Raw genomic sequence first — 112,447 nt, forward strand, 5'->3', positions numbered from 1 at the left:
GCGCGTAGCCTGGTCACATGCACGCGGTGCGGGTAGACGGCGTCGAGGTCGCCTACGACCGGGCGGGCTCGGGCCCGCCCCTGGTGCTCGTGCACGGCGCCACCGCGGACGCCCGCCTCTGGCGTGGCCAGGTCGCCGACCTGGCCGACGCGTTCACCGTGGTCGCCTGGGACGAACCGGGAGCCGGCCGCTCCTCCGACGTGCCGCCCTCCTTCACCCTCGCCGACTACGCCCGCTGTCTGGCGGCGGTGATCAAGGACGTGGGGCTCGGCCCGGCCCATGTCCTCGGCCTGTCCTGGGGCGGGACCATCGTGCTGGAGCTCTACCGGCACCACTCCGATCTCGTCAGGACGCTGCTCCTCGTCGACACCTACGCCGGCTGGAAGGGCTCGCTGCCCGCGGCGGAGGTACGGGCACGGGTCGAGGGGGCCGAGCGGATGCTCGCGGTCCCGGCCGAGGACTTTGCGCCGACCATGCCCGGGCTGTTCGCGGGCGCGCCACCCGCCGAAGCCGTACGCCTGCTGTCCGTGATGTCGGCCGACACACGCCCCCAGAGCATGCGGACCGAACTCACCGTCATGGCCGAGGCCGACCAGCGCGACCTGCTGCCCAGGATCACGGTGCCGACGCTCCTGCTGTGGGGCGAGCTCGACACGCGCTCCCCGGTGGAGCAGGTCGCCCACCCGTTCCTGGCGGCGATCCCGCACGCCACGCTGGTCGTGCTTCCGGGCATCGGGCACCTCAGCAACATCGAAGCCCCGGAGCCCTTCAACCGGACCGTCCGGGAGTTCTGCCGCGCCCGGTCCTGAGCGGGCCGGCCCCGGCCGCTCACGCCTCCTCTTTGGGCACGTGGGCGAGCTTGTCCGGATTGGCCACGACATAGATGCCGCGCACCCGGTCGCCCTCCGGGGTGAGGTCCAGCACCAGGACGGCGAACGGCGCGTCCCCGTCCAACAGCACGGCGGCGTCGTCGCCGTTGACGCGGCGGTAGCGCCAGACGGGGTTGCGCGGACCGCCGCGCCCGGACGTGAGCAGGCGGGCCACCTTGTCCCGGCCGTGCACCGGGCGCAGGCTCGCCGGCTTGCGTTTGCCGCCGGCGTCCGTCCACGCCGTGACGTCCGGCGCGAGGACCTCCATCAGCGCGGCGATGTCTCCGCCGAGCGCCGCCCGCACGAACCGCTCGGTCGCCTCCCGCCGCACCCGCGGATGCGCCTCGTACCGCGGCCGCCGCGCGTGCACATGCTCCCGGGCCCGGTGCGCCAACTGCCGTACGGCGGCGGGGGAGCGGTCGATGACCTCCGCGATCTCGGCGTGCGGGTAGCCGAACACCTCGCCCAGGACGAACACGGCCCGTTCCAGCGGGGTCAGCGACTCCAGGACCACCAGCATCGCCAGTGACACCGACTCGGAGCGCAGGGCGGGCCCGTCGGCGGTGCCGGCCTCGCCCTCGGCGACCAGGGGCTCGGGCAGCCACTGGCCGACGTAGGTCTCCCGCCTGCGGCTGATCGTGGCACGGCGGCGCAGCGCGTGGTTGACCGCCGCCCGCACGAGATAGGCGCGGGGGTTGTCGACGCCGGCCAGGGGAGCGCCGCCGCCGCGGGCCGTCCAGGACAGCCAGGTCTCCTGCAGGACGTCCTCGGTGTCGGCGACACTGCCGAGCATGTTGTAGACGACGCCGAACAGCAGCTCGCGATGGTCGACGAACACCCCGGTCGCCTCGTCGATCGGGGCGTCGGTGCCGGGTGCGGTGATCTCGGTCATGCGTGGTCCTCCCAGAGACGCGCTCACCACTGGGACCCGGGAGGGGACCGGGAATGTGACATCGCCGGGGTGCCATGTGACGCGGGTCTCAGCGGCCGATCGGTGGCGCACCGCTGCCCGGTACCGTCTGATTTCCTCTCTGACCTGGCGATATTTACGAGTCAGTACCCGAGCGGTACCGTGAAGGCATGCCAGCTCTCAACGTGGAGTTCAGCGACCGCGAGCTTGAGGACCTGCGGCAGATCGCCAAGGAGCGCGGTACGTCGATGAAGGCGCTCGTGCGGGAGGCGGCCGCGGCCGACATAGCGCGCCACCGGGCGCTCCAGGAGGGCGCGGAGGCCTTCCGCAGGTTCTTCGCGACCCACGCCGACGAGTTCGCCGCCGCCTTCCCCGACGACGAACCGCCCGCGAAGGACGAGGGGCGGGCCGCCTGACCGATGGCACCCGTCATCCATATCGACGTGCCCTGGCTGCTGCAGCGCCATGAGGAGGTCCTGCCGGACCAGCCCACCGTCAACGACTTCTCCGCGCTGGTCGCCGCCGTCGCCCGGCACCGCGTGGACCCGCCGCGCCTCGGGGTGGACTCCGACCCGGCCTGGCGGGCCGCCGCGCTGCTGCACACCCTCGCCGTGCTCCGGCCGCTGCCCACGGCCAACGCCCGCTTCGCCTGTGCGACGGCCGTGGCCTACATGTTCGTCAGCGGCGTCGGCATCGACCCGCCCTACGGCGCCCTCGTCGACCTCGCCCGCGACCTGATGTCCAACGCGACCGACGTCTACGGCGCGGCGGACCGGCTGCGGTCCTGGCAGATCTGACCCGATTCACACAGGGCGCACGGAAATGTCGAAAACGGGTACGAGCGGCGTACGCATGTTCCCCGTTTCTGACTTTCTGTCAATGGGCCGGATGTTGCACGGGCGCCTTGTTGGTCGTGTGGGGGTTGTGCAAGAGTGAAACACACGTGCGGGGGGAATGGCCGGGTGTCGCACGTGATTTGCAGACCGGGTCCGATTCGCCACCGATGAATTCGCACCTCCCGCGCCGCGCCGGAAAAGGTTCGCACCAACCGGGCTCCTTTTTCGGCGGCAGGACTTCTGTGTGTCACCTGCGCGTGGGAAGGAACCATCTCAGTGCCCACCCCCCACCCCCCTCGTCCCCCGTATCCCCCGCCCGGCGGGGATCCCGGGGAATCCGATGAATCACTCGCCGCCCCGCTGAGAGGCAGCCCGGAGGGCGAGGTCGCCGCCCATTCCGTCGCGCTGCTGATGGCGCGGCACTGGCAGCCGGTGTACGACTACGCGGTCATCTGTCTCGCCTCGTCGGCGCAGGTCGCCGCCATGGTCACCGGGACCGCCTTCCACCGGACCCTCAACCGCGTCGCCTTCGGCGACTCGGCCGTCGCGCTGCGCCCGGTCCTTCTGGTGACCGTGCGCGACACGATCCGCGAGTGGTCCGGCGACGATCGAATATCCGCCGTACTGCCGGCGCTGCAGAAACCGGCCGGAGGGCGCGGGCTGCGTGCGGCGACGTCCATGACGCCCGAAAATCGGGCACTCGCGGAGCGGGCATTCCAGGCACTTCCCGCAGCCGCGCGCTGTTTGCTCTGGCATGTCGAGGTCGAGGCAGATCCTTTAAGCGTCCCCGCCGGCCTGCTGGGCATGGATACCGACATCGCGTCGGCCGCCCTCGAACAGGCGCGTGACAAATTCCGCGAGGGTTGTGTACATGCCCATCGTGAACTCGCGCCGACCCATGATTGCCGGTTCTACAACCGCCTCCTCGACGTCCCGATCCGTCGGGGCGGCGCACTGCTGCCGGACGTCCAGCAGCATCTGGCCGAGTGCCGCTACTGCCGGAACGCGGCCGAACAACTGAGCCATTTCGAGGGCGCTCTTGGCCCGTTGATCGCCGAAGCGGTGCTCGGCTGGGGCGCGCGCCGCTACCTCGACTCGCGTCCGGGCCGGGCCTCGCACGGTACGCGCAGTGGTCGCGGCGGCCGGCGCGGCGGCGGGCGGTCCGGGAACGCGCGCCACCGTCTGCTGTCCCGGATCCCCATGCCGGCCCGCCGGGTCCCGGGCGTCCGGATCCCGGAAGCGCTGCGGTCCTCCCGGGCGCTGCTCTCGGGCGTCGGCGCGGTGTCGGCCGGGGTGCTGGCGACGGTGCTCATCATCAGCGCTTCGTCGTACGACGGCGGCCAGGCCGACCCGGCCGGCTCCAACAGCGCCGCCGGCGGCAACGGCAGCGGGTCCGTGACACCGCCGGACACGGCCGTACTGCCCACCGCACCGGGCGTGACGCGGCTGCGCAACGCGGGCGCCGACCTGTGCCTCGACATCCGGGACCTGCCGAAGGAGGGCTCGGGGGCGAAACTGGCCTCGTGCTCGACGGCGTGGACCCAGCAGTGGACGTACGAGAACGACGGGCTGCTGCGCAGCGTCGCCGATCCCGGGCTGTGCCTGGACTCGCACAAGGACGCCGGCGTCGTCGTCCTCGGCACCTGCGCCGAGGAGGACGCCGAGCGGGGCGGGGACGTGCGCTACGACCTCACCGTGCAAGGGGAGTTGCTGCCCCGCTGGGACGAGCAGCTCGCCCTCACCTCCACCGACGACGACCCGGACGCCGACATCGTCGTCAAGGTCCGCGACCGGTCCGACGAGCAGCGCTGGCAGCCGGAGCCCGTGCCCACGGCCGCGGGTTCCCTGTCGATCGCGGAGGAGGACGTCCCGACCGCACGGCAGGTGACAGGGCCGAACGGCTGAACGCCTGAGCGGTGAACTCGGCCTCGCCCCCGCCCACGCCTCAGCCCGGCTCCTCCGTCAGGTCGGCCGGACCGATCGTCGCAGGCGTGGCGTGGCCCGACAGGGCCAGGGTGAGGTCGAGTTCGGCCAGGAGGCAGCGGATGACGTGTTCGACGCCGGGCTGTCCGTCGAGGCCGAGACCGTAGACGTACGGGCGTCCGACGAGCACCGCCCGCGCGCCCAGCGCGAGGGCCTTGAAGACGTCGTCGCCGGTGCGGACGCCGCTGTCGAAGAGGACGGTGAGCCGGTCGCCGACGGCGTCCACGACCCGGGGCAGCGCGTCGGCGGCGGCCACGGACCCTGCCACCTGGCGGCCGCCGTGGTTGGAGACGACGACGCCGTCCATGCCCGCCTCCGCGGCCAGCCGCGCGTCGTCCGGGTGCAGGACGCCCTTGAGGACGATCGGGCCCTCCCAGTTCTCCCGCAGGAACGCCAGGTCCGGCCAGGACTTGGCCGGGTCGGAGAACATGCCGACGAAGTGCATCACGGCCGCGTTCGGGTCCTCGTGCACCGGCTTGGCCAGGCCCGCCTGGAAGGCCGGGTCCGAGAAGTGGTTGGCCGTGCCGACGCCGTGGAGGAAGGGCAGATACGCCTGGTCGAGATCTCGGGGCCGCCACGACAGCAGCGGTGTGTCCAGGGTGACGACGAGCACGCTGAACTCGGCCGCCTTCGCCCGGTTCAGGAAACTGCGGGCCACCTCCGGGTCCTTGGGCCAGTACAGCTGGAACCACCGCTCGGCGTCGCCCATCGCCTCGGCGACCTGCTCCATGGGCGTGCTCGACGCGGACGACAGGATGTACGGCACGCCCTGCGCGGCGGCGGCCCGGGCGGCGGCGGGTTCGGCGTCCGGGTGCATGATCGACAGCACGCCGACCGGGGCCAGCGCCAGCGGGGCGGGCAGGGCGCGGCCCAGCACCTCGACCGACAGATCCCGTTCGTGCACGTCCCGCAGCATGCGCGGCACGATCCGGCGACGCTCCAGGGCCGCCCGGTTGGCGCGGGCGGTGCTGCCGTTCCCCGCGCTGCCCGCCACATAACCGACCGGGCCGGGCCCGAGCCGCTGTTCGGTCAGCTCCTCCAGCCGGGTCAGATCGGTGGGCAGGCGGGGCACGGCACCCGTCATCCCGTTGAGATAGATCTCGTACTGGAAGTCCGCCCAGTGCTTCGCCATGTCGTCCGTCCCGCCTCTCGTCGCTGAGAATGCGCAGTACGCCGACCATACCGACCGGTAGGCAGGACGGGAGTGATCAGGGTCGGGTCGCCGACTCGTGCAGGATGCGAGCCAGTTCGCGCGGCCGGGAGAACATCGGCCAGTGGCCGGTGTCCATCTCGATCAGCTCCCAGCGGTCGCTCTTGAGCAGCTCCGCCACCACCGGCATCGGCTCGTCCCCGTCGAGCAGGCACTTGATGTACGTCACCGGGAGCTCGCCGAGGTCACTCCGCAGCACGGCCGGCTCGGTCGCGGTGGCGCCCGGGTGCGGGGTCGAGCCGTGCACGATCCGGGCGATCTGCTCGTCCGTCAGATCCTGTCCCGCGTACTCGGGCGCGGTGAGAGGCGGCCAGAAGCCGCTCGCGGCGATCGCCTCCCGCACCGGTTCGCTCGGCCAGCCCGAGAGGGCCGACTCGCCGTCGACCGGGACCATGGCGTCGACGAACACCACCCGGGCCGGCCGGTCGCCGATCCGCTCGGCGGCCTGCCCGACCGGGACGCCCGCGTAGCTGTGCCCGACCAGGACGACGTTCCGCGGATCGAGCCCCTCGACCGCGTCGACGATGTCCTGGACGTGCGTCTGCTGCCCCGCGGGCAGCCCCTGTCTCTCGGCGAGGCCCGACAGCGTCACGGCATGCACGTCGTGTCCGGCCGCGCGCAGCTCGGCCGCCACCTCGTCCCACGCCCACGCCCCGAGCCAAGTCCCTGCCACCAGTACGAAATCGGTCATGCCGGCAACGTAGCCGAGGGGTCTGACAGCGCCCCCTCGGCGCCGGGCCCCGTGATCGGCGGCACCGGCACCTCGACGGTCCGGGCCAGCCGGGCGCCCTCGGGGCCGTACACCGCCCGGGGTTCGGGGAACAGCCACAGCAGGGCCAGGAACAGCACCGCCGCCACGACCAGGGACAGCGGCAGGCTGATGTCGACACCGCCCGCCAGGTCGCCGAGCGGGCCGACGAACTGCCCGGGGATGTTGGTGAAGAGCACGCCGAGCACCGCCGCCACCCACCAGGCGGTCATGCCGCGCCAGTTCCAGCCGTGCGTGAACCAGTAACGGCCGCCGCGCTGACGGCGGTTGAAGACCTGGAGCGCCTCCGGGTCGTACCAGCCGCGCCGCGTCCAATAGCCCAGCATCATCACGACCATCCACGGTGTGGTGCACGTGATGATCATCGTGGCGAAGGTCGAGATGGAGCGTACGAGGTCGAGCCCGAACCGGCCGGCGAAGATGAACGCGATCGACAACGCGCCGACCAGCAGCGTCGCCTGGACCCGCGACAGCCTCGGGAACACGGACGAGAAGTCGAGCCCGGTGCCGTACAGCGCCGTCGTGCCCGTCGCCATGCCGCCGATCAGCGCCAGCAGGCACACCGGCAGGAAGAACCAGCCCGGGGAGATCGCGAGCAGCCCGCCCACGAAGTCGGGGGCCGCCGGATCGACGTACTCCGGCGCCTTGTCCGCGATGACGCTCGCGGTCGTCAGACCGAACAGGAACGGCAGCAGCGTCGCGATCTGCGACAGGAACGCGGCCCCGACCACCCTCCGGCGCGGGGCGTTCGCCGGGATGTAGCGCGACCAGTCGCCGAGGAACGCCCCGAACGAGACGGGGTTCGACAGCACGATCAGCGCCGCCCCGATGAACGACGGCCAGAACAGGTCCGTCGTCGCCGCGTCCGCCGAGTCGGTGAAGACGCCCGCGTACGACGGGTCGAAGTCACCCGCGAACGCCACCGCGCCGAGCAGGAACAGGGCGCTCGCCGAGGTCACCGCGATCTTGTTGACGAACAGCATGAACCGGAAGCCGTACACGCACACGGCGAGGACCAGCACCGCGAACAGCGCGTAGGCGACGGCGTAGGACAGGTCGCCGCGGGCGAGTCCGAAGAGCCGGTGGGCGCCGCCGACCAGGGCGTCGCCGGAGCTCCACACCGAGATGGAGAAGAACGCGACGGCCGTCAGCAGGGACAGGAACGAACCGACCACCCGGCCGTGCACACCGAGGTGCGCGGACGACGAGACGGCGTTGTTGGTGCCGTTGACCGGGCCGAACACCGCCATCGGACACAGGATCAGCGCGCCCGCGACGACCCCGAGGAGGGTGGCCGCGAGGCCCTGCCAGAAGGAGAGGCCGAACAAAATCGGGAAGGCGCCGAGGACGCAGGTGGAGAAGGTGTTGGCGCCGCCGAAGGCGAGCCGGAACAGGTCCAGCGGGGTCGCGGAGCGCTCGGCGTCGGGGATCCGGTCGACGCCGTGGGCCTCGACCTCCGTCAGGGACGGGGGAGACGCGGCGGGGGAGGGGTGGCCGGCGTCTTCGGGACGGTCGGCGTCAGCGGGGCGTTCGGCCGGCGAGGACAAGAGGGCTCCAGCGGGGACGGGGCGGTGGAGCGCGGCGTGGCGCGGTGGCGGGGCGGACGGCCGCTCACCGGACGCGTGGGTGTGCGGCGGCGAGCGGATGCCGTCCTCATGGGGTCTGCCGACCGTAAACGATCACCGGCGGGCGACACCAGAGGACGGTTCATCCATTCTCGGCGTTCTCGCTGGACGATTCCTCCACTCCTCGGTCACTCCTCGTCGTCCGCGGGCGGTGCCTGGTCCGTCTCGGCGTCCGGCCCTTGGGCCCGCACCCGTTGCACGTGTTCGAGGGAGTCGCGCAACTCCGCGAGCCAGTCGTCCGTATGACGCTGGACCAGACGCACGCACCAGGCCAGCGCGTCACTGCGGCTGCGGGCGACGCCGCCGGCGATCAGGGTGTCGAGTACCTGGCGCTCCGGCTGGCGCAGCCGCGTCATCACCGGCGCGGCCACGTGCGTGAAGAGCACGCGCCGCCCACCGCACTCCACGCCCCAGGACACCTTCCGGCCGAACCGGTGCTCGGCTTCCCGGGCCACGGCCATCCGGTCCTCGCGGGTGCGCTCCCGGAACTCCTGCACCCGGCTTTCCAGGGCCGCCTCCCGTTCGGCGTCCGGAGCGTCCTCCGCCAGCCGGGGTTCGGGGATGCGGCCGATCACGGTGATCTCCTCGCGGTCGACCGTGAGCTCGGTCAGTTCCTCGAAGAGGTCGTCGGGAAGGCGGCCGGCGAACCAGCCGCGCAGCTTCTCTCGCTGCTCTTTCGTAATCATGTAATGACGATTACTCGACCCGAGCATGAACACAAGGGGCTGCGAAGTGGTCGGCTGAGAGCGGAATCGGAATGTTTCAGGCCTATTAACGAGCAGCTGGAAATCGGCCATCTGGCCGCATCGTGCCCTCGGAAGCCGTGCGGTTACGGGCTTCACCCGGCCGGATTCCGTAACTTCGCGCCACTGATTCAATACGCAATGTTACTGAAACCGGTGGGGTCGATGTGTGTTTCGGCGGTGGACTCGGCAGACTCGCGCTCGCCGATCCGGCACCGAACGAGCATGGATCGGCACACCCTGTAATCGAGCGGAAGGATGCACACAATGCGGAACACCGCGCGCTGGGCCATGACCCTCGGCCTGACGGCCACCGCCGTCTGCGGACCCCTCTCCGGGGCCGCGCTCGCCAGTCCGGGTCAGGCCCCCACCGCGCTCTACGCCCCGTCGGCCCTCGTACTCACGGTGGGCCACGGTGAGAGCGCGATCGCCGTGACCCCGGAACGCGCGGTCACCCTGACCTGTGCCCCGAAGCCCAGCGGCACGCACCCGGCCGCCGGCTCGGCCTGTACGGAACTGCGGGGCGTCGGCGGCAACATCGACGCCCTGACCGCCCGAGACGGAGTGATGTGCACGAAGCAGTACGACCCCGTGGTCATCACCGTCGACGGTGTCTGGCAGGGCCAGAGGGTCTCCTATGAGCGCACCTTCTCCAACGAGTGCGTGAAGAACGCCCACGGTTCGGGCCTCTTCGCGTTCTGAGACCGGGATCGCGCTGTTCCCGTGAAGTAGGCGGCCCGTTGCTGGGGAGCCGGGTTGTCGTCGCGGGAAGCGATCTCGTACAAGGGGGCCGGCGGGCGGAGTGGGGCCGCCCGTCGGCCCCTGGGCGTTGCACCCGGCCGGGCCCAGGGGTCACGCCCGGTCGCGGTGGCTCGTGTCGCACCACGGGTAGCGGCGGCTGCGGCGGCAGGTGCACAGGGCCACGCGGAAGCGGTCGGAGCGGACGAGGGAGCCGTCCTCCAGCTCCACCTCCACCGGGCCCTCCACCAGGAGCGGGCCCTTGCGCTGGACGGTGACGCGCCGCGGCGGCGCGGACCGGTCAGACGGGGAGTTCGGCACGGACGACCACCAGCTCTTCCTCGTTCTCGGTGGCGGGCAGCAGTCCCCGCTGCCGCAGCCAGCGTTCCCGGCCGCGCACCACCGGCCCGAACGCGATCCGGTGCCGGCGGGTCACGGCGGCCTTCAGGCCGGACGCGCGCAGTTGCCCGACGGTCAGGTCCGGGTCGCTCAGCGCCGACTGCACGAGCAGGAGCACCCCGCCCGGACGCAGCAGAGCGGGCGCCTCCCGGCAGATCCGGTCGACGACCAGCCGTCCGTCACCGCCCGCGTCCCAGGCACGGGCCGCGCCGCGCGGCTCCCCGCGGGCGTCCGGCGTCGGCACATACGGCGGATTGGCCAGGATCAGGTCGAACGACTCACCGCGCACGGGATCGAAGAGGTTCCCGTGCCGGATGCGCAGGGAGAGCCCCGCCAGCCGGGCGTTGAGCCGCGTGGCCCACACGGCGCCCCTGGACACGTCCACGGCGGTCACACGGAGACCGCGGCGCGCGGCCTCCAGGGCCAGGGCACCGGTCCCGGTGCCCACATCCAGAACCTTTGCGCCCGAAGGCAACGACTCGTCGGACAGGGCACCGGCCAGCAGCTCGGTGTCCTCCTGCGGGGCGTAGACGCCCGGGGGTGCCAGCGGATTCACGCGGCTCGGGTACCCCGGCGTTCAGGAGATATGGGTCGATTCACGTGAAACCGGTGCACACAGTGACGAACGTGATGCGCGCCAGTCGCCGAGCAGCCGGGCGCCGAAGCGGTCCTCGACGAACCCGGTGGCGTCGATCCCGAAGACGACATCGGGGGCGAGGTACGGCTCCTGCTCCAGCAGACCGCCGATGACGTCGTGGCGCACCACCTGCTCGTGGACCGCGTCGGCCTCGACATGCTCGTCGTAGAAGTGCTCGGCCGCGGACCCGGCGCCCGTGCGGCGCATCGCCTGCGCGAGCCGCCGCGACCCCGGTGACGAGGTGATCTCGACCGTCGCGAAGTGGCCGACCAGGGCGCCCCTGAGGGCCCGGTGCAGGCCGAAGAGGGACATGAGGTTCACCGTGACCAGGGCCTCGGCGGTCGCCGCGTCGAGATAGCGGCCGTACCTGGTGTCCAGGCCCAGGTCCGTCATCAGGTCGGCGAACAGCCGCGCGTGCACACGGTCGGCGCGGCCACCGCCCCATTCGTCGAACTCCACCGCCGCCATCCCCGCCTTCGCCCGGCCCCACAGCCGCGGCAGCACCCAGGCGTGCGGGTCGGCCTCCTTGAGGTGGTACAGGGACCGCAGGGCCGCGTACTCGCGCACCTGCCACAGCTCGCCCTCGTCCCGCAGGAAGTGCGTGACGCCCGTGCCGTGGACGGGCTCGACCAGCAGGCCTCGCAGCGCCTCGGCCACGCTGTCGTGGACCCGGGCGTCGGTGCGCAGCGCGGACAGGAAGCGCTGCTCCAGGGCCGCTCGGGTGCGCAGCAGGTCGGGATCCCACTCCCGCTCCGGGGCCACGCCCGCGAAGCCGCGGTAGTGCAGCTCGTAGCACAGGTACAGGGCGAGCTGGAGGTCGTCGCCGTACACCTGGGCCCGGTCGATCCCCTCGCGACGGGGCAGCCGGCCCGCGCCCCGCAGGTACGCCTCGACACCGCTGCTCAGCGGGCCGCGCGGGGTGGGCAGCGGTGGTTCGTCGCGGTCGTGCTCCATGCGTGCCGGGTACCCGGGCGGGGCCCGGTCACCCGCCCGCGTCACTCTCCCCCGGACTCCTCCCGCGCTCGCTCGCTCGGTGTGATGGCATCGCCGGCCTCACCCCGGTGGCGTCGCTGCCCGGCGGAGTCCTCGGTGCGGTTCTCGGCGTCCTCGATCTCGCTCAGGACCTCCTCGAGCGCCGTCTCGGGCCGCTCGCCGGAGGCGTCGCGGTTGTTGTTGTCCTGGGACACGGGGGTCTCCTTCCTGCGTCGGTACGCCGGTTCCGTCCGCCGTGCTCAGTTGGCCGCGGCGGCGGCGATGCGCAGCGGCACCGGGTCAGGAGGGGCGGCCTCCTCGTTGTGGCGGATGACCTCCGCCCACCAGGACGGGCCGTCCTCGATGTGGCGCAGCAGCACGCCCTCGCGGATCGCCCAGGGGCAGACCGTGACGGACCCGATGCCGGTCAGCTTCATCGCGGTGTGCGCGACCACCGCGCCGGCCAGGCTCTGCGCGGCACGCGGCGCGGAGACGCCGGGCAGGCGCGCGCGTTCGGCGGCGGGCAGGGCGGCCAGCGTCGTGATCGCCTCCCGCAGCCCCGCCCGGTGCAGTTCCCGGTCCACGAACGGGCCGTGGCGTCCGGGGGCGGCGCCGCACAGCCGGCCCAGCTGCTGGAACGTGCGGGAGGTGGCGACCGCCGTACGCGGGCCCTCCCAGCGGATCCGCGCCGCGACGTCCCGCAGCTGATGGCGGACCCTGCGGCGCAGCGCCCGCACCCGCTCCGGCGACGGCGGGTCCTCGTCCTCGAAGAACTCGTGGGTGAGCCGCCCCGCGCCCAGTGGCAGCGATGCCACGAAGTCGGGCAACCGCCCGCGCCCGAAGGCGACTTCGAGCGAGCCGCCGCCGATGTCGAGCAGGGCGAGCGGCCCCGACCGCCAGCCCATCCAGCGCCGGGCCCCGAGAAACGTCAGCTCGGCCTCGACCTCACCCGGCATGGTGCACAGGTCCACGCCCGTACGGGCCCGGACGGTGTGCAGCACCTCGTGCCGGTTCGGCGCGTTGCGCACCACGGCGGTCGCGAAGGCGAGCGGGCCGGCCGCGCCCCACCGGGTGGCCGTCCTGGTCGCCTCGGCGACCGCGTCGACGAGTTGCCCGACGGCCTGTTCAGGGATGGGTCCCCCCGGTGTGACCTGTTCGGACAGTCTGAGTCGCCACTTCGCGGTGTGCACCGGCAGTGGTACGCCGTCCTCCGCGTCCGAGACGACCAGTCTGACCGTGTTCGATCCCACGTCCACCACGCTGATTCGCATGCGGCGTGGGTACCCAATTACGCGCCGGAGCAACGGAAGTGTGCGCGGAGTACGGCGAAGTCACGCCACCCGGCGTGGGCCCTCTGTCGATGTATTCCTTGACTGGCATATAACGGCAGAGGCATATTGGAGGCATGTCCGACGCCGCCCTCTGGACCGCCCTCGCCGACCCCCACCGGCGGGCCATCGTCGCGCTGCTCCTGGAGCGGCCCCGGGCCGTCGGTGAGATCGTCGAGGCGTGCGGACTGAGCCAGCCGAGCACCTCGAAGCACCTGAAAGTGCTGCGGGAGGCAGGCCTCGTCCGGGTACGGCAGGACGCGCAGCGCCGCGTCTACGCCCTCGACCCCGGCCCGATCGCCGCCCTCGACGCCTGGCTCGCCCCGTACCGGAAGCTCTGGAACGAGAGCCTCGACGCGCTGGGCCGCCGCCTCGACGAGACGCCGGACACCACGGAACCACCCGCACCGAAGGACTGATCCCCATGGCAGCCGAACTCACCGGCACCTATCTGACCCTGGACGACGGCCGTCCCGCCGTCCGCTTCAGCCGCACCTACGACCATCCCGTCGACCGCGTCTGGCAGTTCGTGACCGACCCGGACGAACTGGAGCGCTGGTTCCCCTCCCGCGCCGAGATCGAGCTGCGCCCCGGCGGCACGGTCAGGTTCAGCGGCGACCCGCACATGGCGGACTCCACGGGCCGGGTCATCGCCGTCGACCCGCCCCGGCACCTGTCGTTCGAGTGGGGCGGGGACGAACTGCACTTCGACCTGGAGGAGGCCGAGGACAAGCGCACCCTCTTCACGCTCACCAACGTCCTCCAGGCTGAGGACTCCGCCGCCCGCAACGGCGCCGGCTGGGAGGTGTGCCTGACCGCGCTGGACGCCAGGGCACGCGGCGAGCAGGTCGCCGGCCCGCATGCCGGGGCCGACGCGCCCTGGCAGAAGCTCTACGCCGCCTATGTCGCGGCCGGCGTGCCCTCCGGCGCCCCGGTCCCCGGACTCGACTGACCGGTCACGCCATCTGCCGCCGCACCAGCTCGTGCAGCCGGCCGTTCGTGTCGGCGAGCAGCAGGCCGGGCGGGCCCTGCTGGATGACCTTGCCGTCCTCCATCACCACGACCCGGTCGGCGTCCATCACGGTCGACAGCCGGTGCGCGATGACGACCCGGCTCGCGTTGAGGGCCTTGGTGCTCTCGATGACCGTGCGCTGGGTCTCGTTGTCGAGGGCGCTGGTCGCCTCGTCGAAGAAGAGGATGCGCGGTCGGCGGATCAGCGCCTGCGCGATCATCAGCCGCTGGCGCTGACCGCCGGAGACGGCGCCGCTGCCCGAGACGATGGTGTGCAGGCCCATCGGCATCCGCTTGATGTCCTCGGCGAGACCCGCCATCTCGGCCGCCGCCATCGCCTCCTCCGGCGTGTACGGCTCGGTGCCGCAGATGACGTCCAGGATCGAGCCGGTGAACGGCTGCGCGTGCTGGAGCACCACACCGCACTGGCGGCGCACCGCCGACTGGTCGAGGGCCCCCAGGTCCTGCCCGTCGTACAGCACGCTGCCCGACAGCGGCCGGTCGAAGCCGATCAGCAGGCGCAGCAGCGTCGACTTGCCGCAGCCGCTGGGGCCGACGACCGCGACGAACTCGCCCGGCTTCACCTCGAACGACACGTCGTCCAGGATCAGCGGACCGTCGTCCGAGTACCGGAAGGACACCCGCCGCGCCTCGATCGCACCGGACAGCGGACCCGGCCGGGTGCTCGCCGTCCGCACCTCCGGCGTCGCGTCCAGCACCGGCCTGATCTCCTCGAACAACGGCAGCGCGGCCACCGCCGAGACGAACGAGCCGGTCAGCTGGGTGACGGAGGTCAGCACCATCGTCACCGAGGTGTTGAAGGTGAGGAACGCGGCCGCCGACATCGAGCCCCGGGCCGGACCCGCCAGCAGCATGAACATCAGCAGCGTGCACAGCGGCAGATACACCGCGCCCAGCACCGTCGAGAGGTTCTTGATGCGGCCGACCTTCTGCTGGAGCTCACGGCTGCGCGCGAACTCCGACGCCCACGCGGCGTACGCGTAGTTCTCGGCGGCGGCCACCCGCAGCTTGGGCAGGCCGCGCAGGGTCTGGAACGCCTGGTTGTTCAGCTTGTTGGAGAGCACCACCAGCCGCCGCTGCCAGCGCACCTGCCACAGCCCCAGCCCCAGGAACACGGAGGCGATGACGACGAGCATGCCGATCGCGGCCATCGCCATCGGCACGCTGAACCACAGCAGCAGCCCCAGGTTCATCGCCCCGATGGTCACCGACTGGGCGACCGTCGGCCCGACTCCCGCCAGCAGCCGGCGGATCGAGCTGATGCCCATGGCCGCGCTGGCCAGTTCGCCGGTGGAGCGCTCGGTGAAGAACCTCGTCGGCAGTCTGAGCAGCCGGTCCCACACGGCCGGCTGGAGCGTGGCCTCGATCCGGCCCTCGATCCGCAGGATGGTGAGGTTCTGCAACAGCATGAAGGCCGCCGCCACCACGCTGCTGAGCATCACCGCCAGGCACACCTGCACGATCAGGCCGGTCTGTGCCTTCGGCACGAACTCGCCGAGCACCTTGCCGGTGGCGACGGGCACCAGTGCGCCGATCGCCACCGTGACCAGGCCGCTGAGCAGCAGACCGGTCAGGTCGCCCCGCATGCCCTGCATGCAGAAGCGCAGCAGCCCCAGCGGACTGAGCCCCCGCTCGGGCAGCGGACGGTAGAACATCACCGCACGCGGCTCGAACTCGTCGGCGTTGGCCTTCTCGATGGGCGTCTCACGGCCGGTCGACGGATGGACGGCGACATATCCGCCGCGCCGCCACAGCAACGCCACCGGCGCACCCGACAGGGCCCGGTGGCCCACCAGCGGCCCTACGTTGTCCCGCCACCAGCGGCCGTCCAGGCGCACGGCCCGGGTGCGGACGCGGGAGGCCAGCGCGACCTGCTCGACCGGGTCGAGGCGGTCGCCGCCGGTGCCCTTCTGCGTGGGCTCGGTGAGTCTGATCCCGGCCGCCTGGCCGACCAGCTTGCAGGCCGCGTAGGAGGCGTCGGCATCGGCCGAGGTGGTCCGCTTCGACGACCGCTTGCCGATGGAGGCGAGCAGCGTCTGGTCGGCCTGGGCGCGGACCGCCTCACCGGCCTTGATGCCCTCGGCCGTGCGCGTCTCGTGGGTGCGCTCCAGTTGCTCGATCCAGCGGTCCAGCGTGGTCAGCAGCCGGTACTGCTGGTCGACCATGCTCTGCCACAGACCCGGGTCCATCAGCAGATCGGCCGCGGCCTCCGCACCGTACAGCGAGCCGTACTGCACGCTGCCCGGCGGCACCTGCATCCAGAACACGTCGTCGTCCGTGGGCGCCGCGGCCCGCTCGGTAGCCATCGGCGCCTGGAACAGGATGGACAGACTGCGGCCGACGCCCAGGGCGAGCGCGTACTCCAGCGGACTCGTCGTCGGCGGCACGTACTGCGGATTGCCGTACTCGTCGTACGACCAGGTCGCGGTGTCGGCGGGCTGGTACAGCTCACGCAGGCCGATGCGGTGCACCACGCAGTCCCGCAGCGGGCGGGCCACCAGCGTGTGCTGCGGGCCCGGCACCGGGCCGAGCACCAGCGAGCCGGCCTCCAGCCGGCCGAGGTGGTGCCAGTGGCCCTGCTGGCCGGCGTCCACCGCGAACAGGTCGACGGCTCCCGCCGCGACCAGCCACAGCACCTGCGGGCCCTCCAGGTCGAGACGGTTGAACCCGGCGCAGTCGATGCGCGAGCCCATCTGCCCGAAGGCGTTGAGGACGAGGTCACCCTCATGTCCCTGAACGGTCGTCATCTCACCGCTCCCTGACCAGCGTGGCGTACGCGCCGCCGCGCGCCACCAGTTCCTCGTGCCGTCCCCGCTCCACGACCGTGCCGTGCTCCAGGACGACGATCTCGTCACTGTCGCGCACGGTGCTGAGCCGGTGCGCGATCACCACACAGGCACAGCCGCGCCGGCGCAGGTTGTCCATCACGACCAGCTCGGTCTCCGCGTCCAGCGCGCTCGTCACCTCGTCGAGCACCAGGATGCTCGGCCGGCGCACCAGCGCCCGCGCGATCTCCAGCCGCTGGCGCTGCCCGCCGGAGAAGTTGCGGCCGTCCTGCTCGACCTTGCTGTGGATGCCGCCGGGGCGGCGCGTGACCACGTCGTACAGGGCGGCGTCCCGCAGCGCGTCCTCCACCGCGTCGTCCGGGATCGACGGGTCCCACAGCGCCACGTTGTCGCGGATGGTGCCCTCGAAGAGGAACACGTCCTGGTCGACGAAGGAGACGGAGGCGGCCAGCGCCCCGCGCGGAATGTCGTCGATGCGCTGTCCGTCGATGCGGATCACGCCCTCCCACGGCGCGTACAGGCCGGAGATCAGCCTCGACACCGTGGACTTGCCGCTGCCGGAACCGCCGACCAGCGCGACCTGCCGGCCGGGGCCGACCGTCAGATCGAAGCCCGTGAGCAGGGGCTTGTCGAGCGGGCTGTAGCCGAAGGTGATGTTCTCCAGCTCGACGTGGCCCTGCAGACGGCGCGTCGACTCGCCGGAGTCGGGCCGGCCGTAGAGCGGGTCGGCCTTGAAGTTCTCCACGTCCTTCAGCCGGGCCACGTCGGCCGCGAAGTCCTGGATGCGGCCCGCGACGCCGTTGAGCCGGGTCAGCGGGGCGGTGAAGCGGGCGACCAGGGCCTGGAAGGCGACCAGCAGACCGACCGAGATATGGCCCTCGACCGCCCGCATACCGCCGATCCAGAGAATGAGCCCGCTGTTGAGGGTGGCCAGGGTCGGCGCGACCACGCCCAGCCAGGCGCTCGGCACGCCGAGCCGCTGCTGCTCCTCCAGCGTGGTGGCGTGCTGCCCGGCCCACTTGCGGAAGTAGCCGTCCTCGCCGCCGGTCGCCTTCATCGTCTCGATCAGCTGAAGACCGGTGTAGGCGGTGTTGGTGAGCCGGGCCGTGTCGGCGCGCAGCTTCGCCGTACGGGTCGCGCGCAGCCGTACGACGACCCGCATCGCCACGATGTTCAGCAGCGCCACGCCGATGCCGACGAACGTCAGCTGCGGGTCGTAGCTGTACAGCAGCACCGCGTACAGGACGACCACGATCGCGTCCACGCCCGCCGCCGCGAGGTCGCGGGACAGGGTCTCGGCGACCGCGTCGTTGGACTGCAGGCGCTGCACGAGGTCGGCCGGGCTGCGCTGGGAGAAGAACGTCACCGGCAGCCGCAGCAGATGCCGCAGGAAGCGCGCGCTGGACAGGGTGGACGAGATGATGCGGCCGTGCAGCAGGTTGGCCTGCTGGAGCCAGGTCAGCACGACGGTGAGCAGCACGCACGCCGCCATCGACGCGAACAGCACACTGAGCAGCGAGGTCTGGTTGCCGATCAGGAACTCGTCGATGTAGGTGCGGCTGAGCGCGGGTACCGACGCGCCGACCGCCACCAGCAGCAGGCTCGACACCACCGCGGCGGGCATCGTGCCCGCGGTGCCCCGCAGCCGGGCGGGCATCGCGCCCAGGACGCCGGGCTTGCGGCCTCCCCGGGCGAAGTCCTCGCCGGGCTCCATGACCAGCACGACACCGGTGAAGCTGCCGTCGAAGTCCTCCATGGGGACAAAACGGCGGCCCTTGCCGGGGTCGTTGATGTAGACGCCACGGCGCCCGAAGCGGCGGCCCATGCCGTCGTAGACGACGTAGTGGTTGAACTCCCAGAACAGGACGGCCGGCGACTTCACCTCGGCGAGGGCGGCCAGGTCCATCTGCATGCCCTTGGCCGTCAGGCCGTAACTGCGGGCCGCCTTGAGGAGGTTGCTGGCGCGCGAGCCGTCGCGGGAGACACCGCAGGCGATGCGCAGCTCCTCCAGCGGGACGTGCTTGCCGTAGTGGCCGAGCACCATCGCCAGGGAGGCGGCGCCGCACTCGACGGCCTCCATCTGGAGAACGGTGGGGGTACGGACGGTCTTCGCGGCGGCCTTGGGCACCTTGCGCTTCGGCGGGGCCGCGCGGCGCCTGCTCCGGGGCTCCTGTGCGGTGGCGCTCATGGCAGCAGCCAGTCGACGGGACGCTGGTCGGTGAGCCGGATCGAACCCGAGGCCATCGTCATCGAGGTCAGCCTGTACGGCGGCCCGTCCGCGGACGACCACTTGTATCCGCTCTTCGTGGCGGACGACTTGTCCAGCCGGACCGTCACGGCCACGGGCCTGCCCTTCTTGGTGAACTGCTCGCCGAGCTGGCTGTCCCCGAGGAACGCGGCGATCTGCTGCGGGGACTGGGCCGCGCGGTCCACCGACTTCACATGGCCGCGCAGCACGCCGTACTCCTGGGTCGGCACCGACTGCACGGTCAGATCCACGGAGGCGTCGTCGGGGATGGAGGCGGCGTTCTCGGCGGGGACGTAGACGGTCGCGTACAACGCGTCCTTGGTGTGGGCGACCTTCTCGACGGCGGCCACGTTCGCGCCGGTCTGGATGATCTGCCCGACGGTCGCGGCGAGCCCGGAGACACGGCCCGCGTCGAGCGCGCGGACGACGACCTCGCCCTTGGCCGTACGGACCTTGAGCACGGGGGAGTTCGCGGTCACCTGCTCGCCCTGCTTCGCGAGCACCGCGGTGACCTGGCCCGCGACGGGGCTCTGGAGGAGGTAACTGCCCTGCCCGTGCGTGAGGATGGCGGGTGCGCTGACGGTGGAGGCCACCGAGCCGGTCACCGCCCACACCGAGGCGGCCGCCATCGCGACCACGGTCACCGCGAGCACGAGCCAGCCCTGCGGGCGGGCGAAACGCACCGGGAGGTCGAGTTCCTCCGGTGACTGGAGCTTGGCGAGGGCCTGTTGGCGGAACTGCAAGGAACTTCCCTCACCCGTAGAAGAGGTTCTCATCGCCGTGACGGAAAGGGTCACGGAACCCGAAGATCCCGGAACCGCCGGCTGCGGTTCCGGGAGTCAACGGCACAAGGCTCGATCAGAGGCCGGAGACCAGGCCGGTGACCGGGGCCGTGTTCAGGCCGGTGACGCCCTCGACGGTGCCAACGGCCGTGTCGACCACGCCGGAGACCGGGGCGATGCTGTCAACCGTGTCGGTGACGGTGTTGACGGCGTTCACGGACAGGCCACCGGAGATGGCGTCCAGCTGGGCGTCGGCGATCTCGACGGTCTCAACCTGGGGGGTGGAGTTCATGATGGAACTTCCCTTCATATGGATATCTCACAAGGGGGGAGCGGCCCCCTCTGGGGACAGATGACGGCCGCGACCGCGAGCGCCGGGCACCCGTTTCCGGAGTGCCCTCCGCGGCTCCCGCGATGCGATGGATCAAAGCACGCTGCGGGTCCACGCTTCCAATCAACCAGGCTTCTCACCAGGGAACTTGCGCCCCAGCGGTACCTATCCGTGCAGGAGTGTGCACGTCTCGGTGGCGAGTCCTTCACATGCGCCACAGCATCGGCTCATTCGGCGCCTTGCTCACCGGGGCGGCGAATCCGGCACTCCCGCCTTTAAGGCATGACAGGCGCCACCCGCTTGTGGATAACCCTCCGCTTGGTGACTGGGTTGAGCATTCGATGTGCAGATTCGCTGAAGTCGGGATTCGACTCGGTGTTCGCAACAGATCGTTTCCGGTCGGATACGGATCGTGTCGGTTCGGCGGGCCGGGGCGAGGGCCGCACTCGAAAGACCGTCATCCGGCCAGGCGCCGTCCTGGGCTGACGGGAGTCCTCCGCCCGGCCCCTCGCTGTGACCAGGGCAGTCGCAGACCCAGCAGTCGGTGTGCGGGCAGCGGGAGTTGGCTGATTCCGCGATGCGAAGGGATCACTTGCAAACGCGATTGAACGCCCCACGCGGCACGTGCGTACCAACAGCCATCCAGGCGCCCCCCAAAGCTGCCGAACGGCGGCACAGGCTCCGTCCCCCCAGGAGGAGAGAAGTTTGAGTCACAAGCGAATTCCGAAGCGCAAGGCCGCGATAGCGGCGGGCGGCGTGGTGGCGCTCGGCGCGGCCGCGATCCTGCTCCCCAACGCCAACGCGTCACAGGACGGTTCGTCCGGCGACGCGGCCGCCGCGCCGAAGACACTGAAGGCGGGCGACGCCTCGGATCTCGCCTCGCAGCTCTCCGGGCTCCTCGGTGAGGCGTTCGGCGGCTCCTACTACGACGGCGACAGCCAGCAGCTCGTCGTCAACGTCGTACCGGGCGACAACAACAACGTGATCGTGCAGGCGAAGGCGGCCGGCGCGCAGGTCCGCGAGGTCGACAACAGCTGGTCGGAGCTGCAGAGCGGCGCGTCGACCCTGAAGTCCGACGCGACCATCGCGGGCACCTCGTGGTCGATCGACCCGCGCACGAACAAGCTGCGTGTCACCGCCGACAGCACCGTGACCGGCGCCAAGTGGGACAGACTGGAATCGACGGTCAAGAGCCTCGGCGCCGACATGGCGACCCTCTCGAAGTCCGAGGGCACCTTCAAGCCGTTCGTCTCCGGCGGCGACGCCATCTTCGCGGGCGGCTCGCGCTGCTCCCTCGGCTTCAACGTCACCGCGGGCGACGGCTCGCCCGCCTTCCTGACGGCCGGTCACTGCACCCTCGGCGGCAACGAGTGGTCGGACGCGCAGGGCGGCCAGCCGATCGCCACGGTCGACCAGTCCACCTTCCCGGGCGACGGCGACTTCGCGCTAGTGAAGTACGACGACCCGGCGACCGAGGCGCCCAGCGAGGTCAACACCGGCGACCAGACCGTCCCGATCACCGAGGCCGCGGAGGCGACCGTCGGCCAGGAGGTCTTCCGGATGGGCAGCACCACCGGGCTCAACGACGGCCAGGTGCTCGGCCTCGACGCCACGGTGAACTACCCGGAGGGCACCGTCACCGGCCTCATCCAGACGGACGTCTGCGCCGAGCCCGGCGACAGCGGCGGCTCGTTGTTCACCCAGGACGGTCTCGCGATCGGCCTGACCTCGGGCGGCAGCGGTGACTGCACGGCCGGCGGTGAGACGTTCTTCCAGCCGGTGACCACCGCCCTGGAAGCCGTCGGCGCGACCCTCGGCGCGGGGGGCGGCGCGGGCGCCGGTGCCGGTGCCGGTGAAGAGGCCGGTGCCGGCGAGGAAGCCGGTGCGGGCGAGGAGGCCGGCGCCGGTGCGGGCGCTGGCGAGGAAGCCGGTGCTGGTGAAGAGGCCGGTGCGGGCGAGGAGGCCGGCGCCGGTGCGGGTGCCGGTGAGGAAGCCGGTGCCGGTGAAGAGGCCGGTGCTGGTGCCGGCGAGCAGGCCGGAGGCGAGGAAGCGGGAGCCGGCGCGGATGCCGGTGCCGGTCAGGACGCCGGGCAGGGCGTCGAGGACAACTCGGGTCTGACCGAGTCCCGCTGACCTGAAACCGTCGGAGCCGGTCCGACGACGCCGGCCCGGTTCCGCCCCCTTCCTGGCGGACCGGGCCGGCCCACCGGCGCTTCGAGCACCGCCCGGCGGTGCACCGGGCCGGTCCTCCCGCGGGAGGACCGGCCCTTCCGCGTACCGTGCTCGGCCTGCCCTAGCCGACGGCCCTGATCAGCAACAGGGCGATGTCGTCGAGCCGTTCCTCCCCGTCCCGGTGGTGCCGCTCCTGATGAATGAGACTGTCGGCCAGCTCGTCCAGTGGCTGGTCCCCGGCGTCGGCCAGGCGCCGGCCCAGGTCCGCGAGGGCCTCCTCGAAGTCCGTGCCGGGGGACTCGACCAGCCCGTCGGTGTAGAGGACGAGCAGCGAGCCGGGGGCGAGGGCGACCTCCGTCGTCGGGTACACCGCCGAGGCGTCGATGCCCAGCAGCGGGCCCCCGGCCAGGTCCAGGACGCGCACCCGCCCGTCCGGCCGTCTCAGCAGCGGCGGCGGATGACCCGCCCGGGACATCACGGCCCGGCCGTGCGCCGGGTCGAGCCGCAGGTACAGGCAGCTGGCGAACAGGTCGGACCCGAGGTCGAGCAGCAGCCGGTTGGTGCTGCGCATGACCTCCTCGGGCGCCTGGCCCACGGCCGTGTACGCGCGCACCGCGGTACGGACCTGCCCCATCAGCCCGGCCGCCGTGACGTTGTGCCCCTGCACGTCCCCGATCACCGCCGCCGCCATCCCCTGCGTGCGCACCAGGTCGTAGAAGTCGCCGCCGATGTCCATGCCCTGAGTGGCAGGCACATAGCGGCCGGCCGCCTCGATACCCGGCAGCGACGGCAGCGAGTGCGGCAGCAGCGCCTCCTGGAGGCCGTGCGCGAGCCGGTGCTTGGCGTCGTAGAGCAGTGCCCGCTCCAGCGCCTGGGCGATCAGCCCGGCCAGGCTGGTCAGCACCGCTCGCTCCTCCGTCGGGAAGGGGTGCGGCTCGGCGAAGGAGAGCACGCACGTCCCCACCGGCCGTCCCTGGGCGATCAGCGGCAGATAGGCCCAGGCCGCGAACCCGTCGGGGGTGGCGAGTCGCGCCGGGTAGAGGCGCTCCAGCTGTTCCCGCGACTCGAAGAACGCGGGCACGCCCGTCCGCAGCACCTTCGTGCCGGGCATCGGCTCGCTGAGCGGCATCCCGTCGAACTGTTCCACCACGTGCGCGTCCCGGTACCCGCGATGCCCGAGCACGCGCAGCCGGTTCGCCTGCGAGCCCAGCACGACCAGGGCCTGGCTGCCCACGGCCGGGGCGATCTCGTCCGCGACCAACTGCACCACGTCCTGCACCCCGACCGCCTCGGTGAGCGCGCTCGCCAGGTCCAGCACCTGCGACATGGTGACCAGCCGGGACGGCGTCCCGTCGGGCGGCGGTGCGGACCGGTTCATCTCCGACACCGCCCGCGACCTGGTGATCCGGACACTGAGGCCCGTCGTGCTCGGATACAGACGGAACGACAGCCACTCTCCGGGCGGGCGCAGCGCCACGAACGAGGTGGTGTGCTGGCTCAGCAGCGCGGCCCGATAGCGGTCCTCGTACACCGGGTCGTTGAGCCACGGCACCGACGCCCAGAGCTGGGTGCCGAGCAGCCGGCTGACCGGGACGTTCAGCAGCTCGGCCGCCGCCGCGTTGACGAAGCCGACCCGCCCGTGCAGATCCAGCGAGACCAGTCCGTACGGCAGCCGGCTCACCATCCGGGCCGCCTCGACCGTGCCGAGCGTGCCGGCGATCCCGCCCACCAGGGGCGAGGCCAGCATGTCGGTCTCGGGGTGCGGCGGGATGCTGAGCTCGGCCGCCCGCTCCAGCCGCACCGCGAGCCGGTCGCAGGCCGCGGTCAGATGCTCGCGCTCATGGTCGGACAGCTCCGGAGGATGTGCGCCGGGCCAGGTCACGAAGACCGCGCCGTGGACGGTGGACTCGGTGGCCACCGGCACCGCGGCCAGGGCGAACGGGTAGGGCAGCACCACGGCGATGCGCGGATAGTGGCGGGCCATCGCCTCCTCGCCGCCGACCCAGACCAGCCGCCGCTCGCGCGCCGCGTCGGCGACCGGGATCGGCGCGCTCAGCCCCACCCGCTCCCAGGGCGCCGCGAACGCCCGGGGCAGCCCGGCCATCACGGCCATCTCCAGCACCGGCTGATCCGGCGCCATCAGGTACACCGCGCCGGAGTGGGCGTGCACCTCGTCCATCATCGAGGCCAGCGCCAGAGACAGCAGCGGACGGCCGACCTGCGTCCTGGCGGCTGCCGGCGCCTGTGCGGACGACTGCCCGTCGGACACGCCGACCACCTCCTCGCACGGCCGCGCGACCGGGCTCAGGAACAAATCTCCACCCTGGCGGCCCGTCGCGCACGACGAGCGGCACCGGGACGGTCTTACGGTTACCGTCGGTTACAGCCTTCCGGCTCCGCAGAGGGAACTCGCGTACCCCGACCGTCGTGTCCCATGCCGCCGAAGTCGAAGCGCGGCCAGGCGTACGGGCGCCGCGCGTGCGCCCCCGCGCACCCTGATGGCCGGATCTTCGCGCCCACGCAGGGTCACCCTCACGAACAATGGAGCAGACGCTCAACACGACGAGGGGGGCGTACGGCGAGCCGAGGGGGTGGCAGTGATCCGGGTGCTGTTGGTGCATGACGAGTGTCTGGTGAGATCGGTACTGGCGGAGTGGCTGCGGGGGGAGCCTGATCTGGCGGTCCACGACACGTCGTGGCGCGGCGCCCCGGGCCTGGTGCGGTCCGTGCGCCCGGACGTCTGTGCGGCGGACCTGGAGTGCGCGGACTCCTACGGCATCCCTCCGCTGGGCGAACTGTGCCGGCCGGGCCCGGACCGGGCCCGCCCCCGATTACTCGTCCTCTCCACCGCGAACAGGCCCGGACTGCTGAAGCGGGCGGTCGAGGCGGGCGCGCTCGGCTACGTGGACAAGGAGAGCTCGCCGCAGAACCTGCTGCGCGGAATCCGCCGCGTTGCTGAGGGGGAACGTTTCGTCAACGACTCACTGGGCTTCGGTTTCCTCAAGGCTGCCGAGATGCCGCTCACCCGAAGAGAGCTGAGCGTGTTAACCCTCGCGGCCGAGGGAGCCTCCATCGCGGAGATAGCCGGGAGCCTGCACCTGTCCCACGGGACCGTGCGCAACTACATGGCGGCCATCACCCGCAAGACCGGGGCCCGCAACCGCATCGACGCCATCCGCATCTCGCAGGGGCAGGGCTGGCTCTGACCGCCGCCGGGACGGACCGGGCGCCCAGCTGCCGACGAGGTCCCGGTAGAGCGCCGAGGTCCGCAGCAGCTCCTCGTGCCCGCCGTACGCCGTGCTCCTGCCGTCCATGACCAGCACACGGCCGGCGCGGCGGGCCGAGCTGATGCGGTGGGCGACGACCACCAGGGTCCCGCCCGGCCGCGCGGCGAAGGCCCGCTCCGCGCGCTCCTCCGTCTCCGGATCCAGGTGACAGGTCGCCTCGTCGAGCAGGGCGAGTGGGGCGTACGACAGATAGGCCCTGGTCAGTGCGATCAGCTGTCGTTCGCCTGCCGACAGGGCCGCCGGGGCGACCCGCGCCCCGAGGCCGCCGAGCCGGCCGGCCAGCGGGGCGAGGCCGACCGCCTCGGCCGCGGCCAGCAGTTCTTCCTCGGGCACCGGGTCCGGCCGCAGGTAGGCGAGGTTCTCGGCCAGGGTGGCGTCGAAGACGTACGCCTCCTGCGGGATGAGCACGCGCGCGGCGGCCGCCTCCGGTCCGGGCACGGTGTGTCCGCCCACCGTGATCGTTCCCTGGTCCGGCGTGAGGAGCCCGGCGACCAGGGCGGTGAGGGTGGACTTGCCGGTGCCGCTGGGGCCGACGACGGCCAGGTGCGAGCCGGCCGGGAGCGTGAGGTCGAGGTCCTGGACCACGGGGGCACTGGCGGGACCGTAGGCGAAGGTGGCCGAGGTGAGGGAGAAGGCCGGGGGCGTGCCCTCGGCCGGCTCCGGCGCGGGGAGTCCGGGGCCCGGCTTCCCCGTGGGCGTGCCGGTGTCCGCCCGCACCAGCCTGCGCAGCACCACCGTCAGGCGGGAGCCGCTCGTGCCCAGGCCGTGGACCAGATTGCGCAGGGCGGGCAGCAGGGACTGGGTGACGTAGGCGAGGGCACCGACCAGGGCGCCCGTGGTGACGCCGTGGGCCAGGAGCCACGGGGCGGCGGCGAGCAGCAGCACGATCGGCAGCTGGCCGCCGATCGCCAGGGACGCCACGCGCAGCACACCCCAGTGGGCCAGGGCGCGCGCCGCCCGCAGTTCCGCCTCGACCCGTTCGCCGGTGCCGGCGGCGATGTGCGCCTCCGCGCCGGTCGCCGTGATGTCCCGCAGGCCCGGGCAGACGGCGCCCAGCTCACCGGCCAGCGCCTCGTCGGCGACGAGGAACGTCTCCTGCCGCCGGGCGAGCGGCCGCAGGGTCGCCGCGAACAGTGCCACTCCGGCGACGAGGGGCGGCCCGACGACGAGCAGCAGCGGCGGGGCGAGGGCGAACAGGCCGGCCAGGGCACCGGCGGCGGTGAACACGAACGAGCGGGAGACCATCACCAGCCCGGCGAAGGTGTCCCGGGCGATCTCCACCTGCTGCGTGAGCCCCGACAACGACCCCGTGTCACCGGTCCGCACCCCGCGGGAGACGACCCGCTCCACGAGCCGGTCCCGGAGGGGTTCGACCAGCGCGGCGACAGCGGCGTACACCCGCGCGGTCCCCCACGCGCCGACGAGCACACCGAGCCCGGTCACCGCCAGCCAGATCAGCCCGACCTCCGCCCGCCCGCGCAGGAACCCCTCGTCCAGGGCGCGGGCGGGACCGTAGCCGATGAGAAAGGTCTGCCCGGTCTCGAGCACGGACCAGGCGACCAGGCGGAACAGCACCCGGCGGCGGGCCAGCAGGAAGCGCAGGCCCCGGGCGGGGAGACCGGCGTCGGCGGGCGTTCCGTCCTGCCCGGGGGCCTCTTGCCCACGTCGGCTCCGTGCACGGATCCGGCCTGTCATGCCGGCACACCTCCCTGCGCACTGGCGTCCGTACTCGCCGATTCCGTCCCCTCCCCGAACGCCGCCCGGTACGCCGCGAGCCGCCACAGCTCCTCGTGCCGCCCCACAGCCCGCACCCGCCCGTCGTCCAGCCAGGCCACCGCGTCGGCGCACGCCGCCGTCGCGCTGCGGTGGGCGACCAGCAGCCGGGTGCCGCCCGGGCCGTCGCCGAGGAGGGCGTCGGTGATGTGGCGTTCCGTCACCGTGTCGAGGCTGGAGAGGGCGTCGTCGAGGATCAGCAGGCGGCCGCCGTGGGCGAACGCCCTGGCGAGACCGAGCCGTTGGGACTCGCCGCCGGAGCGCGGGGCGTCGGCGACGGCCGTGTCGTATCCGTCGGGGAGGCGGCGCACGAAGTCGTCGGCGAGGGCCGTGCGGGCCGCCTCACGCACGCGGGCGGGGGAGGGTTCCGGCAGGCCGAGGCCGATCGCCTGCTCGACCGTGCCGCCCAGCAGAGCCGGGCGGGCGAAGGCGTAGGCGACGGCGCGACGCAGGTCGGCGTGCGGCAGATCGCGCAGCGGCACCCCGTCGAGGAGCACCTCGCCCTCGTCCGGGTCGGCCAGCCGCCCGGCGAGCGCGGCCAGCAGCGACTTGCCCGCACCGGACGGGCCGACCACGGCCAGTGTCGTGCCGCCCGGCACGACGAGGTCCACGCCGTCGAGCACGACGCGTCCGCCGCGCCGGGCCGTCACGCCGCGCAGCTCCAGCCGGCCGGGCCCGTCGGGCAGCCGGCGTACGCCGAACCCGGTCGCGGGCTCGGCCCTGACCTCCCCGAGACGCCGGGCCGCCGCCCGGGCCCGGGCCAGGCCCGCGAGCCGGCCGACCAGGACGCCGACCCCCGTCGCGAGCACCGCGTACCGCGAGGCCGCGAGGACGTCCCCCACCGACAGCCGGTCCCGGGTGAGCAGCACACCGGCCACGGCGACGACCCCGAGGTGCAGCAGCGGCGCCACGGCGACCGCCTGCGCGGCGGCCCGCCCCTGCACCTGCCACATGCGGTGTCCGGCCCGGGACAGCTCGGGCAGCGGGCGCAGCACGCGGGCGGTCTCCTTGTCCTCCGTACCCGCCGCCCGGACGGTGCGGACGCCCTCGACGGCCTCCGCCAGCGCGGCCGCGATCCGGCCCTGGGCCCGCTGGTACCGGGCCGCGCTCTCCGAGGTGTCACGGGAGACGGCGCGCAGCAGAAGAGTGAGGACGGGGGCTCCGGCGAGGAAGACGGCCGCGAGCCACCAGTCGATCAGGCCGAGCGCGACCACTCCGCCGATCGGGCCGGCCAGCGCGGCCAGGAGTGCGGCCCGGGCCGCGGGGGTGGTCCCTGCCTCGGCCGCGTTGCCGACCAGACGGGCGACGAGGTCACCGGAGCCGAAGCGGTCCGCCGCCCGGGGGCCGACGCCCAGGACGTGCCCGGTCAGCCTCCGGCGCAGCCACGCGGTGCTCCGGGCGTCGACGGTGCCGGTGAGGACGGTCTGCGCCGCGTCGAGCAGGGCGAGCAGCAGCACGAGGCCGGCGCAGTACAGCACCCAGCGGGTCGCCGGAGCCTGCGCCAGCAGAAGATCCAGGGCCCGGCCCAGCGCGGCCGGCAGCAGCAGTCCGGCGCCGATCGCGGCGGTGCTCACCAGACACAGGGCCGCACAGCGGGCCCCGCTGTACCGGGTGGCCGTACGCAGCAGCGTGCGGGCGTGTGCGGCCGCCGGGTCGTCGTCACCACGCGGGGTCATAGGGGCCTTTCGCGGGACGGGAGGGGCCCCGGGCGGCCCTGTCCCCGAAGGGAGAAGGCCGCCCGGAGCCGTACCGCAGACGCGGTCAGAGACAGAGCAGGACGCTCGCGGCGCTGATGCAGGAGAGCAGGCTCACCGTGCTGTTGCCGCCGCCGTCCGTCCGCTCCTCGGACTCGATCGTCTGCAGGTCGAGAAGTGCCATGGTGTGTCCTTCCGTTGGGTGTCCGTCCGTGGTCATCCGTGGGGACGGGGTGGTGTCACGACTCCGCGGGATCGCGGAACCGCGTCAGAGGGGCCGCCGGTTCGGCGGTGGGAGGAACGGCAGGTGGGCGTCGGTCGCCGGGTCGAGGGCCGCGCCGAGCGCCAGCAGGCACCCTGCCGTTCCGGTGGCGAGATCCATGGACAGCCGCATCATCTGGTGGCCGGGGAAGGCCAGTTGGCCCTGGTAGGCCATCGCGAACCAGCCGAGTCCGGCGATCTGCCCGGCCAGCCGGTCCGCGGTCGCGTCCGGCGTGGTGGTGCGGCTGAGGTGCAGGATCATTCCGGCGCGGCCCTGGAAGAGCCCGGGCTGCGCGTAGAAGCGTGAGGTGGCGGCGGTGAGCACACCGGAGCGGGCCGGCTCCAACTCCCCGGCGAGGTCCGGCGCGTGGGCCACCAGGTCGTCGAGGACCATGCCGAGTCCCGCGCTGCCGTCGCCGAGGTAGGGCAGGGTCCGCCAGCCCTCGTCGACCTCCAGCGACCCGCCCTCGCGGGTCACGCAGGACTCCAGGTCCCGGCCCAGTGCCACGGCCGCCGCCTGGAGCCACTCGGCCCGGCCGGTCCACTCGTACTGCCGCAGCAGGAACAGCGCCGGACCGGTCGCGCCCCGCAGCAGTCCGGCGCGCCGCCGGGGCGTGGCGGGGAGCGGCTCGGCGAGCCGTTGCACGAGGATCCGCGCGGCCTCGTCGGCCCGGTCGCGCAGCTCCGTCTCGCCGGTCGTCTCGGCCAGCCGGCCCAGGACGAGCCCCAGTCCGGCCAGTCCGCCGTGCAGGTCGGAGGAGAGGTTCTGCCACCGCTCGGCGAGGATGCCCTCGACCAGGTCCAGCGCCCGCTGCCGGTGCCCGAGCCGGTCCAGGACCAGGGCGACGCCCGCCAGCCCGTCGTACAGGCCGAGCGGCGTACCGACCGGGGCCGGTGCCGTCCGGGTGAGCAGCCAGCGCTCGCCCTCCTCGTACCGCTCGGCGCCGGTCGCGTCCAGCGCGTACAGCACCCCGGCGGCGCCGTGCGCGAGCCCGAGCCCGCCGCCGTCGGAGAACTGGGCGACATCGCCCGGGAAGAGCCGGTCGTCGCGCTCCGGGGTGGCCGAGGCGAGAATCGCCTTGACCATCGAGTCGCGGCTGTACGGCCAGTCGCCGGGATCCACCGGTGCGGAGGGAGCGGCCACCGAACGGCCGGACACCTCCCGCGTGATCTCCGCGACCGCCTCGTCGAGGAACCCCCGCGGCACGTCCGGGAACTGTTCCGAGATCACCTCGGCCAGATGCGCCGCCTTGCCGCGGTCGACCACGAACAGCGTGGTCACGGGCAGGAACAGGGCCAGTCGCAGACAGGCCAGGGCGTAGCGGTCGACATCGGCGCCCCGGCGGTCCGGCGGCGCGAAGAAGCCCGGGTGGGCGACGACCTGGCGGCCGTTCTCCTCGGCCGGGGCCGCTGCCTCGAAGTCCAGGAGGAAGACCGACTCCTCGTCCGGCGCGACCATGATGTTGAAGACGTGCAGGTCGTTGAAGACGATGCCGCGCGCGTGCACCGCCGCCACGGCCTCCTCCACCTCGCGGTGGATGCGCAGCGCCCACGCCGTGTAGGCGGCGACGGCCCCCGCGTCGGGATCCTGGGCCAGCAGCGGATGCCGCTCGGCGAAGAACGAGTTGAGCGGACGGCCCTCCAGGAAGTCCATCACCAGGAACCGGTGGCCGCCGAGCTCGAACCAGTCGCGCACCTCCGGGACCACGCCCGTGCCCGCCACCTGCTCCAGCGCCCGCTTCTCCCGCTCGAGCCGGGCGACCGCGTCGGCCCCGTCCGAGGCGAGCCCCGCGTGCGGCCGGCCCTCCTTGAGGACGACCTTGCGACCGTCGCGGGTGTCGGTGCCCACATACACACCGCCGCCGTTGGAGAAGTGCAGCGCCTTCTCGATGCGGTACGGCAGCTCGCCCGTCGTCGTGTTGTTCCGCGCGTCGAGGTGCGGCTGGAGGAACGCCGGCAGCGTCACCCACTCCGGCACCTGGAAGGACGGCGTCCGCCGGTCCGGCACCAGCTGCCCCGCGCCGTCGCGCACCGCCGGCACCAGCGAGCCCCGCTCGTCCACGACGAACGAGCGCGCGAAGGCGCCGTAGCGGACGTACAGCGGGCCCTCGCCCCAGCGCAGATCGGTGAGGATGTACGGCCCCTCGAACCCCTCCAGCAGCGCGCCCAGCTCGCGCAGCACCTGGTGCAGCTGCTCCTCGTCGGCCGGATAGACGGTGACGAACTTGCCGCTGCCGTCGCGGGGCGCGTACTTGGTGTTGCGCAGGTGCAGCAGGTGCGGGCCGGGCACGAACTTGAAGGGGACGCGCCGCTCGACGCAGTAGTCCCAGACGATCCCGGCGATCTTCTCCGCGTTCGCCCGGGTCGCCGAGGCGTGGATCTTCCAGCCCTGCGCGGGCCCCTGCAGCGGCTCGCCGTCCGGACCGGGCGGCGTCATCGTCAGCCAGTCGCCGATCCGCGCCGTCTCCCACCCCTCGGGCACGGGCCGGCGGGCCGTCTCGTAGAGGTGCGCGGCCGCCCCCTGTGAGGCCTCCTGCCCGCCTCGCGCCAGCCGGTCCGGTGTCTCGTAGAAGTGCCGGTCGGCCAGCGCGTACACCTCGTACCGCTTGTCCATGCGTCCCCCTCCGTGATCGGCACCGAGCTTTCCAGCCACGCGCCGGGCCGGGACAGTCACGGCTGTCACGAGAACAGCGTGCGGAACGCATGGGTAAAGACGTGTTCGGTTCCGTTCGAGCGGAGGCGTCGATGCTGGTCCACGGAACGCCCACAGGGGCTGCGCAGGTGTCGCATAAGCGCTGTAATGGCCAACGTGGTCAGTGAGGGCGCCCGAGAACCCCAAGAACGCAGAACGCGAACGCTGCGTGCCGAAGGTGCCCTCAAAGCGATCGCGGCCGATCAGGAATCGCCGGAACGAGTGCACCGTGTCCTCGAACAGGCACTCGTCTTCGCCGGCGCCGCGTTCGCCGCCCTGTACACGCCCAGCCAGGACGGCGAGCTGCTGCGCCTGGTGGAGTCGGCCGGGGTGCCGAGGACGCTGTACGGACTGCGCGACAGCTATCCGCGCACCGGGCGGTCCCCGGTCGCCGAGGCCCACCGCGGCGGACGTCCCGTCTCGCTGGGCCCCGCGGAACTCGCCGAGCACGTCCAGGCCCGGCGCGTGCCGTCCCGGGACTTCTTCCTGACGGCCCTGCCCGTCCACGGGGACGGCGGCGGCTGTCTCCTCGCCGTGTGCGAGCGCCCCGACGGATTCGACACCGACGACCGCGAGTGCCTGCACCTCATCTCCGAGGCGGTCGCCTTCCCCGCCCCGGCCGCCCCCGCCGAGGCCGGTGAACTGCCGCCGGGCGCGTTCAGCCTCGCCATGGACACCGGCCGCGTCCGGGCCGGCGACGACCTGCTGGACCTGTTCGGCCTGGACCCCGTGGAGTTCGACGGCCGGGTCGAGACCCTGCTCGGCCTGACCGTGCCGGAGGACCTGCCCTCGCTGATGTCCGTGGTGGAGGCCGACCACATGTCCATCGGCGACCGGGAGCTGGAGTTCCGGGTGCTCCAGCCCACCGGACCGCCGAAGTGGCTCCGGCTGCGCGGGCGCCTCCTGCCCGGCGGCGTGGGCCACTCCGCACGGCTCGTGGGCACCGTCGACGACGCCTCCACGCTGCGCTCCGACGTCACCGACGTGGCCCGCGTCCAGCGCCTGGCCACCGCGCTGGCCACCGCCGTCACCGTCCGCGACGTCGGCAAGGCCGTGGTCGCCGCCCTGCGCCGGCCGCTCAGAGCCGACCGCATCGCGCTCGCCGAGCTGGAGAGCGACCGGCTCGTCGTCACGGTCCTCGACCCGCCCGAACCCGAGTCCTGGCCCGAGCTGTGGCGCCGGGAGTGGCGCACCGAATGGCCCGACGCGCCCGTACGCGCCATGCCCACCCTCGCCGCCGCCCTGCGCGAGGGCCGCGCCCGGATCTGGCCCGCCGGCAGCGCCCTGGAACGCGGCCTGTCCGAGGTCGGCCCCGGCGGCCTCGCCGTCCTGCCGCTGCCCGCCGGGAACCGCATGGCCGGGGCCTGCCTGATCGGCTGGGACACGCCGCACGACTTCGGCTCCGACGAACGCGCCCTGCTCACCGCCTGCGCCGGCCTCGCCGGACAGGCCCTCATGCGGGCCCGCGCCTTCGACGCCGAACACGAACTCGTCGGCATGCTCCAGCGCCAGCTGCTGCCCCGCCGCCTGCCCCGCCTGCCGGGAGCCGAGGCCGTCACCCGCTATCTGCCCAGCACGGCGGGGCTGGAGCTCGGCGGCGACTGGTACGACGTCATCCCGCTGCCCGACCACCATGTCGCCCTCGTCATCGGCGACGTCCAGGGCCACAGCGCCGGCGCCGCCACCCTCATGGGCCAGATGCGCACCGCCCTGCGCGCCTACGCCGTCGAAGGACACACGCCGGACGTGGTGGTCTCCCACGCCAACCGGCTGCTCATGGACATGGAGAGCGACCTCTTCGCCACCTGTGCCTACGTCGACATCGACCTGGAGGAGGGCTCCGCCTGGTGCGTGCGCGCCGGGCACCTGCCGCCGGTGCTGCGCTACCCTGACGGCACGACCGAGATCGCGGAGGCCGAGGGCGGCCCGCCCCTCGGTGTGATCACCCAGGCCGACTTCCCCATGAGCCCGCTCCGGCTCCCACCCGGCACCCTGATCGCCCTGGTCACGGACGGGCTCGTCGAGACGCCCGACTCCGACATCGACGAGGGCATGGAGCGCCTCGCCGACCAGCTGGCCGCGTCTTCCCCCGGCGACCTGGGGCTCGTCGCCGACGCCCTCCTCGGCAACGCCCAGCGCAGCGACGACGTCGCCGTGCTCCTCCTGCGCTACGACGGCATGGACCTGCGCCCGCTGCGGGAGAGCTGGACGGTGTGGCGCGTGCCGCAGGCGGTCGGGCACGCCCGCCGCTTCGCCCGGCGCACCCTGCGCTCCTGGGGCGTCACCGAGGACTTCGACGCCGCCCTCCTCGTCGTCTCCGAACTCGTCACCAACGCCCTCGTCCACACCGACGGCCAGGTCCGCATGGACCTCACCCTCATCAACGACCGCCTGCGCGTCGCCGTCGCCGACGCCTCACCCCGCTCCCCGGTGAGACCGACCAGCATCGGCTGGGAGGCCACCGGCGGCCGGGGCGTCCTCCTCGTCGAGGCACTCTCGGCGACCTGGGGCACACTGCCGGTCAGCGGCGGCAAGCAGGTGTGGGCGGAGATGACGCTGGGGCGCTGAACGCCCCGCTCGGATTCCCGGTGACCGGGCGGGTGCTCCGGGTACCCGAGCGACGTCGGACGGGGGAACCGCCAGGAGCCGGGTTGGTCACCGACCGTGTCGGAGTCCGCGCTGGGCGGCATCAATGCCGCGCGCCCCACCACGTGACAGGTGTGAACGGGTCTGCCCCGCAGGCGCGTTGAGAGCCTCGTCCCAGGCGTCACGACCCGCGTTTGTTCGGTTTCTCTCGGGTTACTCGAACAGCAGCGGACCCAGAAGGAAGATGATGAGTCGTGACGTCCATGATCCTGAGTGAGAAGCCCGTCGTCCGTCGGCCGGAGACCGGCTGGTCGAAGGCACGCCGCCTGCGCGGCAAGGCCGCGCTGCGGACCTGCCTCCCCGCCGTCGAGGACCGGGCCACTCCCGGAATCACACGCTCCGGGTCGGAGTGGAACATTGTCAGGGGCGAGGACTGACCGCTCCCCGGAAGGCCGCGCGGTGACGATCCGAGTAACTCCGCGCATCGCCAACCAAAAGAAGTGATGTTCACATCCGCCGGATCACGACTAAGGTGAACCGAATGAAGGCTCTCGTGCTGTCCGGCGGCGCAGGAACAAGACTGAGGCCGATCACACACACGTCGGCCAAGCAACTGGTGCCAGTGGCCAACAAGGCTGTGCTCTTCTACGGGTTGGAGTCGATCGCCGAGGCCGGCATCACCGACGTGGGAATGATCGTCGGGGACACGGCCGCCGAGATCGAGGAAGCGGTGGGTGACGGGTCGAAGTTCGGCCTGAAGGTCACCTACATCCCCCAGGAGCGGCCCCTCGGGCTGGCCCACGCGGTACTGATCGCCCAGGACTATCTCGGCGACGACGATTTCGTGATGTACCTCGGCGACAACTTCATCGTCGGCGGCATCACCGACCTCGTCGAGGAGTTCCGCGACAGTCGGCCCGACGCCCAGATCCTGCTCACGCGCGTGGCCGACCCACGCGCCTTCGGTGTCGCCGAACTCGACCCGTCCGGCCAGGTGATCGGCCTGGAGGAGAAACCCGACCAGCCCAAGAGCGATCTCGCCCTGGTCGGCGTCTATCTGTTCACGCCCGTGATCCACGAGGCCGTGCGCGCCATCGAACCGTCGTGGCGCGGCGAACTGGAGATCACCCAGGCCATCCAGCACCTGATCGACTCCCGTGCCGACGTGCGCAGCACGGTCATCAAGGGCTACTGGAAGGACACCGGCAACGTCGGCGACATGCTCGAGGTGAACCGCATGGTCCTCGAAGCCATGGAGCGCCGCATCGACGGCGCTGTGGACGACGCCTCGCAGACCATCGGGCGGGTGGTCGTGGAAGAGGGCGCCCGGATCGTCAACTCCCGCATCGTCGGGCCCGCCGTCATCGGCAGGGGAACCCTCGTCAGCGACTCCTACGTCGGTCCCTTCACCTCGATCGCGGAGAACTGCCGGATCACCGACAGCGAACTGGAATTCTCGATCGTGCTGCGGGACTCCTCGATCCAGGGCGTCGGCCGGATCGAGTCCTCGCTGATCGGCCGGCATGTCGAGGTGACCCCGGCCCCCAGCGTCCCCAGCGCTCACCGACTCGTCCTCGGAGACCACAGCAAGGTGCAGATCACTTCATGAACCTCCTCGTCACCGGTGCCGCCGGGTTCATCGGCTCCCGCTACGTCCGTGCGCTGCTCGCCTCGGACGAGCCCGACGCGCCGCGCGTCACCGTGCTGGACAAGCTCACCTACGCCGGCACCCTCGACAACCTCGAACTGACCCACCCCCGGCTGGAGTTCGTCCAGGGCGACATCTGCGACGCCGAACTCGTCGACAAGCTGATGGCCGGTGCCGACCAGGTCGTGCACTTCGCCGCCGAGTCGCATGTGGACCGCTCCATCACCGGCGCCGCCGACTTCGTCCGCACCAATGTGCTCGGCACCCAGACCCTGCTGGACGCCGCCCTGCGCTACGACGTGGGCCCGTTCGTGCACGTCTCCACCGACGAGGTCTACGGCTCCATCGAGTCCGGCTCCTGGCCGGAGGACCACCCGCTGCAGCCGAACTCGCCGTACTCGGCCTCCAAGGCCTCCTCCGACCTGCTCGCCCTCGCCTACCACCGCACTCACGGCCTGGACGTGCGCGTCACCCGCTGCTCCAACAACTACGGCCCGCACCAGTTCCCCGAGAAGGTCATCCCGCTGTTCGTCACCAACCTCCTCGACGGCGGGACGGTGCCGCTGTACGGCGAGGGCCGCAACGTCCGTGACTGGCTGCACGTCGACGACCACTGCCAGGGCGTCGACCTCGTCCGCACCCAGGGCCGGCCCGGCGAGGTCTACAACATCGGCGGCGGCACCGAACTCACCAACAAGGAACTCACCGGCCTGCTCCTTCAGTCCTGCGGCGCGGACTGGGACCGGGTGGAGTACGTCGAGGACCGCAAGGGCCACGACCTGCGCTACTCCGTCGACTGGAGCAAGGCCCGCGACGAACTCGGCTACCGCCCACGCCACGACTTCACCACCGGCCTGGCGGAGACCGTCGCCTGGTACCGCGACAACCGTGCGTGGTGGGAGCCCCTGAAGCGGCGCGTCGCCCAGGAGCGCGCATGAGGTGGCTGATCACCGGAGCGGGCGGAATGCTCGGCCACGACGTCGTCGAGGAACTCACCCGGCGCGGCGAGGACGTGGTGGGCCTGGACCGCTCCGCCCTGGACATCACGCGCCCCGAGGCCGTCGGCACGGCGGTGCGGGAGCACCGTCCCGACCTCGTCGTGAACTGCGCCGCGTACACGGCCGTCGACGACGCCGAGACCGACGAGGCCCGCGCCCTGGAGATCAACGGCGACGGACCGCGCCTGCTGGCCCGCGCCTGCGCGGCGCACGACGCCCGGCTGATCCACGTCTCCACCGACTACGTCTTCTCCGGCGACGCCCGCACGGCCCCCTACCCGGAGGACCATCCGACGGGCCCGCGCACCGCCTACGGCCGCACCAAGCTGGCCGGCGAGCGGGCCGTGCTGGAGGAGCTCCCCGGGGCGAGCGCGGTCGTGCGCACGGCTTGGCTCTACGGGGTCCACGGCACTAACTTCGTGCGGACCATGATCGGTCTCGAAGCCCGCCGCGACACCCTCGACGTCGTCGACGACCAGCGCGGGCAGCCCACCTGGAGCGCGGACGTCGCCGAGCGGATCGCCGACCTCGGACCCCGGCTCGGTCCCGAAGCGCACGGCGTCTTCCACGCCACCGACGCCGGCGAGGCCACCTGGTACGAGCTGGCCCGCGAGGTGTTCTCCCTTCTCGGCGCCGACCCGGACCGGGTGCGCCCCACCAGCAGCGCGGCCTTCCCCCGGCCCGCGCCCCGCCCGGCGTACAGCGCCCTCGCGCACGGCCGGTGGCAGGAGATCGGCCTGCCCCTGCCGCGCGACTGGCGCTCCGCCCTGCACGAAGCACTGCCCCGCATCCGCAAGGAAGGTCCCACTTCGTGAAACGCCATGAGTTCCTCCGGGGACTGCACAAAGTCAGCGCCAATCGCAACTACCTGGAGATCGGCGTCAACGACGGGCGCAGCCTGCGCCTGTCCCGTGTCCCCAGCATCGCGATCGACCCCGCCTTCAAGGTGGTCTCGGAGCTGAAGTGCGACGTCCACCTGGTGAAGGCCACCAGTGACGACTTCTTCGCCCGTGACAACCCCCTCCAGCACCTCAAGGGCGGCCGTCACCCGCTGCGCAACCTGCGCCGCGGCCGCAGCCCGATCGGCTACTGGCGCCGCACCACGCTGGATCTGTCGTTCATCGACGGCATGCACATCTTCGAGTACGCCCTGCGCGACTTCATGAACGTCGAGAAGCACTCCGACTGGTCCAGCGTGATCGTCTTCGACGACATGCTGCCGCGCAGCGTGGACGAGGCGGCCCGGGACCGGCACACCAACGCCTGGACGGGCGACGTCTACAAGATCACCGAGGTTCTGGCGCGCTACCGCCCCGACCTGGTCACGATCCAGGTGGACACCGCCCCCACCGGCCAGCTCGTCGTCTTCGGCGCCGACCCGAACAACCGGGTCCTGCACGACAAGTACGACGAGATCATGGCCGAGTACAAGGTGCCCGACCCGCAGAAGGTCCCCGAGGCGATTCTCGAACGGGCCGGCGCGGTACGCCCCGAGACCCTCCTGGAGGCAGGCTTCTGGGGCCCCCTCACCCAGGCCCGCAACCGCGGCCTACCGCGCCGCATCGGCTGGGAGCCCCTGCGCAAGTCCCTGGAGCAGGTGGGCGTCAGCCGCTGACCCCGTTTCGGGTTGCTGTGAAACAGGCCCGGGCGCCGCGCGCCCGGGCCTGCGGCATGTTCCGTGTGCCGCGGGGGTGAGGGCGTCAGCCGTCTCCCCGGCCGGCCCGCAACTCCTCGTAGTACGCACGGCAGGTCTCGTACGACGGGAGCAGGCCCTGGCGTTCCGCCTCGGCCAGGGTCGGGGCCTGTTCGTCCTTCGGGGAGAGGACAGGGGTGATGCCCTCGGGCCAGGCGATGCCGAGCGCCGGGTCGAGGGGGTGGATGCCGTGCTCACGCTCCGGGGCATAGCCGGTGGAGCACAGATAGACCACCGTGGCGTCGTCGGTGAGTGCCATGAACGCGTGGCCCAGCCCCTCGGCGAGGAACACCGCGTGGCGGGTGTCGTCGTCGAGCCGTTCGGCCTCCCACTGGCCGTAGGTGGGGGAGCCCACCCGGATGTCGATCACCACGTCCAGGACGGCACCGCGCACACATGTGACGTACTTGGCCTGGCTGGGCGGCACATCGGCGAAGTGCACGCCACGCAGCACGCCCCGCCGGGAGACCGAGCAGTTGGCCTGGGCCAGGGCCAGATCGTGGCCCGTGGCCTCGCGGAACTCCTCGCCGCGGTACCACTCGTGAAAGCTGCCCCGGTCGTCCGGAAAGATCTTGGGCTCCAGAATCCAGGCGCCCTCTATCCCCAGTGGTCGCATGCTGTCACTGCCCTCCGATCCTGATACGGGAAACCACCTTCCGACGCGCGGTACCGACCACCCGCCGCGCCCGTCGCGCCAGCCGCAGCGCGACACCGGGCCCCGGCACCGGCACGACCAGCACCTGGCCGTCGGCGGCGCGCAGCGCGAACGGCAGCCCGGTGAAGCGGGGCCGGTCGGCGCCCGGGGTCAGACACAGAGCCACCCGCCAGGTGTCACGCGAGAGGTCCTTGGCGGGCATCGCCGCCTCCAGCACCGCCCCGCGCCCGTCCGGAGCGGGGGAGAGCGTGCCGGACGCGTCGAGGATCCGGCTCGAGGAGACGAACCTCAGCCGCACCTCGCTGTCGCCCTCGACGTGCAGCGGAAGCGGAGCACGGAAACGGTCCCCGGAGACGGTGACGTCCATCGGCTGCACGCCGCCCAGACCGAGCCGCTTGCCCCGCGCGCCGAACTGCAGGGAGAGGTTGCCGTGCGGCTCCGTCCAGTACGGCAGAACCGGCCGGTCGCCGACGAGTCCCACGTCCGGCGTGGGCCGGGTCGCCCGCGGCGCCGGGCCCAGCCGGCACTCCTTGGTCCAGCCGCCCAGCTTGACCCGCACGACCGCGTCCCAGACGCCGTCACCGGGCAGGCCGGCCGGGTCGACGGTGGCGGTCGCCCGCAGCACCAGCCGGACCTCGCCGTCCCCCACGGGAACGGTCTCGCGCGTGAACTCCACCGGCTGGAAATACTGCGCGGCGCTGGAACGCTCCCGCAGCAGCAGATCGGCCGTGGCCTGCCCGAAGCGGGCGGCGGTCTCCGCGGCCACCCACTCCACCGCCTCGGTCACGTCCTTGGGCGTGTCGTTCAGCGGGGCCGCCTCGGCGTCGGCGGGGAAGGTCATCGGCTCGCCGCCGGACGTGTACTCGGCCGTGAAGCCGATGCTGAGGGAACCGTCCCGCCACTCCACGTGCGCGGGGGCCGCCTTGGGCGCGATGCCGGCCTCCCATTCCGCGAAGGACACGACGTCGTCGTACCGGTCGGCCGCGGTCAGCGCGGCGACGACCTGCTGCGTCGGCTGCAGCCCTTCCGCGACACCGGGACCGAACCGCTCGACGACGACCTCGTGGATCTCCCCGAACAGCTCCTTGCGGTAGTCGTCCGGCAGATTCAGGAAGCGCCGGGCCCGCAGCCGCTCGACCATCTCCACGCGCAGCCAGCGGCGGAAGAGCCTGTCACGCACCGGGCCGGGCTCGGTGTACCGCTCGACGACGTCGAGGGCCTCGCGGAGGTTCTTGAAATATCCGGCGGGGTCGAAGCGTTCGAAGCCGGCGTTGGAGCTGTCGTCCCGCCGGATGTGGTAGTAGCAGACGTAGTCGCTGACCACGGAGACGTTCTCCGCGCGCAGATACGCCTCGGCGATGAAGACGTGGTCCTCCAGCCGCCGCCTGCCCTCGGGAAAGCGCAGGCCGGTGCGGTCGAGGAAGGCACGGCGGATCATCTTGTGCGGGGTGAGGCTGTCGATGAGCGGGGCGTTCTCGACGGTGGCGCGCGGGTGGTTGCGGCGGAACAGCTCCACCGGCACGCCGCGGCCCTTGCCCGCCATCTTGCCCACGACGACGTCGGCACCGTTGGCCACGCCGTAGTCGTACATCCGCTCCAGGGCCTCGTCGCCCAGGTAGTCGTCGTTGTCGACGAACATGACGAACTCGCCCCTGGAGGCGGCGATGCCGACGTTGCGCGGCTTGCCCGACCAGCCGGAGTTCTCCTGGTGGATGACCTTCATCCGGGGGTCCTCGGCGGCGAGCGCGTCGAGCCGGGCCGGGGTGGCGTCGGTGGAGCCGTCGTCGACGAAGATCACCTCGTACTCTTCGGGAGGCAGGGACTGCCTCTGCAGCGAGGTGATGCAGTCCTCGATGTAGATCCCCGGGTTGTAGACGGGGATGATGACGCTGACCTTGACCGGCATCGGGTTTCCGGGCCCCTTCGGGTCGCTTGCCGTAGACGTCCTGTCTTACTGCGTGTTGCCCGATGCTAACCCGGTAGGCAACGCTGCCTCACCTTTCGAGACCTGGCCGTGATCATCTCGGTCGACACGACAACTGAGCTGCGCTGTCTGTCTGTTCGCGGTCAAGTCGGTTCCGGGGCGGAGCGGGCCGCTGCCTCTAGGCTGAGGGCGTGCGTCTGCTCCTCATGTCCGACACCCACCTGCCGAAGCGGGCCAGGGAACTGCCCGCGCCGCTGCTGGCCGAACTTCCGCACGCCGACGTCGTGTTCCACGCCGGGGACTGGGTCGACACGGCCACCCTCGACCTGCTGGAGAGCCGCTGCCGCAGGCTCGTGGCCGTCTACGGCAACAACGACGGACCGGACCTGCGGGCCCGGCTGCCCGAGGTGGCGTACGCGGAACTGGGCGGGCTGCGCTTCGGGGCGATCCACGAGACGGGCCCCGCCCAGGGCCGGGAGAAGCGCTGCGCCGCCCGCTTCCCCGACCTCGACGTGCTGGTCTTCGGCCACAGTCACATCCCCTGGGACACCACCGCCCCGACCGGCCTGCGCCTGCTCAACCCGGGCTCCCCGACGGACCGCCGCCGCCAGCCCCACTGCACCTACATGACCGCCACGGCCGCCGACGGCCGGCTCACCGACGTGGAACTGCACCGCCTGCCGCCGCGCGTGCCGCGCCGGCCCGGGCCGGGCCGGGCCCGATCGCACCGGGAACGGCCGTGACAGCGTCGAAACCGGGGTCCAGTTCCACACCGGTGGCATTCAGGAAGAAGGCCACCATGTGGTACTGCCCCACCAGCATGGCGATCTCGATCAGTTCGGCGTCGGCGAAGTGCTCGGCCAGAGCCTCCCAGGTCGCGTCGGACATCCTTGCCTCGCGGTTCAGCTCGTCCGCCGCCCGGATCAGGTGCCTCTGGAGTTCCGTCCAGCCGGGTGCCTCCGGCCCCTCGGCGATCCGGTCGACGTCCGCGTCCGTGACGCCCGCGGCCCTGGCCAGGGGAACGTGCCGTCCCCACTCGTACCGTGCGCCGGTGTTCCACGCGGTGCGCAGGATGAGTAACTCGCGCAGTTCTTCCGGCAGCCGGCCGCTGAGGAGCAACTGGCCGCCGAAGGGCAGGAACTGCTCGTAGAGATCGGGATGGCGCACGAGCGTGGTGAAGATGTTCGGGATCCGGTCCCCAGGGTCGTGGGGTGCGATGGCCAGCAGTTCCCGGGTCCGTGCGTCCCACTGTTCTTCGGGGAGCGGCAGCAGTCGTGGACGGGGCTGCCGGGCGGCTTCGTCGCGCTGTGACATGGCGACCTCCAGTGTCCGAGGGGCTCACCCTAGGAGACTGACTGAACGCTTAACAAGTGAAGGTCGGAAGGCTCACTGGGCCGGGTCCAGAAGGATCTTGCGGACGCCGTCGGAGCGGCCCGCGAACAGTTCGTACGCCGCAGGGCCGTCGGAGAGGGCGAAGCGGTGGGAGACCACGACCTCGGGCTGGATCCGGCCGGCACGGGTGAGGGCGATCAGGGGAGGGAGTTCGTAGTGCACCGAGCACAGCCCGATGGCGAACTCCAGTTCCTTGATCTGCGCCAGTCCCATGTGGAAGGGGAACGCCTTGTTCTGGCTGACCCCGATGACGCTGACCCGGCCTGCCTGCCGGACGGCCTTGAGGGCGAGCTCGATGGTGGCGTCGGAGCCCACGGCCTCCACCACGGCGTCCGGCCCGCGTCCAGCGGTCAGGTCCCGGACGGCCGACCGCGCGTCGTCCCCCTCGACCGGTTCGACGCCCAGACCTGAGGCGAAGTCGCGGCGCTCCGCGACCAGGTCCGCGCCCAGCACCCGCGCCGCGCCCATCGCGAAGGCGGCCTGGGCGGCCATGAGGCCGACCGGGCCGAGGCCGATGACCAGGACGGTCTCGCCGGGCTGGATGCGGGCTCGGCGGCAGCCGTACCAGGCGGTGGGGGCGTTGTCCGTGAGGACGACGGCGGCCTCGTCGGAGATGTCCTCGGGCACGTGCACCAGATTGACGTCGGCGTAGGGCACGGCCAGGACCTGGGCCTGGCTGCCCGGGAGCTGCGGGCTCACTCCGTAGCAGAGCTCCGTGCTCGACTTGGCGCGTTCGCACCGGGCGGTGAACCCGGCTGCGCACGACCGGCAGTGCGCACAGCCGGCAGAGGCGGGCACCAGAACCCGGTCGCCGGGCTTGAACCGGGTGACCTGGCCGCCGGTGTCGGCCACCACGCCGACGCACTCGTGTCCCGGTGTGTAGCCCAGTTCCGGGCTGAACGCGTTGCCGCCGTAGATGTGCAGGTCGCTGCCGCAGATGCCGGCCGTGGTCACCTGCACCACCGCGTCGGTGGGGCTGGTGACGGCCGGGTCGGGGACATCCCCGTAGCGGATGTCGTGACGGCCGTGGTAGGTCAGTGCCTTCATCGGTTCTCTCCCTCCCTTCGGCCGGTCAGTCCGCGATCTTCAGCACCAGCTTGCCGTGGTTGTCACCACGGAACAGCCGCATCAGGGTTTCGGGAAAGGCCGCGACCGGGCCGGACACTACATCCTCCAGGGACTTCAGCCGGCCCTCCGCCCGCCACGTGGCCATCTGCGCGATGCCCTCGGCGTACCGTTCGGCGTAGTCGAACACCACGATGCCCGTCATGGAGGCGCGGTTCACCAGAAGTGACAGGTAGTTGGCGGGGCCCTGCGGCTTGGTGCTGTTGTACTGGGAGATCGCGCCGCACACGACGACGCGGGCACCGCGCGCCAGCCGCAGCAGCACGGCGTCCAGAACGTCTCCGCCGACGTTGTCGAAGTACACGTCGACGCCGTCGGGGGCGTGCTCGCGCAGCGCCTTGCGGACGTCCTCGCTCTGGTAGTCGATCGCGGCGTCGAACCCGAACTCGTCCACCACCATCCGGCACTTGGCCTCGCCGCCGGCGATGCCGATGACCCGGCAGCCCAGGATCTTGGCGATCTGCCCGACGACACTGCCGACGGCCCCGGCCGCTCCGGAGACCACGACGGTCTGCCCGGGCTCGGGACGCCCGACCTCGATCAGGCCGAAGTAGGCCGTCAGGCCCGACATGCCGAGCGTGCCGAGATACGTCGGCAAGGGGGCCGCCGCCGGGTCGACCCTGGTCACGTCGCGTCCGTCCGACACGCAGTACTCCTGCACGCCGAACGAGCCCGACACATGGTCGCCGACCGCGAAGCCGGAGTGCCGGGAGGCGATCACCCTTCCCACCGCGCCGGCGCGCATCACCTCGCCGATCTCGACCGGGCGGATGTAGGACCGGCCCGCGTTCATCCAGCCGCGCATCGCGGGGTCGATCGACAGACAGAGCACCTGTACCAGGAATTCCCCGTCGCCCGGCTGCCCGGCCGGCTCCTCGACGTGCTCCCAGTCGGTGGGCCGCGGTTCTCCCACGGGGCGTGCGGCCAGGCGTATCTGGCGGTTGATGGTGCTCATCTCCGGCGGCTCCTTCGACAGTCGAACCGACATTCCCAAGTTCATACCGGCTAGTCGGTATGGAGGGGGAGCGTACGGGTGCCGCGCGGTCCGAGACAAGAGGGGACCCGGTGCGATCTACGGCTCAGGACGGATGCCTCGCGGAGCCCGACGTTGCGAGCAACCCGGGTCAGTGGCGGATCGGACGCGATGAGCAGATCCGCGGCTCGCTCGCGCCGAACGTCGTCGAGGACTGCCGCGAAGGTGGTTCCAGCTGCGGAGCGTGACCCCCGACCTGCCCGGGAGGCAGGATGACGAACACCAGCTCGGCCGGCGGCCACCACGACGACGGAGTCGCCGGCAGCCCAGCGCGCGTACCTGGCCCGCACCACGGAACTCGGTGACGTTGCCGGGCTGGACCCCGCGACGCTCGAGGAGACGGTGGCGCGCGGGCGGTTCGTCCGACGTCCGGTGAGTCCGCCGCGCTACTCCTGTCCTGGGACCGCCATCTCCCCGAGGAGCGCCCAGTCGTCCTGCGGAATCGTCGCGTTCACGATGCGTGGCGTCTCGGCCAGATGGGGCGGCAGCGTCTGCTGCGCGGCCTTGAAGTGCGCGGACTGCACATGGGCGGCCCCGGCCTCGTCGTCGCGGAAGGCCTCGACCAGGACGTACTCCGTCGGCTCGTCCACGCTGCGCGACCAGTCGAACCACAGACAGCCGGGCTCGGCGCGCGTCGCCCGGGTGAAGTCAGCGGTGATCTCGGGCCAGCGGTCCGCGTGCTCGGGACGGACTCGGAACTTGGCGGTGATGAAGATCATGGGATTCCCTTCGCTGATGTGCTGACGGCGACACGATCGTACGAACCCGGCTGAATGGCGACGTGACCGGGAGCGGCACGGGTCATCAGGAGGAGCGGTGCGGGTGCACCGCTCCCTCCGTGGTGGTCAGTGGGGCGCCGCTGCCGCCCCAGCGCAGCGCGACGATCTCGGCGGCGACGGACACCGCCACCTCCTCGGGTGTACGGGCCCCGAGATCGAGGCCGACCGGTGAGCGCAGCCGGGACAGCTCGTGCTCCGTGAGGCCGGCCCCGGCCAGCTGTCGCGCCCGGTCGGCGTGGGTGCGGCGACTGCCCATCGCCCCGATGTACGCGGCCGGCCGGCGCAGCGCCTCCTGGAGCAGCGGCACGTCGAACTTGGGGTCGTGGGTGAGGACGCAGATCACCGTGCGCGCGTCGGTGTCCGTGTCGCGCAGATAGTTGTGCGGCCACTGGGCGACCACCTCGACGCCCGCGGGGAAGCGCCGGGGCGTGGCGAAGACGGGGCGGGCGTCGCAGACGGTGACCCGGTAGCCGAGGAAGTCCCCGATGCGGGCCACGGCCGCGGCGTAGTCGATCGCGCCGAAGACCAGCATCCGTGGCGGTGGGGCGAAGGACTCCAGGAACACGCTGACGGAGTCCTCACGGCGCTGCCCCTGCGGCCCGTAGTGCCGTAGACCCGTCGCGCCCAGAGCGAGCTCGCCGCGGGCGTCGGCGGTGACGGCCGCGTCCAGGCCGCTCGTGCCGAGGGTGCCCGAGACCCGGTCCGGCCAGACGGCGAGCGCCGCCCCGCGCGGCGCCGGGCCGTCGGTCACCGTGGCGAAGGTGACCGGCTCACCCGCGGCGACGGAGTCGGCGACCGCGCCGAAGGCGGGATTCCGCTCGGGCGTGACGGGACGCACGAGCAGCGTGATCTCGCCGCCGCAGGTCAGGCCGACGGCGAAGGCGTCCTCGTCGCTGTAGCCGAAGGTCTCCAGACGCGCCTCGCCGCTCGTCACGACGTCCCGCGCCAGCTCGAACACCGCGCCCTCGACACAGCCCCCGGACACACTCCCCACGACCTCCTCGCCCGGGCCCACCGCCATCGCCGCGCCCGGGGCGCGCGGCGCGCTGCGGCTGACCTCGACGACCGTCGCGAGGCCGAACGGAAGCCCGGCCCCGTACCAGCGGCCGATCGCCGGGAGGATGTCACGCACGATCCGCTCCTTCCACACACCGCACCGGGTACCCCGGAAGGCCCCTAATTCCGTTGTGGCCCCTCGGCCTCTTCTGCTGCACTGCACAGGACAGCGACGTCACCGAGTCCCGAGGAGCAGCAGATGCGCACTGCGTTCATGTCCCCCCAGCCAGGAACGGACCTCTCTCCGAAGGACATGACGCTTCGTGCACGTGCTCAACCTTGGAATCCTCGCCCATGTCGACGCCGGTAAGACCAGCCTGACCGAGCGGTTGCTCCATTCGGCCGGGGTGATCGACGAGATCGGCAGCGTCGACGACGGGAACACCCGTACCGACACCCTCGCGCTGGAGCGGCAGCGCGGCATCACCATCAAGTCCGCCGTCGTCTCGTTCCCCCTCGACGGTGTGACGGTCAACCTGATCGACACCCCCGGCCACCCGGACTTCATCGCCGAGGTGGAGCGTGTGCTCGGCGTGCTGGACGGCGTCGTGCTCGTCGTCTCCGCCGTCGAAGGAGTGCAGGCGCAGACACGGGTGCTGATGCGGACGCTCCAGCGGCTGCGCATCCCGACCCTGCTCTTCGTCAACAAGATCGACCGGCGCGGCGCACGGTACGAGGAGGTGCTGCGGGCGATCTCGACCCGGCTGACACCCGCGATCGTGCCGATGGGAACCGCCACCGGCCTCGGCACGCGCCGGGCTCGCTTCACGCCCGGTCCCGTCCCGGCCGCGCTCGACGTCCTCGCCGGCCATGACGACACGTTGCTGTCCGCGTACGTCGAGGACACCGTCACGGACGCCCTCCTGCACACCTCCCTCGTCGCCCGGACCCGGGAGGCCCTGGTCCACCCCGTCTTCTTCGGCTCCGCCGCCACGGGCGCCGGTGTGGACGCGCTCCTGGCGGGCATCGAGGAACTGCTGCCCCCGGCCGACGGGGACGCGGAGGGGCCGCTCTCCGGGACCGTGTTCAAGGTCGAGCGGGGCCCGGCGGGGGAGAAGGCCGCCTACGCCCGGCTGTTCTCCGGCACCCTGCGCACCCGCGACCGGATCCCGTTCGGCACGGACGGCGCCGAAGGCCGGATCACCGCGATCAGCGTCTTCGGACAGGGGACGGACACCCGGGGCGACGCCGTCGTCGCCGGACAGATCGCCCGGCTCTGGGGGCTCGGCGACATCAGGATCGGCGACGCGATCGGCGAACCCCGCAAGGCGTACGAGCACGTCTTCGCCCCGCCCACCCTGGAGACCGTCGTCGTCCCGGGCCCGGACGTGAACAGCGGCGCACTGCACCTCGCGCTCACCCAACTCGCCGAACAGGACCCGCTGATCGGCCTGCGCCACGACGAACGGCGGCAGGAGACCTCCGTGTCGCTGTACGGCGAGGTGCAGAAGGAGGTCATCCAGGCCACCCTCGCCGAGGAGTACGGACTCGGCGTCACCTTCCGCGAGACCACGCCTCTGTGCGTCGAACGGCTCGTCGGCACGGGCCAGGCCGTGGAGTTCAACAAGAAGAACGCCAACCCGTTCCTCGCGACGGTCGGCCTGCGCGTCGATCCCGCACCGGTCGGCTCCGGCGTCGCCTTCCGGCTGGAGGTGGAGCTCGGCTCCATGCCGTACGCCTTCTTCAAGGCCGTCGAGGACACCGTGCGCGAGACCCTCGACCAGGGCCCGCACGGCTGGCGGATCCCCGACTGCACGGTCACCATGACGCACAGCGGCTACTCGCCCCGCCAGAGCCACGCCCACCAGGGCTTCGACAAGAGCATGTCGAGCACCGGCGCCGACTTCCGCGGTCTGACCCCACTGGTGCTCGTCGAAGCGCTGCGGCGGGCCGGGACCCGGGTCCACGAGCCGATGCACCGCTTCCGTGTCGAAGCCCCCGCGGACACCCTCGGCGCGCTGCTGCCGGTGCTGGCCGCGCTCAACGCCGTACCGCAGACGACCGAGACCCGGGGCGCCGGATGCGTCCTGGCGGGCACGGTGCCCGCGGCGCGGGTGCATGAACTGGAGCAGCGGCTGCCCGGGCTCACCCGCGGCGAGGGCGAGTTGGAGAGCGTCTTCGACCACTACGCGCCCGTCACGCACGGCACGGTTCCGAGGCGCCCGCGCACCGACCACAACCCGCTGAACAGGAAGGAGTACTTGTTGAATGTGACACGAAGGATGGCCGGATGACGTGTGCGGGCCGGCCGAGCGGGAACTTACTCCAGAGTCAGGGGTGTTGACGGTGTCCTGAAATGGCCGGACTGTAGTGGACATGCCAATTATTCGGGCACGTCTCCTGGTTGTCCTGGCTGTCCTCTTCGGCTCCGTGACGGTGGCGGGCGTCCCGCCCGCCACCGCCGCGCCCCCTCCCGGCTCCCTCTGGTTCGACGACCCGACCGTCACCGTGCGGAACGGCCGCTTCACCGACGCCTCCGGCCGCGAGATCGTGCTCCGCGGCTACAACGTCTCCGGCGAGACCAAGCTGGCGGAGAACGGCGGCCTGCCCTTCGCCTCGGTCGCCGACGCGAAGAAGTCGGCGACCGCCCTGCGCGCCCTCGGCGGCGGCAACACCGTCCGCTTCCTGCTCTCCTGGGCCTACGCCGAGCCCGAGCGCGGCAAGGTGGACACGGCCTACCTCGCCGCCGCCACCGACCAGATGCGGGCCTTCCTCGACGCCGGCATCCGCGTCTACCCCGACTTCCACCAGGACCTCTACTCCCGGCACCTGTTCGACGCCGACAGCTGGTACACCGGCGACGGCGCGCCCCAGTGGGCGGTGGACGCCGGGAACTACCCCGACGAGTCCTGCGGGATCTGCCTCTTCTGGGGGCAGAACATCACCCAGAACGAGGCCGTGAAGCGCGCCTCGTACGACTTCTGGCACAACGCGCACGGTGTGCAGGACGCCTTCCTCGCCACCGCCGAGAAGACCATGGCGTACGTCCGGCAGCACCTGGACGCCGACCGGTTCAAGGGCATCGTGGGCTTCGACCCCTACAACGAGCCGCACGCGGGCGTCTACGACTCCGGGCAGACCAGCCGGGCCTGGGAGAAGGACGTGCTGTGGCCGTTCTACGAGAAGTTCCGGGCCCGGATGGACACGGCCGGCTGGCGGGACAAGCCCGCCTTCGTGGAGCCGAACCTCTTCTGGAACGCCAACCTCGACTTCCAGAAGCAGGAGGGCGGCCTGCTGGACGCCGGCACGCTCGGATCGCGCTACGTGTTCAACACCCACTTCTACGACCAGAAGGCCATCTCGGGCGTCTTCATGTGGGGCAAGGCCGCCGACGGCCAGTACGCGAACGACTTCCGCACCGTCCGCGACCGGGCGGCCTCCGCGCAGACAGCCGCCGTGGTCAGCGAGTTCGGGCACCCGCTGGCCGGCAACGTCTCCGACAAGGCGCCGACCGTCCTCAAGGCCATGTACCAGGCCCTCGACTCCCGCCTGAAGGGCGCCGACTGGTGGTCCGACCCGGCCGCCTCGGGGCCCGTGCTCTCCGGCTCGCAGTGGCAGTGGGACATCTACAACGGCCGGCACCGCGAGCTGATGAACGGCAACCCCGACAAGGTCCTCACCACCGGTGACGCCTGGAACGACGAGGACCTGTCCGCCGTACGCCTCGACGACTCGGGCAAGCCCGTGCTGCGCCAGGACGCCAGGCTCCTGGACCGCCTCTACCCGACCGCCACGGCCGGCAGAACGGTCGGCTTCACCTACGAGGACCGCTCCCGGGACGGCTCGACGACGCTGACCTGGAACCCGGTGCCGAGTTCCCTGTCGAACGTACAACGGCTAGTGGGATCGGGGCAGTACGGGCTGCTGCTGTGGCGCTCGGACGGCGGCTCGGCGCCCACCGAACTGCACCTGCCGGCGAGCTTCCCGACCGCGTCCACCACGGTCGTCTCCGACCTGGGCACCGCCCATGCCCCGCCGGCGTACACCTCGACGACCCCGGTCGGCGTGGCGCAGGAGCCCGGCGGCACGGGAAGCCGCCGCCTGCTGCTCACCGCGCCGGACTCGGGCGTCCTGCACTACGCGCTGGTGACCAACGGGGCGACGGCCCCCTCGGCGGACCTGCTGAAGGCGGCCCGCTCCGAGCTGGCGACATGGGCCGCGAAGGAGGTCGACTAGCCGGCCGGGCTCGTCCAGCCGGCCTCCACATGGCCGAGCCGGACGCGCTGCGGGTGGTCTCCGACCGGCACGGACACGACCTTCTTCCCGGTGGCGAAGTCGATGGCCGTGACCTGGTCGGAGCCGCTCTCGGAGACCACACAACTTCTGCCGTCACCGCTGACCGTGGCCCAGTAGGGCTTGGCGGCGGTGACGAGCGGGCCCTCCTGGAGGGTGGCGCGGTCGACGACCGTGGCGTAGTCGTCCATGGTGCCCGCGACGCAGAGCTTGCGGCCGTCCGGGCTCATCGAGAGGCCGTGGTGGCGGGAGTCGTTGACGAACGTGGTGCGGTCGTCGCTGGTCGCCGGGTTCTTCGGCAGGGTCTTCGTGCGGGTGATCTTGTCGGTGACCAGGTCGTACTCGAAGAAGCCGTTGAAGAACGACACCTGGAAGTACAGCTTCGACTCGTCAGGCGAGAACACGGCCGGCCGGACCGCGTCCGAGTGGTCCTTGAGACCGATCGCGTCCAGGCGCTGGCGCATGTCGATGACCTTGACCTGCTGGTACGTGGTCGCGTCGATGACGGTGATGCGACGGTCGCCCTTCGTCCAGTCCAGCCACGGGGCGTCGGTCTGCGTGTTCACCTCGCCGATCGACATGTTGTAGATGTACTTGCCGTCCTTGGTGAAGATGTTCTCGTGCGGCTTGTCCCCGGTGGCCGCCTTGCCGAGCTGTTTGCCGGTCTCGATGTCCAGCACGTGCACGGAGTTGCCGGTCGACGCCGACACCGCGACCCGCTTGCCGTCGGGGGAGACCGCCATGTGGTCGGCGCGGAAACCGGACACCGGGAAGCGCCAGTTGATCCGCCCGGAGGCGAGGTCGATCGAGACGACGTCGGCGAAGCTCGGCCGGGAGACCACCACCGACTTCCCGTCCGGCGTGGAGTACATGTCGTCGACGAACTGGTCGTGGCCCTCGCCGACGCTGTTGCGGATCGTCATGAAGGCGATCCACCGGATCGGATCGGCGTTGATCTCCGCCATCCGCTCGTCCTTGTCGGGGACGACGTCGATCCGGCCGATCTTCGCGAAGTCGCCGGTGGACCTGATGACATCGGCGGTGCCTTCCCAGTTGTTGCCCACGAACAGCACCTCGCGCAGCGCGGCGGAGGCGGCCGGGGCGTCCGCGTGGGCAGCGGTCGCGGGGACGGTGAAGGTCAGGGCGAGGGCGGCGGCTACGGAGCACAGGTGCCGTCGTCGGAAAGCAGGCATGACTGCTCCTTGGAATCTGAACACACGTGGTTTCAGAATGAACTTACTGAAAAGTAAGGAAGGGGTGGCCTTCTCCACAAGAGCGCGTGCACGACAAAATCGGTGTTCGAACCACGAAGGGAGAGCCGGTGCCGGGCAGACTCAGAGCGCCGACCGGCCGCTACGGCGGCAAGACGGCCGAGGAGCGGCAGGCCGAGCGGCGCCGGCGGTTCCTCGACGCCGCGCTTCAGCTGTTCGGCGACACCCCGGGCTTCCGCTCCACCACGGTCGCGGCGCTCAGCGAGGCGGCCGGACTGTCCACCCGCCAGTTCTACGAGGAGTTCCGCACCCTGGAGGACGTGCTCGCCGCGCTGCATCTCCAGGTCAACGGCTGGGCCGAGACAGCGGTCCTGGAGGCCGCGGCGGCATCCGCCGAACTGCCGCTGGTCGAGCGCGCCACGGCGATCTTCCGCGCCTACGCCGGGAACCTCGCGGCCGATCCGCGCCGGATCCGCATCACGTTCGTCGAGATCATCGGCGTCAGCCCGCGCCTGGAGGAACAACGGCTCGCCCGCCGGGCCGGCTGGGTCGGCCTCATCTGCGCCGAGGCCGAAGCGGCCGCAGCGCGCGGGGAGGCCGCACCCCGCGACTACCGCCTCGCGGCGACGGGCTTCATCGGCAGCGTCAACGGGCTGCTGCACGACTGGAGCGCCGGGTGGGTGGACGCGACCCTGGACGAGGTGGTCGAGGAACTGGTCCGGCAGCTGCTGGGGATCCTGCGCCCGCCGGGCTGGACTCCCCGGACGTGAGTCAGACCCGTGTCCGGCCGCGTCCGCCGGTGGGCGCCCCCGGGAAGGCCCGCCGGTAGTCGCCCGGCGACACCCCGAGGTGCTTGAGGAAGTGGTGACGGAGGTTGTTGGCCGTGCCGAGGCCGCTCAGTTCCCCGACCTTCTCGACCGGCAGGTCCGTCGACTCCAGCAGTGACCGGGCGCGCCCGAGCCGCTGGTCGAGGAGCCACTGGAGAGGTGTCGTCCCGGTCGCCGCCTGGAGGCGCCGGTAGAAGGTACGCGGACTCATCGAGGCCCGCCGCGCCAGATCGGCGACCGTCAGCGGCCGGTCGAGGTTCGCCCTCGCCCACTCCAGGACGGGAGCCAGCCCCTCGTCGTCGCTGGGCGGCACCGACAGCTCGATGAACTGCGCCTGCCCGCCCGGCCGGTGGGCGGGCACCACCATGCGGCGCGCCAGCTGGTTGGCGACGTGCGCGCCCAGATCGCGCCGCACCAGATGCAGACACAGGTCGAGGCCGGCGGTGAGCCCGGCGCTGGTGAGGACATCGCCGTCGTCCACGTACAGCACCGACTCGTCGACCTGCACCTTCGGGTACCGCTCGGCCAGCCGGTCGGTGTGCATCCAGTGGGCGGTGGCGCGGCGTCCGTCGAGCAGCCCCGCCTCGGCGAGCGCGAAGGCGCCGGTGCACAGGGACACCATGCGGGCACCCGCGTCATGGGCGCGACGCAGGGCCGTGACCAATCCCTCCGGCAGCGGCCTGCCCTCGTCGACGCAGGGGTCGGGCACCGAGGGCACGATGACCGTGTCCGCGTCCGCCAGGTCGTCGAGTCCGTAGCGGGTCCGCAGAGTCAGTCCGTGGCCCTCCGCGCCATCCTGCGCCCGCGACCCCGTCCCGCAGAGCCGCAGGTCGTACCAGGGATCGGCCAGATCCGGCTGCGGCTTGCCGAACACCGTGCAGGGGATGCTCAGTTCGTACAGATCCCACGACGGGACCCCGATCTCCTCGGTCACGACCACGGCGACGGAACCAGCACCCATGCCCCGAAGCGTATGGCAGGAATTTGGTGGACGCCGTCACCACTGTCACTGTTCCCGATCTTCGCGCCCTGCGAGCGTTGCCGTACGTGATCACGCATCACCTACGTACGCTTCACGAGGAGTTGGGCATGAACGCAGAACAGCAGGCCGTCACCGTTCTCGGACTGGGCTCGATGGGCTCGGCCCTGGCCGCCGCGCTGCTGGACCGGGGCCACCCGACCACCGTCTGGAACCGGTCCCCGGACAAGGCCCGGCCCCTGGTCGAGCGTGGCGCCCGCCTGGCCGCCACGCCCCAGGAGGCGATCGATGCCTCCTCACTGACCATCGCCTGCGTGCTGGACTACGAGGCGCTGTACACGGTCCTCGACCCGGCCGCCGTCGACCTCGCGGGCAGAACCCTGGTCAACCTCACCTCCGGCTCTCCCGAGCAGGCCCATGAGGCCGTCAAGTGGGCCGGGTCCCAGGGGGCCGACTACCTCGACGGCGCCATCATGACCACCCCGCCCGGCGTCGGCGACCCCGCCATGATGTTCCTGTACAGCGGATCCCGGCAGATCTTCGAAACCCACCGCCCCACCCTGACGGCCCTCGGCGACCCCCTGTACCTGGGCACCGACCCCGGCCTCGCCTCCCTCTACGACGCCGCGCTGCTCGGCCTGATGTGGTCCACCATGACCGGCTGGCTGCACGGCACGGCACTGGTCGGCGCCGAGGGGACGCCCGCCGGCGACTTCACCCCCGTCGCGATCCGCTGGCTGACCGCCGTGGCGGGCTTCCTCACGACGTACGCGCCCCAGGTGGACGCGGGCCGCTACCCGGGCGACGACGCCACCGTCGACGTGCAGATCGCGGCCATCGACCACCTCATCCACGCGGCCGCGGCCCGGGGCATCGACAACGCGCTGCCCGAGCTGCTGAAAACCGCGATGGAGAAGGCCGCCGCGGCGGGTCACGGACAGGACAGCTACGCCAGCCTGATCGAGGTACTGCGGCCCCCGGCGCGGGACTGAGCGGACTAGCCCGACACCAAGACCACGAGGTTCACCGCCGCCACCAGCGTGACTCCCAGCAGCAGAGCGGCCAGCAGCCGCGCGCGGAGCCCGCGGTACACCGCCTCGTACTCGCCCCGCAGTTCCTCCCCGCGGCGGACCGTCCGCTGCCACGAGGCACGGGCGAGGGCGAGGTGCTCCGCGGCGAACAGCCGTTCCACCTCCCGCCGTTGAGCATCGGGCAGCCAGTCGAGTCCGGCGGCGAAGCGCTCGGCGGCCGTGCGGGCCTCCTCGCGCGCCGCGGCGGCGAGCAGATGGCCCTCGACCTCGTGATGGAACGCCCGCAGGTCCACAGGGAGGCCCTCCCTCGCGGTCACCGGAGCGTCAGCTCCCTCTCCGCCGCCGCGACCTCCGCATGATGCAGGTCGAACGCCGGGGACTCGCTGCGGATCCGGGGGAGGGCGACGAAGTTGTGGCGGGGCGGCGGGCAGGAGGTGGCCCACTCCAGGGAACGGCCGTAGCCCCACGGGTCGTCGGCCGTGACCTGCTCGCCGTACTTCGCCGTCTTCCAGACGTTGTAGAAGAACGGCAGCATCGACATGCCGAGCAGGAACGAGGAGATGCTCGACACCGTGTTGAGCGTCGTCAGGCCCTCCACCGCCAGATAGTCGGGGATCCTCCGCTGCATGCCCTCCGCGCCGAGCCAGTGCTGGACCATGAACGTGCCGTGGAAGCCGATGAACAGCGTCCAGAAGGTGATCTTGCCGAGGCGCTCGTCCAGCATCTTGCCGGTGAACTTCGGCCACCAGAAGTGGAAGCCGGAGAACATCGCGAACACGACCGTCCCGAAGATGACGTAGTGGAAGTGGGCCACCACGAAGTACGAGTCGGAGACGTGGAAGTCGATCGGCGGCGAGGCCAGCAGCACACCCGTGAGCCCGCCGAACACGAACGTGATCAGGAAGCCCATCGCCCACAACATCGGCGTCTCGAACGACAGGCTTCCGCGCCACATGGTGCCGACCCAGTTGAAGAACTTCACACCGGTCGGTACCGCGATCAGGAAGGTCATGAAGGAGAAGAACGGCAGCAGCACACCGCCGGTGACGTACATGTGGTGCGCCCACACCGTCACGGACAGACCCGCGATCGCGATCGTCGCCCCGATCAGACCCGTGTAACCGAACATCGGCTTACGGGAGAAGACCGGAATGACCTCGGAGATGATGCCGAAGAACGGCAACGCGATGATGTACACCTCTGGATGCCCGAAGAACCAGAAGAGGTGCTGCCACAGCAACGCCCCGCCGTTGGCCGAGTCGAAGACATGGGCGCCGAACTTGCGGTCCGCCTCCAGGGCGAACAGCGCGGCCGCCAGGACCGGGAAGGCGAGCAGGACCAGCACACCGGTCAGCAGCACGTTCCACACGAAGATCGGCATGCGGAACATCGTCATGCCCGGGGCGCGCATGCAGATGATCGTGGTGATGAAGTTGACCGAGCCGAGGATGGTGCCGAAGCCGGAGAAGGCCAGACCCATGATCCACATGTCGGCGCCGATGCCCGGGCTGCGGACGGCGTCCGAGAGCGGGCTGTAGGCGAACCAGCCGAAGTCGGCCGCGCCCTGCGGGGTGAGGAAGCCGCCCACCGCGATGAGCGAGCCGAACAGGTACAGCCAGTAGGCGAACATGTTCAGCCGCGGGAACGCCACGTCGGGCGCGCCGATCTGCAGCGGCATGATCCAGTTCGCGAAGCCGGCGAACAGCGGCGTCGCGAACATCAGCAGCATGATCGTGCCGTGCATCGTGAACGCCTGGTTGAACTGCTCGTTCGACATGATCTGCAGACCCGGCCGGGCCAGCTCGGCGCGCATGAACAGCGCCATCACGCCACCGATGACGAAGAAGGCGAACGACGTCGCCAGGTACAGCGTGCCGATCGTCTTGTGATCTGTGGTCGTCAGCCACTTGAGGTGCCTCATACCCCGCCTGTGTCCGAGCCCCGCCCGGGCGTCACACTGCGCGGACGCGACGAGAATCACGAAAACGGGTGTGACGATCGACAAGGTGCCGGACACGAACGGGACATGAGCAACGACGAGATCTTCGCCGCTGCCTACCGCGAGCACTACTGGGCGGTCAGCCGCTATGTCGCACGGCGACTGGAGGGGCGGGCCGGTGAGGTGGAGGAAGTGGTGGCGGAGGTGTTCACGGTCGCCTGGCGGCGCCGGGCCGACCTGCCGCCCTCCCCGCTGCCCTGGCTGTACGGCGTGGCACGCAACTGCCTGGCCAACGCGGTACGCGGCCACGGACGCCGCCGCCGGCTCGTCGACCGGCTCGGCAACGACGACACCGCGCACGGGCGGCACATCGCGATGGGCCCCGAGGCCGACACACCCGGCGCCTGGGTCCACGAGGCACTGTCCCGCCTCTCCGCGGCCGACCAGGAGGTGCTGCGCCTGACGGCCTGGGAGGAACTCGGCGTCGACGAGGTCGCGGTCGCCCTCGGCTGCGGCAGCCGGGCCGCCGCCATGCGGCTGCACCGGGCCCGCCGCCGCCTGAGAACCGAGATCGACCGCATGGCCCCCGAGCGCGCCAAGGCCGACGCGCACTCCGTGGGAGGGCCGGACGATGACTGACGCGTCCTCCACGACGACCGAAGGCCTGCCCGGTGGGCGCCGCGCCTACGCTGCCCACGGCTGCGCGAGGAGCGGGGACATGACGGCCGGTGAAAGCCGGCCCGGTGCCTCGTATCCGCCGTCGCCGACGGGCCGTCGGCGCGTCCGGCGTCACGCCCGCGCCGCCCACGCCTCCTCCCCGGGCGCGGCTCCCACGGCGGGCGAGACCAGTGCCCCGTGCCGCCTGCCCGCCGCCCGCATGACCGCCCCGAAGGAACACGGCCATGGCTGACGAACTCGAACTGCTGCGCAGCGCCAACCCGGTGCCGCACGACGGCCCCCACTTCGGCGACGGCCCCCTGGACCACGACGCGGAGCGCCGGCTGGAGCGTCTGCTGCGTGAGCGGCCCTCCGGCCGTCTGCGGGACAGGCTGCCGCCGGGCCCGGGCCGGCCCCGGCTGGCGTGGGGGCTCGTGGCCACGGCCGTCGTCGCCGGCCTGACCCTCACCCTCGTGCTGAGCGGCCCGGACACCGCACCGGCGGTCGCGGCCCCCCGCCCATTGGTGGTGCAGACCGACTCCACCCCCGTGCCCCTGGACCGGCTGGCCGAACGTGCCGAGCAGGCCGCGGCCGACGGCACGCCCCGCCTGCGCAAGGGCACGCACGTGCAGTCCTGGAGCTTGGGCATGTCGGACGACAAGCCCCCGATCACGCTGCCCGAGGAACGCATCGTGCGCTGGCGGGCCGATGCCAGCCACACCGCGCTCGTCGTGGCCACCGACCCGCGGCATCCGGGCCGCCCGGTCCTCTCCGACGCGGGCGGCGAGCCCCACCTCGTCGACGACGGGCACGTCATCAGCGACCGGACCTACCCGCCGAGCTGGAGCGACGCACCGCCCCAGTCTCCTCCGCCGAGCGACCCCGCACGGCTGCGCGCCTATCTGACGGAGGCCCAGTACACCGACGGGCCGCTGACCACGCCCCAACTGCTGGACGCCGTCGAGGTACTGCTCGACCACTGGACCCTCGGCGCACGGGAGACCGCGGCGCTCGTCCGGCTCCTGGCCGACGCCGAGGGGCTGCGGCCGGTCGGCCAGGTGACCGACCGGCTGGGCCGGCGCGGCCAGGCGTACGTGTACGACGGCTCCGGCGTCCGCCACATGCTGATCACGGACCCGGCCACCGGTGCCGTCCTCGGCCTGGAGAGCACCTTCACCGCCGACGAACCGGAGTACGGCGTCAAGAAGGGCGCCGTCATGTCGTACAGCGCCTGGATGCGCTGATCACACCCCGGGCAGACCGAGCTGCCGGGCCGCGGCGTCCACGGTCTGCTCCAGCAGCGTGGCGATCGTCATCGGGCCGACCCCGCCCGGCACCGGCGTGATCAGCGAGGCCCGCTCCACGGCGGAGTCGAAGTCGACATCGCCCACGTTGCCGGCGTTGTACCCGGCGTCGATCACGACGGCGCCGGGCTTGATGTCCTGGCCGCGGATCAGCCGGGGCCGTCCCACCGCGGCCACCACGACGTCCGCCTCGCGCACGGCCGCGGACAGGTCCCGGGTGCGCGAGTGGCAGTAGGTGACCGTCGCGTCCCGGGCGAGCAGCAGCATGCCGACCGGCTTGCCGAGGATCGCGCTGCGGCCCACGACCACGGCCCGCTTCCCGGACGGGTCGACCCCGTACTCGTCGAGCAGCCGCATGATCCCGCCGGGCGTGCAGGACACGAAGCCCGGCAGGCCGAAGCTCATCGTCGCGAAGGAGGCGAAGGTGACGCCGTCGACGTCCTTCCCGGGCGCGATCGCCTCGAACGCGGCCCGCTCGTCGATGTGCTCGCCGACGGGGTGCTGGAGGAGGATGCCGTGCACACCGGGGTCGGCGGACAGTGCCTCGAGCGTGCCGACGAGTTCCCCGGTGGTCGTGGCGGCGGGCAGCGTCACCTGCCGCGAGGCGATACCGGCCTTGCGGCAGCGGTTCTGCTTCATACGGACGTAGGTGACGGACGCGGGGTCCTCGCCGACGAGCACCGTCGCGAGACACGGGGCGGTGCCCGTTTGCTCGGTGAGGTGCGTCGCGCGCTTTCCGGCCCGCTCCACCATCTGCCGGGCGAGCGACGTGCCGTCCATGAGCCGTGCCTTGGACATGATCCACTCCTGGGCTGGGGTGCTGCTTCGCCCAGGCGCACGGCATCCGGCTCCGCGGGGCCGCTCCCCGGTGGTGCTCCACCTCAGCGCCAGTCACGGCCCGGCCCCACCCTGACGCTGTCGCTCCTACTCGTCCCAGGCCTGGATCAAGGTCTGATCGGTGATCTTGCCGCCCCGCAGCGAGATCATGGACTCGGACAGGACGCGCACGCCGTCCGCGTACTCGCAGCTCTCGCTGTAGGCGGCCTCGTCGCCCTGGACGACGCACCGCTCCATCTTGTGCGTCATGTCGCGGCTGTAGACGTCCTCCAGCATCCGGCCGATCTCCTCCCGGCCGTGCAGGACCTTGGGGTGGCTGGGCTGGGTCGTGCGGTCCACGATGCGGAGCTCCGCGTCGTCGGCGTAGAGGGAGAGCAGGATGTCCGGGGTCTGTCCTTCCACGCCCCGGCGCAGGGTGTCTCGGTCGAAGGCGGAGTCTGCCGCGGTTCCCATGATGACCTCCTTCGCAGGGCCGCGACCCGACGGGGAGCGGGCCGCGAGAAGCCTCACCCTTGAGCCTCCTCCCGCCCGCCGGGCTCGGCAAGCGCAGCCGGGCCACCGGCCCCGACACGACGGCTCAGCCGGCCGCGGCCAGGAACTGGGTCGCCGCCAGCTCCGCGTAGAGCGGGTCGGAGGTCACGAGTTCGCGGTGGGTGCCGACGGCCCGGACCCGGCCCGCGTCCATCACCACGATCCGGTCGGCCATCGTCACCGTCGACAGCCGGTGCGCCACGACGAGAACCGTGGTCGTACGGGCCACGTCCGCGACGGTGTCCCGCAGCGCCGCCTCGTTCACCGCGTCCAGCTGCGAGGTGGCCTCGTCGAGCAGCAGCAGCCGGGGGCGGCGCAGCAGGGCGCGGGCGATGGCGACGCGTTGCCGCTCACCGCCCGACAGCTTGGTGCCGCGGTGCCCGACGAGCGTGTCGAGCCCTGCGGGCAGCCGTGCGATCAGGCCGTCGAGACGGGTCGTCTTCAGCACTCGCGCGAGGGCGTCCTCGTCCGCGTCCGGGTTGCCCAGCAGCAGGTTGTCCCGCAGCGAGCCCGACAGGACCGGCGCGTCCTGCTCCACATAGCCGATCGCGGCGCGCAGTTGGGGCAGATCCCAGTCGGACAGGTCCCGGCCGTCCAGGGTGATGACGCCGGAGTCGGGGTCGTAGAACCGCTCGATCAGCGAGAAGACGGTGGTCTTGCCGGCGCCGGACGGGCCCACGAACGCCGTCATGCCCTGCGCGGGCACGGCGAACGTCACGCCGTGGTGGACGTACGGCAGGTCGTCGGCGTAGCGGAAGCGGACGTCGTCGAAGGCGAGGGCGGCGGGCCGGGCGTCGGGGGAGGGCAGCGGCGCGAACCGGGCGGACGGCTCGGCGGGCAGGAGCAGCGCCTCCTGCATGCGGGTGAGGGCCGCGGCGCCCGTCTGGTACTGCGTGACGGCGCCGACGACCTGCTGTATCGGCGACATCAGGTAGAAGACGTACAGCAGGAACGCGACCAGCGTGCCCACGTCGACGGCGCCGGTCGCGACGCGGGCGCCGCCCACCGCGAGCACCGTGATGAAGGCGATCTGCATGGAGAGCCCCGCCGTGTTGCCCGCGGCAGCCGACCACTTGGCGGCCCGCACGCTCTGCCGCCAGGACTCCTGCGCCGCCTCGTGCAGCGTGGCCTCCTCCCGGTGCTCGGCACCGGACGCCTTCACCGTGCGCAGGGCGCCGAGGACCCGCTCCAGCGAGGCACCCATGACACCCACCGCGTCCTGCGCCCGCCGGCTCGCCTTGTTGATGCGCGGCACGATCACGCCGAGGATCACCCCCGCACCCGCGATCACGGCCAGCGTGACGCCCAGCAGCACGAGATCCACCAGGCCCATCATCACGATCGTCGCGACGAGGGTGAGACCGCCCGTGCCCAGACCGACCAGCGAGTTGGTGGTGACCTGGCGCAGCAGCGTGGTGTCGGAGGTGATGCGGGCCATCAGGTCCCCGGGTTCGCTGCGGTCCACGGCCGTGATCCGCAGCCGCAGCAGATAGGACGACAGCGCGCGCCGCGCCCCGAGCACCACCGACTCGGCGGTGCGCTGCAGCACGTACGAACCCAGGGCGCCGACCACCGCGTTGGCCAGCACCAGCGCCGACATGGCCAGCAGGGCTCCGGTGATGGCCCGGTCGTGCGACAGATCGTCGATCAGGCCCTTGGCCACCAGCGGCAGCAGCAGCCCGGTCGCCCCGGTGACCAGTGACAGCACGGCACCGGCGAACAGGGACCGGCGATGCGGCCGGACGTATCCGAGGAGCAGCCGCCAGGGGGGCACGGCGGTATCGGTCTCTGCGATGCTCACGTCGCTCCTTCGGCGTCGGGCGGAGCGTTCAGGCTACGGCGCGGGGCTCGTACGGTGCCCGGCTTTTCGGCGGTGGGCGAACTCGTGATCATGCGTCTGAGGTGGCCGATCCGTGCCCCTTACCGATCAGTCGCGCGTAGGGTCGGAAGGGACGGACCCCGGCCGACGAAGGAGTCAGCGCCATGGCGCAGGAAGTACGCGGTGTGATCGCACCCGGCAAGGACGAGCCGGTGCGGATCGAGACGATCGTGGTGCCCGACCCCGGCCCCGGAGAGGCGGTCGTGCGCGTCCAGGCCTGCGGGGTGTGCCACACCGACCTGCACTACAAGCAGGGCGGCATCAGCGACGACTTCCCGTTCCTGCTCGGCCATGAGGCGGCGGGCGTGGTCGAGGCGGTCGGCGACGGCGTCACCGACGTCGAGCCCGGCGACTTCGTGATCCTCAACTGGCGTGCGGTGTGCGGAAAGTGCCGGGCCTGTCTGCGCGGGCGGCCCTGGTACTGCTTCGACACCCACAACGCCGGGCAGAAGATGACCCTCGCCTCGACCGGCCAGGAGCTCTCCCCGGCCCTCGGTATCGGCGCCTTCGCCGAGAAGACGCTGGTCGCGGCCGGGCAGTGCACCAAGGTCGCCCCGGACGTCGCCCCCCAGGTGGCCGGGCTGCTCGGCTGCGGCGTCATGGCCGGCATCGGCGCCGCGATCAACACCGGCAACGTGGGCCGTGGCGACACGGTCGCCGTCATCGGCTGCGGCGGCGTGGGTGACGCGGCCGTCGCCGGGTCGCATCTGGCCGGAGCGGCGCGGATCATCGCCGTCGACATCGACGACCGCAAGCTCGAGACCGCCCGGACGATGGGCGCCACCCACACCGTCAACTCACGCGAGACCGACCCGGTCGAGGCCATCCGCGAGCTCACCGGCGGATTCGGCGCCGACGTCGTGATCGAGGCGGTCGGCCGCCCGGAGACGTACAAGCAGGCCTTCTACGCCCGCGACCTCGCCGGCACGGTCGTCCTCGTCGGTGTGCCCACCCCGGACATGAAGCTCGAACTGCCGCTGCTCGACGTGTTCGGCCGCGGCGGATCGCTCAAGTCGAGCTGGTACGGCGACTGCCTGCCCTCCCGCGACTTCCCCATGCTGATCGACCTGCATCTGCAAGGGCGCCTGGACCTCGGGGCGTTCGTCACCGAGACCATCCAGCTGGACGAGGTGGAGAAGGCGTTCGAGCGGATGCACCACGGCGACGTGCTGCGCTCGGTGGTGGTGTTCTGATGACCACCCGAGTCGAACGCCTCGTCACCTCCGGCCAGTTCAGCCTCGATGGCGGTACCTGGGACGTCGACAACAACGTGTGGATCGTCGGCGACGACCACGAGGCGATCGTCATCGACGCCGCCCACGACGCCGACGCCATCGCCCGGGCCGTCGGGGACCGCCGGCTCACGGCCATCGTGTGCACCCACGCCCACAACGACCACATCGACGCCGCCCCCGCCCTCGCCGAGCGCACCGGGGCCACGATCTGGCTGCACCACGACGACCTGCCGCTGTGGAAGCAGACCCACCCGGACCGGGAGCCCGACGCCTGGCTGGTCGACGGCCAGACGATCGAGGCCGGCGGCGCCGACCTGCGGATCCTGCACACTCCGGGGCACGCGCCCGGCGCGGTGTGTCTGCACGAGCCCGGGCTGGCCACCGTCTTCACCGGCGACACGCTGTTCCAGGGCGGCCCCGGCGCCACCGGCCGGTCCTTCTCGCACTTCCCGACGATCATCGACTCGATCCGCGACCGGCTCCTCACGCTGCCGCCCGAGACGAAGGTCCTGACCGGCCACGGAGACCCCACGACCATCGGTGCGGAGGCCCCGCAGCTGCAGGAGTGGATCGCCCGCGGCCACTGACCGCGTGCCGCCACGACACACCCGCGGGAAAAGACGACAGAAGATGTCCGGCTTACCCGTCACTCTCGAAGCACCACGCATTCACGGCAACGGGAGGTCGGACATGTCAGCTCCGCTGAAGGGCAAGGTCGCACTGGTCGCCGGGGCGACCCGGGGCGCCGGACGGGGCATGGCGGTGGAACTCGGCGCGGCGGGCGCCACCGTCTACGTCACGGGACGCAGCACGCGCACCCGCCGCTCGGAGTACGACCGGCCCGAGACCATCGAGGACACCGCCGACCTGGTCACCGAGGCCGGCGGCCAGGGCATCGCCGTCCCCACGGACCATCTCGACCCGGCGCAGGTCCGCACCCTCGTGGAGCGGATCGACGGCGAGCAGGGCCGCCTCGACGTCCTCGTCAACGACATCTGGGGCGGCGAGAAGCTCTTCGGGTGGGACGTCCCGGTCTGGGAGCACGACCTCGACAACGGCCTGCGCCTGCTCCGGCTCGCCGTCGAGACACACGCGATCACCAGCCACCACGCCCTGCCCCTGCTGCTGCGCCACCCCGGCGGCCTGGTCGTCGAGGTCACCGACGGCACCGCCGACTACAACGGCGACAACTACCGCGTGAATTTCTTCTACGACCTCGCCAAGACGTCCGTGCTGCGCATGGCCTTCGCCCTCGGCCACGAACTCGGTTCGCGCGGCGCCACAGCCGTCGCCCTCACTCCCGGCTGGCTGCGCTCGGAGATGATGCTGGACGGGTTCGGGGTACGGGAGGAGAACTGGCGCGACGCCCTGGAGCGTGTCCCCCACTTCGCCATCTCGGAGACCCCGCGGTACGTGGGCCGGGCCGTGGCCGCGCTCGCCGCCGACCCGGACGTGGCGCGCTGGAACGGCCGGTCCCTCTCCAGCGGCGGACTCGCCCAGGTGTACGGCTTCACCGACCTCGACGGCAGCCGCCCGGACGCCTGGCGCTATCTCGTCGAGGTCCAGGACACGGGCAAGCCGGCCGACACGAGCGGCTACCGCTGAGCCACCCCCGGGGCTGTACGGTCGGCCCATGACGGACACCAGGCGCTTCGAGGGGTATGGGGTTCTGATCACCGGCGGGGCACGCGGCATCGGTGCCGCCACCGCCCGCCGGTTCGCGCGGGAGGGCGCACGGGTCCTGGTGGCCGACCAGGACCCGGCCGCGGTCACGCGGACCGCGCGGCTCCTGAGGGACCAGGGACTCATCGCCGAGGGGCGCGCGTGCGACGTGGCCGACCGGGCGGCGGTCGAGGACGCCGTCGCTCACGCCGTGGACACCTTCGGCTCGCTCGACGTGCTGGTCAACAGCGCCGCCCACTGCTCGCCCGACGTGCCCCTCTTCGAGGACGAACCGGACGAGTCGTGGGCGCGCGACCTCGACGTCACCCTGTCCGGCGCGTACCGCTGCTGCCGTGCCGCGCTGCCGCACCTGGCCGCCTCCGGGCGCGGCGCCGTCGTCTCGATCGGCTCCGTCAACGGCCTGCAGGACTTCGGCAACCACGCCTACAGCGCCGCCAAGGCCGGCCTGGGATCCCTGACCCGCACCCTCGCCGGTCACGCCGCGGCGCGCGGTGTCCGCGTCAACCTGGTGGTGCCGGGCACCGTCCGCACCACCGCCTGGGAGGGCCGCGACGAGGACCTGGAAGCGCTGCGCCGGCTCTACCCCCTGGGCCGGGTCGGCGAACCGGAGGACATCGCGGCGGCCGTCACCTTCCTCGCCTCCCTCGACGCCTCCTGGATCACCGGCACCACCCTGACCGTCGACGGCGGCCTCACCGCCGTCAACACGGCCTTCCACGACGCCCTGCGCCCATAGCGGGAACCGGCCCCTCGCGGCAGCGCCTTCCGCCCGGCTGTGCGGTGAGGTATGTCACCGTTTCGTCGCAGGCCGGACCCCCGCACAACCGAAGCCGCCCTTCGCCCGTCTAGCTGGCAGAACACCGCAGACCAACTCCGCGAAAGGGCAGGACGAGCCATGGGGGACGTACGCAGACGGGGAGCCGTCGCACTCGGGATCACCGGCCTGGTGGCACCGCTCACACTCGCGCTCGGCGCCACCCCGGCGCAGGCGGCGAGCTGCACCACGCAGACCGGCCCGTACCAGAAGCAGGTGGAGAAGTTCCTCGGCCGTCCGGTCGACGGAAAGCAGTCCGCCACCGACTGCAAGGCCATCCGCGCCTTCCAGACCAAGCACGGGATCTCCCCGAACATCGGCTACGCCGGGCCCGTCACCTGGGGCGTGATGGACCTGATGCAGAAGCAGAAGGCCGTCGGGACGAACCCCAACAAGGACGGCAAGTGCCCGGTGAACAAGGGCCGGATCGCCTGTGTGAACCTGACCCTCCAGCTGAGCTGGATCCAGGACGGCAAGAAGCTCGTCTACGGTCCCGTCCCGGTCCGCACCGGCCGCGACGGCAACGAGACCCGCACCGGCCTGAAGAAGATCTACTGGCGCAACATCGACCACGTCTCGTCGATCTACGACGTGCCGATGCCCTACGCCCAGTTCTTCGACGGCGGCCAGGCCTTCCACTCGGTCGGCATCAGCGTGTGGAACCCGCCGGGCTCGCACGGCTGCGTCAACATGACCAAGACCGACGCCAAGAAGTACTGGTCGCTGCTGAAGAAGGGCGACGACGTCTTCGTGTACGGCCGCAAGCCGGGCACCTGATCCCAGGCACCCGGCCCGCTCGGGCTCCTACCGGGGCGCGTCCCCGAAGTCCGGGATCTCCAGCCGCACCCCGCCCTGCCGCGCGGACTCGTGCGCGATGATGCCCGGCAAGGTGTAACGGGCGGCCACCCACGCGTTCACCGACGGCAGGGTGCGCGAGTTGACGGCCGTCACGAAGTCGTCCACCAGGAAGTGGTGGCTGCCCTCATGGCCGTTGTGCAGGTTGTCGAACTCCCTCGGCAGCCGCTCCCGGTCGTGCACGGGCGCCGACCCGGAGGTGAAGGCGGCCCGCAGCTCCGGCGCGATGTGCTGCAGCGACGGGTCGTCGGGAGCCATGGTGGGCTTGGGCTCCAGCAGTTCGCTGATGTCCTTCACCCCCTGCTTGTCCTGCCACAGGGCGACCGTGGCGAGCTGCTCCATGCTCGCCTCGGTGCCGAAGAAGCGGAAGCGCGACTCCCGGATGTGCGAGGGGTAGCCGACCCGCCGGAACTCGTTCGTACGGAACGAGCCGCCGCCGGCGACCTCGAACAGCGCGGTGGCGTTGGAGAAGTCGTTGCCGAACTGGCTGATGTCCTGGTCGAAGACGCCGTCGCCCCGGTCGTCGACGACACCGATCGCCGACACGCTGACGGCGTGCGTCTGCCAGGCGCCCAGCACCCCGCCGATCGCGTGCGTCGGGTACAGCAGCGGGGGATAGCTGGCGGTGGCCTTCCAGTTCTCGCCGCCGCTGTACTGGTAGGCCTCGTAGAAGCCCAGGTCCATGTCGTGGACGTAGTCGCCCTCGGCGTAGAAGAGCCGCCCGAAGGCGCCCTCGGCGATCTGGTTGCGGGCGTGGACGGTCGCCGGGTTGTACTCGCTGGTCTCGCCCATCATGTACGTCAGACCGGTGGCCTTGACCGTGTCGATGATCGCCGCGATCTCCTCCGTGCTGATCGCCATGGGGACCGCGGAGTACACGTGCTTGCCGGCGTTGAGGCCCTGGAGCACCAGCGGGCCGTGCGTCCAGCGCTGGGTGAAGATCGCGACCGCGTCGACGTCCTCCGACTCCAGCATGGCCTGGTACGACGGGAAGGAGCCGGCGAGGCCCTGCGCGGCGACGAGCTGTTCGGCCCTCTCGGGCAGCAGGTCGGTGACGTAGACGTCGCTGACGCCCGGGTGGGCCTGGAACAGGGTGGCGAACTGGCCCGAGAACTGTCCGGCGCCGACGATGCCGATGGAGAACGTCATATGAGGCATGCCCTTCACTGTGCGGGTGATCACTGCGAGAGGATCAGGTTGATCTGGTCGTTGGTCTGGTCGAGGCTGCTGACCGGCTTCCCGTTGCCGTAGACGTCCTCCATCGCCGGCTGCATGAGCGCCGTCATGTCCGCGGAGTAGCTGGCGATCGGGTACGAGAACGTCCGGAAGCGCTTCTTGTCGGCCACGGGCTCGGTGAAGGACGAGACGTCGATGCCCTTCTTCCGGTACGCGGCGACGGCGGCCTCGGTCCCGGCCGCGGTGGCGGGGAAGACGACGCCGTACTTGCCGACGACGGTCTGGCACTTGTCGGAGGCCAGATACGCCACCCACTTCTTGGCGCCCGCCTTGTTCCTGGAGGCCTTCGTGACGGAGTCGGCGAGGCCGTTCATCATGGTGGCGCGCTTGCCGGTCGGCCCGACCGGCGTCCGGGCGGTCTTGATGTCCCGGCCCTTGAAGCCCGTGTAGGTGGAGATCATCCAGGCCCCGTCGAACGCGGTGGCCGCCTTCCCCGCCGCGACCTGCGTGTTCTGCTGGTTGGACTGGATGTTGTAGTCCGACAGCGGCGGCATGTAGCCCTTCTTCGCCAGGCCGAAGTACCACTCGACGACCGACTGGAAGGTCTTGCTGTCGTACTGGTACTTCGTGCCCCAGCGCGCCTTGTTGAGGTAGTTCCACCCGGCGGAGCCGGTGAAGGGGCTCCACTGCGTCTGGCCGTCGCCGAAGCCGCCGCCGCCCGTGGCCAGGCCGTACACCTTGACGTTGTTCTTGTCGAAGCCCGGTTCGTCGCCCCGCTTGCCCTTCCTGTCGACCGTGAGATGGGCGATGGCCTTCTCGAAGGTGCCGCCGTCCTTCGGGTTCCAGGACAGCTCGCCCAGCTGCTCGGCGGTGAGCCCGGCCTCCTCGGCCATCTTCGAGTTGTAGAACAGCGCGACGGTGTCCCAGTCCTTGGGAGCGCCGTAGCGGTGACCGTCCTTGCCGATCCAGTTGGCGGCGAGGCCCGGCTGGTAGTCGGAGTTCTTGATACCGAGGTCGTCGAGCGGTTCGAGGACCTTCAGATCGGCGAACTGGCCGAAGTTCTGGATGTGGTCGGTGAACACGTCCGGAGCGGTGCCCGCGATGAACCCGGCGGTGAGCTTGGTCCAGTAGTCGCTCCAGCCCAACTGCGTGATCTTCACCTTCAGTCCGGGGTTCTCCTTCTCGAACCCCTTGGCACAGGCCTGGTAGGCGGGCAGCTGGTTGGCGTCCCACAGCCAGTACGTGACCGTGTTCGCGGAGGATCCGGCCGCGCCTCCTTGCGCGCATCCGCTGACCAGGGACAGCGCCAGCGCTCCGGTCGCCGCGACGAGCGTACGAATTCGCATCACAGTCCCCTTACTTGATCCCGGTGAAGCCGATGGAGCTGACGATGCGGCGGGCGAAGCAGGCGAACAGCACCAGCATCGGCAGCGCGGCGATCAGCGTCGCCGCCATGAGCCCGGACCAGTCGACGCCGGTCGCCGGGGTCTGCGCCCGGAAGACCGCCAGCGCCACGGTCAGCACGCGCGAGCTGTCGCTGTAGGAGACCATCAGCGGCCAGAAGTAGTCGTTCCAGGAGGTGATGTACGTCAGCACGCCCAGCGTGATGATCGGCGTGGACGCCATCGGCAGCACCACCCGGAAGAAGATCTTGATCTTCCCGGCGCCGTCGAGCAGCGCGGCCTCCTCGACCTCCTGGGGGATGTTCATGAAGAACTGCCGCAGGAAGAACACCGCGAACGGCGTCATGAACATGGTGGGCAGCGCGATACCGAGGAGTGTGTCGATCAGGTGCAGTTGCTTGATGAGCACGAAGTTCGGCAGCAGCGTGAAGATGGCCGGCACCATCATCCCGGCCAGGAACAGCCCGAACACCTTGTCCCGGCCCCGCCAGCGCAGCCGCGAGAACGCGTACGCGGCCATCGCGGAGAAGAAGATCTGACAGCCGGTGATCAGGGTCGAGACCAGCACGGAGTTGAGCAGGTAGCGCCAGAAGTCGAGCCCGCCGCCCGCGCCGCCCTGTTTGACGGCCTCCTCGGCCGACTGCATCCCCAGGGCCCGCTCGAATCCGCTCGTGGTGAGGTCAACCGGCAGCGGGTTGGTCGGGTCGGCGTTCAGGCCCGCGTTGGTGGAGAGCGCGGTGCGCAGGATCCAGTAGAACGGCAGCAGGGTGATGAGGACGATCAGCCCCATCACGGTCCAGGCGGCGGCCCGCCCGAAGGGGAACTTGCGCCGGACCGGTCGCAGGGTCGTCGGCGTCGTTGTCGTCACGGTGGCCATGTCGGTGTCTCCCTTCCGTCAGCCGAGGTCGGTCCGGCCGGCCCGGGTGAGCCGGTACTGGAGGACGGTGATCGCGCTCAGCACGACCAGCAGGGCGACGGACATGGCCGAGGCGTAGCCGAACTGGAAGCGCCCGAAGGCGGAGCCGTAGATGTAGAACTGGAGCACGTTGGTCGCGTTCGCCGGACCGCCCGCGGTGGTCACCGCGACGGTGTCGAACACCTGGAACGACCCGATCACGGTCATGATCAGCACGACCGCGAGCACCGGCCGCAGCAGCGGCATGGTGATCCGCCAGAACATCCGCCACTCACTCGCGCCGTCCACCCTGGCCGCCTCGTACATGTCGTTCGGTATCGCCTGGAGACCGGCGAACAGCAGCAGGGCGGTGTATCCGACGTGCCGCCACACGTTGATGAGCGCGATCGTCGGGATCGCCCAGGTCTCGTCGGCGAGGAACGGGATGCGGTCGGCGCCGAGAGCGCTGATGATCTCGTTGCCGATGCCGAGCTGCGTGTCGAGGATCCAGAGCCAGACGAGGCCGGCCACGACGTTCGACATCAGGTACGGCGTGAGCACGATCCCGCGCAGCATCGCCGACTGGGTCAGCCGCTGCAGCAGGACGGCCATGGCGAGCGCCGCGACCGTCTGCACGCCGATGTTGATGACGACGTACTCGACGGTGACCCACAGCGAGTCCCAGAAGATGGGGTCGTTGACCATGCGGACGTAGTTGTCCAGGCCCACCCACTCCGCCGGCGTCAGCAGGTTGAAGCGGGTGAAGCTCAGATAGATGCCCCGGAGCGTGGGCCAGAGCAGGAAGACCACGAAGCCGAGCAGCGCCGGCGCGATGAACACCGCGGCCAGCCGTCCGTCTCCCCGGTTGTCCCCCACCTCGGTCCGGCGTGTCCTGGGTTTGCTGCGTGCCTCCGCGGCGCCGCCCGCGGGCAGACGCGACGGAGGACTGCTGGAGGCGATGGTCATCGGGCGACTCCCTCGCATACGGCGGCTCGTCCTCTGGCGGGACTTACTTTTGGTGCGAAACAATTGCTGCGTCAAGGGGTGCGCAAACATCTTTTCCCAGGAACCATCATCGCCTTAGAGTGGTCATGTTGGTTTCGGTGCGAAAAAAAGGCTGAGGGGAGTCGGACGTACATGACCGCAGGCACCGCCGGCTGGCTGCCGCTGAGCGCGGGGGAGCGCTCCGTGGCGATCGAAGTTCTCGTCCACGGCCCCCTGTCCCGGACCGAGCTCGCCCGGAGGCTGGGGCTGTCGGCCGGCAGCCTCACCCGGCTGACCAAGCCGCTGATCGAGTCGAACCTGCTGATCGAGGTGGCCGAGGCCGGAGCGCCGACGGAGGCCCGCCAGGGCCGCCCCTCGCAGCCGCTGGACGTCGTCGCCGACTCCGGGTCCTTCCTCGGCTTCAAGATCACCGAGGACACGGTCTACTGCGTCGTGACCACGCTCCGCAGCCACATCGTCGCCCGCTACGACCGTCCGCTCGCCACCCATGACCCCGCCGAGGTCGCCGACCTGCTCGGCGCGATGACCGCGGAACTGGCGGCCGAGCACCCTCGGCTGGCCGGGATCGGCATCGGGGTCGGCGGTTTCGTGCGGGATCGTGCCGTGGTCGGGGAGTCGCCCTTCCTGCTGTGGCGGGACGTCCCCCTCGCCGAACTCGTCGAGGAGCGCACAGGACTGCCCGTGGTCGTCGAGAACGACGTCGCCGCCCTGGTCGAGGCCGAGACCTGGTTCGGCGCCGGACGCGGCCTGGACCGTTTCGCCGTCCTCACCATCGGCGCCGGCATCGGCTACGGGCTCGTCCTGGGCGGCAAGCGGGTGTCCTGCGCGGAGGAGGACCGCGGTTTCGGGCGTCACTGGATCGTGGACCCCAACGGCCCGCTCACCCCCGACGGCCGCCGCGGCAGCGCCGTCTCACTGCTGACCATCCCCAACATCCGCTATCAGGTCCAGGCCGCCACCGGCCGTGACCGGACCTACGAGGAGATCCTCGCGCTGGCCGCCGCCGGGGACCCGATGCCCGCCCGGGTCATCGGCGAGGCGGCACGCGCGCTGGGCACGCTCGTCGCCCAGATCTCCAATTTCGTGATGCCGCAGAAGATCCTGCTGGCGGGGGAGGGGGTCGGGCTGATGGATGTGGCGGGCAAGACGGTCGAGGAGGCCATCCGCGACAACCGGCATCCCCTGGCCGCACCGGTCGACCTCGAGACGAAGGTGTCCGATTTTCACGACTGGGCGCGCGGCGCGGCCGTGTTGGCTATCAAGGTGCTGGTCCTGGGATCGGCCGAAGCGTGAACAGCCTCACGTTTACCGGGAGATGGACGTGATCAGCAACACTGTCCGGAATGCCCGTTTGGCTCGTGATTAATCACATCGCCTTCACGTCCGGGACCGTATGCTTCACAGCATGTCCACCACTGTTGAATCCTCATCCGAGCGATCGGCTGACGAGGTCAACGAGGAGATCCGGGCCCTGTGGCGCCGGTCGGGCGGGACACTGAGTGTCGAGCAGCGCGAGGAGTACCGGCGGCTCGTCCTGGAGTGGGCCGCCGCGGCCCCACAGTCCGTGCCGGCGGCCTGAGCGTCATCCAGGTCCGCTGACGCATCGGACCCTCGTCCCCGGGCACCCCTGATCGAATGGGTGCCCTTCTCGCACTTACCTCGGCCGTTTGCTACGGCATCGTCGACTTCGCCGGCGGCCTGCTGTCCCGGCACATAGGTGCTGTGCGGGGTGCTCGTCCTCGGAGACCGCCCGGGCGCCCTGGCCTGGCTCGGCATCGCCGTGACGGTGCCCGCGCTGTGGTTCGTCGGCGGCGGCACGGCCGGTGCGGGAAAGGGGGCGGCGGACGGACTGCTCGCCAGCGCGGGCGTGGCCGTGCAGTACCTCGCCCTGGGGCAGGCCGGTCCGGGAAGTGGGCTGTGGCCCGTCGCCGCGGGCCGTGTCGCCGCTGTCCTCGTCCTCCTGCCTGACGCCGCACGCCATGCCCGCCGGCTGAAGCCGCCGCCGGTCCGCTGCGTGCAGGCCCTCCTCATCGGAGCCGGGGCGGCCCTCGGCCTCGTGCTGTATCTGCTCGCCGCCCAGCGGCAGTTGCCGGCCGTCGCCGTCGTCCTCGCCTCCCTCTATCCGGCCCTGCCCGTCATCCTCGGCGTGGCCCTCCTGCACGAGCGGATCAGTCGCCGCCAGGCGATGGGGCTGCTGGGGGCGGGAGTTGCGACCGTGCTGCTCACCCTGGGGTGAGGGGGACACCCGCCGGGGCGCAACCCCGTTTCCCGGCATCACCCCCAAGTGGCCGAGTAGTACTGCCGGTACGCCTTGCGGTCCTGCTCCGAGCGGATCCAGCGGGTCGCCACCAGAGCGAGGAGGCTGCCCGCGATGACCAGCAGGCCGGGGCCGACGTTGCGCGGGTCGGTGAGCCGGGTCAGCAGGCTCGACACGTCCTCGCCCGTCACCGGCGCGGACGAGCCCGGCGAAGCGGCGCCCGAGGCCGACGGCGCGGGTGCGGCGCCACCGGCCTGCTTGGCCACGATCAGCTTGACCCCCAGCTCGGTCAGCGCCTTCGTCACCGGCTGGAAGAACGTCGTACCGCCCGCGGCGCAGTCCCCGCTGCCGCCCGAGGTCACGCCGAGCGCGATGCCGTCGGCGAACATCGGGCCACCGCTGTCGCCCGGTTCGGCGCACACGTTCGTCTCGATCAGCCCGGTGACCGTGCCCTCCGGGTAGTTGACCGTCGCGTTCAGCGCGGTCACCTCACCCTCGCGCAGCCCACTGGTGCTGCCGCTGCGGAAGATCTTCTCCCCGACCTCGGCATCGGCCACACCCGTGATCCGCACGCCCTCGTCCTCGCCGACCGCCACGACCTCCGCGCCCTTGCCCGCACGACCGCTGTCGTACTTCACGAGGGAGTAGTCGTCGCCGGGAAAGCTCCCCTTCAGCGATGTGCCGACCTGATCGCGGCCCCGGTCGTCGGAGAACCAGACGGAACCGTCGGGGCCGCAGTGCCCTGCCGTGAGGATGTAGTCGGTCGTCCCGTCGGTCACGTTGAAGCCCGCCGAGCAGCGCCCGGCGGTCGACAGGATCGGCTCCGCGCCGTTGATCCGCGTCGTGAACGTGCCCTCGGTGCGCTCCATGCGCACGAAGCCGCCGATGCCTTCAGCGATCTCGGTCAGCCGGGACCAGTCGGAGGAGGAGACCGTTCTGTCGCCCCGTACCACCACCTGGTTCTTCTGGTAGTCCAGGGACCATGAGGTCCCGGACACCCGGGGTGCCGAACGCAGCGTCGAGGTCGCGGACTTGAGGGCGCTCATGCTGTGGCGCACCATCCTCGCCTGCGCACCGGCGCGCTTGACCTCGGCGGCCGCCTTCTCGTCCGTGACCGCGACGACCGGCCGCCCGGACGCGTCGACCCAGCTGCCCGCCGTGCGGGAGGTCCCGAGCCGGGACACGAGGTCGGTGCCCATGCCCGTGCCCGGCTTCGCCGAGTAGGGGACGCCGACGGATGCGTCAGGGGGCTCGCTCGCCACAGCGCTGGTGACCATCGTTCCTCCGAGGAGGAGTCCGCCGACGGCCGCCAGCTGTGTCACTCGCCGGACGACCCGTCGTCGTGCGTGCCTCATGCATGGCTCCCGAACCCGAACATCGCGGTGCGAACACCGCGGGGCCCTCCTTGAGTTGAGCGCCCTGTTCTCCATACGGAGCGGAGCCCTGCCGTGTTCAGTGCGCGCGTGATCTCTTCACCGCGGACCGGTGACCGGAGCGGCCGGGGCGGCGAGCAGGGCCAGGCTGCGGGCGTCGCCCCACACCGAGGCCGGATCGACGTAGGGACGCAGCAGGGCGGTGAGCACGGGGTCCCCGCGGCCGTTCAGCTCGTCGGAGGCGATCTTGCGGGCGATCCCGGCCAGAAAGTCCGCCACCTGCACCCGCGCGTCCTCGCGCGCGACGACGAGCCGCAGCCCGGCCAGGCCGACCCCCGCCCGCCGGGCCGCCTCCTCGATCCACGCGATGCGGTCGGGCGTCAGCATGTTCTGCCGGTCGTGCACCAGACGGACCTCCCGCCCGTCCCCGCTCCACAGCGCGGCCGTCCGCACGATCGCCGGGAGCAGCGGGTTGAGCACCGGGATCAGGGGCGGCCCGTCCAGGAAGTCCGCCCGATAGGACACCGCGCGGGACCGGGTCGCCCCGAGCCGGGCCAGGATCCTTCCCGCGTCGGTACGCGGATGCGCCCGCCGCAGGGCGTCGACCGTGCCGTAGAACCCCTCGACAGGGGCGCCCGGCTCTCCGTTGTTGCGGACCCGCAGCAACTGGTTGGCCGCCTCCAGGAACGCTCGCCAGCCCTCATCCCCGAAGGTCCGGCTGCCCTCGCGGAACAGGACGACGGCCGCGGCCGGGTCGCCCAGCAGCAGGCCGGCCGCCCGGTCCACCACGAAGAACGTCTTCTCCATGAGATGCACCCGCGCCTGCCCGTGCATCGGCCCCTCCGGCACCAGCAGCCACTCCAGCACCGCGCGGTGCTTCTCCCGCAGCAGGTGGTTCGCCTTGTACTCCTCCGCGGGCGAACGGATCCGGTCCCGGATCTCCCGTACGGCCGCCGCGGCCGCCGCCACGGACAGCGAGACACTGGCGTGCGCGAACACGTCCGTGTTCCCGCCGGTGAGGTTCTCGCCGTCCGACCCCGACTCGTCGCAGGCGATCTCCAGGAACGGGCCCGCCGGCCCTCCCCGCACCCCGTCCGCAAGATTCCCGCTCACCCACAGCCCCCTATCGTGTGCCCATGACCAGGATCCCGCACGAGACGTCCGGTGAACCGAATCCCCTGGAAGCCCTCACGCTCGACCGTCTCCGCCGCCGCACGAGCATGAAGTGGCGCACCTACCCCGAGGACGTGCTGCCCCTGTGGGTGGCCGAGATGGACGTGCCGCTCGCCGAGCCCGTCGTGCGGGCCGTCACCGACGCCCTCGCCCTCGGGGACACCGGCTACCCCGCCGGCACGGCCTACGCGGAGGCGCTGGCGGCCTTCGCCGAGAAGCGGTGGAACTGGGACGGGCTCGCCGTGGAGCGCACCGCGATCGTGCCGGACGTCATGCTGGGCGTCGTCGAGATGCTGAGACTGGTCACCGGGAACGGGGACGCGGTGGTCGTGAATCCGCCGGTGTACCCGCCGTTCTACCAGTTCGTCGCGCATATGGACCGGCGCGTGGTGGAGGCCCCGCTCGGGGCGGACGGGCGCATCGACCTCGGTGTCCTGGAGGAGACCTTCCGGCAGGCGGTCGCGGACGGAGGCCGGGCCGCCTACCTGCTGTGCAGCCCCCACAACCCGACCGGCGCAGTCCACACGGCGGAGGAACTGTCCGCCGTCGCCGCGCTCGCCGAGCGGTACGGCGTGCGGGTCGTCGCCGACGAGATCCACGCGCCGCTCGTTATCGGCGGCACGGACTTCGTGCCGTATCTGAGCGTGCCGGGCGCCGAGCGCGGCCTGTCGCTGATGTCGGCCTCGAAGGCCTGGAACCTCGCCGGACTCAAGGCCGCCCTCGCGATCGCCGGCCCAGGGGCCGCCGCCGACCTGGCCCGGATGCCCGAGGAGGTCGGGCACGGACCGAGCCACGTCGGCATCATCGCCCACACCGCCGCCCTGCGCGACGGCGTCGCCTGGCTGGACGCCCTGCTGACCGGCCTCGACACCAACCGGCGGTTGCTCGCGGATCTGCTGGCCGAGCACCTGCCCGCGATCCGCTACCGCCCGGGTGACGCCACCTACCTCGCCTGGCTCGACTGCCGCGCGCTCGGCCTCGGCGAAGACCCGGCGGACGTCTTCCTGCACCGCGGCCGCGTGGCCCTCAACTCCGGCCTGCCCTTCGGCACCGGCGGCGCCGGTCACGTCCGCCTCAACCTGGCGACCTCGCCCGAGGTGATCACGGAGGCGGTGCGCAGAACGGCCGCAGCGCTGCGCTGACCCCCGGGGCGCGCCGCGCAGGTCACGCTCGTACACTGCCCGCCATGAACGACAGTGCGCTGGACGAACTGGGTGCGGGCAAGTACCTGCTGATCACCAGCTACCGCAGGAACGGTACGCCGGTCGCCACCCCCGTCTGGGTGGTACGCGACGGGGACGCGCTCGGCGTCTGGACGGTGGCCGACTCCTGGAAGGTGAAGCGGATCCGCAACCGCGCCGACGTCCTGGCCGGCCCCTGTGACCTGCGCGGCAATCCCACCGGCGAGCAGGTGCCCGCGACGGCGGAGATCTGCGACCCCGCCACCACCGCCCGCTACCGGAAGCTGATCGCACGCAAGTACGGCCTCACGGGCCGGCTCACGCTGCTCGGCAGCCGGCTGCGCCGGGGCCTGGACGGCACCGTGGGTCTGCGGATCGTTCTCGCTCCCTGAGATCCCCCCGAGATTCGGCAAGCGCTTTCTCCGTCGGGAGAGTGGACGACCCGTCCCCGGGAAAGGCCACCTGCCATGAGCCGAACTCCCGTCCTGCGCGCAGCCCTCGTCGGCACCGGCCACCGGGCCCAGTTGTTCACCCGGGGCCTCACCGAACGCCCCGGCCACCTCGTGGCCGCTCTCTGTGACCCCAGCCCCACCCGGATGGCCTTCCACAACCGGCTGCTGACCGAGGCCGGCGCACCTGCCGCCACCCCGTGGGAGCCCGACCGCTTCACCGACCTGCTCGCCAAGGGGGACATCGACGAGGTCGTCGTCACCACCGTCGACGCCGAACACGACCGCTACATCGTCCCGGCCCTGAGGGCGGGCTGCCGGGTCGTCACCGAGAAACCGATGACCGTCGACGCCGAGCGCTGCGCCCGCATCCTCGACACCGTCCGCGAGACCGGCAACTCCCTGACCGTCGCCTTCAACTACCGCTTCAATCCCGTGCACGAGAAGGTCCGCGCCCTGCTCGCCGAGGGAGCGATCGGCGAGGTGCTGTCGGTCCACTTCGAGTGGCTGCTCGACGTACGGCACGGCGCCGACTACTTCCGCCGCTGGCACCGCGAGAAACACCACAGCGGCGGCCTGATGGTGCACAAGTCCTCGCACCACTTCGACCTGGTCAACTGGTGGCTCGCCGACGAGCCCCGGGAGGCCTTCGGCTACGGGCGGCTCGGCTTCTACGGCCGTACGGCGGGGGAGCGGCACGGGCTGCGCCGGGAGTACGACCGGGCCCACGGCGCCGACCGGGCCGCCGACGACCCCTACGCCCTGGACCTCGCGGCCAACGACACCCTGCGCGCCCTCTATCTGGATGCCGAGCGGGACGACGGATACCTGCGCGACCGGAACGTCTTCGACGGGCCGATCAGCATCGAGGACGACATGTCCGTCCTCGTGCGCTACTCGCGCGGCGCGACGATGACGTACCACCTGACCGCCTACTCCCCGTGGGAGGGCTACCGGGTGATGTTCAACGGCAGCGCGGGCCGGCTGGAACTGGAGGTAGAGGAGAGCCGCTGGCAGCCGGCCCTCACCCGGGTCACGTCAACCGCCGGCGCCCTGCACGGGGACACGGCGGCCGAGCACGCGGGCGGAGCCCGCCTCACGCTGCGTCCGCTGTGGCAGCCCCCGGTAAACGTGCCGCTCGCGGTCGCCCACGAGGCCCACGGCGGCGGCGACCCGCGCATGCTCGACGCCCTGTTCGGTCCCGCCGACGCCACCCGCCCCGCGGACACCGCGGTGGCGGACCATCCGACGGCCACCGAACGCGACGGAGCACTGGCGCTGGCGGTCGGTCTGGCGGCGAACCGAAGCTTCGAGACAGGGCGGCCGGTGCGTACGGACGAACTGATCGCAGGCCGGGGGGACGCCGGAATCGCGGACTGAGGGGACGTCAGGACCGCTGACCGGCGAACGGTCAGCTCCAGGCCCGGTACGGCTCGTCCAGCAGTTGGAAGACCGGCTCGCCCCGTACCGGGTCCTTGGCGGTGGACAGCCGCACCCGGTCCCCGCTGTGGATGCCGATCGGCGGGCCCATCACCCGGCCGCGCACGACGAACCCCTCGGCCATCTCGATCATGGACACATTGCGCGCCGCGGGCGTGTTGCGGTGCACCACCGTGGAGTGGCGCACCGTGCCCGCGCCCTCGCTGCGCTCCGTCCGCAGGTCGCTGCCCCGGCAGACCGGACACAGCAGGCGGTGGAACATGGCGGTGCCGCACCAGGTGCAGCGCTGGAAGAGGATGGCATCCGTGTCCTGGCCCCTCGGGTCGAGGAGACCCGTCGAAGAGCCGGCTGCCTGCTGAGTCACGCTTCCTGAGTGGTGGTACACGCTGGTCAACTCCCTGCACTCGGGCGGAATCCCGGGTGCGCGGTCACCCGCGCACAGGTGTGCCCGGTTCGCCGTGCCACCGTGCACGCAGCACAGCGTATGGCACTCAGTGCCACTCGTAAAGGCACTCCGTACCCTCAAATGTGCGGACCCTCAGGCCGTCCCAGCGTCGACTCGATCTCCTGCACGACCCGCCACAGAGGCGCTCCGCGCCGCGAGACGACGACCACCACGTCCTCCGGCTGCGGGTCCGCCACGGCTGCCGGCGCCTCCCCGAACGCCGACTGCACGTACGCCAGCGCGTGGTCCACCGTGGCGCTCGCCTCGTCCTGTCCGTCCGAACGCAGCCAGGAGCGCAGCGCGTTGTTGTGCGCCGCGACCACCGCCGCCGCGATCACGTCGGCCTGCAGGGTCCCGTCCCGGCGGACCGCGAAACGCCGGCGCAGATACTCGGCGAGGGCGCGCTCGTAGCGCCACACCACCGACAGTTCGTAGGCGCGCAGCCCGGGGACCTGCTTGGTCAGGCGGTAGCGCTGTACGGAGAACGTCGGGTTCTCGGCATACATCCGCAGCACGAGCCGGGCCGCGTCACAGACCCTCCGCACGGGCTCGTCGTCATCGGAGCCCTCCGCCAGGAAGGCCGTCATGTCGGCCAGGCATCGCTCGTGGTCCGGGAAGACCACGTCCTCCTTGGAGGGGAAGTAGCGGAAGAACGAGCGCCGTCCGACGCCGGCGAGCGCCACGATGTCGTCCACGGTGGTCTGCTCGTAACCCCGCTCGAGGAACAGCTGGAAGGCCGCCGCCACCAGGGCGTCCCGCATGGGCGGCTTTCCGTTCCCGAGGTCGGCTTTCTCGGAGCTCATGGGCTGGAACGTAGCACCCGAAAGGCCGCTCATGGCACTCAGTGCAGTCATAGGGAGGAACTGAGTGCTCTCTGAACTCCTGGCGCGGCAGCCGCGTATCTAGCGGCGGAACGATCCTCGAAGACGGGCGCCTCCGAGCCCGGACGGAAGGAGAGCAACGTGTCGACACCGTCCGAGCCCCGGCAGCCGCACGACGGCCCGGCCCTGGAACCCATCCGTGTCCTGCGCCCCCGCCGCACCGACGCGCTGGCGGAACTGATGCGGGAGTATCGGGAGCAGACCGCCTCCGCGTCCGGCGGTCCTCAGTCCGGCGGGTCCGGCGGCTACGAGTCCGTCACTCTGCCGGGACCCGCGCCCGGCTCCGAGGCCCTGACGCAGGAACTCCCGCCGGTCGCCCGCGCCCGCCGTGACGGCCATGCCGCACGCCCCGGATCCGGGCTGCGCCGCGCCGCCGTCGCGGTGGCGGTCGTCGCGGCGGCGGTGATCGGTTTCGGCGGTGCGCTTCTGCTCCGCGGCGGCGAGAAAACCGAGGACAGCGCGGCCCCCGCACCCCGCCCGACCGCGTCCGCCCCCACCCCCACACCGACCCCGCCCGTCGCGGCTCCGGCCGACCCGGACGGCCCCGGCACCCTCCGCGAGGGAGCCACCGGCCCCGAGGTGACCGAACTCCAGGAACGCCTCCTGCGCATCCCGGACGTCTACCGCGATGGCTCCACCAGCGGCAGCTACGACCCCACCCTGACCGCGGCGGTCGCCCGCTTCCAACTCTGGTACGGCATCCGCGGCGACGAAACGGGCGTCTACGGCAACGACACCCGCACGGCACTGGAATCCCGCACAGCACCGAACACGAGCTGACGGGCATCGCCGGGCCTGCCCGGTGGACCGCCTGGCGGTCGGGCCGCTTGCCGGACGGCATCGCCTGCCTCTGCCGTCGGGCGGCATCGGCCCCCACGGCGGCACCGTGTCCCGGGATGGCACCCCCACTCCCGGCATGGTGAGGTGATGCCGAGGGGCGTCAGCCACCGTGGTGGAGGAGTAGTGGTGTGGGCATGGACGCGTTCGTCGGTCGGCTGGATCCCGACATGTGCGTGGTCACGGCCGTCGCGGGCGGTGAACGGGCGGGCTGTCTGGTCGGGTTCGCCTCGCAGTGCTCGATCCGGCCCGTGCGGTTCGTGGTGTGGCTGTCCGAGCTCAACCACACCTTCCGGGTGGCCCGGAACGCCGAGGTGCTGGCCGTGCATCTGCTCGACCGTGAACAGCGCCGCCTCGCCGAGCTGTTCGGCGGGCAGACCGGCGACCGGACGGACAAGTTCCAGGGGCTGCGGTCGCGGGAGGCGTACGGCGGGGCCGTCGTCCTGGAGGACGTGCCGGCCTGGTTCGTCGGCCGGATCGTGACGCGTGCGGGGGGCGGCGACCACATCGGCTTCGTTCTCGACCCGGTCGAATGGGGCGGACAGGAGGCGTACGACGGTCCCCTGCTGCGCCTCTCCGACGCCCACACCATCGCGCCCGGTCACCCCGTCGACTGATCTCGCGCCCCGTATTTCGAACACCGGGCAACAGCTGGGAAAGGAGCGGGACGGCGGGGCCGACGGGCTTCACCCGGGGCCGGGGCGACGAGTGCGGTACCCCGTCCGCCGCGAAACTACCGCTCCCGCACCCTCGGAACCCGGACGTCCACGACGCACACGTCGTCCCGCCGCTCGTCCGGCAACATCTGCGCGAGCAACGGCCCCAACGACCCGGGCCCGTCGGTGTGCGGAGCCGCCACGGCCTCGGCGAGCCGCTCCAGACCCCGGTCGATGCTCTCCGGAGGGTGCTCGACCAGGCCGTCGGTGAAGAGGATGAGCCGGTCGCCCGGTTCTAGGCGGCACTCCGCCTCTTCGTAGACCGGCGTGGAGGTCGCCCCGAGCACCATGCCGCGGGGCCGGCGCAGATACCGTGCCTCGCCGTCCCGCAGCAGCAGGGGCGGGGGATGCCCGGCCTGGGCCCAGACCAGGCGCCGCTGCCGGGGGTTGTAGCGGGCCAGCACCATCGTGGCCGTCGCATGGGAGTCGCGGGAGTGCAGCAGCAGCGTGTTCAGCCGGGCGAGCGCGCCGGTCAGCGACGAGCCGGTGATGACCATGCCCTTCGCGGTGAAGCGGAGCTGGGCCATCGTGGCGACGGCGCCGACGCCGTGCCCGGCGACATCGCCCACCACCAGCAGCGCGCCGTCGTCGGGCAGTTCCACGGCGCTGAACCAGTCGCCGCCGACGTGCACACCCGACTGGGCGGGCAGATAGGCGACCTCGACGCGCAGTCCCGCCAGTTGCACCGGCCGGTTGGCCATCGGCAGCAGCGCGTGCTGAAGCCGGGACGCCAGGGTCCGCTCGGCCCGGAGCACGTCGTTCTGCGTGAGGATCGCCTGCTCGCTCTCGACCAGGGCCAGCTCCGCCCGTCGCCGGGCGGTCAAGTCCTGCACGACACCGTGCACTTCGACGGGCGTGCCGTGCATGTCGGCCACGGTCTCGGCCACCAGGCGCAGGTGCCGGATGACGCCGGACCTCCTGATGCGGAACGGCAGATCGAACGCCCGCCCGTCCTGGACGAGTGCGCGGACGGCACGGGTCAGCGCGGGCGCGTCCTCGGGCAGCGCGAGCTCCGGAAGACCGGCGAGACCCACCGGTCCGTCCGCCGGGTCCCGACCGAAGATGGCGAACACCTGGGTCGACCAGGAGGCCTCCAGCGTGGCCAGGTTCCAGTTCGCCCAGCCGATGTTGCCCAGCCGCTGGAGATCCGCGAGCCGCTGCTCCTGCCGGTCCGAGGAGCCGTGCCGGACCCAGCTGACGACCAGCGCGTCGCCCAGCCGAGCCACCCGCGCCGAGTACGTGGACAGCGCGGCGATGCCCGCCAGGACCTCCTCGTGCGCGAACGGCTCGCTCTCGTACGACTCCCCGGTGGTCAGCGTGTGCACGCAGCCCCACCACAGCGGCTCGCCCGCCAGGGCGGGCCGGAACTCCAGCAGCCGCCGCCCGGCCAGCTCCTCACCGGGACGGCCCAGCAGGTCGCCCGCCTGAGCGGTCGCGGCCTCCACCCGGAAGTCCTCGGGCTCACCCGTCGCGGCGGTGAGCGGGGTGAGCAGCATCGCCGCGAGCGGCAGCGCGTCGAACAGCGTCTGCACCACGTCCGTGGCGGCGTCGGCGGGCCGCTCCGGCGGTGCGTCGAAGGCGCGCAGCCGGCCGGCGCACAGCCCGGTGACGCCCCGCAGATGAGCGCGGTCGCGGGGCGTGAACGACCCGGCTCGGCCGCGCAGCACGCCGATGCAGACCCCGGCCGAGCCGGCCGCGGTCACGGGCAGCCAGGCACGCGACCGCCACTGCTCGGGAGGCTCCCCGATCAGCAGGTACCGCCGGGCGTCCATGGCGAAGTCCTCCAGCCAGCGCGGCTCGCCCGCCCGCAGCGCGTCCAGCGCGGCGATCCCGCTCAGCGGCGGCACCTGCCTCCACTGGGCGGCCAGCTTGTCCTCGATGCCGGCGTGCCCGATCAGGTCGAGGCCGCCGTCGGGCCTGCGGGCGTAGAGCATGACGGCGTCCGCCCTCATGTCAGGCGCGAGGTGCTCCAGCAGACACCGGGCGAGGTCGTGCGGTGTCGTCACCCGAACGAGGGCCTGGCCGAGGCGGGCCAGGGCGGCGGCGACGTCGTCCGGCGTGGCCGTCTCCTCCGGGACTCCGGACCCGGGGCCCGCGATGCCGGTGCCGACGGGACCGGTCGCCTCGCCCGGGTCGGGCGCGGCCGGCGCCAGACTCCCGAGCGTGATCCAGCACTCCTCCAGCAGGGTGTGACGGGCCGCCTTGGCCCGCTGGAGCAACTGCTCGCCGGCCGCGTCGGCGGAACACCCGGTCAGCGCCATCTCCGCGCCCGTGGCCCGCTCCACGACAGCGGACATCGCCGCCTGGTCGCGCAGCCGGTCCAGCTCGGCGCGCTGCCGGGCGACGATCTTGGCCAGCTCGACCAGGTCCGGTGCGGCACCGGGCTGCGCCGGCCTCACAGGCTCGCTCGTCACGCGTTGAGCATCGCACATCCGGGCCGGTTCGAAGACTGCCTTGTGCGCACGGACCGCCCGCGGATCCGCGGCGTCCTGCCCGCCCGTCCCGTCCGACCCCCCGCGCTGGTCAGTGGCCGTCTCGGGGATAGAGCCACAGCCGCAGCAGCCGGCTGAGCCGCGGCATCACCAGATAGGTCAGCACCGGCAGCAGCACCAGGGGAAACACAGCGGCCCGCAGCGGCAGCGGCCAGCCGGTGGTCTGCGGCGTCACCAGCCACTGGATGAGCAGGGTGAACGGATAGGCGCCGAGGAACGTCGTGAGGACCATCTTCCACCGGGGCGGGGCCTGCACCGTGGTGCCCGGCAGGCTGAACCACGTCTCCATCCCGGTGGTCGACTGGCGCTCGCTGCTGACCTCGGTGGCGATGTCCTCGATCTTCCGGTGCCAGTGCGCCCGCTCCTCGGACTCCAGCCAGGCGGCGAGCCGGTGCTGGTCGGACCAGCGCAGCACCGCGTGGAAGCGGTGGCCGTCCTCCGGTGTCAGCCAGGAGACGCCCTCGTTGCCCGGGAACTGCCTGGCGCAGCGGGCGATGCCGTGCGTCCACTCCTCGAACTCCCGCTCGTGGCCGGGGCGCACCTGCCAGGTCAGGACCGTGGTCACCGGCTCTCCGCGCCGGACTTCGGTGGTGCTCATTCCGTCACGTGTGCCACGCACGGCCCGGGTCATGCCTCCGGGGGATCCGGGTCACGGGTGGCGGTTCGCCTCCACCAGTGCCTGGGTGACCGCCCGGACGCTGCGCGCGATGTGCTGCAACTGCATGACCTCGGCCGCGTACAGCTTGATCGTGTGCTCGATGACGCCCTCGTGCAGGCCGAGACCGGGCAGGTCGGCGCGGGCGGTCTGCAGGGCGGTGCGGGCCACCCGGATCTCCTGCTGGACCTGGATCTGGGCGTGCCGGGCGAGGAGGACGGGGTGGCGGATGAACACGGGGTAGCCGCCGTAGCGCGAGGGCACCAGCTCGCGCAGCCACTTGGCCGCCGAGCGCTCCCAGTCGTAGCTCCCGGGGGTCTTGACCTGGCAGGGCCAGTCCGGGCTGATGCGCGTGGACGTCAGGGGCATGATCATCGCTTCCGGGTGTGCGGCGTCGTGAGGGTGGACGACGGGTCGGGGCGGCCCCGGCCTAGGGGATGGCCGGGGCCGCCACGGACACCCGGGACGCCGGAGCGGGTAGGACCCGGCCTCCTCGGGTGTGGAACGGATCCGGAAGGGCCGGGTCGCGATCCGTGAGCAGTATTTATATATGCCATCCGGTTTGCAAGGAGCATGAAAACATTCATGCGCGCTTTGTTGTGGATGATCCCTTTGTCTGGTCCCGCTGCCTGGCCGGCTGTCCGTCCGGCTGCCTGTCCCTCAGTCCCTGAGGAAGAAATGGTGCTGGTCGGCGACCTGTTCGTACTCCTCCAGCCGGGCCTGCGTCCGCTCAGGATCCGCGTCCGTCATGGCCTGCAGCAGCGCCGAGCACATCACGCCCGGGGCCGCGTAGGAGTCGAAGACCAGGCGCGATCCGGTGCCGGTGGCGAAGGCGACGTCGGCCTCGTCCGCGAGCGGCCCGAGCGCCAGGTCGGTGATCAGCGCGACCTTGAGCCCGGCGCCGCGTGCCACGCGCACGGCCGTCAGGGTCTCCTGCGCGTGCCGGGGCATGGAGAACGCCAGCACCCAGGTGCCGCCCGCCTCACGCGACTGCAGCAGCGCGTCGTAGGCGACACTGCCGCCCCGGGTCACGAGCCGTACGTCCGGGTGGATCCGCCGGGCGGCGTAGGCGAAGTACTCGGCGAGCGAGACGGAGATGCGCAGGCCGAGGACGGTCAGCGGGGTCGACGACGACAGCTTGCGGCCGATGTCGATCACCAGGTTCGGATCGGCGAGGTCCCGCCGCAGGTTCTCCAGGTTCTCGATCTCGGCGTCGACCGCCGCCTGCAGCTCGTTGCCCCGGATCTCCTCGGCCGGGCCGCCCGCGAGGGTGCCGAGCGCGATCGACTGGAGCTTCTCCCGCAGCGCCGGGTACCCGCTGAAGCCGACCGCCGAGGCGAACCGCGTCACCGAGGGCTGGCTCACGCCGACCCGGTCGGCGAGATCCGTGATCGACAGGAACGCCGCCTCGGTGATGTGCTCGATCAGGTACTGGGCGATGCGCCGCTGGCCAGGGGACAGCCGGGGACGGTCGAAGAGCGTTCGCAGCTGGGAGGACGGGGAGACCTCCGCTTCGGGTGCGGCCTTCCCCGAGGTGATCGCGGATGCCTGTGCGCGTGCCTGCTGCGGCGATGGCACCGGTGCGCCTCCTTCGTCTCCCATTGACGTTCAACATAGCCCACGCACCGTGGTGACCAGGGCTTCTCCGGACAGCACATGAGATGCCCGGCGCGTGGATACCCGGAGGCGATGCGGGAACCCGCCGCCCCAGAAGATCACGAGAGGAGTCACCGCCATGACCGTCCCCGAGGAGAACCGGCCCAAGACGCGGACCACGGACGAGAACCTGGAACACCGGGACGAGAACCCGTCCCGGCCGCCGGGCGCCACCGGCCGCACGCTGCGCGAGGCCCTGGAGGAGGCCGAGGTGCGACCCGACGACTACGACGAGCGATAGCACCACCCCCGGCCACTCCGACCGAACCGACGAAGCTTCCGGCAGGTGACACCGTATGGGCGCGCTGAGTGCGCTGGAAGAGACACTGGAAAATCGCTGGGACGCCCTGTGGGCGCGGGTCCTCGACAAGGACCCGGTCGAGGTCGTCGACGCCCTGCGACGCGAGTGCGACGACAACACCGTGGTGTGCGGGCAGGGCCGCGTCATGGTCCCCAACGCCTACGACGTGGAACTCGCCGACGAGGTGCACGACCGACTGGCCAGCCACAGCACCCATGTGTGCCAGGCCCTCACCGACAGCCTGGCCCGCCACGCGGAACGCAAGGGCTACGAGTTCGCGGGCCCGCTGGCGGTACACGTCGCCAGGTGCCCGGAGGTCCCCAACGGCCGCTACCGAGTGGCCAGTCGTGTCATGGAGCACGTGAGCGTGGACGGCTTCTTCGACGCGGCACACTGAGAACCGAACGCACGCTCAACGGCGATAGATCGTGATCGAGTGCCCGACATCGTCAACGGGGCGGCTGCCGCGGATCAACCCGGCCAGCCGCCCCGTCGCCTTCGCGGCCGCGGAGGCGGACACCACCAGCAACCCCCGCACATCACCGACGGGCATGCGACGCGGATCGGCGGACTCGATCCCGTAGAAGGCCGGCACCCCACTGCCCTTGTACACGAGCCACACCCGCTCACCCGCGTACCGCTCCTCCCGCAACCGCTCCGCGAGCCGCCCGAGATCCTGTCCCCAGTCCACATTGGAGTCGTGCAACCGCTCCCGCGTCCGGCCCGGGCCTCCGAACGCCTCGTTGGAGTACGGCAGATAGCAGGGAAACGTACGCACCGAACTGACCGCGACGAACAGCACCAGCGCCCCCACCAGACCGGGCACCCACAGCCGTCGCGCCACGAGAAGGCAACCCGCCGCCACCGCGAGAAACAGCGGCAGGAAGACGGCGTACCGCGTGCCGAAGTCCCGCGCCCCCTGCATGGCCACCACCAGCAGCACCACAGGAGCGGCCAGCACATACGGTGCCGCCGGCCGCGACCGCCGCACCGCGATCACCACCACCGCACCGCAGACCCACAGGCCGAGCATCCCCAGCGGCGTCTTCACCAGCAGCGCGGCCGGCAGGTAGTACCAGAGCGAGCCCGAGTACAGCCGGCCGAAGAGAAAGCCCTGCCACGGACGGTTCTCCAGACCGAACTGGACCCGCATCCCGTCCCGGTACGCCTCCGGGAACGGCAGCAGCTCGACCAGCAGCCCCCGCAACCCCCGCACGTTCGGCACATGCTGCTCGGGAGCCCAGCGCAGCCGCGGATCGACCATCACATACGTGGCCCACACGACCGCGACCGAGGCCAGCGCCACCACACCCGCGCCCGCGACCGCCCGCGCCAGAGCCCGGTCCCGGCCGCCCGCCGACGCGTGCCACACCGATACGGCGCCCAGGGCCATGAACACCGGTACGGCGGGGAGCGTGCTCATCCTCGTCGCCAGGGCCGCCCCCAGCGCCACCCCGGCGAGTGGTACGTACAGCCCGGGTCTGTGGCGGGCCCGCCACAGCAGCCACGCCGACGTCAGCACGAAACCCGCGGCCGGCACATCGAGCGTCGCGAGTGAGCCGTGGGCGATGACGTCGGGGCAGAAGCAGTACAACGCGAGCGCGGTCAACGCCCCTGCCGTCCCGGCCAGTTCACGGGCGAAGGCGAACACGACCAGACCGAAGAGCAGCGTCAGCGCGATCACGGGGAGGCGGGCCCACAGCATCAGCCGCCACGGGTCGTTGCCCGACTCGTAGAGCAGGTGCCGTCCCAGCCTGCCCTGGTCTCCGGTGAAGGAGGGGTCGATGCGCGGATCCGCGAGGGCCACCCCGGCGCCGATGACCAGCTTGCCGAGCGGCGGATGCTCGGGGTTGTGGCGCAGCCGGTGCTCGTGCGTGTACTCGGCGGCCGCGCCCACGTACACCGGTTCGTCGATGGTCGGGGTCTGTTGCACGGCGGTCGTGACCATCGCGAAGGCCATCTGCGCGAGCAGCACGACCACCAGAAGTGCCACCGGCCACCGTCTGGCCGACCGACGCGTCGCCCCCGCCGGTGACGGGGGCGGCAGCGACAGCGGCCGCGGGACGGCGGGAGCGATCCGGAGGTCCCTCATGGGCCCACTCTGCATCAGCCCCCGCCGCGCACGGCGTCACCGCCGCACGAGTCGTACCGACAGGCCCTCCGAGGTGTGCACGGGTACGGCCCGCAGCGTGTCGGAATCCAGCTCGACGCGGGCGAACCCGCCGCGCAGTGCCGGAGCGGACAGGACCGGGACGGTCGTCCCCGCGACCGGGGGGCGCTCGGTGTCGAGCCGCAGCGACAGCACGCTGCCCCGGCCCAGCAGGACCCGCCGGCTCACCGTGAGCGCCGGGCCGTGGTTCTTGCGGAGCGGCAGCTCCAGCGTCGACTCGCCTTCCTGGACGTAGGAGCCGCGCACCCGCAGGACCTTGTCCGTGCGGAGCGTGCCGCCGGTGACCCGGACGTCGCCCTCGCCCAGGGCGTTGGGCGACGCGGCGACCAGCACGCCGTCCTCGACGACGGTCCCGCCGTGGTAGCGGTTGTGGCCCGTGAGGGTGAGCGTGCCGGTGCCGCGCTTGGTCAGCCCGCCGTCGCCCTCGATGTCGTTGCGCCAGCTGTCCGCCGCGTGGAAGCCGCCGGCCGCCGCGTCCAGCGTCACGGTGACGTCGTGGTCGAAGGCGGCGTAGCCGTCCGCGGCGGCGAACAGGTTCAGCCGGCCCCACTGCTCGAAGCCGTCCAGCAGGACGTACCCGGAGGGCAGTGCGGTCGTGCGCAGCACCTCGCGCCGCTGGGCCGCGTCCAGGTAGGGCAGCCGCGTCTCCAGCAGGACCTCCGCGCCCTTCGGCACGGTGAGCGGGTCCTTGCGGCCGCGGCGGGGCAGGACGTACGTCAACCGGGGCTCGATCGCCCGGGCGTTCTCCTCACGGTCGGCGTACGCGTCACCGGCGTCCGCGTGCGCGTGGGCGTACAGGGTGTCCGCGGTGGTGCCGGTCCGCTGTGTGAAGTAGGCGAGGGCCTGCGCGCGTGCCGCCGCCTTGAGCTCCGCGTTCGCCGGGTCGGCCAGTGTCGCCGCGGTCAGGGCGGTGGCCATGATCCGGCCGCCGAGAACGTCGACGGTGGAGTGCATGCCCGACATGATCCGGGTGTGACTCAGCTCGAACGCCCGCGTCACGAGTTCCTGGAACCGCTCGGGCACCGCGTACGCGTAGGCCAGTCCGGCCAGGTGGAAGGCGTTGGTGTGGCCGCTCGGGAAACCGCCGTCCTCCTTGGGCTCCTCGGAGCGCTGGCGCAGCAGCTGCGGGGCGACGACCACCTCCGAGTCGTACACCGGGTAGCCGAGCGCGTCCTTCTTGCCGGTGTCGACGACCTCGCTGTCCTCGTTCATCCGCCACGGACGCGGGTACTGGAAGGCGAACTTGCCGGGGTTGCCCGAGGCGAACGGCCCGCGCACCGTGTCGACCAGCTTGGCCACCTTGCCGAGCTCCGAGTCGTAGGAGCCGGCGCCGAGCGCGGATCCGGCCGGGGCGTCGGCGGGCACGGCGTCGTTGATCTTGCCGGCGGGCGTGCCGTCCGGGGCGCTGGTGATCGACGTGACGGCCTTGGCACCCGTCTTGTACAGCTCGGCGAGCGGACCCAGCCCGGCGATCATGGCGTAACTCTGGTGCTGGCGGTCGTAGAGGAAGGCCTCCTTCGCCTGGGCCTCGGTGCGGGCCGTCGTGATCCGGGCGCAGTAGCGCATGTTGGCGCGCAGCACCTCGCGGTCCAGGACCCGGCCGGTGTCCCAGGCGCCGCCGGTCTTCCACACCTTCGACATGCCGCCCAGGATCCGGACGACCGCGTTGGTCTCGGGGGTCAGGTTCGTCGTGACGTTCGACTTGTAGTCGTCGACGAACGCGGCGGGACCGGTGGCGGCCTTCGCGTCGGCGGCGGTGAGCCAGGTGGCGAAGGCCGGTGCGGCGAGCAGGCCCGCGGAGGCCCCGAGGGAGGTCTTGAGGAAGCCCCGTCGGTCGACGGTTGCGGTGCTGCGGTGCCCGGCTGATGACGGCATGCGGTGCGCCTCTCTTGAGTTCTGCGACGGGTGCTTCGGCCGTACGGCCGGGAGATGGTGCAGAGTGTGCGACTCGGGGTGCCTCTGGCGACTTCTGTGGCACCTGTTGCGTACGAGCGAAGATCTACGGCCGTGTTGTGACCCTTCGGAGAGGGAACGGCCACGGGCCGGTGTCCGGGACGTGAACGGCGGCCGCCCGGCTCACAGAAGCGAACGGGCCAGTGCCACGGCGCCCTCTACGGGCGGCACGCGCAGGGGTTGCGGCCGGGCTCCGGGCAGGACTTCGGCGAGCGCGGAGGTGAACGCCTCGTACAGCGCGGACTGGGCGAGCACCGTGCCGCCCGCCACCACCACGTCGTCCACCGCGATCCCGCGCCGGGCGAGCCGTACGACGAGTGCGGCGAGCGCCCGGCCGCCCTCGGCGATCACGGCACGGGCGAGCGGCGAGCCCGCCTCGGCGGCGGCGAACACCACGGGGGAGTGCCGGCCCCACTCGGCGGAGACGTCCCTGGCGGCCTCCAGTGCCGCGCCGAGCGCGGGCACCTCGGCCACCTCGAAGGCGGTGATCAGCCCGGCGGCCAGCGCGTCGGGCTCCTCGCCGCGGTCGTGCGCCGCCCAGACGGCCCGCGCGGCCTCGCGGACGAGCCCGGCCGCGCCGCCCTCGTCGCCGAGTACGGCACCCCAGCCGCCGACCTGGACCGGACCGCCGTCGGGCAACCGCCCCACCGCGACCGAACCGGTACCGGCGACCAGACCGACACCCTTGTCCAGCCCCGCGGCGGGGACGAGCAGTTCGGCGTCGCCCACGACGAGCGCGTGCACCCCCAGCCGCTCCTGAAGAGCGGCCCGGATGCCCGCGCACTGGCGTGGGGTCTCGCAGGCGTGACCGCCCACGGCGAGAGCGGACGGTCGGAGGGGCGAAGGCAGGGCGTCGGCGATCAGGCCGGCCAGCCAGTCGGCGGCGGCCTCGGGGTCGTGCGGCCGCCATCCCGTACTGCTGCGGACATGATCGACGACGTCCGCGCCGCCCGCGACGGCGCGCAGATGCGTCTTGGTGCCGCCCACGTCGATACCGACCGCGTAAGGCGTGGAGTCCTGCACGGCTCCTCTTTCGTCGTTGCGCGGTCACGGCGGACGGCAGGCGAACTACCCGTCGGACCACGGCAGTTGAAGAGGTAGGGAAGCCCCGGGACGGGCTTCTGTCGAACACGGCAGGCGAGTACCGTGAAGTTCGTTAGGAAGTTAACTAACGAAGTAGGGTGCGTCAAGAGGCACGGAATTCCCGATGCCGCGCCACCCTTGCGACCGCCCAGCACGGCCGCAGCACGACCTGGGGAGACCATGCACCTGAGTGAGAGTGCCCGTGTGGTGTTCGACGTACTGGCCGAGGCGGGCACGGCCACCCGCCCCCAGCTGGCGGCCGGTGCTGGCCTTTCCAAGCCGACCGTCTCCGCCGCCGTCGCGGAACTCGAGGCCGTCGAGCTCGCCGCCCACTCCGGGCGGGCCTCCGGTGGCACCGGCCGCAGCGCCGCCGTCTACCGGCTCGGCCCCGCCGCCGGTGCCGTGCTGGCGGTCGACCTGGGCCCGGCCAGGACCCGGGTGCGGGGCTGCGCCCTGGACGGCACCCTGCTCGCCGAGGGCACCGGCACCCGCCCGGAGGCCGCCGACACCGTCCGCAAGGTCCTCGACGCCCTGCCGGCCGGTGCCCCGCTGCGGGCCGTCGTCGTCGCCGTCGGTGACGTCACCACGCGCGACGGGGAGGGTGCCGGGGAGCGCCCCGCCACCGCCAAGGCCGGCCCCGTCTTCGACGCCATGGCCGTCGCCCTGCCCGAGGGCGTGCCCGTCCACCTGGAGAACAACGTCAACTGCGCCGCGCTCGCCGAACTGCACGAGGGCGCCGCCGTCGGCCGCGACACCTTCGGCTACCTGCGCATCGGCGTCGGCATCGGCCTCGCCGTCGTCATCGGCGGCCGGGTCCTGCGCGGTGCGAACGGCGCCGCCGGTGAGGTGGCCCGGCTGCCCTACCCCTGGGACGAGAGCCGCGCCCCGCACTACGAGGGCCTTGAGCAGCGCATGGGATCGCGCACCCTGCTCCGCCGGGCGGCCGAGACCTGGCAGGACACCGACGGCCCCCGCCCGCGCACGGCCGAGCGGCTCCTCACGCTCTCCGGGCAGGGGCATGCCACGGCCCGTGCCGTCCTCGACGCGCACGCCGCCGACGTGGGCCGGCTCGCCGCCGCCGTCGTCGCCGTCATGGACCCCGGACTGATCGTGCTGGGCGGCGCCACCGGCGCGGATCCACAGCTGCTGCCCGGGGTGCGGGCCGAGCTGGCCCGGCTGAGCTGGCCCACCGAGGTGGTCAGCAGCGTGGTGGGGGACACCGGCACGGTGGCGGGCGCCAGCAAGCTCGCCGTCGCCCATGGAATTCAAACCGTGACCGGAGCGGTGCTGGCGAAGCATTGACGGCTGCGCCATCGGTCTGCCAATGTCCGGACAAGCGCTTTCTGAGTCGGCCGGGACGCCGACTCCGGGTGAGCCTCCCGCCCGTACGAGCAGTACGGCAGCCGCACTAGGGCGTGCTTGTGCGACGTCGGCCGTCATGGCCGGGGACCCCACCCGTCAAGGCGACGCGGCCGGGCGAGGCCGTGCCCCCGGAAAGCGAAATTTCCTGCAAAATGCACCCGTGCCGCCTCGGCTGGCGCCGTGCTTCTTCCGCTACGACGAAAAGGGATTGAAGATGACCAGTCTGGGTGTGCGGCGCTCTCGCCGGCTCGGCCGCGGCGGCATACGCCGCGTTGTTCCCCTCGCTGCCGTGGCCACGGCAGGTGCCCTTCTGCTCTCCGCCTGCGGGTCGGGGTCCGACTCGGGCGGGAACGCCAAGTCGCTGACGTTCTGGATCTCCACGGTTCCGGGGCAGGACGCGGGCTGGAAGAAGATGGTGGCGCAGTACAAGAAGGAAACCGGCGTCAAGGTCAACCTCGTCAACATCCCCTACGACGGCTACCCGACGAAGCTGCACAACGCCGCGCAGGCGAACTCCCTGCCCGACGTGGCGGCCGTGCCGGCGCTGGACCCGATCTGGGCGAACAAGCTGATCGACCTCAGCTCCATCGCCAACAAGAAGAGCAACAAGATCAACCCCAACTTCCTCGCCAAGGACTCGTCCGGGAAGGTGCTGTCCATCCCCTCGGACGTCACCGCGTCCGGCCTGTTCATCAACAAGACGCTGTTCAAGAAGGCCGGCGTCTCCTTCCCGGCCTCGCCCCAGAAGACCTGGACCTGGACCGACTTCATCAAGGCGGCGGACAAGGTCCGCGAGAAGACCGGCGCCAAGTACTCCCTCACGTTCGACCAGTCGCCCTCCCGGCTCCGCGCCATGGTGTACGAGAAGGGCGGGAAGTACGTCCACGCGGACTCCTCCGGCAAGTTCTCGGTGGACGCGGCGACCAAGAAGGCCGTGAGCACCTTCGTCGGATGGAACGACGACAAGACCATGCCGAAGTCGGTGTGGACCAGCGGCGCCGACCCGTCGGCGATGTTCCAGAGCGGTGACGTGGTCGCCTACTGGTCCGGCGTGTGGCAGGTGCCCGCCTTCGCGGAGAGCATCAAGAAGTTCGAGTGGGCGAGCGTCCCGACTCCCGCCCAGCCGGTGCAGGCCAGCGATGTCAACAGCGGCGGCATGACGGTGGGCTTCAACAACAACGGCGCCGCGGCCACCGCCGCGACGAAGTTCCTGTCCTGGCTGTACGAGCCGGATCACTACCGCCAGCTGTGTGAGGCGTCCGGTTTCCTGCCGGTCGAGAGCGGTCTGAACCCGAAGTACCCCTTCAAGTCCGAGGCGGCACAGGCGGCGTTCAAGCTGTACAACGAGTCGATCCCGCTCTACGCCCCGATCTCCGGCTACTTCAACAGCGCGCAGACGAAGTGGGTGCTGAAGGGCAAGAGCCTCCCCGAGGACCCGACCAAGACGGAGCTCGGCAAGGCGATCAACGGCCAGCAGTCCTCCGACAAGGCCCTGCAGAACATCGTGGACGTCTACAACCAGCAGGTCGGCGGCTGAGCGCAGGCCGGCAGGCCCGGGCGGCGGGGTCGAGACACCGCCGCCCGGCCTCGGGCCCCCACGTGATGCCGGGCTCATGGCCTGAGCCCACAGGAACCCATTCCACCAGCACGGAGTCAGGAAGATGACCAAACGCGCCCCGGACGTGTCCGCGAGCCCGCCCAGGAGACGCAGTAAGTACACCCTTGCGCCGCTCGTCCTCATCGCGGCCAACGTCGTGCTCTTCGCGCTGTTCTTCGTCTGGCCGGCGGTGATCGGGCTCGTCTACTCCTTCACGAACTACACGGGCGTAGGGGTGTTCCAGTTCGTCGGACTGGACAACTACCAGAACCTTTTCGGGGACTCCACCTTCTACGACGCGCTGACCCGGACGCTGCTGTACGCCGTGCTCTTCGTCCCGCTGAACTTCGTGTTCTCGCTGCTCATCGCCAACGTGGTGGTGAGCAAGTACGCCAAGGGCGCCTCGGTCGCCCGCGTCATCTTCTTCATCCCGTGGCTGCTGTCGCCCATCGTCGTGGGTGTCCTGTGGCGGTGGCTGTTCGGTGAGAACTTCGGACTGGTCAACTACCTCATCCACGAGCTCGGCGGGCACGCCGTTCCGTGGCAGTCGAACGCGGACCTGTCGCTGCTGGTGGTGGTGATGGCGGCGTCCTGGGCCTGGACGGGCTTCTCGATGCTGCTGTTCATCGCGGCGATCAAGAACGTACCGGTGTCGTACTACGAGGCGGCCTCGCTCGACGGCGCCGGTCCGTGGCGCCAGTTCTTCCACATCACGCTGCCGAGCATCGCGCCCACCTCGTTCATCGTCATCCTGCTCAACACGATCAACGCGATGAAGGAATACCCGGTGTTCGTCGCCCTCAACAACGGCGGCCCGGGAACGTCGAACAACCTGATGGTCCAGTACATCTATGAGACGGGCTTCAAACGGGGCCAGATCGGCTACGCCAGCGCCGCGTCGTTCGTGCTCATGCTCATCCTGATGGCCGTCGCGATCATCCAGCTGATCGTCAACCGGCGGGTGGAGAACCGATGACAACCACAGACATGCCAAGCCCGGTCGAGGCCGGCGGACGGGCCGTCTCCAAGAAGCGGCGCCGCGGAGCGGCCACCGGTGGGCTCCGGCAGGCCGTGTCCGCGACGACACTGCTGTGGCTCCTGGCCTGCCTCTACGGGCTGCCGGTGCTGTGGTTCATCCTCAGCTCCCTCAAGCCGGCCAGCGACCTGTTCTCCTATCCGCTGACGCTGGTTCCGCACAACCCCACCCTGTCGGGTTTCAAGGCAGCGTGGAACAGCGCCAACTTCTCCCAGTACTTCATCAACACGACCATCGTGTGTGTGATCACGACGATCCTCACGGTGGGCGTCAGCTGCTGCACCGGGTACGCGCTGGCCAAGTACGACAACAAGTGGCTCAAGGTCTTCTTCCTCTGCATCCTGGCCACCACGATGCTGCCGTCCGAGGTCATGCTCGCCCCGGAGTTCCTCGTGGTCCGCGACCTCGGCCTCTACAACTCGTTCGCCGGCATCATCCTCCCGGCCGTGCTCACCGCGACCGGATGCTTCATGTTCCGCCAGTTCTTCCTGACGGTTCCCGACGAACTCGTGGAAGCCGCGCGCATCGATGGCGCCCGCGAACTGTCGATCTTCCTGCGGATCATGGTGCCGCTCTCCCGGCCCATCATGCTGACCCTCGCCATCCTGTCCTTCCAGTGGCGGTGGAACGACTACATCTGGCCGCTTCTGATGCTCAACGACCCCAACAAGTTCACCGTGCAGATCGGCATCCAGAGCATCGTCGGCGCGCAGAACATCAACTGGTCGGTACTGCTCGGCGCATCGGTCATCTCCATGATCCCTCTGATCGCCATCTTCCTGGTCTTCCAGCGCTACGTCATGGGCGCCGACATCAATGCCGGACTGAAGGACTGACCGTGCCCACCCCGCTCGACCACGCATTCGTCCGCGCGGCGGCCCGCGCCGCCGACCGGCCGGCCGCCCCGCTGGCGGCCGACCCCGACGAGGAACCCACCGGTGTGCACCACCGCGCCCTGGCGCGCCGGGTGAAGACTCTGGTCGCGGCGTACCGGTCCCCGGACTCGGCCCTGCACGGCAGCAGGCAGGCCGTCGCCGCCGCGACGACCCACCTCCGCGCCCTCCGGGCCGCGCAGACATCCACCGGCCTCTTCGCCGGCGGCGACAACGTGCAGTCACCGCCGGACTCCGCGTTCACCGTCAACGACGTGTGCGACGCACACGTCCTCGCCGCCGGCGCGGGGCCGGAACTGCGCGATGTCACGGCCGCCCTCGCCGAGATCGCCGGCGCCGCCTCCGGCAGTCTCCTGACCGGTGGGGTGCACACCCCGAACCACCGCTGGGAGCTGTGCGCGGCGCTGGCCCGGCTGCACCGGTCGTTCCCCGACGACCGGCTCCTCGACCGTGTCGAGGAGTGGCTCTCCGAGGGCGTCGACATCGACGCGGAGGGCCTGTACTCGGAACGGAGCGCCAACTACGCGGCCCACGTGTCCAACCCGTCGCTGCTGCTGCTGGCCGGCGTCCTCGGCCGCGCCGACCTGATGGACGCCGTCGAACGCAATCTCGCCACCACCCTGGACCTCATCAGGCCGGACGGCACGGTGGAGACCATCCACTCGCGACGGCAGGACCAGAACCACCCGTTCCCGCTGGCGCCCTACCTGCCGCACTACCGGCTGCTCGCGATCCGCACCGGCCGGGGCGACTTCAGCCGGGCGGCGCGGCTGGCGGCCGCCGGCGGCATCGACGACCCCGACCTGCTCGCCGAGACCCTCCTCACCCCGGACCTGTGCCACGTCCTGCCGGCACCGGCCGCGGAGACGCTTCCGCGTGATCGGTACATCACCACCGCGCGCCTCGCCGCACGCGCCTCGGCCACCGCGCACACGGTGGTGTACGGCGGCTCCGACGTGCCCGAGCACCGGCGCATCCGCTCGGGCCTCGCCTGCAATCCCACCTTCCTGCGCCTGTTCGCCGGCGACGCGGTCCTCGACGCGGTCCGCCTCTCACGGGGATTCTTCGACCTGGGCCCGTTCCGCGCCGACGTCATGCGACAGCCCGCCGACAACCGGTACCGGCTCACCGAAACCCTCACGGCCGCCTACTACCAGCCGCTGCCACCGGACCGGCGCCGGGACGACGGCGCCTACCGTACGGCGGACGAGGGACGCTTCTCGGCCGCGATGGCCTTCCCGGACCGGCCTCGGGACGAGGTCTCCCACACGACCCGCGTCGAGGTGGACCTGAGGGAGGACGGTGCCGACCTGCGGATCGACATCAGCGGACCGCGGGTGCCCTGGGCCCTCGAACTGACCTTCCGGCCGGGTGGAGTGCCGGAGGGCGCCGTACCGGTCGGCGACGGGCGCTGGTGCCTGACGACCGGGCCGATGACCTACCGGGTCGGTGACGACGAGATCCGGATCGAGGCCGACGTCGAGGCAGGCGAACCGCTGGCCGGGCCGGACCGGAGCGACGTACTGCGGTACGACCCGGGGCAGGACTACACCGTGGTGGGCGGCACCGATGCGACGACCGGGAACCGCGTCTACATCGGTGGACTCGGCCCGCACACACTGACCGTCGCACTGCGCGCCCGCCGGCCCGCACCTGTCGTGTGACTCCGGCGACCCACTACGCCGCGGGGGAACCGGAGCCGGCGCCGTCCGCGTGAGGCGGCCCAGGCATCACAGGGGCAGGCCGACCAGCCCACACCCGCGCCGTTCCGCCTCGGTCACCACCACGCCCCACTCCCGCAGCAGCACCGAGAACTCGTCGAAGTCCTCGATCCACCGCCCCGGGCACGCGGCATGCGTGCCGTACGGCACGCGCAGGCCCTCCAGCAGGGGCTCGGCTCGTGCCCAGTGCCCGGCCAGTGCGGACACGGTCGCCGGCGGGCAGGCGAGGAGCAGCCGACGGTGCCAGGGGTCGGTGTCCGCGGGGAACAGGCCGGAGACGGAGGCGTCCTCGGTGTCGGTGTCCCAGATCAGATCCCGCAGGAACGCGTCCAGGTGCTCACGCGGTTCCGGGCCCGCGTGCTCCCGTACGTCGTCCCAGGCCTGCCCGGCCCAGAAGTGCGGCTTGTAGGAGCCGGTGGTGCTGTGGAACTCGTACCGGCCGCACCACGGGACGTTCGACGCGGCGGGCCACACCCAGCCCCGCTGCGGCTCGGCATCCCAGTCGAGTTCGTCCTCGGGCATCGCGGCATCCTCGAGCAGCGCGTACCGCTCCTCGAACGGCGTCTGCTCTAGCCGCTCCCAGTCGACGGCCAGCACCGTGATGTCCAGGCCCATGGTCACCTCTCCACGCGTGGCAGCGCCGACTCCGGCACCACCAGGTCGGCCCGGCCCAGGGTCGTGGCGACCAGCTCGGCGTTGGGCTGGTCCGAGCGTGACACCCACGCCACCGCCTGCGCGTGGGACTTGCCGAACCGCTCGTGGCGGGCGACGAGTCGGCGGACGCGCTCCCGCTCGGGGAGTTCGCAGAACCACACCTCGTCGAGCCGGTGGCGCACCCGGGCCCAGGCGCCGGTGTCCAGGAGCAGGTAGTTGCCCTCGGTGACGACGAGCCGGGCCGTCGGCGGGACCGGGATCGCCCCCGCGAGCGGCTGTTCCAGGACGCGTTCGAAGCCGGGCGCGTACACGACGTCGTCGTGCCTCTCCTCGCGCAGCCGTCCCAGCAAGGCCGCGTACCCGGCCGCGTCGAACGTGTCGGGCGCGCCCTTGCGGTCCCTGCGGCCGAGCCGCTCCAGTTCGGTGTCGGCGAGGTGGAAGCCGTCCATGGGGACGTGCGCGACCCAGGGTTCGCCGGATCCGTTCAGTTCCCGCACCAGGTGCTCGGCGAGCGTCGACTTGCCCGCGCCGGGGCTGCCGGCGATGCCGAGGATCGCGCGCCGGCCGCCCCGGGGGAGGGCGCCGGCACGGTGGACCAGGTCGTCGAAGGTGAGCGGCACACCGCAGAGTGTGTCACCCCGCTACTGGGCCGTCCGGGGCGCGTACCCGTGGATGTGGCGTGCGCCACTCACTGGACATCTCCGGGCGGGGAACCGGACCTGTATGACGCAGCTCGGTCTTCCCGACGACATCCACGCCTGCCTCTTCGATCTCGACGGCGTCGTCACCAAGACGGCCGTCGTGCACGCGGCCGCCTGGAAGGAGATGTTCGACGCGTTCCTGCGCGAGCGTGACGGCGAGGACTTCCGGCCGTTCGACGCGGCGGCCGACTACGACGAGTACGTCGACGGCCGGCCACGCGCCGACGGCGTGCGGACGTTCCTCGCCTCCCGGGGCATCGACCTGCCCGACGGAGCCCCTGACGACCCACCGGCCGCGCAGACCGTGCACGGGCTCGGCAACCGCAAGAACGAGCTGGTCCTGGAGAAGATCCGCACCGACGGCGTCGAGGCCTACGACGGCACCCTGCGCTATCTGGAGGCGGTCCGCGCCCACGGCCTGAGCACCGCGATCGTCTCCTCCAGCGCCAACTGCCGGGACGTACTGCGCGCGATCGGCGCCGAGCACTTCTTCGACGTCCGGATCGACGGCGTGGTCGCCGCCGAGCGCAAGCTGCCCGGCAAGCCGCGCCCCGACACGTTCCTGGCCGCCGCCGAGGACCTGGGAATCGCTCCGGCCGAAGCCGCCGTCTTCGAGGACGCCCTGGCCGGCATGGACGCGGGCCGCGCGGGCCGCTTCGGGTACGTCGTCGGCGTCGACCGCGTCGGACAGACCGACGCGCTGTACACCCACGGCGCCGACGTGGTCGTGAAGGACCTCGACGAGCTGGGAGGCCGGGAGTGATCGAGCAGCGGGCGTACGCCGTCGAGCCGTGGACCGTGCGCGAGACGGAACTCGACCTCGACGTCCTGGCCCAGAGCGAGTCCGTGTTCGCCCTGTCCAACGGCCATGTCGGCTGGCGCGGCAACCTGGACGAGGGCGAACCGCACGGCCTGCCCGGCTCCTACCTCAACGGCGTCCACGAACTGCACCCGCTGCCCTACGCCGAGGCCGGCTACGGCTACCCGGAGTCCGGCCAGACGTCCATCAACGTCACCAACGGCAAGGTGCTGCGCCTCCTGGTCGACGACGAGCCGTTCGACCTGCGCTACGGACGGCTCGTCACCCACGAGCGGACCCTGGACCTCAGGCGGGGCGTGCTGGAGCGGGTCTGCGAGTGGACCTCCCCGGCCGGCTCGACCGTCCGTGTGCGCTCCACACGGCTGGTGTCCCTGACCCAGCGGGCGATCGCCGCCGTGGCGTACGAGGTGGAGCCCGTCGACAGCCGTACCCGCGTCGTCGTCCAGTCGGAGCTGGTCGCCAACGAGAGCCTGCCCGAGCCGGACGGCGACCCGCGCGCCGCCAAGGCGCTGAAGTCGCCGCTGGAACCGGAGGAGGACCTCGCCTCGGGCAGCCGGCTGCGCCTGGTCCACCGCACCCGGCGCAGCGGCCTCAGGGTCGCCGTGGCCGCCGACCACGTCGTCACCGGCCCTGACCGGACCACGACGAGCAGCGAGAGCAATGTGGACGTGGCCCGGCTGACCGTCACCTCCGTGCTGGAGCCGGGGGAGCGGCTGCGCGTGGAGAAGCTGGTCGCGCACGGCTGGTCCGGCGTCCGCTCCCGGCCCGCGATGAGCGACCAGGTCGAGGCGGCGCTGGCGGCGGCCGCGCACAGCGGCTGGTGGGGGCTGCTGAAGGACCAGCGGGCCTACCTCGACGACTTCTGGGGCCGCGCCGACGTCGAGATCGACGGCGACGAGGAGATCCAGCAGGCCGTCCGCTTCGCCCTCTTCCACGTCCTTCAGGCCGGCGCCCGTGCCGAACAGCGCGCCATCCCCGCCAAGGGACTCACCGGCTCGGGCTACGACGGCCACGCCTTCTGGGACACCGAGGCGTTCGTCCTGCCCCTGCTGACCTACACCGCGCCGCAAGCCGCCGCCGAGGAACTGCGCTGGCGCCTCGACACGCTGCCCGCCGCCCGGGAACGCGCGGCCCAACTCGGCCTGCGGGGCGCCGCGTTCCCCTGGCGCACCATCGAGGGCTCGGAAGGCTCCGCGTACTGGCCGGCCGGCACGGCCGCCTTCCACGTGGGCGCCGACATCGCTGACGCCGTCGTCCGGTACGTGGCCGTCACCGGCGACGAGAGGTTCGAACGCGAGGTCGGTGTCGAGCTGCTGGTGGAGACCGCCCGCCTGTGGCGCTCCCTCGGCCACCACGACGACCGGGGCGCCTTCCACATCGACGGCGTCACCGGACCGGACGAGTACAGCGCGATCGCCGACGACAACACGTACACCAACCTCATGGCCCGGGCGAACCTGCTGGCGGCCGCCGACGCCTGCAAACGCCACCCCGACGAGGCGGCCCGGCTCGGCGCCGACGAGGAGGAGAGCGCCGCCTGGCGGGACGCCGCCGAGGCCATGCACGTCCCCTACAACGAGGAGCTCGGCGTGCACGAACAGCACGCCGGCTTCACCCGCTGTCAGCGCTGGGACTTCGCCCGCACGGGCCCGGACCAGTACCCGCTGATGCTCCACTTCCCCTACTTCGACCTGTACCGCAAGCAGGTGATCAAGCAGGCGGACCTGGTGCTGGCGATGTACACCTGCGGCAGCTTCTTCGAGGGGTCCTTCGACGGCCGTGGCGAGGAGCAGATCGCGCGCAACTTCGCCTACTACGAGCCGCTGACCGTGCGGGACTCCTCCCTTTCGGCGTGCGTCCAGGCCGTCATGGCCGCCCGGGCGGGCCATCTGGACCTGGCCTACGCCTACACGGCCGAGGCCGCGCTGATGGATCTGGGGGACCTGGAGCACAACACCCGCGACGGACTGCACATCGCCTCGCTTGCCGGTACCTGGATGGCGCTGGTCGCCGGGTTCGGCGGCATGCGGTGCACCGACGGCGCCCTGCGGTTCGCGCCGCGCCTGCCCGAGAGGTTCAGCCGGCTGGCCTTCACGGTGGGGTTCCTCGGCCGGTGCCTGCGCGTGGAGCTGACCGCCGACCGCGCCACCTACACCCTGAGCTCCGGTCCGCCCTTGACGCTCCATCACCACGGCACCGAGCTGACGGTGAGTGAAGACGCCCCGGTGTCCCGGCCCGTCCCCCCGCTGACACAGCGCCCGGCCCCGAGCCAGCCCCCGCACCGCGCCCCGAACGCCCGCTGACGCTCACTTCGCGTCAGGCACTTGGCCGTATTCCGCCCTGCGTTCCTTCACCCCGCAGGTTAGTTTGACCGTGTTTGTCAGCTTTTCGAACACAGGGACAAGGGGCGGAACATGACCGACGGCTCGAACGCCATCCTGGTTCGCAGGCGAAGACGCGAACAGACGGCCGGGCCGGGCGCGCCCCAACGCGACCGGGGGAAACGGGCCCTCGCCGCGGTGGCGGCCGTCTTCACGCTGGCTCAACTCGCCCTGGTCCGGCCCGTGCTGGGCCTCGGCTGGGACGAGATCGTCTACGTCAGCCAGGTTACCCCCCACACCCCCGCGGCCTTCTTCAGCGCACCGCGCTCCCGGGGCGTCTCGCTGCTCGTGGCGCCCGTGGCGTCCTGGTCGGCGTCCGTCCCGCTGCTGCGCGTCTACCTCGCCCTGGTGTCCGGCCTCGCCCTCTACCTGGCCCTGCGCGCCTGGCGGGGCCTGTTCCCGACCCGTGTCCTGGTCGTCGGCGGCGCCCTCTTCGCCTCCCTGTGGGTGACCCTCTTCTACGGTCCGCAGGCCATGCCCAACTACTGGGTCGCGGTCGGCGCCCTGATCTGCGTGGGCTGCTTCCTGCGGGCCCGGCAGGAACGTTCCGTCCGAGTGGCCCTGTGGGGTGTCGCCGCCGGCGCCGCTCTCATGGCGTGGATGCGGCCCACCGACGCGGTCTACGTGACCGTGCCGCTGCTCGTCCTCGCACTGGCGCGCCGCCACCGGCGCCTGCTCCTCGTCCTCCTGGCGGGCCTCGCCGCGGGCGCCGTGCAGTGGGTGATCGAGGCCTACGTCGGCCACGGCGGCCTGGGGGAGCGCCTTTCGGAAGCCTCCCGGATCCAGGGCGGACTGGGCTGGCACATCGCCGTCGACGACCAGCTGCGCAGCCTGGGCGGCCGGGGCCTGTGCCGGCCGTGCACCGGCCCGATGCCCAACCCCCTGGTCGTCGTCTGGTGGTTCGTCCTGCCCGCACTGGCCGGCCTCGGACTGCTCGTCGCGGCCCGCGCCCGGCGCCTGGGCCGGACGCTCGTCCCGCTGGCCTGCGCCGCCACGGCCGCCCTGCCGTACCTCTTCATGATCGGCTACGCGGCGCCCCGCTTCCTCACGCCCACCTACGCACTGCTCGCGATCCCGGTCGCCGACGCCCTGTGGCACCTGGTCAAGGCCCCGGGCGGGAAATGGCGCCCGGTGGCCGCGACCCTGGTCGCGCTCGGCCTGGCCGGGCATCTGGCGGCGCAGCTCGCCGTCCTGGACGGCGCCGTGTCCCGCAACACCGAGAGCCGCCGCGACTGGGGCCGCACCGCCGACGCCCTGCACCGCCTCGGCGTCCGCCCGCCCTGCCTGCTCACCGGCCACGAGTCCATCCCGATCGGCTACTACACCGGCTGCTCCTCGGGCGCGACCTCCGGCAACAACGAGAACACCACCGCGGGCGCCATCCTGCGCACCGCTGACCGTCTCCCGGTCGCCCACCTCGCACCGGCCGGCGGCACCCCGCCCCGCTACGCCCGCACCTGGCCCGTCCACCGGATCTCGGACCTCGACGTGCGTGTTGCACCGCGGCAGCGGCGGGACGGGGCGGTGGCCGCCGAGGTTAGAGACCGCGTAACGGGAAACGCGGAACGGGCACATGAGACCGACGGGTCGACGCAGCGCGCGACAGGGAGGCAGAAGTGATGGGCACGGAACCGACGCGCCCCGGACCGATGGCGGACGACGCGTACCAGCCCACCGGGACCAATGAGGAGCAGGCGGACGCCGCGCCGCTGGATCTGCAGGACGCCGTCGACGAACGGACCTACGACGACACCCTCGACGAGGGCTACTCCCCGCCGGAGAAGCCGCTCGGCGTCACCAGGAGCGGCACCACCGCCGCCGAGCAGCACGAGGGCGAGACCCTCGACGAGCGGCTGTCCCAGGAGGTCCCCGACGTGTCGGCCGAGCCGGCCGGGGACGGCGTGGGCGACAGCCCCGACAGCGACGGCGAGCCGGTGGACCCGGAGGCGGGCACCGCCCGAGCCGGACGCCTGGTCGCCCCGGACGAGGGCGCCCACGCCGACACCACGAAGGAGACCGTCGCGGCCGACGTCGGCATCGACGGCGGCGCGGCCGGCGCGGAGGAGGCCGCCGTGCACGTGGTGGAGGACGACGGCACCCTGCCCGGGGACGACGACGGGGCGTGAACCGCCCGCGGCCGGGAGGTTCGCCCCCCCGGTGGACGCCGAGGGGGCCGACGGCTACGGCAGCAGCTTCTCGAGCGCGGCAGGCCCCTCGGCCGCCAGCTTGCGCCTGGCCCATTCGAGGTTGTGCGGGGTGAGGTCCTTGCCCGAGGCAAGGACAAGGTCCTCCGGCGACACATCGGTGCCGGTGCGGGCGTGGAGCAGGCGGTCCGGGGTGGCGCGGTCCTCGGGCGGCCGTGACGCGTGGGGCTGTGACGTCGACATGTTCTCTGCTCCTAGGGTCCGGATCGCTGGGGCGGCCCCGGTGCTGAAAAACGGGTCCGCTATCACCATTCCCCGCGGGAGCGCGGCGTGCATCCGGAGAGCACGGACCGGGCCCGGGGAAACCCAGGCCCCCCGTTCGGACGCCCACCGATGTCGCCTCGCCGCACCCCGGGCGACGGTGGACACACGTGTCCCCTGCGACTGACAGGAGCTTTCCCATGCGCACACGTGTGACCGCCGCGTTCGGCCTGGCCTGCGCCGCCCTGCTGGCCTGTGCCGGTACGGCCAGCGCCGACGCGGAGGCCGAAGCCATCGCCGTCGGCAGCCCCGGCTTCCTTTCCGGCAATGTCGTACAGATCCCCATCGACATCGATGCCAATATCTGCGGCAACTCGGTCAACTTCATCGGCGCGTTCAACTCCGCCATCGGCAACAAGTGCTCGATCAAGGACTGACGCACCGGTCGCACGACCCCGCCGGCGGCGGCCCGCGAAACTTCGCGGGCCGCCGCCGGCCGCCGTCAGGGCCCGCTCTGCGGGCGGGGCGCGAGCACGAGCATCGTGACGTCGTCCCGTATGTCCGGGCAGTGCCGGACGAGGTCGGCCCAAACCCTTTCGGCCAGGGCCGTCGGCTCCTCCTCGGCGAAGCCCGGCAGCCGCTCGGCCAGCGGGTAGAAGACCCCCTCGGCGTCCCTGGCCTCGGTGACCCCGTCGGACGCGAGGAAGAGCCGGTCACCGGCGCGCAGCCGCACCGAGACGACCCGGGGCGCGGCCGCCTCGGCGAGGCCGAGACCGAGCGGTGTGCACGGCTCGATGTCCAGCTCGACGGCACGCCCGTCGCGCAGCAGCAGCGGCCCGGACTGCCCGCACGCCACGATCCGCACCACACGGGCGTCGGCGGAGAACCCGAGCAGCACCGCCGTCGCGAACAACTCGGCGTGCGGCTCGCCCGCCGAGTCCGCCACCAGCCTCCGGTCGAGCCGGGCCGCCACCGCCTCCGGATCCGGCTGGTCCAGCACCGCCTCCCGGAACGCCCCCAGCAGCGACGCGACCGTGGCGACGGCTGAAAGACCGTGTCCCTGGACATCGCCCATGACCGCCCGTACGCCGTAGGGGCCCGCCCGTACGTCGAAGAAGTCGCCCCCGACCAGCGTCCCGCTCTGCGCGGCCCGGTACAGCCCCGCGCACCGCACCGGCCCGACCCGCTCCCGCAGCGGCGGCACGACGGCCCGCTGCGCGGCCTCGGCGACGGCCCGTTCGGTGACCAGCTGGGCGTCACGCCTGCTGCGGACGAACGACAGCAGCACGCTCAGTACCGCCACGAAGCACACGGTCAGCAGATCGGTGCTGCCGGGGTCGTTCAGGCTGAACACCGGGATGGTCAGCACGACCACCACCAGCGCGCCCAGCACCGCCGTCGCCAGCGGCCCGTGCGCGAGCACGGCCAGGGGCGGGATGGCACCCAGCAGGAAGCCGATGTCGAGCGGCTCCGGACTGATCAGCTCCGCCGCGCACACGCCCGCCAGCAGTGCGGACGGCAGCACCCGCGCCCAGCCCGGCGGGGGCGCGCCGCGCAGCCAGCCGCGCCGGTCCCGGTCCCGGCGCGGCAGCCGGTCGCGCACGCTGCTCACACCACCACGCTGCTACGCCCGACCGGGCGCCGCACGCCGGGCCCGCGCGGGCGCCCCTGGGCCGGCGGTGAGGGCGTGGGCGTCAGCCGGGCGTCGTGGTCGGTCGGACCGGAGGGCCGCTTGAGCCGAACCGGAAATTCGTTGGACGGTCCGCCGGCGGCCCCGTAGCCTGTGGCGGGCCACGCCTCGAGACCCGTGGAAGGAGGGCAGAGCCGTGCAGTTCACACCGTTCCAGCGCTCCCTGACCCTCGTCCCCGGCGTGTCTCGACCGACCTGACCGGGAGCGCTCTTCGCAGCATGCTTCCCGGAGGAAGTCCATGACCGACGTGGTCATCCGCGCGCTCGACGCGAGCGCCGTCGATCTCTTCGACACCCTGCCCGACCCGCTGGGCGCCCGTGAGGGGCACAAGCGGACCCTGCACCGCCCCGAATGGAAGCGGGTGGCCCTGCGCGACGGCAAGGTCGTCGCCCGCGGCGCCTGGTGGGGCGGCCCCGACGACACCGAGCCCGTCAACCTCAACTGGTTCGATGTCGCGGAAGGCGAGGAGGAAGCAGGCGCCGCACTCCTGCGCTCCGCGCCCTGGCAGGTGGAACTCGAGCTGAACCTGCCCCCCGGCTGGCGCGACACCCCGGCCCTGCGCACCGCCGCCGAGACCCGCTTCACCGCCGCGCGGAAGGCCGGCTACGACCTCCTGGTCGAACGCCTGCTGTACCGGTGGACCCCCGGGCACGGCCTGCCCGAACGGCCCGGGCGCCTGGTCTTCCGGGCCGAACCGGACGACGCCGTGTTCTTCGACGCGCTGCGCCGCATCCACTCCGTCACCCTGGACGCCCACGCGCTGAAGGACATCGAGGAGGGCGGACTCGACCGGGCGGCCCAGGAGGAACTCGACTTCTTCCGCTGGTGCCCCTCGCCGCGCGAGTGGTGGCAGGTCGCGTCCACACCGGAGGGCGAGCCGGTCGGCATCCACATTCCAGCCCACAACCCTTCGGGCCCGTGCATCGGCTTCATCGGCGTCCTGCCGGACCAGCGAGGCCGCGGCTACGCCTACGACCTCCTGGTCGAGTGCACCCGCTTCCTGGTCGAACAGGGCGCGGAGTTCGTCGCCGCCGCCACGGACCAGGGCAACTTCCCCATGGCCGCGAACTTCGCCAAGGCCGGTTTCCCGGTGGTCAAGGAACGGCTCAACTTCCACAGGGTGTAGGCAGGTGTTCGGCGGCGCGACGCGGACTAGCGTGCGCCGTCGTTCAGCAGGTCGTCGGCCGCCGTGAGGATCTCCGTGACACGGAGGCCGAACGCCGCGTCGCACGCGTGCGGGCGGCCGGTGCGGGCCGCGGTGAGCAGGGCGTCCGCGGCCCGCATCAGGGCGGGGACCGCTCCGTCGGCACTCTCCGGCAGGACGGCGACCCCGGCCTCTCCCCGCACCTCCAGCGCGGCACCGGCCGCGGCGGGCGGTGCCGTCAGGCTCAGGGTGAGGGTGCTCGACGCGCCACCGGAGTGGTCGAGGACGACATGCACCGTGTCCCCGGGACCGTACGCGGCCGCCGTCACATGCCGCACGTCGCCGAGCACCGGCAGCAGCACGGACAGGGCGTGCGGCCCGACGTCCCACAGGGCGCCCTTCTCCCGCCGCCACGGCGTCGCGAAGGGGCTCTCGCTGGTGAACACCGCCCCGAGCCACTGCGCCCACCCCGTGAACCAGCCCGGAACTCCCGCCTGTTCGGTGATCCACGCCTCCGGCTCGGGCTGGAAGCGGGTCGTGAAGAACACGACCGAGGCGACCCCCGCCTCCTCGACGGCCTCGACCACGGCCCGCCCCTGCTCCACCGTCGGCGCGAGAGGCTTGTCGAGCAGCAGATGGCACCCGGCCCGCGCCGCACGCGCGGCGAGTTCGGCCTGCACCTGGGGAGGCAGCGCCACGGCGACCGCGTCCACGTCGGCGAACAGCTCGTCGACGTCGTCGTACACTGGCACGCCGTGCCGCTCGGCCAACTCCTTCGCGGCCTCGGGGCGGCGGCCCCAGACCCCGGCGAAGTCCAGCCCCTCGTGCCGGCTCAGTGCGGGTGCGTGGGCCATCTGCGCCCACGGTCCGGTGCCCAGCAGTCCTATCCGCATGCCGCCGCCTCTCCACGCTGCCTGAACGAAGAGAGTGCCACACCGAAGAGACCGGCGACCGGGAGGGCCGCACAACAAGAAAGGCAAGGAGTCGTCTCCTTGCCACTCTCAACTTATAGCGCACAGGGGGTCTTGCGGCAAGGCCCCCGTCGTGCCGCAAACTGTCCGGCCTAAGCCCAGGACCTGCGGAAACGGGAGCATGACGTGACCCCCCTGACCATGAGCGCGTTCGATCTTCCCGACCGGCTCTCCCACAAGTCCGACCCTGTGCTGATCGCCGGGGACGAGCGGCACTTCGCCGCCGTCGCCGAGTGTCTGGAGCAGTCGATCGCCGAACTGTCCGACCGGCTGCGGGCCGAGCGCAGGGCGCCCGGCGGCAAGGGCCGGGAGGCGATGGACCGGGACGCGGAGATCCACCGGCTGACCACCCGCCTGCGCGCACTGCGCCGCTTCGGACTGGACCTGTGCCTCGGGCACATGGTCGGTGCCGACGACTCCGAGCCCGTGTACGTGGGACGACTCGGCCTCACGGACAGCACGGGGCGCCGGCTGCTGGTCGACTGGCGTTCCCCCGCCGCCGAGCCGTTCTTCGGAGCCACCCACGCCGACCCGATGGGCCTGGCGAGCCGCCGCAGATACCGCTGGACCCGTGGCCGGATCAGCGACTACTGGGACGAGGTGTTCACCGCGGACGGCATCTCCGGGCATGCCGCGCTCGACGACCAGTCCGCCTTCATCGCCAGCCTGGGCACCGACCGCTCGCCCCGGATGAGGGACGTGCTCGGCACCATCCAGTCCGACCAGGACGCCATCATCCGCGCGGGCTCCCGCGGCGCCCTCGTCGTCGACGGCGGCCCGGGCACCGGCAAGACCGTCGTCGCCCTGCACCGCTCCGCCTACCTCCTCTACTCCGACCCGCGCCTCGGGCAGCACCGCCGCGGCAGCGTGCTCTTCGTCGGCCCGCACCGGCCCTACCTGTCCTACGTCTCCGACGTCCTGCCCAGCCTCGGCGAGGAGGGCGTGCAGACCTGCGTCCTGCGGGACCTCGTCGACGAGGGAGCCGCGGCCGGGACCGAGGCCGACCGGGACGTGGCACGCCTGAAGTCGTCCGCGGACATGGTGAGGGCGATCGAGAAAGCCGTCACGTTCTACGAGGAGCCGCCCACCGAGCCGATGACGGTCACGACCCACTGGTCCGACGTCCACCTCGGCGCCCGCGAGTGGGCCGTGGCCTTCGCGGCGGCGGAGCCCGGCACCCCGCACAACGAGGCGCGCGACCAGGTCTGGGAGGAGCTGCTCACGATCATCCAGGACAAGCACGACGGCGACGTGTCGGCCGACCTGCTCCGCAGATCGCTGTCGCAGAACAGGGAACTGCGCACGGTCTTCAACCGCGCGTGGCCGCTGCTCGAAGCGACCGACCTCGTGTCGGACCTGTGGTCGGTGCCCGCCTATCTGCGGATGTGCGCGCCCTGGCTCAGCCGGGACGAGGTCCGGAGACTGCAGCGCGCGGACGCCCAGGCCTGGACCGTGTCCGACCTGCCGATCCTGGACGCCGCACGGCAGCGGCTCGGCGACCCGGAGGCGGCCCGGCGCAAGCGCCGGAACAAGGCCATCCTCGCCGACCAGCGCGCGCACATGGCGCGGGTCGTCGACAACCTGATCGATGCCACGGCCGACTCGGGCGCCGACGGTGACGAGGGCGAAGGCCTGGTGTCCATGCTGCGCGGCGAGGACGCCCAGGTCAGCCTGGTCAACGAGGCCGAATTGACCACCATCGAACCGGACGTGCTCACCGGCCCCTTCGCCCACATCGTCGTGGACGAGGCCCAGGAACTGACCGACGCGGAATGGCAGATGCTGCTGCTGCGCTGCCCGTCCCGCAGCTTCACCGTCGTCGGGGACCGCGCCCAGGCCCGGCACGGCTTCACGGAGTCGTGGCGGGAACGGCTCGAACGGGTCGGGTTCGGCCGGATCGACCTCGCCTCGCTGAGCATCAACTACCGCACGCCGGAGGAGATCATGACGGAGGCCGAGCCGGTCATCCGCACCGTGCTCCCGGACGCCAACGTGCCGACCTCCATCCGCAGCGGCGGCGTCCCCGTCGTCCACGGAGCCGCCGCGGAGCTGAGCTCGATCCTCGACACCTGGCTGGCCGCCCATGCCGACGGGATCGCCTGTGTCATCGGCGATCCCGCGTTCCAGCCCCCCTCGTCACGCGTCCGGTCGCTGACCCCGGAGCTGTCGAAGGGGCTGGAGTTCGACCTGGTCGTCCTCGTCGACCCGGAGGACTTCGGCACCGGCGTCGAGGGAGCGGTCGACCGCTATGTCGCGATGACCAGGGCCACCCGGCAGCTCGTCGTCCTCACGAGCCCCGGTCCTACGCGGTGAGCTCCTTCCGGATGCGGTCCAGCATGAACGCCGACGACTCCCGGGCCCGCTCCTCCCAGGCGAAGACACAGGCCGTGGCGACACCGTCGAAGCCCAGCTCGCGGAGTGTGCCGAAGAAGGTGTCCCAGTCGACCTCGCCCTGACCGATGTCGAGGTGCTGATGGATCCGGGCGGGCGTGCCCGGCGGGTTGAGGATGTACCGCAGACCGCTGGAGCCCTTGTGGTTGAAGGAGTCC

103 protein-coding genes, 1 pseudogene and 1 riboswitch (1 of these 105 only partly in view) are annotated in these 112,447 nt (G+C 71.8%); of the genes and pseudogenes, 50 read left to right on the forward strand and 54 right to left on the reverse strand.

The genetic code is table 11. The features are described 5' to 3' along the window. Positions 1-17: 17 nt before the first annotated feature. Positions 18-809, forward strand: coding sequence for an alpha/beta fold hydrolase (locus OHU35_RS39030; RefSeq protein WP_189721983.1), 792 nt, complete (start codon positions 18-20; stop codon positions 807-809). A gap of 19 nt (positions 810-828) precedes the next feature. Here OHU35_RS39030 and OHU35_RS39035 read toward each other — a convergent pair whose 3' ends face one another. Further along, positions 829-1,761 carry a sigma-70 family RNA polymerase sigma factor gene (locus tag OHU35_RS39035; RefSeq protein WP_189721982.1) on the reverse strand — a complete coding sequence of 311 codons (933 nt, stop codon included), beginning with the start codon at positions 1,759-1,761 and terminating at the stop codon, positions 829-831. A gap of 188 nt (positions 1,762-1,949) precedes the next feature. On the opposite strand from OHU35_RS39035, the gene OHU35_RS39040 reads away from it, so the two are divergent. The 3 genes from OHU35_RS39040 to OHU35_RS39050 all read left to right on the forward strand — a co-directional run bounded on the left by OHU35_RS39040 (position 1,950) and on the right by OHU35_RS39050 (position 4,520). Further along, positions 1,950-2,195, forward strand: a complete 246-nt coding sequence (locus OHU35_RS39040; RefSeq protein WP_184587072.1) for a hypothetical protein — start codon at positions 1,950-1,952, stop codon at positions 2,193-2,195. Positions 2,196-2,198: 3 nt separating this feature from the next. Further along, positions 2,199-2,576 (forward strand): toxin Doc, encoded by a 378-nt coding sequence (locus OHU35_RS39045; RefSeq protein WP_189721981.1) that lies wholly within the window; start codon positions 2,199-2,201, stop codon positions 2,574-2,576. A 315-nt stretch (positions 2,577-2,891) separates the two neighbouring features. Next, on the forward strand, positions 2,892-4,520 hold the full coding sequence (locus OHU35_RS39050; RefSeq protein WP_359892730.1) for an RICIN domain-containing protein: 1,629 nt from the start codon (positions 2,892-2,894) through the stop codon (positions 4,518-4,520). A gap of 40 nt (positions 4,521-4,560) precedes the next feature. Here the strand turns inward: OHU35_RS39050 and OHU35_RS39055 are convergent, their stop codons facing one another. The 4 genes from OHU35_RS39055 to OHU35_RS39070 all read right to left on the reverse strand — a co-directional run bounded on the left by OHU35_RS39055 (position 4,561) and on the right by OHU35_RS39070 (position 8,888). After that, positions 4,561-5,730: a lactate 2-monooxygenase gene (locus OHU35_RS39055; RefSeq protein ID WP_405508716.1), complete on the reverse strand. Its 1,170-nt coding sequence runs from the start codon at positions 5,728-5,730 to the stop codon at positions 4,561-4,563. Positions 5,731-5,806: 76 nt separating this feature from the next. Beyond that, positions 5,807-6,499, reverse strand: a complete 693-nt coding sequence (locus OHU35_RS39060; RefSeq protein ID WP_405508718.1) for an alpha/beta fold hydrolase — start codon at positions 6,497-6,499, stop codon at positions 5,807-5,809. Further along, the gene (locus OHU35_RS39065) at positions 6,496-8,124 is read right to left on the reverse strand and encodes a purine-cytosine permease family protein (RefSeq protein WP_405508720.1); all 1,629 of its coding nucleotides are present in this window, start codon (positions 8,122-8,124) and stop codon (positions 6,496-6,498) included. The genes OHU35_RS39060 and OHU35_RS39065 overlap by 4 nt, the downstream gene beginning before the upstream one ends. Before the next feature lie 206 nt (positions 8,125-8,330). Then, positions 8,331-8,888: a hypothetical protein gene (locus OHU35_RS39070; protein WP_359892725.1), complete on the reverse strand. Its 558-nt coding sequence runs from the start codon at positions 8,886-8,888 to the stop codon at positions 8,331-8,333. A gap of 324 nt (positions 8,889-9,212) precedes the next feature. On the opposite strand from OHU35_RS39070, the gene OHU35_RS39075 reads away from it, so the two are divergent. Next, positions 9,213-9,647 (forward strand): protease inhibitor, encoded by a 435-nt coding sequence (locus OHU35_RS39075; RefSeq protein ID WP_189721976.1) that lies wholly within the window; start codon positions 9,213-9,215, stop codon positions 9,645-9,647. A 150-nt stretch (positions 9,648-9,797) separates the two neighbouring features. Here the strand turns inward: OHU35_RS39075 and OHU35_RS39080 are convergent, their stop codons facing one another. Genes OHU35_RS39080 through OHU35_RS39100 form a run of 5 tightly spaced genes read right to left on the reverse strand, consistent with a single transcriptional unit; the run spans position 9,798 to position 12,962 of the window. Then, positions 9,798-10,004, reverse strand: coding sequence for a CDGSH iron-sulfur domain-containing protein (locus OHU35_RS39080; protein WP_189721975.1), 207 nt, complete (start codon positions 10,002-10,004; stop codon positions 9,798-9,800). After that, on the reverse strand, positions 9,985-10,638 hold the full coding sequence (locus OHU35_RS39085) for a HemK2/MTQ2 family protein methyltransferase (protein ID WP_189721974.1): 654 nt from the start codon (positions 10,636-10,638) through the stop codon (positions 9,985-9,987). Before OHU35_RS39085 ends, OHU35_RS39080 begins: the two co-directional genes overlap by 20 nt. Positions 10,639-10,659: 21 nt before the next feature. Further along, positions 10,660-11,673: an iron-containing redox enzyme family protein gene (locus OHU35_RS39090; protein WP_189721973.1), complete on the reverse strand. Its 1,014-nt coding sequence runs from the start codon at positions 11,671-11,673 to the stop codon at positions 10,660-10,662. Between the two features lie 41 nt (positions 11,674-11,714). Continuing rightward, positions 11,715-11,906: a hypothetical protein gene (locus OHU35_RS39095; protein ID WP_405508723.1), complete on the reverse strand. Its 192-nt coding sequence runs from the start codon at positions 11,904-11,906 to the stop codon at positions 11,715-11,717. Between the two features lie 45 nt (positions 11,907-11,951). Then, positions 11,952-12,962, reverse strand: coding sequence for a Ppx/GppA family phosphatase (locus tag OHU35_RS39100; protein WP_405508725.1), 1,011 nt, complete (start codon positions 12,960-12,962; stop codon positions 11,952-11,954). Positions 12,963-13,096: 134 nt separating this feature from the next. Here OHU35_RS39100 and OHU35_RS39105 point away from each other — a divergent pair, with 134 nt between their 5' ends. Next, positions 13,097-13,438 carry a helix-turn-helix transcriptional regulator gene (locus tag OHU35_RS39105; RefSeq protein ID WP_189721970.1) on the forward strand — a complete coding sequence of 114 codons (342 nt, stop codon included), beginning with the start codon at positions 13,097-13,099 and terminating at the stop codon, positions 13,436-13,438. Between the two features lie 5 nt (positions 13,439-13,443). Next, the gene (locus OHU35_RS39110; protein ID WP_189721969.1) at positions 13,444-13,971 is read left to right on the forward strand and encodes an SRPBCC family protein; all 528 of its coding nucleotides are present in this window, start codon (positions 13,444-13,446) and stop codon (positions 13,969-13,971) included. 4 nt (positions 13,972-13,975) lie between these two features. Here OHU35_RS39110 and OHU35_RS39115 read toward each other — a convergent pair whose 3' ends face one another. The 4 genes from OHU35_RS39115 to OHU35_RS39130 all read right to left on the reverse strand — a co-directional run bounded on the left by OHU35_RS39115 (position 13,976) and on the right by OHU35_RS39130 (position 20,159). Beyond that, positions 13,976-16,798, reverse strand: coding sequence for an NHLP bacteriocin export ABC transporter permease/ATPase subunit (locus OHU35_RS39115; RefSeq protein WP_405508728.1), 2,823 nt, complete (start codon positions 16,796-16,798; stop codon positions 13,976-13,978). 1 nt (position 16,799) lies between these two features. Beyond that, a complete protein-coding gene (locus tag OHU35_RS39120) occupies positions 16,800-19,025 on the reverse strand; it encodes an NHLP family bacteriocin export ABC transporter peptidase/permease/ATPase subunit (protein WP_189721967.1) in 2,226 nt (741 codons plus the stop codon). After that, positions 19,022-19,828: an HlyD family efflux transporter periplasmic adaptor subunit gene (locus OHU35_RS39125; RefSeq protein WP_189721966.1), complete on the reverse strand. Its 807-nt coding sequence runs from the start codon at positions 19,826-19,828 to the stop codon at positions 19,022-19,024. Before OHU35_RS39125 ends, OHU35_RS39120 begins: the two co-directional genes overlap by 4 nt. A gap of 115 nt (positions 19,829-19,943) precedes the next feature. Next, positions 19,944-20,159 carry a type A2 lantipeptide gene (locus tag OHU35_RS39130; RefSeq protein ID WP_189721965.1) on the reverse strand — a complete coding sequence of 72 codons (216 nt, stop codon included), beginning with the start codon at positions 20,157-20,159 and terminating at the stop codon, positions 19,944-19,946. Between the two features lie 744 nt (positions 20,160-20,903). On the opposite strand from OHU35_RS39130, the gene OHU35_RS39135 reads away from it, so the two are divergent. Further along, positions 20,904-22,331: a S1 family peptidase gene (locus tag OHU35_RS39135; protein ID WP_405508731.1), complete on the forward strand. Its 1,428-nt coding sequence runs from the start codon at positions 20,904-20,906 to the stop codon at positions 22,329-22,331. Positions 22,332-22,491: 160 nt separating this feature from the next. Here the strand turns inward: OHU35_RS39135 and OHU35_RS39140 are convergent, their stop codons facing one another. Then, positions 22,492-24,648: a SpoIIE family protein phosphatase gene (locus OHU35_RS39140; RefSeq protein WP_189722630.1), complete on the reverse strand. Its 2,157-nt coding sequence runs from the start codon at positions 24,646-24,648 to the stop codon at positions 22,492-22,494. Positions 24,649-24,868: 220 nt separating this feature from the next. Here OHU35_RS39140 and OHU35_RS39145 point away from each other — a divergent pair. After that, positions 24,869-25,492, forward strand: a pseudogene (locus OHU35_RS39145) (LuxR C-terminal-related transcriptional regulator); the annotation flags it as partial. Here OHU35_RS39145 and OHU35_RS39150 read toward each other — a convergent pair. The 4 genes from OHU35_RS39150 to lanKC all read right to left on the reverse strand — a co-directional run bounded on the left by OHU35_RS39150 (position 25,415) and on the right by lanKC (position 31,999). Next, positions 25,415-27,352 carry an ATP-binding cassette domain-containing protein gene (locus OHU35_RS39150; RefSeq protein WP_405508733.1) on the reverse strand — a complete coding sequence of 646 codons (1,938 nt, stop codon included), beginning with the start codon at positions 27,350-27,352 and terminating at the stop codon, positions 25,415-25,417. The pseudogene OHU35_RS39145 and the gene OHU35_RS39150 overlap by 78 nt on opposite strands. After that, positions 27,349-29,106 (reverse strand): ABC transporter ATP-binding protein, encoded by a 1,758-nt coding sequence (locus tag OHU35_RS39155; protein WP_405508735.1) that lies wholly within the window; start codon positions 29,104-29,106, stop codon positions 27,349-27,351. The genes OHU35_RS39150 and OHU35_RS39155 overlap by 4 nt, the downstream gene beginning before the upstream one ends. Positions 29,107-29,191: 85 nt before the next feature. Next, the gene (locus tag OHU35_RS39160) at positions 29,192-29,308 is read right to left on the reverse strand and encodes a SapB/AmfS family lanthipeptide (protein WP_184587041.1); all 117 of its coding nucleotides are present in this window, start codon (positions 29,306-29,308) and stop codon (positions 29,192-29,194) included. Positions 29,309-29,392: 84 nt separating this feature from the next. After that, on the reverse strand, positions 29,393-31,999 hold the full coding sequence (gene lanKC / locus OHU35_RS39165; protein ID WP_359892703.1) for a class III lanthionine synthetase LanKC: 2,607 nt from the start codon (positions 31,997-31,999) through the stop codon (positions 29,393-29,395). Between the two features lie 186 nt (positions 32,000-32,185). Here lanKC and OHU35_RS39170 point away from each other — a divergent pair, with 186 nt between their 5' ends. The 6 genes from OHU35_RS39170 (at position 32,186) to OHU35_RS39195 (ending at position 38,924) form a co-directional block, all read left to right on the forward strand. Continuing rightward, entirely contained in the window at positions 32,186-34,645 is a 2,460-nt protein-coding gene (locus OHU35_RS39170; RefSeq protein WP_189721961.1) for a SpoIIE family protein phosphatase, read from the forward strand. A gap of 272 nt (positions 34,646-34,917) precedes the next feature. Then, entirely contained in the window at positions 34,918-35,100 is a 183-nt protein-coding gene (locus OHU35_RS39175) for a hypothetical protein (protein WP_189722690.1), read from the forward strand. Between the two features lie 104 nt (positions 35,101-35,204). After that, positions 35,205-36,272 (forward strand): glucose-1-phosphate thymidylyltransferase, encoded by a 1,068-nt coding sequence (locus tag OHU35_RS39180; protein ID WP_405508737.1) that lies wholly within the window; start codon positions 35,205-35,207, stop codon positions 36,270-36,272. Then, a complete protein-coding gene (gene rfbB, locus OHU35_RS39185; protein ID WP_189721959.1) occupies positions 36,269-37,249 on the forward strand; it encodes a dTDP-glucose 4,6-dehydratase in 981 nt (326 codons plus the stop codon). The genes OHU35_RS39180 and rfbB overlap by 4 nt, the downstream gene beginning before the upstream one ends. Next, positions 37,246-38,124 carry a dTDP-4-dehydrorhamnose reductase gene (gene rfbD / locus OHU35_RS39190; RefSeq protein WP_189721958.1) on the forward strand — a complete coding sequence of 293 codons (879 nt, stop codon included), beginning with the start codon at positions 37,246-37,248 and terminating at the stop codon, positions 38,122-38,124. The genes rfbB and rfbD overlap by 4 nt, the downstream gene beginning before the upstream one ends. Then, a complete protein-coding gene (locus tag OHU35_RS39195) occupies positions 38,121-38,924 on the forward strand; it encodes a class I SAM-dependent methyltransferase (RefSeq protein WP_215116788.1) in 804 nt (267 codons plus the stop codon). The genes rfbD and OHU35_RS39195 overlap by 4 nt, the downstream gene beginning before the upstream one ends. A gap of 85 nt (positions 38,925-39,009) precedes the next feature. On the opposite strand, the gene rfbC is transcribed toward OHU35_RS39195, so the two are convergent. Then, positions 39,010-39,618, reverse strand: a complete 609-nt coding sequence (rfbC, locus tag OHU35_RS39200) for a dTDP-4-dehydrorhamnose 3,5-epimerase (protein WP_189721956.1) — start codon at positions 39,616-39,618, stop codon at positions 39,010-39,012. Positions 39,619-39,622: 4 nt separating this feature from the next. Further along, positions 39,623-41,563: a glycosyltransferase family 2 protein gene (locus OHU35_RS39205; protein ID WP_189721955.1), complete on the reverse strand. Its 1,941-nt coding sequence runs from the start codon at positions 41,561-41,563 to the stop codon at positions 39,623-39,625. Positions 41,564-41,772: 209 nt separating this feature from the next. Here OHU35_RS39205 and OHU35_RS39210 point away from each other — a divergent pair, with 209 nt between their 5' ends. Then, complete coding sequence (locus OHU35_RS39210) at positions 41,773-42,324, forward strand: metallophosphoesterase (protein ID WP_189721954.1); 552 nt, start codon at positions 41,773-41,775, stop codon at positions 42,322-42,324. Here OHU35_RS39210 and OHU35_RS39215 read toward each other — a convergent pair. The 5 genes from OHU35_RS39215 to OHU35_RS39235 form a co-directional block, all read right to left on the reverse strand. Next, the gene (locus OHU35_RS39215; protein ID WP_405508740.1) at positions 42,236-42,895 is read right to left on the reverse strand and encodes a carboxymuconolactone decarboxylase family protein; all 660 of its coding nucleotides are present in this window, start codon (positions 42,893-42,895) and stop codon (positions 42,236-42,238) included. The genes OHU35_RS39210 and OHU35_RS39215 overlap by 89 nt on opposite strands. A gap of 72 nt (positions 42,896-42,967) precedes the next feature. Beyond that, a complete protein-coding gene (locus OHU35_RS39220; RefSeq protein ID WP_405508742.1) occupies positions 42,968-44,020 on the reverse strand; it encodes an alcohol dehydrogenase catalytic domain-containing protein in 1,053 nt (350 codons plus the stop codon). A 25-nt stretch (positions 44,021-44,045) separates the two neighbouring features. After that, positions 44,046-45,053, reverse strand: a complete 1,008-nt coding sequence (locus OHU35_RS39225; RefSeq protein ID WP_359892681.1) for an NADP-dependent oxidoreductase — start codon at positions 45,051-45,053, stop codon at positions 44,046-44,048. Between the two features lie 464 nt (positions 45,054-45,517). Next, the gene (locus tag OHU35_RS39230) at positions 45,518-45,850 is read right to left on the reverse strand and encodes a putative quinol monooxygenase (RefSeq protein ID WP_189721950.1); all 333 of its coding nucleotides are present in this window, start codon (positions 45,848-45,850) and stop codon (positions 45,518-45,520) included. An 85-nt stretch (positions 45,851-45,935) separates the two neighbouring features. Then, positions 45,936-47,042 (reverse strand): XdhC family protein, encoded by a 1,107-nt coding sequence (locus OHU35_RS39235; RefSeq protein WP_359892678.1) that lies wholly within the window; start codon positions 47,040-47,042, stop codon positions 45,936-45,938. Between the two features lie 187 nt (positions 47,043-47,229). On the opposite strand from OHU35_RS39235, the gene OHU35_RS39240 reads away from it, so the two are divergent. Further along, complete coding sequence (locus OHU35_RS39240) at positions 47,230-49,200, forward strand: translation factor GTPase family protein (protein WP_359892675.1); 1,971 nt, start codon at positions 47,230-47,232, stop codon at positions 49,198-49,200. Between the two features lie 82 nt (positions 49,201-49,282). Next, complete coding sequence (locus OHU35_RS39245; RefSeq protein ID WP_405508745.1) at positions 49,283-51,142, forward strand: cellulase family glycosylhydrolase; 1,860 nt, start codon at positions 49,283-49,285, stop codon at positions 51,140-51,142. Here the strand turns inward: OHU35_RS39245 and OHU35_RS39250 are convergent. Next, on the reverse strand, positions 51,139-52,392 hold the full coding sequence (locus OHU35_RS39250; protein WP_405508747.1) for a YncE family protein: 1,254 nt from the start codon (positions 52,390-52,392) through the stop codon (positions 51,139-51,141). The two genes, OHU35_RS39245 and OHU35_RS39250, sit on opposite strands and share 4 nt — an antisense overlap. Before the next feature lie 128 nt (positions 52,393-52,520). Between OHU35_RS39250 and OHU35_RS39255 the strand changes: the two genes are divergently transcribed. Next, on the forward strand, positions 52,521-53,180 hold the full coding sequence (locus tag OHU35_RS39255) for a TetR/AcrR family transcriptional regulator (protein WP_189721945.1): 660 nt from the start codon (positions 52,521-52,523) through the stop codon (positions 53,178-53,180). A gap of 1 nt (position 53,181) precedes the next feature. Here the strand turns inward: OHU35_RS39255 and OHU35_RS39260 are convergent, their stop codons facing one another. Then, positions 53,182-54,177, reverse strand: a complete 996-nt coding sequence (locus tag OHU35_RS39260; protein WP_405509412.1) for a GlxA family transcriptional regulator — start codon at positions 54,175-54,177, stop codon at positions 53,182-53,184. A gap of 149 nt (positions 54,178-54,326) precedes the next feature. Here OHU35_RS39260 and OHU35_RS39265 point away from each other — a divergent pair, with 149 nt between their 5' ends. After that, entirely contained in the window at positions 54,327-55,208 is an 882-nt protein-coding gene (locus tag OHU35_RS39265) for an NAD(P)-dependent oxidoreductase (protein ID WP_405508748.1), read from the forward strand. Positions 55,209-55,213: 5 nt separating this feature from the next. Here OHU35_RS39265 and OHU35_RS39270 read toward each other — a convergent pair whose 3' ends face one another. Together OHU35_RS39270 and ctaD are read right to left on the reverse strand one after the other, a co-directional pair. Beyond that, on the reverse strand, positions 55,214-55,564 hold the full coding sequence (locus OHU35_RS39270) for a hypothetical protein (protein WP_405508750.1): 351 nt from the start codon (positions 55,562-55,564) through the stop codon (positions 55,214-55,216). Further along, positions 55,561-57,168 (reverse strand): cytochrome c oxidase subunit I, encoded by a 1,608-nt coding sequence (gene ctaD, locus OHU35_RS39275; protein WP_405508751.1) that lies wholly within the window; start codon positions 57,166-57,168, stop codon positions 55,561-55,563. The genes OHU35_RS39270 and ctaD overlap by 4 nt, the downstream gene beginning before the upstream one ends. Before the next feature lie 105 nt (positions 57,169-57,273). Here ctaD and OHU35_RS39280 point away from each other — a divergent pair, with 105 nt between their 5' ends. The 3 genes from OHU35_RS39280 to OHU35_RS39290 all read left to right on the forward strand — a co-directional run bounded on the left by OHU35_RS39280 (position 57,274) and on the right by OHU35_RS39290 (position 59,087). Next, the gene (locus OHU35_RS39280; protein ID WP_189727663.1) at positions 57,274-57,825 is read left to right on the forward strand and encodes an RNA polymerase sigma factor; all 552 of its coding nucleotides are present in this window, start codon (positions 57,274-57,276) and stop codon (positions 57,823-57,825) included. Between the two features lie 79 nt (positions 57,826-57,904). Continuing rightward, positions 57,905-58,096, forward strand: coding sequence for a hypothetical protein (locus OHU35_RS39285; protein ID WP_405508753.1), 192 nt, complete (start codon positions 57,905-57,907; stop codon positions 58,094-58,096). Further along, positions 58,089-59,087: a CU044_5270 family protein gene (locus OHU35_RS39290; RefSeq protein ID WP_405508755.1), complete on the forward strand. Its 999-nt coding sequence runs from the start codon at positions 58,089-58,091 to the stop codon at positions 59,085-59,087. Before OHU35_RS39285 ends, OHU35_RS39290 begins: the two co-directional genes overlap by 8 nt. On the opposite strand, the gene OHU35_RS39295 is transcribed toward OHU35_RS39290, so the two are convergent. The 3 genes from OHU35_RS39295 to OHU35_RS39305 form a co-directional block, all read right to left on the reverse strand. Then, entirely contained in the window at positions 59,088-59,945 is an 858-nt protein-coding gene (locus OHU35_RS39295) for a bifunctional 5,10-methylenetetrahydrofolate dehydrogenase/5,10-methenyltetrahydrofolate cyclohydrolase (protein WP_405508757.1), read from the reverse strand. Between the two features lie 22 nt (positions 59,946-59,967). Next, positions 59,968-60,052, reverse strand: a riboswitch (ZMP/ZTP riboswitch). A 19-nt stretch (positions 60,053-60,071) separates the two neighbouring features. After that, entirely contained in the window at positions 60,072-60,437 is a 366-nt protein-coding gene (locus OHU35_RS39300; RefSeq protein WP_189727657.1) for a nuclear transport factor 2 family protein, read from the reverse strand. 124 nt (positions 60,438-60,561) lie between these two features. Next, entirely contained in the window at positions 60,562-62,316 is a 1,755-nt protein-coding gene (locus OHU35_RS39305) for an ABC transporter ATP-binding protein (RefSeq protein ID WP_359892657.1), read from the reverse strand. A gap of 182 nt (positions 62,317-62,498) precedes the next feature. Between OHU35_RS39305 and OHU35_RS39310 the strand changes: the two genes are divergently transcribed. The 5 genes from OHU35_RS39310 (at position 62,499) to OHU35_RS39330 (ending at position 66,903) form a co-directional block, all read left to right on the forward strand. After that, positions 62,499-63,587, forward strand: coding sequence for an S-(hydroxymethyl)mycothiol dehydrogenase (locus tag OHU35_RS39310; protein WP_189727653.1), 1,089 nt, complete (start codon positions 62,499-62,501; stop codon positions 63,585-63,587). Continuing rightward, the gene (locus OHU35_RS39315) at positions 63,587-64,216 is read left to right on the forward strand and encodes an MBL fold metallo-hydrolase (protein ID WP_359892654.1); all 630 of its coding nucleotides are present in this window, start codon (positions 63,587-63,589) and stop codon (positions 64,214-64,216) included. Before OHU35_RS39310 ends, OHU35_RS39315 begins: the two co-directional genes overlap by 1 nt. A 103-nt stretch (positions 64,217-64,319) precedes the next feature. Then, complete coding sequence (locus tag OHU35_RS39320; RefSeq protein ID WP_189727649.1) at positions 64,320-65,234, forward strand: SDR family oxidoreductase; 915 nt, start codon at positions 64,320-64,322, stop codon at positions 65,232-65,234. A 28-nt stretch (positions 65,235-65,262) separates the two neighbouring features. Continuing rightward, positions 65,263-66,048 (forward strand): SDR family NAD(P)-dependent oxidoreductase, encoded by a 786-nt coding sequence (locus OHU35_RS39325; RefSeq protein WP_405508758.1) that lies wholly within the window; start codon positions 65,263-65,265, stop codon positions 66,046-66,048. 159 nt (positions 66,049-66,207) lie between these two features. Continuing rightward, on the forward strand, positions 66,208-66,903 hold the full coding sequence (locus tag OHU35_RS39330) for a L,D-transpeptidase family protein (RefSeq protein ID WP_189727645.1): 696 nt from the start codon (positions 66,208-66,210) through the stop codon (positions 66,901-66,903). Between the two features lie 27 nt (positions 66,904-66,930). Here OHU35_RS39330 and OHU35_RS39335 read toward each other — a convergent pair whose 3' ends face one another. From OHU35_RS39335 to OHU35_RS39350, 4 genes are read right to left on the reverse strand one after another with little or no spacing between them, the layout of a single operon-like run. Next, a complete protein-coding gene (locus tag OHU35_RS39335; RefSeq protein WP_189727703.1) occupies positions 66,931-68,130 on the reverse strand; it encodes a Gfo/Idh/MocA family protein in 1,200 nt (399 codons plus the stop codon). A gap of 29 nt (positions 68,131-68,159) precedes the next feature. Next, positions 68,160-69,503: an ABC transporter substrate-binding protein gene (locus OHU35_RS39340; protein ID WP_405508759.1), complete on the reverse strand. Its 1,344-nt coding sequence runs from the start codon at positions 69,501-69,503 to the stop codon at positions 68,160-68,162. Positions 69,504-69,513: 10 nt separating this feature from the next. Then, positions 69,514-70,437, reverse strand: a complete 924-nt coding sequence (locus tag OHU35_RS39345; protein ID WP_189727641.1) for a carbohydrate ABC transporter permease — start codon at positions 70,435-70,437, stop codon at positions 69,514-69,516. A gap of 18 nt (positions 70,438-70,455) precedes the next feature. Beyond that, positions 70,456-71,421 (reverse strand): carbohydrate ABC transporter permease, encoded by a 966-nt coding sequence (locus OHU35_RS39350; RefSeq protein WP_189727639.1) that lies wholly within the window; start codon positions 71,419-71,421, stop codon positions 70,456-70,458. A gap of 171 nt (positions 71,422-71,592) precedes the next feature. On the opposite strand from OHU35_RS39350, the gene OHU35_RS39355 reads away from it, so the two are divergent. The 3 genes from OHU35_RS39355 to OHU35_RS39365 all read left to right on the forward strand — a co-directional run bounded on the left by OHU35_RS39355 (position 71,593) and on the right by OHU35_RS39365 (position 73,696). Then, on the forward strand, positions 71,593-72,753 hold the full coding sequence (locus OHU35_RS39355; RefSeq protein ID WP_189727637.1) for an ROK family transcriptional regulator: 1,161 nt from the start codon (positions 71,593-71,595) through the stop codon (positions 72,751-72,753). Between the two features lie 100 nt (positions 72,754-72,853). After that, positions 72,854-73,039: a hypothetical protein gene (locus OHU35_RS39360; protein WP_189727635.1), complete on the forward strand. Its 186-nt coding sequence runs from the start codon at positions 72,854-72,856 to the stop codon at positions 73,037-73,039. A gap of 150 nt (positions 73,040-73,189) precedes the next feature. Beyond that, positions 73,190-73,696 (forward strand): EamA family transporter, encoded by a 507-nt coding sequence (locus OHU35_RS39365; RefSeq protein WP_405508760.1) that lies wholly within the window; start codon positions 73,190-73,192, stop codon positions 73,694-73,696. Positions 73,697-73,734: 38 nt separating this feature from the next. On the opposite strand, the gene OHU35_RS39370 is transcribed toward OHU35_RS39365, so the two are convergent. Beyond that, on the reverse strand, positions 73,735-75,072 hold the full coding sequence (locus OHU35_RS39370; RefSeq protein ID WP_359892633.1) for a S1 family peptidase: 1,338 nt from the start codon (positions 75,070-75,072) through the stop codon (positions 73,735-73,737). Positions 75,073-75,189: 117 nt separating this feature from the next. Further along, positions 75,190-76,203 carry a hypothetical protein gene (locus OHU35_RS39375; RefSeq protein WP_405508762.1) on the reverse strand — a complete coding sequence of 338 codons (1,014 nt, stop codon included), beginning with the start codon at positions 76,201-76,203 and terminating at the stop codon, positions 75,190-75,192. A gap of 23 nt (positions 76,204-76,226) precedes the next feature. On the opposite strand from OHU35_RS39375, the gene OHU35_RS39380 reads away from it, so the two are divergent. The 3 genes from OHU35_RS39380 to OHU35_RS39390 all read left to right on the forward strand — a co-directional run bounded on the left by OHU35_RS39380 (position 76,227) and on the right by OHU35_RS39390 (position 79,273). Continuing rightward, complete coding sequence (locus OHU35_RS39380; RefSeq protein ID WP_359892629.1) at positions 76,227-77,405, forward strand: aminotransferase class I/II-fold pyridoxal phosphate-dependent enzyme; 1,179 nt, start codon at positions 76,227-76,229, stop codon at positions 77,403-77,405. A 44-nt stretch (positions 77,406-77,449) separates the two neighbouring features. Beyond that, positions 77,450-77,836: a PPOX class F420-dependent oxidoreductase gene (locus OHU35_RS39385; protein WP_405508764.1), complete on the forward strand. Its 387-nt coding sequence runs from the start codon at positions 77,450-77,452 to the stop codon at positions 77,834-77,836. Between the two features lie 75 nt (positions 77,837-77,911). Next, entirely contained in the window at positions 77,912-79,273 is a 1,362-nt protein-coding gene (locus OHU35_RS39390; protein WP_189727624.1) for a Gfo/Idh/MocA family protein, read from the forward strand. A 31-nt stretch (positions 79,274-79,304) separates the two neighbouring features. On the opposite strand, the gene OHU35_RS39395 is transcribed toward OHU35_RS39390, so the two are convergent. Continuing rightward, on the reverse strand, positions 79,305-79,718 hold the full coding sequence (locus OHU35_RS39395) for a Zn-ribbon domain-containing OB-fold protein (RefSeq protein ID WP_189727622.1): 414 nt from the start codon (positions 79,716-79,718) through the stop codon (positions 79,305-79,307). Positions 79,719-79,855: 137 nt separating this feature from the next. Continuing rightward, a complete protein-coding gene (locus tag OHU35_RS39400) occupies positions 79,856-80,581 on the reverse strand; it encodes a TetR family transcriptional regulator (RefSeq protein ID WP_372498818.1) in 726 nt (241 codons plus the stop codon). Between the two features lie 159 nt (positions 80,582-80,740). Between OHU35_RS39400 and OHU35_RS39405 the strand changes: the two genes are divergently transcribed. Both OHU35_RS39405 and OHU35_RS39410 read left to right on the forward strand, forming a co-directional pair. Then, on the forward strand, positions 80,741-81,439 hold the full coding sequence (locus OHU35_RS39405) for a peptidoglycan-binding protein (RefSeq protein ID WP_189727620.1): 699 nt from the start codon (positions 80,741-80,743) through the stop codon (positions 81,437-81,439). A gap of 194 nt (positions 81,440-81,633) precedes the next feature. After that, positions 81,634-82,113, forward strand: coding sequence for a flavin reductase family protein (locus tag OHU35_RS39410; RefSeq protein WP_189727617.1), 480 nt, complete (start codon positions 81,634-81,636; stop codon positions 82,111-82,113). Between the two features lie 116 nt (positions 82,114-82,229). Here the strand turns inward: OHU35_RS39410 and OHU35_RS39415 are convergent, their stop codons facing one another. The 4 genes from OHU35_RS39415 to OHU35_RS39430 form a co-directional block, all read right to left on the reverse strand. Next, complete coding sequence (locus OHU35_RS39415) at positions 82,230-84,644, reverse strand: GAF domain-containing SpoIIE family protein phosphatase (RefSeq protein WP_189727615.1); 2,415 nt, start codon at positions 84,642-84,644, stop codon at positions 82,230-82,232. 91 nt (positions 84,645-84,735) lie between these two features. Continuing rightward, positions 84,736-85,302, reverse strand: a complete 567-nt coding sequence (locus tag OHU35_RS39420) for an antibiotic biosynthesis monooxygenase (RefSeq protein WP_189727613.1) — start codon at positions 85,300-85,302, stop codon at positions 84,736-84,738. Positions 85,303-85,353: 51 nt separating this feature from the next. Then, positions 85,354-85,734 carry a hypothetical protein gene (locus tag OHU35_RS39425; RefSeq protein WP_189727612.1) on the reverse strand — a complete coding sequence of 127 codons (381 nt, stop codon included), beginning with the start codon at positions 85,732-85,734 and terminating at the stop codon, positions 85,354-85,356. Positions 85,735-86,019: 285 nt separating this feature from the next. Further along, complete coding sequence (locus tag OHU35_RS39430; RefSeq protein ID WP_189727611.1) at positions 86,020-86,961, reverse strand: MurR/RpiR family transcriptional regulator; 942 nt, start codon at positions 86,959-86,961, stop codon at positions 86,020-86,022. Between the two features lie 133 nt (positions 86,962-87,094). Between OHU35_RS39430 and OHU35_RS39435 the strand changes: the two genes are divergently transcribed. Together OHU35_RS39435 and OHU35_RS39440 are read left to right on the forward strand one after the other, a co-directional pair. After that, positions 87,095-87,256: a hypothetical protein gene (locus OHU35_RS39435; protein WP_189727610.1), complete on the forward strand. Its 162-nt coding sequence runs from the start codon at positions 87,095-87,097 to the stop codon at positions 87,254-87,256. A 55-nt stretch (positions 87,257-87,311) separates the two neighbouring features. Then, positions 87,312-87,713 (forward strand): DUF3662 domain-containing protein, encoded by a 402-nt coding sequence (locus OHU35_RS39440; RefSeq protein ID WP_189727609.1) that lies wholly within the window; start codon positions 87,312-87,314, stop codon positions 87,711-87,713. A 15-nt stretch (positions 87,714-87,728) separates the two neighbouring features. Here OHU35_RS39440 and OHU35_RS39445 read toward each other — a convergent pair whose 3' ends face one another. From OHU35_RS39445 to OHU35_RS39455, 3 genes are all read right to left on the reverse strand, one after another. Then, a complete protein-coding gene (locus tag OHU35_RS39445; protein ID WP_229873239.1) occupies positions 87,729-89,276 on the reverse strand; it encodes a glycosyltransferase family 39 protein in 1,548 nt (515 codons plus the stop codon). 168 nt (positions 89,277-89,444) lie between these two features. Next, entirely contained in the window at positions 89,445-91,361 is a 1,917-nt protein-coding gene (locus OHU35_RS39450) for a phosphatase PAP2 family protein (RefSeq protein ID WP_189727607.1), read from the reverse strand. Positions 91,362-91,562: 201 nt separating this feature from the next. Beyond that, positions 91,563-92,462 (reverse strand): N-acetylglucosamine kinase, encoded by a 900-nt coding sequence (locus OHU35_RS39455; RefSeq protein WP_405508769.1) that lies wholly within the window; start codon positions 92,460-92,462, stop codon positions 91,563-91,565. Between the two features lie 240 nt (positions 92,463-92,702). On the opposite strand from OHU35_RS39455, the gene OHU35_RS39460 reads away from it, so the two are divergent. The 5 genes from OHU35_RS39460 to OHU35_RS39480 all read left to right on the forward strand — a co-directional run bounded on the left by OHU35_RS39460 (position 92,703) and on the right by OHU35_RS39480 (position 99,074). Beyond that, a complete protein-coding gene (locus OHU35_RS39460; RefSeq protein WP_189727605.1) occupies positions 92,703-93,824 on the forward strand; it encodes an ROK family protein in 1,122 nt (373 codons plus the stop codon). Between the two features lie 274 nt (positions 93,825-94,098). Further along, positions 94,099-95,421 (forward strand): ABC transporter substrate-binding protein, encoded by a 1,323-nt coding sequence (locus OHU35_RS39465; protein ID WP_189727604.1) that lies wholly within the window; start codon positions 94,099-94,101, stop codon positions 95,419-95,421. A gap of 124 nt (positions 95,422-95,545) precedes the next feature. Then, on the forward strand, positions 95,546-96,457 hold the full coding sequence (locus OHU35_RS39470) for a carbohydrate ABC transporter permease (protein WP_189727603.1): 912 nt from the start codon (positions 95,546-95,548) through the stop codon (positions 96,455-96,457). Beyond that, positions 96,454-97,353: a carbohydrate ABC transporter permease gene (locus tag OHU35_RS39475; RefSeq protein WP_189727602.1), complete on the forward strand. Its 900-nt coding sequence runs from the start codon at positions 96,454-96,456 to the stop codon at positions 97,351-97,353. Before OHU35_RS39470 ends, OHU35_RS39475 begins: the two co-directional genes overlap by 4 nt. Before the next feature lie 2 nt (positions 97,354-97,355). Then, the gene (locus OHU35_RS39480; protein ID WP_189727601.1) at positions 97,356-99,074 is read left to right on the forward strand and encodes a hypothetical protein; all 1,719 of its coding nucleotides are present in this window, start codon (positions 97,356-97,358) and stop codon (positions 99,072-99,074) included. A gap of 66 nt (positions 99,075-99,140) precedes the next feature. On the opposite strand, the gene OHU35_RS39485 is transcribed toward OHU35_RS39480, so the two are convergent. Continuing rightward, positions 99,141-99,746 carry a hypothetical protein gene (locus OHU35_RS39485; RefSeq protein ID WP_405508773.1) on the reverse strand — a complete coding sequence of 202 codons (606 nt, stop codon included), beginning with the start codon at positions 99,744-99,746 and terminating at the stop codon, positions 99,141-99,143. A 2-nt stretch (positions 99,747-99,748) separates the two neighbouring features. Then, complete coding sequence (locus tag OHU35_RS39490) at positions 99,749-100,405, reverse strand: nucleoside/nucleotide kinase family protein (RefSeq protein WP_189727600.1); 657 nt, start codon at positions 100,403-100,405, stop codon at positions 99,749-99,751. A gap of 103 nt (positions 100,406-100,508) precedes the next feature. Between OHU35_RS39490 and OHU35_RS39495 the strand changes: the two genes are divergently transcribed. From OHU35_RS39495 to OHU35_RS39510, 4 genes are all read left to right on the forward strand, one after another. After that, positions 100,509-101,249, forward strand: a complete 741-nt coding sequence (locus tag OHU35_RS39495) for an HAD family phosphatase (protein ID WP_189727599.1) — start codon at positions 100,509-100,511, stop codon at positions 101,247-101,249. Continuing rightward, positions 101,246-103,609, forward strand: coding sequence for a glycoside hydrolase family 65 protein (locus tag OHU35_RS39500; protein WP_405508775.1), 2,364 nt, complete (start codon positions 101,246-101,248; stop codon positions 103,607-103,609). Before OHU35_RS39495 ends, OHU35_RS39500 begins: the two co-directional genes overlap by 4 nt. Before the next feature lie 111 nt (positions 103,610-103,720). Next, a complete protein-coding gene (locus OHU35_RS39505) occupies positions 103,721-105,307 on the forward strand; it encodes a hypothetical protein (protein ID WP_405508777.1) in 1,587 nt (528 codons plus the stop codon). Continuing rightward, positions 105,307-105,813: a DUF5709 domain-containing protein gene (locus OHU35_RS39510; protein ID WP_189727597.1), complete on the forward strand. Its 507-nt coding sequence runs from the start codon at positions 105,307-105,309 to the stop codon at positions 105,811-105,813. Before OHU35_RS39505 ends, OHU35_RS39510 begins: the two co-directional genes overlap by 1 nt. A gap of 54 nt (positions 105,814-105,867) precedes the next feature. Here OHU35_RS39510 and OHU35_RS39515 read toward each other — a convergent pair whose 3' ends face one another. After that, on the reverse strand, positions 105,868-106,074 hold the full coding sequence (locus OHU35_RS39515) for a hypothetical protein (protein WP_189727596.1): 207 nt from the start codon (positions 106,072-106,074) through the stop codon (positions 105,868-105,870). 218 nt (positions 106,075-106,292) lie between these two features. On the opposite strand from OHU35_RS39515, the gene OHU35_RS39520 reads away from it, so the two are divergent. Then, the gene (locus tag OHU35_RS39520; protein WP_189727595.1) at positions 106,293-106,529 is read left to right on the forward strand and encodes a chaplin; all 237 of its coding nucleotides are present in this window, start codon (positions 106,293-106,295) and stop codon (positions 106,527-106,529) included. A 65-nt stretch (positions 106,530-106,594) separates the two neighbouring features. On the opposite strand, the gene OHU35_RS39525 is transcribed toward OHU35_RS39520, so the two are convergent. Beyond that, positions 106,595-107,704 carry a PP2C family protein-serine/threonine phosphatase gene (locus tag OHU35_RS39525; protein WP_189727594.1) on the reverse strand — a complete coding sequence of 370 codons (1,110 nt, stop codon included), beginning with the start codon at positions 107,702-107,704 and terminating at the stop codon, positions 106,595-106,597. Between the two features lie 317 nt (positions 107,705-108,021). Here OHU35_RS39525 and OHU35_RS39530 point away from each other — a divergent pair, with 317 nt between their 5' ends. Further along, entirely contained in the window at positions 108,022-108,909 is an 888-nt protein-coding gene (locus OHU35_RS39530) for a GNAT family N-acetyltransferase (RefSeq protein ID WP_405508781.1), read from the forward strand. Between the two features lie 26 nt (positions 108,910-108,935). Here the strand turns inward: OHU35_RS39530 and OHU35_RS39535 are convergent, their stop codons facing one another. Further along, a complete protein-coding gene (locus OHU35_RS39535; protein ID WP_189727592.1) occupies positions 108,936-109,820 on the reverse strand; it encodes a Gfo/Idh/MocA family protein in 885 nt (294 codons plus the stop codon). Positions 109,821-110,024: 204 nt separating this feature from the next. Between OHU35_RS39535 and helR the strand changes: the two genes are divergently transcribed. Next, a complete protein-coding gene (gene helR, locus OHU35_RS39540; protein WP_405508783.1) occupies positions 110,025-112,211 on the forward strand; it encodes an RNA polymerase recycling motor ATPase HelR in 2,187 nt (728 codons plus the stop codon). On the opposite strand, the gene OHU35_RS39545 is transcribed toward helR, so the two are convergent. Next, positions 112,201-112,447, reverse strand: the 3' portion of a protein-coding gene (locus tag OHU35_RS39545; protein ID WP_359892573.1) for a sugar phosphate isomerase/epimerase. It continues 620 nt past the right edge of the window; only the last 247 of its 867 coding nucleotides appear in the window; the start codon falls outside the window, past its right edge; the stop codon is at positions 112,201-112,203. The genes helR and OHU35_RS39545 overlap by 11 nt on opposite strands.

It is taken from the genome of Streptomyces purpurascens (genome assembly GCF_045040895.1).
GTDB classification, from domain to species: Bacteria; Actinomycetota; Actinomycetes; order Streptomycetales; family Streptomycetaceae; genus Streptomyces; species Streptomyces purpurascens.

What these genes read in the sequence shown, in the direction of transcription:
- OHU35_RS39030 (WP_189721983.1), top strand. Translation starts at nt 18, where the DNA reads ATGCACGCGGTGCGGGTAGACGGCGTCGAGGTCGCCTACGACCGGGCG.
- OHU35_RS39035 (WP_189721982.1), bottom strand. Translation starts at nt 1,761, where the DNA reads ATGACCGAGATCACCGCACCCGGCACCGACGCCCCGATCGACGAGGCG.
- OHU35_RS39040 (WP_184587072.1), top strand. Translation starts at nt 1,950, where the DNA reads ATGCCAGCTCTCAACGTGGAGTTCAGCGACCGCGAGCTTGAGGACCTG.
- OHU35_RS39045 (WP_189721981.1), top strand. Translation starts at nt 2,199, where the DNA reads ATGGCACCCGTCATCCATATCGACGTGCCCTGGCTGCTGCAGCGCCAT.
- OHU35_RS39055 (WP_405508716.1), bottom strand. Translation starts at nt 5,730, where the DNA reads ATGGCGAAGCACTGGGCGGACTTCCAGTACGAGATCTATCTCAACGGG.
- OHU35_RS39060 (WP_405508718.1), bottom strand. Translation starts at nt 6,499, where the DNA reads ATGACCGATTTCGTACTGGTGGCAGGGACTTGGCTCGGGGCGTGGGCG.
- OHU35_RS39070 (WP_359892725.1), bottom strand. Translation starts at nt 8,888, where the DNA reads ATGATTACGAAAGAGCAGCGAGAGAAGCTGCGCGGCTGGTTCGCCGGC.
- OHU35_RS39075 (WP_189721976.1), top strand. Translation starts at nt 9,213, where the DNA reads ATGCGGAACACCGCGCGCTGGGCCATGACCCTCGGCCTGACGGCCACC.
- OHU35_RS39090 (WP_189721973.1), bottom strand. Translation starts at nt 11,673, where the DNA reads ATGGAGCACGACCGCGACGAACCACCGCTGCCCACCCCGCGCGGCCCG.
- OHU35_RS39100 (WP_405508725.1), bottom strand. Translation starts at nt 12,962, where the DNA reads ATGCGAATCAGCGTGGTGGACGTGGGATCGAACACGGTCAGACTGGTC.
- OHU35_RS39105 (WP_189721970.1), top strand. Translation starts at nt 13,097, where the DNA reads ATGTCCGACGCCGCCCTCTGGACCGCCCTCGCCGACCCCCACCGGCGG.
- OHU35_RS39110 (WP_189721969.1), top strand. Translation starts at nt 13,444, where the DNA reads ATGGCAGCCGAACTCACCGGCACCTATCTGACCCTGGACGACGGCCGT.
- OHU35_RS39115 (WP_405508728.1), bottom strand. Translation starts at nt 16,798, where the DNA reads ATGACGACCGTTCAGGGACATGAGGGTGACCTCGTCCTCAACGCCTTC.
- OHU35_RS39120 (WP_189721967.1), bottom strand. Translation starts at nt 19,025, where the DNA reads ATGAGCGCCACCGCACAGGAGCCCCGGAGCAGGCGCCGCGCGGCCCCG.
- OHU35_RS39130 (WP_189721965.1), bottom strand. Translation starts at nt 20,159, where the DNA reads ATGAACTCCACCCCCCAGGTTGAGACCGTCGAGATCGCCGACGCCCAG.
- OHU35_RS39150 (WP_405508733.1), bottom strand. Translation starts at nt 27,352, where the DNA reads ATGACAGGCCGGATCCGTGCACGGAGCCGACGTGGGCAAGAGGCCCCC.
- OHU35_RS39155 (WP_405508735.1), bottom strand. Translation starts at nt 29,106, where the DNA reads ATGACCCCGCGTGGTGACGACGACCCGGCGGCCGCACACGCCCGCACG.
- OHU35_RS39160 (WP_184587041.1), bottom strand. Translation starts at nt 29,308, where the DNA reads ATGGCACTTCTCGACCTGCAGACGATCGAGTCCGAGGAGCGGACGGAC.
- lanKC (WP_359892703.1), bottom strand. Translation starts at nt 31,999, where the DNA reads ATGGACAAGCGGTACGAGGTGTACGCGCTGGCCGACCGGCACTTCTAC.
- OHU35_RS39170 (WP_189721961.1), top strand. Translation starts at nt 32,186, where the DNA reads ATGGCCAACGTGGTCAGTGAGGGCGCCCGAGAACCCCAAGAACGCAGA.
- OHU35_RS39180 (WP_405508737.1), top strand. Translation starts at nt 35,205, where the DNA reads ATGAAGGCTCTCGTGCTGTCCGGCGGCGCAGGAACAAGACTGAGGCCG.
- rfbB (WP_189721959.1), top strand. Translation starts at nt 36,269, where the DNA reads ATGAACCTCCTCGTCACCGGTGCCGCCGGGTTCATCGGCTCCCGCTAC.
- rfbD (WP_189721958.1), top strand. Translation starts at nt 37,246, where the DNA reads ATGAGGTGGCTGATCACCGGAGCGGGCGGAATGCTCGGCCACGACGTC.
- rfbC (WP_189721956.1), bottom strand. Translation starts at nt 39,618, where the DNA reads ATGCGACCACTGGGGATAGAGGGCGCCTGGATTCTGGAGCCCAAGATC.
- OHU35_RS39205 (WP_189721955.1), bottom strand. Translation starts at nt 41,563, where the DNA reads ATGCCGGTCAAGGTCAGCGTCATCATCCCCGTCTACAACCCGGGGATC.
- OHU35_RS39215 (WP_405508740.1), bottom strand. Translation starts at nt 42,895, where the DNA reads ATGTCACAGCGCGACGAAGCCGCCCGGCAGCCCCGTCCACGACTGCTG.
- OHU35_RS39220 (WP_405508742.1), bottom strand. Translation starts at nt 44,020, where the DNA reads ATGAAGGCACTGACCTACCACGGCCGTCACGACATCCGCTACGGGGAT.
- OHU35_RS39225 (WP_359892681.1), bottom strand. Translation starts at nt 45,053, where the DNA reads ATGAGCACCATCAACCGCCAGATACGCCTGGCCGCACGCCCCGTGGGA.
- OHU35_RS39230 (WP_189721950.1), bottom strand. Translation starts at nt 45,850, where the DNA reads ATGATCTTCATCACCGCCAAGTTCCGAGTCCGTCCCGAGCACGCGGAC.
- OHU35_RS39245 (WP_405508745.1), top strand. Translation starts at nt 49,283, where the DNA reads ATGCCAATTATTCGGGCACGTCTCCTGGTTGTCCTGGCTGTCCTCTTC.
- OHU35_RS39250 (WP_405508747.1), bottom strand. Translation starts at nt 52,392, where the DNA reads ATGCCTGCTTTCCGACGACGGCACCTGTGCTCCGTAGCCGCCGCCCTC.
- OHU35_RS39265 (WP_405508748.1), top strand. Translation starts at nt 54,327, where the DNA reads ATGAACGCAGAACAGCAGGCCGTCACCGTTCTCGGACTGGGCTCGATG.
- ctaD (WP_405508751.1), bottom strand. Translation starts at nt 57,168, where the DNA reads ATGAGGCACCTCAAGTGGCTGACGACCACAGATCACAAGACGATCGGC.
- OHU35_RS39280 (WP_189727663.1), top strand. Translation starts at nt 57,274, where the DNA reads ATGAGCAACGACGAGATCTTCGCCGCTGCCTACCGCGAGCACTACTGG.
- OHU35_RS39285 (WP_405508753.1), top strand. Translation starts at nt 57,905, where the DNA reads ATGACGGCCGGTGAAAGCCGGCCCGGTGCCTCGTATCCGCCGTCGCCG.
- OHU35_RS39290 (WP_405508755.1), top strand. Translation starts at nt 58,089, where the DNA reads ATGGCTGACGAACTCGAACTGCTGCGCAGCGCCAACCCGGTGCCGCAC.
- OHU35_RS39295 (WP_405508757.1), bottom strand. Translation starts at nt 59,945, where the DNA reads ATGTCCAAGGCACGGCTCATGGACGGCACGTCGCTCGCCCGGCAGATG.
- OHU35_RS39300 (WP_189727657.1), bottom strand. Translation starts at nt 60,437, where the DNA reads ATGGGAACCGCGGCAGACTCCGCCTTCGACCGAGACACCCTGCGCCGG.
- OHU35_RS39310 (WP_189727653.1), top strand. Translation starts at nt 62,499, where the DNA reads ATGGCGCAGGAAGTACGCGGTGTGATCGCACCCGGCAAGGACGAGCCG.
- OHU35_RS39315 (WP_359892654.1), top strand. Translation starts at nt 63,587, where the DNA reads ATGACCACCCGAGTCGAACGCCTCGTCACCTCCGGCCAGTTCAGCCTC.
- OHU35_RS39320 (WP_189727649.1), top strand. Translation starts at nt 64,320, where the DNA reads ATGTCAGCTCCGCTGAAGGGCAAGGTCGCACTGGTCGCCGGGGCGACC.
- OHU35_RS39325 (WP_405508758.1), top strand. Translation starts at nt 65,263, where the DNA reads ATGACGGACACCAGGCGCTTCGAGGGGTATGGGGTTCTGATCACCGGC.
- OHU35_RS39330 (WP_189727645.1), top strand. Translation starts at nt 66,208, where the DNA reads ATGGGGGACGTACGCAGACGGGGAGCCGTCGCACTCGGGATCACCGGC.
- OHU35_RS39335 (WP_189727703.1), bottom strand. Translation starts at nt 68,130, where the DNA reads ATGACGTTCTCCATCGGCATCGTCGGCGCCGGACAGTTCTCGGGCCAG.
- OHU35_RS39340 (WP_405508759.1), bottom strand. Translation starts at nt 69,503, where the DNA reads ATGCGAATTCGTACGCTCGTCGCGGCGACCGGAGCGCTGGCGCTGTCC.
- OHU35_RS39345 (WP_189727641.1), bottom strand. Translation starts at nt 70,437, where the DNA reads ATGGCCACCGTGACGACAACGACGCCGACGACCCTGCGACCGGTCCGG.
- OHU35_RS39350 (WP_189727639.1), bottom strand. Translation starts at nt 71,421, where the DNA reads ATGACCATCGCCTCCAGCAGTCCTCCGTCGCGTCTGCCCGCGGGCGGC.
- OHU35_RS39355 (WP_189727637.1), top strand. Translation starts at nt 71,593, where the DNA reads ATGACCGCAGGCACCGCCGGCTGGCTGCCGCTGAGCGCGGGGGAGCGC.
- OHU35_RS39360 (WP_189727635.1), top strand. Translation starts at nt 72,854, where the DNA reads ATGCTTCACAGCATGTCCACCACTGTTGAATCCTCATCCGAGCGATCG.
- OHU35_RS39370 (WP_359892633.1), bottom strand. Translation starts at nt 75,072, where the DNA reads ATGAGGCACGCACGACGACGGGTCGTCCGGCGAGTGACACAGCTGGCG.
- OHU35_RS39380 (WP_359892629.1), top strand. Translation starts at nt 76,227, where the DNA reads ATGACCAGGATCCCGCACGAGACGTCCGGTGAACCGAATCCCCTGGAA.
- OHU35_RS39385 (WP_405508764.1), top strand. Translation starts at nt 77,450, where the DNA reads ATGAACGACAGTGCGCTGGACGAACTGGGTGCGGGCAAGTACCTGCTG.
- OHU35_RS39390 (WP_189727624.1), top strand. Translation starts at nt 77,912, where the DNA reads ATGAGCCGAACTCCCGTCCTGCGCGCAGCCCTCGTCGGCACCGGCCAC.
- OHU35_RS39400 (WP_372498818.1), bottom strand. Translation starts at nt 80,581, where the DNA reads ATGAGCTCCGAGAAAGCCGACCTCGGGAACGGAAAGCCGCCCATGCGG.
- OHU35_RS39410 (WP_189727617.1), top strand. Translation starts at nt 81,634, where the DNA reads ATGGACGCGTTCGTCGGTCGGCTGGATCCCGACATGTGCGTGGTCACG.
- OHU35_RS39415 (WP_189727615.1), bottom strand. Translation starts at nt 84,644, where the DNA reads ATGTGCGATGCTCAACGCGTGACGAGCGAGCCTGTGAGGCCGGCGCAG.
- OHU35_RS39420 (WP_189727613.1), bottom strand. Translation starts at nt 85,302, where the DNA reads ATGAGCACCACCGAAGTCCGGCGCGGAGAGCCGGTGACCACGGTCCTG.
- OHU35_RS39425 (WP_189727612.1), bottom strand. Translation starts at nt 85,734, where the DNA reads ATGATCATGCCCCTGACGTCCACGCGCATCAGCCCGGACTGGCCCTGC.
- OHU35_RS39430 (WP_189727611.1), bottom strand. Translation starts at nt 86,961, where the DNA reads ATGGGAGACGAAGGAGGCGCACCGGTGCCATCGCCGCAGCAGGCACGC.
- OHU35_RS39435 (WP_189727610.1), top strand. Translation starts at nt 87,095, where the DNA reads ATGACCGTCCCCGAGGAGAACCGGCCCAAGACGCGGACCACGGACGAG.
- OHU35_RS39440 (WP_189727609.1), top strand. Translation starts at nt 87,312, where the DNA reads ATGGGCGCGCTGAGTGCGCTGGAAGAGACACTGGAAAATCGCTGGGAC.
- OHU35_RS39445 (WP_229873239.1), bottom strand. Translation starts at nt 89,276, where the DNA reads ATGGCCTTCGCGATGGTCACGACCGCCGTGCAACAGACCCCGACCATC.
- OHU35_RS39450 (WP_189727607.1), bottom strand. Translation starts at nt 91,361, where the DNA reads ATGCCGTCATCAGCCGGGCACCGCAGCACCGCAACCGTCGACCGACGG.
- OHU35_RS39460 (WP_189727605.1), top strand. Translation starts at nt 92,703, where the DNA reads ATGCACCTGAGTGAGAGTGCCCGTGTGGTGTTCGACGTACTGGCCGAG.
- OHU35_RS39465 (WP_189727604.1), top strand. Translation starts at nt 94,099, where the DNA reads ATGACCAGTCTGGGTGTGCGGCGCTCTCGCCGGCTCGGCCGCGGCGGC.
- OHU35_RS39470 (WP_189727603.1), top strand. Translation starts at nt 95,546, where the DNA reads ATGACCAAACGCGCCCCGGACGTGTCCGCGAGCCCGCCCAGGAGACGC.
- OHU35_RS39475 (WP_189727602.1), top strand. Translation starts at nt 96,454, where the DNA reads ATGACAACCACAGACATGCCAAGCCCGGTCGAGGCCGGCGGACGGGCC.
- OHU35_RS39485 (WP_405508773.1), bottom strand. Translation starts at nt 99,746, where the DNA reads ATGGGCCTGGACATCACGGTGCTGGCCGTCGACTGGGAGCGGCTAGAG.
- OHU35_RS39495 (WP_189727599.1), top strand. Translation starts at nt 100,509, where the DNA reads ATGACGCAGCTCGGTCTTCCCGACGACATCCACGCCTGCCTCTTCGAT.
- OHU35_RS39505 (WP_405508777.1), top strand. Translation starts at nt 103,721, where the DNA reads ATGACCGACGGCTCGAACGCCATCCTGGTTCGCAGGCGAAGACGCGAA.
- OHU35_RS39510 (WP_189727597.1), top strand. Translation starts at nt 105,307, where the DNA reads ATGGGCACGGAACCGACGCGCCCCGGACCGATGGCGGACGACGCGTAC.
- OHU35_RS39515 (WP_189727596.1), bottom strand. Translation starts at nt 106,074, where the DNA reads ATGTCGACGTCACAGCCCCACGCGTCACGGCCGCCCGAGGACCGCGCC.
- OHU35_RS39520 (WP_189727595.1), top strand. Translation starts at nt 106,293, where the DNA reads ATGCGCACACGTGTGACCGCCGCGTTCGGCCTGGCCTGCGCCGCCCTG.
- OHU35_RS39530 (WP_405508781.1), top strand. Translation starts at nt 108,022, where the DNA reads ATGACCGACGTGGTCATCCGCGCGCTCGACGCGAGCGCCGTCGATCTC.
- OHU35_RS39535 (WP_189727592.1), bottom strand. Translation starts at nt 109,820, where the DNA reads ATGCGGATAGGACTGCTGGGCACCGGACCGTGGGCGCAGATGGCCCAC.